Below are 112,009 nucleotides of genomic sequence, written 5' to 3'. Positions count from 1 at the left end.
TCGCGGATGGAGCCGCTGGTGGCCAAGCACCTGGCCAGCCACTACGGCACGCTCTCCTTCGAGATCGCCCGCATGATCGACGAGGACCCCGCGCTGGGCGAGCCGATCCACGCGGACGGCCCGGACGTGTGGGCGCAGGTCGCCTTCGCGGCGGACAACGAGTGGGCGTACACCGCGGACGACGTGCTGCGCCGCCGCACCACGATGACGGTGCGCGGGCTGGACACCCCGGAGATCCAGGAGCGGGTCACCGAGTTCCTGAGCAAGCGGAACAACGGCTGAGCCGTACAACAGGCTGACGGCTGGGCGGTACGGCGGCCGGCAGCTGAGCGGTACCGCGGCTGACGGCTGAGCGATAGCGGCGGTTCGCAGCTGATCAGCTGACGGGCGGCCACCCCAACCGGGGTGGCCGCCCGTCGTCGTAGGCCGGTTGGTCTAACCTCGGAGCGACGTGTTCCCCGCTACTGGAGGCATCCCCGACGTGACCAGGCCACCGCTTCCGCACGACTTCCAGCGTCAGGTTCCCGGCTTCACGCTGACCAGTACCGATCTGACCGACGGCGGCGTGCTACCCGACGCGCAGGTGCTGGCCGGCGGCGACCTGTCGCCGCAGCTGAGCTGGTCCGGCTTCCCCGCCGAGACCAAGAGCTTCGCGGTCACCTGCTTCGACCCCGACGCGCCCAGCGGCAGCGGCTGGTGGCACTGGGTGCTGTTCGACATCCCGGCGGACGTGACCTCGCTGCCGACGGGCGCCGGCAGCGGCGACTTCCCGGGGCTGCCGGCCGGTGCGATCCAGGCGCGCAACGACTACGGCACCAAGAACTTCGGCGGCGCCGCACCGCCGGCCGGGCACGGTCCGCACCGCTACGTCTTCTCGGTGACCGCGGTGGGCGAGGAGAAGCTCGGGCTGGACGGCGACACCTCCGCGGCGGCGATCGGCGCGACCCTCGGCTTCCAGGCCGTGGCACGGGCCACCGTCGTGGCCACGTACGAGAACGAGTGACCGACGTAGCGCGGTAGTCGAACGCCGTGTGGGGCCCGCTGTCGGCGGGCCCCACACGGTTGTCTGCCTGCGGTTGTACTTGCCTGCGGCTGTACTGCCTGCGGTTGTCCTACTTGGCGCCGGGGGCCGGCTCCAGGACGAAGACCGGGATCACGCGGTCGGTCTTCTTCTGGTACTCGGCGTAGTCCGGCCAGACCTCGACCGCGCGGGCCCACCACAACTCCCGCTCCGCGCCCTGGATCTCACGAGCCGTCATATCCTGGCGCACGGTGCCGTCCTGGAGCTCGACCTGCCGGTGGGCGACCAGGTTGTGGTACCAGGTGGGGTGCTTGGGCGCGCCACCCTGCGAGGCCACCACGGCGTACGTCCCGTCGTGCTCCACCCGCATCAGCGGGTTCTTGCGGATCTTGCCGCTCCTGGCCCCCAGGCTGGTGAGCAGCACAACGGGTACGCCCCGCAGGGTCGTTCCCTCGGTACCGCCGGAGCCCTCGTACAACGCGACCTGGTCGCGCACCCACTGCTCCGGGCTCGGCTGGTATTCACCGGTGAGAGGCATGCTGTTCAGTCCCATCCGTCGGTTGGTTCCGCTGCTTCCCATCATTCACCAGCCGGGCCGCGGGCAGGGTCAGCCGCGCGCGGAACGGGCCGCCTGCAGGCGGGTGGTGTCCTGCGGGCCGAACGGGACGGGGACGGCGACACTGGCGGGCACCGCCGGGTGGGCGACGATCGCCTGACCGGCCGAGGTTGCGGCCTTCAGCTGCGGCTCGGCGGCCGGCGCGGTGGTGCTGGTCTGGATGGTCACCGCGCTCTGGCCCGCGGCGGGGGCGAGCCAGCCGGACAGCTCCTGGGCGTAGGCGGTCCCGGCGGGGGCGGTACCGGTCGCCAGCACCTGGACGGCGGTGGACGGGGCGGTCACCGGCACCTGGACCCCGGCGGGGGCCGTGACGGTCACCGTCGAGCCGGTCCGGTAGGCGGTCACCGTGCCGGCCGCCAGCGCGGCGTTCCACGCGGCCTCGTTGCGCAGCTGGGTGGCGACGTCCGCGGTGCGCAGGTCGACCAGCGGGGCGTTGGCGTTGAACAGGGCGTTGTAGCCGGCCAGCACCTGGTTGAACACCGGGTAGCCGATCCGCTCCTCCGCCAGGGCGGACTGGGAAACCACGTTCGGGGTCGGGTCGTTGGAGAGCACCCGGGCGAACGCCTGCTTCGCCAGGCTCGGCACGATGGTGCTCGTGTAGCCGGTGGTCTCGTCCAGCGGCGCGGCCAGGCAGGTGGAGGTGGTCGATCCGGTGCAGGCGCCACTGCCGCCCTGCGCGGTGGCGGTGTAGAGCCAGTTGTACTCGTCGGCCTCCTCGGCGGCGGTGGCGGCGTTGCCGTAGACGCTGAGCTGGTGCGAGGGCACGGTGTACGCCGAGCCGACCGCGTGGCCGGCGGGGTCGGTGCCGGCGTTGGAGGCGAGCGCGGTGACGCCGAGCGCGGTGAGCGCCGGCGCCAGCTGCGGGTTGTCCTGGGCCTGCTGCGGGGCCAGCGCCAGGCCGGAGTTCTGGTCGGTCACCAGCTCACTCGGGTTGACCGGCAGGCCCTTGGCCTGGGCCCAGGTGAGGTTGGCCTGGATCGCCGCGGTGATGGCGGCCTGGCTGGTCCACTGGGTGGCGCCGGTGTTGTCGTTGAGGCAGACCCAGGGCACCACGCCGACATTGCGGGTGCAGCCCAGGAACGGCTGGCCGTAGGTGGCGTTGACGAACCGGAAGGAGGCCGCGTTGGCCGCGAACTCGGTCAGGGTCGGGTCGGTGCCGCCGGTCGGGGTGACGTTGTCGCTGCCGCTGCCGTCGAAGGCCAGGTCCAGGGTGACGTTGTTGGCCGCCTCCCACTGCTTGGCGTAGTCGACGTCGGCGGCGGTCATCCGGATCGGGACGTTGTCCTGGCTGCCCGCGACGGTGTTGCAACCCGCGCTCTGCGCGGTGCACTTCAAGGTGGTGCTCCACCGGTTGTCGGAGAGCAGGGTGTTGTCGACCTGGACGCCGAAGTAGAAGCGGCTGAAGCCGAGATGGACACCTCCGGTCATCCAGTCGACCACCCCGCGGGCCAGCGCCCGCCACTGCTCCTGGTACTGGTTGAAGGCGAAGGTGAAGACCAACTGCTGGCGCCCGGCGTTGTTGTACTGGCCGACCAGCACACCGGGCGTGGTGGTGCCCGGGATCGGCGTGGTCAGGACCGGGGTGAAGTTGGCGCTGCCCGGTGTCGCCAGATAGCCGTAACTCTCCACTACGTTGGGGTCGTTGTTCTCGAACTGGAAGGTGCCCTTGAGGTAGTTGAAGGGCCCGGTCGCGTCGGCGGTGGTGGTGCTGGCGGTCATGCCGTCCAACGCACCGATGTAGCCCGGGTCCTGGGCCCAGTTCAGGCCGATCGCGGGCTGCGCGTAGGTGTTGAGGTCCACCTCGGGGATGTTGTACGAGGTCTCGTAGCCGGTCAGCGCGGTGGTCTCGGCGCTGCCGGCGCCCAGCGCGCCGAGGGTGGGGAGCACCACCGACTCGAACTTGGCCTCGATCGTGCCGTCGGGCAGCGTGCCGCTGAGGTAGGCGGCGTTGATCACCGGGCGGTTCGGGTCGGAGAGGGTCACCGTGGTGAACGGCACGCCCTCGCTGACCAGTTCGGCGCGGACAGCCGCCAGCGAGCTGCTGCCGTCGTCGATCAGCAGGACGCGCAGGTCCGTCCGGACGGCCGGAGCGGTGCCCGCGTGGGCGGCCACCGCCGGGGAGCCGAGTGCCAGCAGGGCGGCCGTGGCCAGCGCGGCCGACCATCGTCGTGTCAGAGCCATGGGTTTCCTCCCGAAGGAAGGCGTGCGCCGTCGCACACACCTCGAAGTGACCGGCCGCGGACGCGGGTCTGCCCGCGCGCGGCTCGCGCTTGTGCGGGTGGAACGAGCTGGAACGAACTGAGTGGAGCGAGCTACGGGGCATCGCAAAGGTGCCAGGATCCAGGGCCCCCCGCCCTGCCTCGGCAACGCGATGAACCTAGCCCACCGGCCGATCCTCCGACAGACGGCCGAACTGGCCCGCACCCGAAGCGCTGGCCGATTCCCTCACCCGGGCCCCCGCACCCGGCCGATGCGCCAGGTCCACAACCGGGTGGTCATGCTCCGGTCAGCTGCGGTCACGGGCATGCCCGCGGCACGTGCCCTGCCGGCCGCACGGGCGGGCCGGCACGCGGGTTATGGCGAGAACCCGCCGCCCGGGCGACACCGCCAGGGGCGAGCAGCATCGAAAGAGCGTGATCATGGCCTGCTATCGTTCGACTACCCTCCGGTACCGGACGCATGTGGCTTGGCCAGATTGGGAGTTACCCCTGTGAACAACGATGCCGTCGCTCCTGTCGGGGCCCTGCGGCTGATGGTGACCGGTGGTGGCACGGGTGGCCACACCTATCCCGCGCTCACCACCATCCGAACGCTCCGAGCCCGGCTGGCAGCCGTCGGCCGGACCTTGGACGTCCTGTGGGTCGGCACTGCCGACGGCCTGGAGGCCCGGGTCGCGGCCGGCGAGGGAATCGCGTTCGCCACCGTCGCGACGGGCAAGATCCGCCGCAGCGCCAACCCCCTGAAGATGCTCTCTCCGGCGAACATCAGGGACATGGCGCGAGTACCGCTGGGGATCCTCCAGGCCCGGTCACGGATCAACAGCTTCGCTCCTGACGTGGTGCTGGCCACCGGCGGCTACGTGGCCGTTCCGGTGGGTGTGGCCGCGAAGATGTGTCGCCGTCCCCTCGTGATCCACGAGCAGACGGTCCGCCTCGGACTCGCCAACCGCTCACTCGCCCGCCGGGCGACACGCATCGCCGTCTCCTCCGAGTCGACCCTGCCGCTGCTGGCCGATTCGGTGCGCGGGGCCGCGGTGGTGACGGGCAATCCGGTGCGCCCCGAGGTCCTGGCCGGGCAGGCCGACAAGGCGGTCACGGCGCTGGGCCTGTGGTCGTTCGACCGTGCCCGTCCGACCGTCTACGTGACCGGTGGTGCTCAGGGAAGCCAGCAGATCAACGACCTGGTGCGCGGGATCCTGCCCTGGCTGCTGGAGCGGGCCAACGTGATCCACCAGTGCGGACCGAGCCACGAGGCAGCCCTGCGCCAGGCCGCCGCCGCACTGCCCGGCGATCTGGCGGGCCGCTACCTGGTGTCGGGGTTCGTCGGTCCCGAACTGCCGGACGTCCTCGACCTGGCGGACGTCGTGGTCTCGCGGAGCGGGGCGGGCACGATCGCCGAACTGACGGCGCTCGGCCGGGCAGCGGTGCTGGTCCCCCTGGCCACCTCGGCCGGCAACGAACAGGAGCACAACGCCCGCCACCTCCAGGACGCCGGTGCAGCCGTCGCCCTCGTCGGCCAGCCGACGCCGGACATGCTGCGAGAGGCGGTCACCCCCCTCCTGACAGACCCGGCCCGCCGCACAGCCATGGCACAGCGCGCCCAGGCACAGGGCCGACCGGACGCCGCGGAGCGACTGGTGGACGTCCTGCTGTCGGTCGTCGCAGACGAGCGGCATCGTTCGCGCTGAGGCGCCGGCCGGCTCGTGGCAGGGGAGGCACACTTGGAAAGCGTGTTGGGGGCAACCCCTCACGAGTTCGGATCTCGCATCCTCCGCCATGGCTGACCAGCCATAACGAAGGCCCCGACCGCTCAGCGGTCGGGGCCTTCGTCGTGCCGTGGTTGCAGTTTTGGTTGCAGTTGACCGCATCGGCCACCCGGCGGCTGGCCAGCTGCGTAAGCTGCCACCCTGTGGATCCGACTCCTGGCGGTCGAACAAGTTGGAGCCACCAGCGCACTACCGTAGGGGAACGGCCATCGCACGCCCGCGCGTCCGGGTGGCCGGCGAAGGAGGCGGCTCGTGCAGCAGTCCGGTGCTCGTGGCAAGACGATCCATCCCAATGCGTATAACGCACTCGCAGACGCGCTGTCGGTCATCTTCTGGAACAAGCCGCCCTTCGAGCGCTACCTCCGTGGCATGCTGCAGAACCACAGCGAACTGCTGGCGAGCCTCGACTTCCAGATATCAACTAAGCGCGAGGTGTCTGGCCAGGTCGTCAACCTCCTACGTGCCAACGAGCATCGCTATCTCGACCTGACGATTCACCTCATGATCGACATAGCCAACATGGATCGCTTTCCGAACCTGGAGCAACAGGAAGACCGCATCGAGCAAGTGACGCGAGCGACCATCGCCGTGGGTGAGCTACGCCGCTGGACCAGCAAGGAGCGGGAGGCCGTCAGAGAGCAGGAAGCACACGCGGCCGACATCGCGAAGCACCTAGCGGATTCCGAGCGCAACCGACTGTTCGCTTCCGATCATGAGCGCCTCAAGCAGATCTTCATGCTCATGCACTCCGCCACCAACCCACACCAGCGTGGTACGGACTTCGAAGGCTTTATCAACGAGCTGTTTTCCCTGTACGACCTGGAACCTCGAGCATCCTACGACCTTGAGCACGAGCAGATAGACGGGGCCTTCTACTTCGAGACGGACCATTATGTGCTTGAAGCGAAGTGGTGGAAGGAACGCATCGGCCGCCGAGAGCTCGATGTGTTCAAGACCAACATCGAGCGCAAGGCTAAGAACACCCTTGGGCTGTACATCAGCATGAGCGGCTTCACCTCGGATTCCCTGGCCGTCTACAGCTACAGCACGCCGTTTATCACGATGGACGGCGCCGACTTCATGGCTGTACTCGACCAGCGCATCAGGCTCGAGGACCTGTTGAGACGCAAGCGCGCGCATGCTGGGCAGACAGGGCAGTGCTTCCTGTCTGCTGCCCGGATCCTCGCCGACACCGACTGACGCCCAGGTGCCGCTGGCTTGCCGACCGACAGTCGCATGGTTGGCCATCAACTGGCGGCAGCGCAATCATCTCACCGCCGACTGTCAGTACGAGCCTCTAAGTTCAGCTGCTGTAGTGCAGAGAACTACCTCAGAGGAGCTACTGGCCGTGCCGGAAGCGAGCAGAAAACGCGGAAAACATCCCCTGTGGATTCAGCTGATGACGCTGACAGCACACCAAGGGCTGTGCGTCTATTGCGGCAGGACAGACGCCGACACCCTAGACCATGAACAGCCCTTTGGCGACGATGGCCCCGATGTGTGGTGGAACTTCGTTCCTGCTTGCGCTTCATGTAACCGGTGGAAGAATGGCCGGTCTGCCCGGGAGTGGAAGCGAGACATGGAACTCAGGCACAGCTTCCCAAAGGCATTCTCAGGGCGAACCATGAAGCCGGAGGTCTTCGCTGGGATCGTGACTCGCGTGGAGAAAACGCAGCGGGAGATCCGTGACCATGGTCGGCGTGAGTGGTTCAGGCATCACTACGACTGCCGGACAAATCCGAAAATCAAGCAGGATGTTCTTGACTGGCTCGAACAATGCAATCGCGAGCTGAAGGGATATCCACACGCCCCTTGGACTACGCCCGCTCAGGAGGGGTACTCCCTAAACGTCTGCACGAGGCGCATCTGCTGTGGTGCACTCCAGAAAGACTCGCGCTGGACGAACGTGTTTCTGGATGATGACGAGCACAGGAATTTAGGCGCCGAGCCTATCAAGCAGGTCTCCATGAAGGCGACTTGCTTGCCAAGCTCGTTCGCGCATACTTGCCCTCTTCAAGAGTGCTTCCTGAACCTCTAGCTGATCGCCCTGGAAAAGGCCCGCTGTAACATGGCACCTACGTTGGCGGAGCCAGCAATTCCGGCTCCGCCAACGTTCCTCAACGATCCGTGACTACCAGTCGTCAGCATCGCCGTACTTGCCGGGGTGCTTGGCCCGGTCGGCAGCCTGCGCGCGTGCCTCAGCGAACGCCTCAGCGACGGCGCACTTGTCTGTGCCGCGGACCTGAGCCTCCACCAGTCCCTCCGAGCCCGGCCGGCGAGCTGTGCGCCAGGACGCGGGCCGATCAGTGTAGAGGTCGGCTTCGAAGGCCCAGGCTGAGACTGTCCACTGCTCAGGCATGGTCAGGTCCAGCTGGCACCCGTCGGGGCGGAAGACCGCGTAGGCGTGGAACACGACCCGCTGCTCGAGGGGGTACTGCTGGACCCCGTGAGGGTTGCCCGGCCCCACATGCTCCCACTTCTCCCGGTCCGACTCCTCGATCTTGGCGACACCGCCCGGCCGCTCGGCGGTCCAGCGGTCGACCAGCGATTGGGCGTGCTCGGCGTGCAGGAAGGGGATCCGCTGCTGGCCGATGTAGGCGACGAACACCACGGGTAGGCCAGAGGCGACAGCAGGGCTCAGGCCGAGCGCGTCGGTTCCCGCTGAGTCGGCAGCCGGCGGCGGCTCGGCCCGGGGGCTGGTGGTGTCCGTGTCGGCTGCGGCTTCGACAGGCCAGAGCAACTCGCCGATCTTCTCGGCGGTCTGCTGCAGGACCGGGGTGGTGAGGTGCTGGTAGCGCCGCCGCATCCGGGCAGACTTGCCGGGCTCCCAGCCCATGATGGCGTCGACCACCGCGTCGGAGACGCCGAGGATCAACAGCACGGTGGCCGCCGTATGGCGGGCGTCGTGGAGACGCCCGTCGCGGATCCCCGCCGCCCGCAGCAGGTCCTTCCACCGGTGGTAGTCGGTGTTCGGATTGAGCGGCTCACCGGTCGGCGAGGTGAACACGTAGTCCTTCTCCACCCAGAGGTCCCGGGCGAGGACGCGCTCGCGGTCCTGCTGCCGCTTGTGCTGGAGCAGGAGCCTCATCAGCGCGTCGGGAACGCCGATCGGGCGCTTACCCGCGCGGGACTTGGTGCCCTTCGTCTCCCGGCGAATGTTGATCTTCTTCGGGCAGTAGCCGGGCTTGCGCCCGCAGCGATCGCCGCAGCCGTGCTGGTAGCGGGGCCGCAGTCGGCCGCGCCGGACCCGGATCACGTTGGCCACGAAGTCGACGTCGGACCACTGGAGGCCGAGGACCTCGCCCTGCCGCAGGCCGAGCGCCAGGGCGATGACCCAGCGGGCGGTGTTGCGGTGCTTGGCGGCCTCGGCGAGCAGTCGCTGTACCTCCTCGACCGAGTACGGCTCGACCTCCTCCTCGTCCGGGGTCGGGGCCTTCGCGACTGTCGCCGGGTTGTCGGTGAGGTGGCGCCGCCGCACGGCCTCGTTCAGGGCCGTGCGCACGGTGCGGTGAACCTGGTTCGCGGTGCCGGCCGCACTGCCGTTGTCCTGCATCTTCTTGTAGAAGAGTTCCAGGTGCTCCGGCTCCAGCTTCTGCAGCTGGTGGGCACCGAGGCCGGGTATGAGGTGGTGGTACACGGCGACGCGGTAGCCGTCGATCGTGTTCTCGCCCACGTGAAGGGCAGCGATGTTCTCGACGCAGTGGGTGAGCCATGGCTGGAGCGTCCACCGCTGGCCTGCCTTCGGCACCCGGCCGGAGTCGCGCTTCTTCTCCAGCTCGCGGACCGCCTTGGTGATCTCGGGGCGGGTCTTGCGAGTGACGTGTCGACGGTCGGGGCGGCCGTCGTCCTTGACGCCGACGGTGACGTAGCCGTGCCAACGGCCGTCCTTGTCCTGGGAGATCGACGATGCACCGTTGGGCTGACGGGAGTTTGCCATGTCCGCCCCCTCAGGCCGCGGCGACGAGGTCGCCGGAGCCGGAGCGCTGGGCGAGGAAGTCGCTGACGGCCTCGGCGGGGATGCGGCGGAGAGTACCGATCTTCACGGACCGGATCTCGCCGGACGCGACGAACTCGTACATCTTCGTGCGGCCGATGCCGATCCGACGGGCTGCTTCCGCGACGGTGAGGCCGACGAGGGTGGGATCGCCCGGGACATCGGTCCGCTCGGCGAGCAGCGCCCGGAGGTCCTCCTCCGAGACGTCCAGCAGACGGGCGATCTGGGCAAGGGGCAGGCTGATCTGAGGCAAGGGGACTCCTCGCCGCTGGTACGGGGCTGGCACCCCTGGCGGCGTGATCGTGTGATGGGTGGTCGTTTACGCGTGGCTGCAATCGCCCTTGGCGCGCTAACACCAGGAGCGAGAAGCGACGGGTCTGGCGGTCCGTCGCGTGTACCGCGTGGTTGAACGAGGCCGGTTCCGGCGGCGGTTGTCCGCCGAACGGGCTGTGAGATTACCTCTCGCCCAGCCGCTTCAGGGGGCGGGTCTTCATCAACGCCTCGAGTTCCTCCGGGCTGGCCGGCCTGGCTCCGGGGGCGTCGGGTGCCTGGGAGACATGGACCCAGCCCTCGTCGGTCTCCACAAGGTCGAGGTGGGTGAGCGGGGGCGGAAGCGACGGTGTCCGGATGCCCTTCTCCCGCATCTGGGCTCTGAACTCCTGGAGACCCAGCGTCTGATCGCCGATGATGTCGTCAAACCGGGCGACGAGGTCGAGATTGAACTCACGCGTGGCCTGATCGCGCGTCAAAGCGGCACCACGACGGTGCTCATCCGTGCGGCTGATGGACTTAAGCAAGGCGTAGACCATCTGGCTGTGCTTTCGCACCTCCTCGAAGCGCTCCTCGACCGTGTCGTCCGGCGGCTCGTAGTCAAGCGGAAGCTCACCGGTGACCCACATGAGCGCGTCGTCAGTGGAGTAGACCTGGTCCGGGAGGACCTCGATCTCGCTCTCCTCGCCCACCGGGACGAGCAACGCGACGGGGGGAACGTCGAGGACCTTGGCGAGGACCAGGAGCTCGGCGACGTCCACGCTGGAACGCCGACCGTTCTCCAGGTTGGCGATGACGCTCCGGGCGATCGGGTAGCCCAGCTTCGCGCAGGCGTCGGCGACGTCCTGCGCACTCATCCCGCGCTCTTCGCGGAAGCGCCGGACCGCCTCGGCGACACGGCCTGTCACAGCCGCCTGCCAGTCCTTGGGGGTCGTCATGGCCTCAAGATACCCCGGAGTCACAGACTTAAGCAAGAAATAGCACGGGACTTGTGTATCTGCATCACAACCCATGGCTTGACGAAGCACAGACCATGTGTGCACACTCTGCGAACGCAAGCGAACACGGGCCAACACGCCCGCCTCGCGGCTCCTGAAACGGGAGCGGCCCCCGGTGTTAGCGCACCGAGGGCCGTGAAGGCTCCCTGAAATGACCACCCATCAAGACGATCAACCGCTGTGCGGCCTGCCAGGGCCTGATGCACAGCGGGAGGGAATCCATGTCCCAGCCTACGGGTCCGGCGCGAGGACCGTCGAGTCTCGACGCGGAAGGCCCCGCACCGGGCAGCTCCGCTCAGATCTTCATCGACGCGACCGGCGAACCACTGAACGACATCGGCGCAGAGCAGGTCGTCCTCGGCTCCTGCATGCTCAACCCGGACGCGGTCGACGCCGTGCGGGCCGTCCTCGAACCGGGCGACTTCTTCCGACCCGCGCACGAGACCGTCTGGCGGGCGATCCTCGCCCAGCGGGCCAGTGACGCGCCGAGCGACACCATCGGCCTGACCGACCACCTGCGAAGCAGCGGTGAACTCGGCCGCGTCGGCGGCGCGCACTACCTGCACACGCTGGTCAGTGCCGCTCTCCCGGCCACCGGCAACGCCGAGTACTACGCAGGCATCGTCCTCCGTCTGAAGGAACTGCGGACCCTGCAGGCGAGCGGGATCCGCACCGCAGTGGCCGCCTGCACCCCCGGCGCCGATCCGGAGGACATCCGCACCGCGGTCGAGGCGGAACTCCGCGCCGCGCACGAGCGCAAACTCGCCTCCGGCACCAGCGCCTTCTCGCGCTACAGCGTCGACGGCTGGGACTTCGTCACCACCACGGGCGCGGAGAAGGAGCCCCTATGGGGCACCCGCGAGAAGACGGCATGGGCGGACGGCGAGAGCCTGATGATCGTCGGCCCCCCGGGCGTCGGCAAGACCACCATCGCCCACCAGGTGGTCCTCGCCCGCATCGGCCTCGGGACCCAAGCGCTCGGCATGCCCGTCACCGAGGGCGAGCGCGTGCTCTACCTGGCGATGGACCGGCCCAAGCAGATCGCCCGCGCGATGGCCCGCTTGATCAGGCCAGAGCACGAGAAGCAGCTCCGCGAGCGCCTCGTCGTCTGGCAGGGACCTCTGGCGGCCAGCCTCGACAAGAGGCCCGACCTCCTCGCCGAGCTGGCAGCCTTCCACCGCGCCGACACCATCGTCATCGACAGCCTCAAGGACGCCGTCAGCACGCTGGTCGACGACGCCCTCGCCGTCGCCTTCCACAACGCCCGCAGCCGGGCCCTGCGCGAAGGCGTCCAGATCATGGAGCTGCACCACCAGCGCAAGGCCACCGCCGACGCCCCACGCGGCCAGCGTCCTACCCTCGACCGCGTCTACGGCTCGACCTGGCTGACCTCCGGCGCGGGCAGCGTCATCTTCCTCGCCGGTGAGGCCGGCGACCCAGCCGTCACCCTCCACCACCTCAAGACCGTCACCGGCGAGATCGGACCGCTGACCGTCATCCACGACCATCAAGCAGGCACCAGCACCGTCGAGGAGACCATCGATATCTCCGAGCTTCTCCGCGCCTCCATCGACGGCCTGACCGCCAAGCGGCTGGCAGTCGCCATGTCGGGAGACAACAAGCCGGAGGCCGGCCCCGTGCAGAAGGCCCGGCGACGGCTGGAGGACCTCGTCAAGGCGGGACTGGCTGTCAAGGTCGATGGCGCCGCCGGAGGCAGGGGCGGCGGGAAGGAAACCCGCTACCTGCCCTCCGCACGACACATCGAGCCCAGCGCGCCACCGGCCACGGCCGAGCAGCCCGTCATCCCGCTCGCTCCCGCACCAGCACCGCCGCAGTTCGAGACCGCACCGCCTGCGGACCCCGCACAGGCCGCCCGCGTTGCCGCCGCGACCAGCCGCGTCGGCACTCAGCGGGCAGCAGCAGGGGCAACGTCGCCGAGGGCAGAGCGTTCACGCGTCCGTTCACTCACCCCTGACGCTGTCGCCGTCCCTCAAACCGTTCTCGCGCCTCACGCCCCGCAGCAAAACCGCAGGTAGAGCGTTCACGCGACCGTTTACGCCGTTCACGCGGCCAAGCGTTCACGCGCGGGCCCCCCTTTAGAAGGGGGCTCGCGTAAACGCCCCTCCGCAGACGCTGCATCAACGGACCTCGCCGCCGCACCGGCTACCGGGCCGCCAGCCCCTCGCGTCACCAGCCCAGATCCCCGCCGCAACCGGCCACAGCCCGGCACCGTGAGCACGCCGGTGCCCCTCCAAGCCGCCTTTCAGGGAGAACCGAAACCCATGGTCACCGCCACCAGCTCCAGCCCACACCTCAGCCGCGTGAACCGCTGGGACTACGCCGCGATCGGCCTGCTCGCCCTCACCGGCTTCGCCCTCTCCTACGACGCCCTGCGCCAGACCGCCCAGGCGATCCACGTCCGAGGCGCGCTCACCTACGTGTACCCGCTGATCATCGACGGGTTCATCGCCTACAGCGTCCGCGCCCTGCTCATTCTGCGCACCGCTCCGCTGGCCGCCCGCGCCTACGTGTGGGCGCTGTTCCTGTCCTCCACCACCGCCAGCGTCTGGGCCAACATCCTGCACGCCGTCCGCCTCAACCAGCAGGCCCTCGACACGATCGACCGCCTCCACCTCGGCGACACTGCAGTCGGCATCCTGTCCATGATCGCCCCACTCGCCCTTGCCGGAGCCGTCCACCTCGGCATCATCACCAGTCGCCACAACACCCCCGACATGACCACGGTCACCGGCACCGATGTCGACCTGCACGAAATGCCCGCTTCTGACAGCGGACAGCACCACCGGCCGACCGAAGCCGGCAGTACCGCCAGCAGCCGCCGTTCGCTGACTGAAGCGGACGCGGATGACCAGCTCGCCGAGCGCCCGGAAGGCCCCGGCGCTCTGACCGCCGACCGCGAGGAACCTGCTGACCACAGCCCGCCCGGAAGGGGTTCCGGGGAGGCCGGCGAGGGCAGGCCCGTAGGCCGACCGCCAGCCGCCACGATGAACGCACTGCTGACCATCGGCCGCCAGGCGTGGACCCAAGCCGGTCGCCTCAGCCGCAGCGTGGTCGCCGACGCCATCCGCGCCAGGAGCCTGTCCGTATCCAGCGATCGCCTCACCGCCGTCATGGATGCACTCCGCGCCGAGCAGGACACCGCTCACCAGGCCGACGGACAACTCGCACTCAGCTGAGCCCAGCAGCCGCGCACCACCTACGGCTCATTACCCCCGCTTCTCCGGCTCGGCCAAAACACCAGCCGTCCGGACAATCCGGCAGGACCCAACTCCGTTGCCCCGCAACCTGGTCAAGGCCCTGGCCGATTCCCCGCGCCCGACCTCGTAGGAGAGAATGCTCGTGAGCAAGCACCACCCGGTCGACCCCGACGCACCGGACGAGGCACGCATCGGCATGTTCGCGCGGGCATGGCAGGCGTTCACCAGGCCCGACCAGCAGCAGAACAACGACGGAGCAAGCTGGGGCAAAGTCCACATCGCCGTTGGCGACGCGGACTTTGCGCTTGAGCCCGCCCCAGGGGTGGCGGGGCGGGACGGGCACCAGGGGGCACCGGGCCAGGAGGTCGTGCCCGAGGGTGGCCACGACCAGGAGGAGACACCCGACAGCGCCCACACCGCCGTTGTCGTCCTGCGCGCAGAGCCGACCGTCACGCCCACCGAGTTCGTCCACCACGGCGTCGCCGCCCTCGACGTCCCCGCCCTGCCCACCACCGTGAGCCGGCCGCTGAGCGAGATCCTCTACCGTCCTCGCAGCGGCACCAAGCGCGACCTCCAACTCACGTGCTCGGCGGAGGAAGCCGAGCGGGAGTTCATCGACAAGGCTGCCAAGGCCGCCAAGCGCTCCCGCTCTGCCTACCTCATGGACTGCTCTCTGACCTTCGCCCACGCGTATGTCGCCGCTGAGCGCCCCAGCACCATCCCACCTCTGCCATCCCCGCAGGCGACCGGCGAACTACTGCAGCTGACGGGCAGGTTCCTGCGCGAGATGAACCGCGTCGGGGTGAACCTCAACCAGATAGCCCGCCAGGTGAATATGGGCGAGCTGCCCGACATCGCCGAGGCAGTCCTCGACGAGGTCGACTCGTGCGTCCGCGCCGCCCGCCACGCCTTCGAACACGTCATCTCGGGTGCCCGCCATGGTGCCTGACGTCTCCACCGGATCTCGCACCCGCGGATTGCTCTCCTACCTCTACGGCCCTGGTCGGCGCGAAGAACACCACGACCCGCACATCGTCGCCGCCTTCGCCATGCCCGGCATCCCCGACCCCGGCCGCACAGCACTCGACCAGCACCACACCGTGCTCACCGAACTCGCCGACTACCTCGACCAACCCGTCCACGTCCGCGAACAGCGCGTCGGCAAGAAGGTGCCGCAGCATGTGTGGCACTGCCCCGTCCGCACCGCACCCGGCGACCGCTACCTCACCGACGAGGAGTGGGCCGAAGTCGCCCGCCGGATCGTCCACGCCAGCGGCATCGCACCCGACGGCGACGATGCCGCCTGCCGGTGGATCGCCGTCCGCCACGCCGACGACCACATCCACATCGTCGCCACCACCGTCCGCGAGGACGGCCGCCGCCCCCGCAATCACCGCGACGGCGAACGAGCGCAGAAGGAGTGCCGCGCGATCGAGAAGGAGCTCGGCCTGCGCCGGCTCAACTCCGGTGACGGCACCGCAGCCCCGATGCCCACCAGCGCCGAGCAGGCCAAGGCCCAGCGCGCCGGCCACGCCCTCACCTCGAAGGAGTGGCTGCACGATCAGGCCCAGGCCGCCGCGGCCGCCGCCCGGGACGAGACCGAGTACTTCACCGTCCTCACCGCCCTCGGAATCAAGGTCCGCCACCGGCTGGGCCCGCAGACCGGCGACGTCATCGGCTACAGCCTCGCCGCTCCCGGCGACACCAACGCCCAAGGCGAGCCCATCTACTTCGGCGGCTCCAAGCTCTCCCCCGACCTGTCCATCAACCGCCTGCGCGAACGCCTCGCCGCCCAACAACCCACCGAGCAGCCCGCCGCCCGCACCAGGCCCAACCCATGGCAGCAGGCCGACACCGTCCTGCAGAGCCTGCACGCCAACCTCGACCAACAGGACGAAGCCGGCGGACAGGACCAAGACGCCGTCGTCCAGGCCCAGGCCGCCGCGTTCGGCGAACTCCTCCACAACGCCGCCAGCGCTGCACCCGCCGAGGCACGTGCCAAACTGCAAGCCGCCGCAACAGCGTTCAACCGCGCCAACCGCTCCGCCGTCCGCGCCGAACACCAGCAGGCCGCAGCCCTGCGCTCGGCCGCGAAGGACATCCTCTACACCGCCGGCTCCGGCAAGGACGGGGCCGCAGCCGCAGCCCTGCTGTCCACCGCGCTGTTCGTCCTCGTCGCGATCGCCCGCTGGCACGACACACGTGGCCACCAGCAGCAGGCCGCCGCCGCGCAGCAGAGCCTCACACACCTGCGCGCTGCCTACCGGCACACCGCCGAACCTGTCCTCGCCGACCTCACCAAACGCACCCCCAGCCCACAGGCCACCGACCGCTTCGCCGCCGACGTCCGGGCCGCCGTCCCCGACCATGCCGAACGGATCCTCGCCGACCCCGCCTGGCCGGCCCTGGCCACCACCCTCGCCATGACCGAGAGCGCCGGTCGCCGACCCCGCCACGTCCTCGCCGAAGCCGCCTCCCAACGGGAACTCGACACGGCCGACCACCCCGCCGAAGTCCTCAACTGGCGCCTCACCGCACTGCCCGACCGACGCCAACAGGCTGCCCTCGCCCGCACGGCCACAACGGCCTCCAGGCCCACCACCAGCCCCGCTCAGCCCGCCCACCGCCAGGCGGACCCGACCCGCGAGAGCCGCCGAACACGCAGGTAGCAGCCCACCGAGGTCGCAACTACGGTGGCCCCGCCTCTGACCGTCAGAGGTGGGGCCACCGGTCGTCGCACGGGCTGCTGTACCCGCCGCAATTCAGGGCCGGGGCTGGACCACCGGCCAGGCACCGACTGCTACCGGCTCAGGCCGGAGGACAACACCGGTCTCCTCCCTGACGCGCTCGCCGAGCGCAGTGAGCGCGTCGCGGAAGCCTGCGGCGGTGGCTTCGCCGTGGACGGTGAGGGTGAGCGTCCGACGATCCGAGCAGCGCACACCCTCAGCGACTTGGTGACCGGGCAGGCAGCCCACGTGTTCCAGCAGCCAGCCCGCGCTGGCCCTGAGTTGTCCGTCGCTGTCGGTGTGGACCGGGCAGCCGTCGGCCGACCAGCGGACGGCCTGGGAGGCGGTGACCGGCGGGTTGAGGAAGACCGAGCCGACCTGGCGGGCGTCGGGGCCATGGCGGTCGAGAAGAAGTCCGCGGCGGTACCGGTTGGCGAGGACGGCTGCGGCCACCTTCGCCACCGGGGGCCGGGCGCCGACCCGGACGCCGAGTTCGTCCGCGAGCGGCTGGTAGGTGACCGGGGCGGCTGACGAGCGGGTGAGGTGGAACGCGGCGGTCAGGACGGTCCACCGCCCAGGCTCCGCCTTGAAGCGGCTGTCGCGGTGGCGAAGGCGGCAGGCTTCGGCGGGCAGGGTCCGCAGGCGACCTTTATCCCAGTCCCAGGCGGTGACGTGGTCAAGGGTGTCGGAGACCTGCTGGCCGTAAGCTCCAGCGTTCTGGACGGGGGCGGCGCCGGTGGTGCCGGGTATCCCGGCCAGGCATTCGATCCCAGCCAGATACTCGGCGGCGGCCCAGGCGACGAAGTCGGTGAGCGGGTGGCCGGCCTGCACGGTGACGGCCACCGTTTCCTGGTCGACCTGCGTGGCCGTGATGCCCCGGGTGTTCATCACGACAACGGTCCCGGGGTGCCCGGCGTCGGCGGCGATGACGTTGCTGCCGTGGCCGAGCACCACCACGGGGGCGGCCTCGTCCCGCTGCCCGACCGCCCTGACGGCTTCGGGCCAGGCGACGGGGTCGGAGATCGTCAGCAGGCGCTCGACTGGGCCGCCGAGCCGAAGGGTGGTCAGAGACGCGAGCGTGGGCTGGGCCACGGCGGGACCTCCTAGGGTTCGTCGGTGATCGCCTTCAGGGCGACGGCTCGCAGCGGGGCGAGGCGGGCGCGGTTGTCCTGGTGGTGGTAGACCGCGTTGGTGCAGATGGCCAGGTAGCGGCCGGTTACCGGGGACAGGTAGAGGCTGGTGCCGGTGAAGCCGTGGTGGTAGGCGACTCGGCCGCCGTCGGCCAGGATCCAGGCCAGGCCCCGGTCCAGGCCGGGTTCGATCACACTCTGAGGAACCATGCTCTGGGCCAGCCAGTGGCCGAGCGGCGACCCCTCGCGGTGCTCTCGCAGGAGCGCGCCCGCATAGGCGGCGAGGTCGGCCGGAGTGGAGAACACACCGGCGTGGCCTGCGACGCCGCCGAGCAGGGCAGCGTTGTCGTCGTGGGGCAGGCCCCACAGGCGCGGTGCTCCGGGGAAGCGCTGCTCGGTCGGCGCGACGTGGGGTGAGCGGGCGAGTGGTCCGTAGGTAGTGCCGGTCATGCCGAGGCTCTGCCACAGCTCGGCGGCGAGTTCATCCAGGCGCCTGCCCGTGGCCTCGGCCAGCAGGAGGCCAGCAAGGATGAAGCCGCGGTTGATGTACCGGTGTCCGGCGCCGGGCTCGGCGATCAGATCCTCGCCGCAGATCAGCTCGGCGAGGTCGGTTCCGGTGTTCCGGTACTGGTCGAGGCGGGTGTCGGCCCGCAGACCGGAAGTGTGGGAGAGGATCTGCCGCACTGTCGCCCGACCGCCCGGGGCCTCGGCGGGCAGGCGGGGCAGCGCCGTACGAACCGGGGCGTCCAGGTCGAGCCCGTCGAGGCGACCGATCAGCGGCCAGGTGGCAAGCACCTTGGTCAGCGACGCCACGTCGTACACGGTGTCAGGGCCCGGCCGGGCGTCGCCGCACTCGGGGGCGACGACGCCGGAGACCAGGTGGCTGGGCTCACTGGCACAGGTGCCGTAGGCCACGACACCGCCGGGCACGGAGCCGTCGGCAGTCATCAGGTCCAGGCAGTCCTGGAGTTCGGCGAGCGCGTTCGGGTTCCACGGCGAGGTGGTCACAGCTTCTCCTGGTCGATCGTCAGCTTGGCACCCAGGGCGGCCAACTTCGGCAGCAGGCTGCCATATCCGCGCCGCAGGTGGTACATGCCTCGGATCGTAGAGGTGCCTTCGGCCGCCAGAGCGGCGATCAGCATCGCGGTCACCGCCCGGATGTCCTCGCCCGCCACGTCAGCAGCGATCAGCGGAGACTGCCCTCGGACGGTAATCACCGCCCGGTCGGTGTTGACGGCGGCGCCGAACGCCCGCAGCGGGCCGACGTGGGTGTCGCGCTCGGTGTAGATCCGCTCCTCGATCCGGGAGGTGCCGTCGGCCTGAGTAAGGAAGGCTGTGAACTGGGGCTGCACGTCGGTCGGGAAGCCGGGGTGGGGGCCGGTGGCGATCTGTACCGCGCGGCGTCCGTTCGGGCACCGGACCAGCGTCCCGCTGTTCACGAGGGTCAGTTCGATCCCGGCGTCGGCGAAGGCGGCCAACAGGCCGAGGGGGAACTCGCTGGGCGGGAAGTCGGTGAGGTGCACGGTGCCGCCGGTGATCGCGGCGGCGAGCGCGAGGGTGGCGGCCTCCAGCCGGTCGGCCGGCACCTGGAACGTGCCGCCGGTGATGCGGTCGGTGCCGGTGACATGCAGGGCGGTGGTGCCCTCCCAGGTGATGCCGACCCCGCCGGCCGCGAGGACGGAGGCGGTTACCAGCACCTCGGGCTCGACGCTCGGGTTGAGGATGGTGGAGGTGCCGCGGATCCGAGCAGCCAGCAGCAACCCAGTGACCGTCGCCCCGAGGCTCGGACCCCACTGCCGGGTCGCGGCGTCGGTGGTGAACGGCGCCTGGTCCCAGCTGTTGATGCGGGCCTTGACCCGGTCACCGGTGACCTCAAGGTTCGCCCCGGCGGCCTCCATGGCCGCGAGGTGACGGTCGATGTGGCGGCGGCAGAAGGCGTCGCCGCCCGGGGTGGGGAAGGTGACCTGCCCGGCTCGGGCCAGCAGTGCGGCGGCCATCACCGCAGTGGTGCGAATCCGGCGGCCGAGGATGTCGGGAATGACGGGGTACCAGGCGGCGGCCGGAGTGGTCTCGAACCGGTCGCCGATGATTTTGGTCGGAGTGCCGGTGTGGTTGAGGATCTCCGCGCAGACCAGGGTGTCGAGGATCTCGGGGGCACCGGTGAGCGTCAGGGGCTCGTCGGCCAGGAGCGCTGCGGTGTACAGGTGCAGGGCGATGTTCTTGCTGCCCTGCACCGTCGCGGTGCCGCTCAGAGGGACGCCACCGGTGATGCGCACGGCCCGCTCGTCGGCGGTCGGCAGGTGGATCTGGTTCACGGGCTACCTTCCCTGGCTTCCGGCGGGGAAGAAGCCGCCGACTTGGGTCTTGGGGTAGAGCACGGTGTGCGCGCCGATCAGCGTGGCGGGCTGGAGCACGGTGCCAGCCGGGACGATCACGCCGTCGCCGATCACGGCGCCGAACTTGGTCTGGCCGGTGCCGATGCGGTGGCCGTCGAGATGGGCGCTGACTTCCTCGGTGGCCGGTTCGGTGACCGGGCCACTCGTGCACCGCAGGCCAGTGGTGGAGACGAACGCCCCGATGTTGACCCCGAGCCCGAGGACGGAGTCACCGACGAAGCTGGTGTGCTTCATGAACGCTCCGCCGACCAGCAGGGAGCGGGTGACCTCAGCCCCGAAGCCGATCCGGCAGTCGGGCCCGATGACGCAGTTGTCGCGCACTCTGGCGCCCGCCTCGATCACCGCGCCGGGGCAGACCAGAACCGGGCCGGTGACGAAAGCGCCCTCGGCGATGACGGCCCCGGCCGCCACCACGACCTGGCCGCGGACCGTCGCTCCGGCCTCGATGACGCCCTCCGGCGCAGGCAGTGCGAAGTGCAGGCGGCCCGCCAGTAGGTCGGCCACCGCCTTCTTGAGACCGAACACAGTCGGGCAGCAGCTCAACAGGTGCAGCACGACTGGGTCGGTGACCTGCTCGGGGTCGATGTAGTACTCGGGAGTTGTGCGGTAGTCGACGCGCGCCAACTCGGCGCTCGCAGAGGCTGTTTCGGGGAATCCGTGCATGACTGGTTCTCCTCTCGGACGAGCGAGTGAAGAGGTGCCGGGCCTAGACGAAGGGCAGGTCCGGAGTGGTGGCAGCGGGAGCCGCCAAGGGGCCGGCCTCGGCCTGATGGACGGTGAGGCCGAGCAGGCAGGCCGCAGCAACGTGGAGAGCGGCCCATGCGACAAGGAGGAAGTCACCCACTCGGTCGCGGTCCTGGGCGGCATGGCGCGGGCCGGCGGCGGGCAGGGCAGAGGAGCTGTACGTCGGCATTGGGGGCCTTCGGCAGCAGGGACGGGGGCTGATGTCCCTAGTGAAAGGCTCTGGCGAAGATCAGATCCGTAGCGCGCTTACGGGCCCGTAAGCCGATTACGGGTCAGCCGAACTGAACCCCGGCCCGGGTGGCGAACTCCCGTACCCCAGGCAGGGATCGGTCGTGTCGGAGCAGGCCCGTGGCGATGTCGCGGACGGCACCGCGCTGGATCTCCTGCGGGGCGGCCTGCTCGGCAGCCAGGAGCGCACGGAACGCCTGCTCGGGCTTGCCCCACTGGTCGAAGGCGCGGGCGACGTCTGTGAAGAACCGGGCCTGCCGCTCGGCCGTCGGCAACGCGGCTGGGTTGACGGTCCGGGCCAGCTCGATCGCCTGTCCGGAGTCGCCGAGTTCGTAGTGCACGGAGAGATGGTGCAGGGCAACGCCCTGGATCCCATCGACCTGCCCGGAAGCCCGGCCGGCGGCTCGGGCGGTGTCGGCAGCCTCGTTGATCAGCGCGTGAGCGTAGTTGCGGTCGCCCATCTTCGCGGCGGTGTAGGCCGCGGTGGCGTACAGATCTCCCTGAGCGGCCAGGCGAGCCGTCTCCGGGACACTGTCGTCCCCTTGCAGGTCATGGGCGGCCCGCACAGCGATGTCAGTGGCCCGACTCAGATGGCCCTGGCGCCGCCATGCACTGGAGACCATCCGCTGGGCCTCGGCGGTGACCAGCCCGTCGCCGCCGGCGCGGGCAGCGGTCAGTGCGCGGTCGGAGGTGATGGCGACCAGGCCGTTGTCACCAACCTTGATGCACAGCCGGACCGCGATGTTGTAGAGCGCAGCCACTGCGCGCGCCGATTCCTCAGTGCTGCCGACGCTCTGGGCAGCGGCGATCCAGCCGGGTAGAGCCTGGGCTAGGGCGTCGTAGCGGGCTGCACGGAACTCCTGACGTGCGGTCATGATGGACACGCGGACAGTCTCCGTGCTCGGCTCACGCTGGCCCGGGATGGTCGAGGTGCCGTACAGCACCAGGTCTTCCAACGGGGCGAGCGGCGCCGGACTCGCATGGGCAGCCTGGGCTCCGACGATCGGCGTGAAGACGGCGGCGGCAGCAGCGGCCAGAAGTTCGCGGCGTCGCACGTCGTCATCCTCCTCGGCAGCCGGACTGGACGTCAGCCTAGCGGAGCTGGCCTTGCGTCGAGGCGAACTGGACGCGCCCGCCGCAGGTTGCGCGTGCGCCAGCAACTCGTCGAGCGTCGCGCCGAGCACCCGGCCGAGCAGGGATAACATCTCGACCTTCCGCACCGGGATCACATCGCGCTCGACCCCGGACACCCACTCTTCACTCCGGTCGACCTCAGCCGCCAGATCCCGCTGGTACCAGCCCTTGCGCCCCCGCAGCTTGGCGATGAACTCGCCGAACGTGATGCCCTCCGCCATAGCCCCCACCCCGCCCTGCTGGCCGTGATCATTCCACTACAGCAAGCAACGGTACCGAGCGCCGTGCCCCAGACGCAGGGCGTCCGCCAAGAAGAGACGCCCTGCAGGCTGACCGGCCCAGCAGCATCCCTTAGCAGCGCTCCGCATGCCCACTCCGCACCGCTCTCGCCCCGCCCACCCGAGCTGGCACGCAGTGGCGCTCGCGCTCACGATCCAACTCCGGACGAGAGCCCGCCTTCGGCAGCCATCGAAACGCCGATCCACCACCGCGCGCACGACGTGATCGGCTCCATGAAAAGCGCATCAGGGCCACGTCGGCCAATGCGACGCGTGCATCACCTCGCTGATCGGGGGCCGTCCATGTCCTCGTCTCACCCGTCGCCAGCAGGTTCCACTCTCCGATCCCGGCTAAACATTACGGCAAAAATGGACTTTTGCTTATTTAGATCACCTTGAACTCAGATCGATTCGAATACTTCAGCGACCCAGCAGCAACTCCCGAAACATCCTTCGCATAAGTCAACTGCATACACACCCACCCTTGTTCAACAATGATCCATGCCTTACCCTCCGATAGATCGAATGAGGCAACAGGGGGGTCTGTGGCAGCGGGTGCAGGTGCTTCCGGGGGTGGGCAAAATCCGCCCAACTACCGCCCGACTTTGACGCCAGAGCAGGAGCAGCGTCTTCAGGAAGACTATCGGAGGAAGGTCAAGGAGTTTGACCAGCTAGAGACCGATCTCCGCGGGGCCCGAACATTCCAACGAATCTTCCTGCTGAGCATGCTCGGCGCGATCGCGTTGGCCTTCCTGCTGGGCTATACCGTGATCATCGGCCTCTGGAATACGCAGCCCTTGTTCACCAGGTACGCGGGACTGGCGATCGTCATTGCCCTATGGGCCGCGATGGGCCGGCTCCTGTGGACCAACCGCAAGAAGGTCGTCACCAAGTCCGGCGAGCTACGCAATGCTCTACAGGATCGCCAGACCGCCGCAGCCCAGCTCCCGCTGGACTCCCCATCCGGCCTGCGCATCTACCGTGAAGCCTCGCTGGAGATCATCGATCAGTACCGGAAAAGCGCCAACAGGAACCGCCGCGTCCACAATTTCTTCCAGGTGATCATCATTACCGGGTCAATCGTGACGTCATCGCTCGCCGCCATGAACGATGGAAACAGTTCCACGCTAAGGTTTGGAACTGCCTTCCTGAGCGGATTTGTGGGAATATCGGCAGGCGTGACCGGATACTTCAAATTCCGGGAGCGTGGCTACAACCTGCAATCGACTTCCGATGAGATTGAGAAGCATTACAATGCCTCGCAATTCATGCTCGATGAATACGCTGGACGCGATCCGAATACCCCCCTCGCCGAGGACGATCGACTGCGGATGTTTGCTCGATACGTCGAACGGCTGAAGGAAGAGCAGCGCAAGCGAGAGCTGCAGCTTGAACAATCGAGCTCAGCGAGCGAGGAGCGTTCCAGCTAATGGCTGCGGGGGGCAGGCTATGAAATGGCAGCATTTGCGGCTATGGCTCGCGCCGATCCAGCATCGGCGCACGCGCCGCCTGATGACAGCCCACGGTTCGATTTCGTATGCAACTGCTTGGTGCCTAGTGGCCCTGGCGCAATCCCCATCTGAGCTCCCGTACGTCCACAACATCGCGGCTCGGATGAAGGCCGTAGGCATGCCGGCCCCAGGAGTCACCCTAGACTCCTGGGCCGCCCTGAGTATTGTCGAGCAGCATCGCCGCCTCTCGTGGCTAAGACGCCACGGAGCAACACCACTCGCCAGCATGGGCGTGACACGCGGAGCCGTTGAACGGGCAGCGCTTCACGTTGTCGAATGGGACCTGCCGCCCGGATATCAGGCCATCGCGGTTGCAGCAAGTCGAAGCGTCCAACCCGAGTGAGTCGGGCAGTCGGACACACCCCAGCGAGTTGCCTACACGCTTTACCAGTCCCGCAGCGCACGAGCTCCTGCGGTTGCAGTTTTGGTTGCATTCACCCCCGTCCAGGGCCGCTCAGCGGCCGGGTCCTTCGTCGTTCACTCTCCGCGCTCAGACGAGCAGCGGCCGGAGAGCGGACCACTGGTCCAGGGCGGCGGCCAGGTGAGGATCGCGGATGCGGGAGCGGTGCTGCTCGGCTGCTCGGATGAGCCCGTTTGCGCGGCGGGAGCGCAGCAGGTCCGGGCGGGAGTGCGAGCGGAGGTCAGCGCTCCGTGCCAGGTCGTCGTGGGTACCCGGGATCGCGGTGAGGCACTCTCGGACCAAGGTGTCCGCATCGGGTATCCCGGCTTCGGCGGGCAGCGGCGCGTAGCGGTTGTGGAGCGTTGCGACGAACCAGGCGCGCCGCTGCACCGTGTCGAGAGTAGTGAAGATGCCCTGGCTCTCACTCTGCTCGATGAGCCAGAGCTTGAGGGTGATCCACCTGTCCCATGGTCCGGTCTCCTGAGCTATGCCGGCGTCGATCGACTGCAGGTAGTACAGCCACCAGTTGGGGCGCTCATCGGCTTGGGCTGGCTGCCGGCGTATCAGCCAGTCGAGTCGGGCCTCGTTGGAGAGCAGAACGAGGTGGTTGAGGCGGTCTCGGGTGGTCCGATGGGCATGGGGCGCGCTGCGCACGGCAGCGAGGCCGGGCGGGAGTGGGGCGCTGATCTGGTACAGCGGCAGTTCATCGGGGTTGAAGGTCGCTGCCTCGGGACGGGGACCGAGCAGGACGGTGGCCTGGCTGTCGGGCTGCCAGAACTCTCGCAACTGCGGGTCGGTGGCAGGGATCTCCTGCAGTGGCCAGCCCTCGGCTTCCAGCAGTGCACGAACTCGGCCGAACGGCGTTGCCGTTGCCGGGAAGGCCCCGTATGCGCGCTGTAGTACGGGATTGACCACCGCGGGCCCGGCTGTCTCCAGACGGTGAACCTGGACGGTGAATCGAAGACCGAACCAAGGCATGTCGGCGGAGGACCGCTCCCAGGTGAATTCCACCAGCCCGAAGTCCCGCAGCAGCACGCCGCGAGCCCGATGCTCGCCGAAATCGGCGCCCAGCACCATCGTGACCTGGTCGGGGGTGCAGGACGAGTCGAGACCCAGGATCGTGCCGGTCGACAGCACGTCCGCGTAGAACTCAAGATCACTCACCGGTTGCTCCTCGCGCCTGGTTTCGCACGGCCTTCAGTTGGACCGTGGGCTGCCCAACTACGGGCCTTACTCGCTGTCCGACCCCGGCTCGATCATGACAGCGCCGCACAACCGGCGGTGCCGGAGCAGCAATCCCGGGCTGAGCGGCCAAGACGAGGCCATGCTCTGGTTGCAATTTTGGTTGCATTCACCCTCGTCCAGCACCGTTCAGGGCCCGGTGGGCGAGCCGCTCCGCCGCAGGTCAGGACGGCTGCGGCCGCCCCCGAACGTCCGGACGGAGAGTTGGAAAGCGTGTTGGGGGCAACCCCTCACGAGTTCGGATCTCGTCTCCTCCGCAGGTCAGAGGGCCCGCACCGCTTCGGCGGCGCGAGCCCTCTGCTTTTTCATCTCAGTTGCAGTCTCAATCGACGGCGCCGCAGTCACAGGCCACACCGTCAGTGGCCATCGCTATGTTCCAGGCCATGACAGGCATAGACGATCAGCACGGCGCAGGAGTCGTCGGCATGAGCGCCCCCTCGGACATCGTCGCTCGCGTCCGCGAACACGCGCTCCAAGAGAGGGGCGAGCTCCCCGCTCGGGTCGGCGAGTGGGAGGTCGCCGCAGCCGAGCGCGAACTCGGCTTCCCACTACCGCGATTGCTGGTCCGGCTGTACCAGGAGGTGGCCAACGGCGGCTTCGGTCCCGAGTACCTGCTGCTGCCTCTGGTCGGCGAGAGCCGGACAGCGGTTGCCGAGTACGGCCCTTGCGAATACTGGCCCCACGGCGTCCTGCCGATCCTGGACTGGGGCTGCGGCATGTACGCCGCGGTGGACTGCCTGGACCCCGATGCTCCGGTCCTGCTCTTCGAACCGAACGCCGGCCCCGAAGACTGGGCGGAGGCGTGGTTCACCGACTCGCCGTCACTCGCACAGTGGCTGAATTCCTGGCTCGACGGCACCGGCTGGTGGGAGGAGGGGGAGGAGAACATGATGACCGAGGGCGCACCCGAGCCCCAGCCCTGGCCCGACGCCACGAGGCGGCTCGCCTCCTAGCCCAGGCAGCGAGCGTACACTATTCTGTACGTTATGAAGACGATGAGTGCGACTGAGCTCCGCAGCAATCTTGCTGCCGCGCTCGACGCTGTCGAGAACGACGCCGAGGAACTCGTCATCACCCGGGCCGGCCATGAGCCGCTGGTCGTCGTCTCCCTGGCCGATTACGCATCGCTCCGCGAGACCGACTACCTCTTGCGCTCCCCCGCCAACGCCGACCATCTGCGTCAGTCCCTTCGGGACTACCAGGAAGGTCGCACCCAGAACCGCGAACTGATCGACCCCGAGGACGCCACCGAGCAGTCCGCATGAAGATCCAGTTCACCGACGGCGGCTGGACCGACTACCTGTACTGGCAGGCGAACGACCGCCGCCTCCTCAAACGCATCAACCAACTCATCGACGACATCCGCCGCAACGGCCACGAGGGCATCGGCAAACCCGAACCCCTGCGCCACGAACTCGCCGGGGCCTGGTCCCGCCGAATCGACCAGGAACACCGCCTGGTCTACGTCCTCGACGAGCAGGCCGACACGGTGTGCGTCATCGCCTGCCGCTACCACTACAGCAAGTAGCCCGTTTCGCTCTGATCGCCCCGACACGTTGGGGCCCGGGCGGAGATGTCGGCCAGTTGCAGTTCCAGTTGCATTCACCCCCGTCCGCGAGTGTCCGGCCAGCCCTCGTCTGGGCACCTCTCCGCGGGTCGGGACGGTGGACCGCGCTGCGTCCGGGCCGCCGTCGTCCATCGCGGGGTCCAGCTCCAGTTGGCCGGTGTCAGTGAAGGAGAACGGCAGGTAGTGGCAGTAGCCGACGATCCGCGCGTCCACTCCGGCTTCCAGGAGCGCGGCGCGGATCGCGGGGGCGGCCTCGATCTGGTTGGCCACGACCACTTCGGGCTGCTGGCGGCGGAACAGCCGCACCAGGGCGCCCACGCCCGGATTGAAGCGGGCCCGGTGCTTGGTCGACGGCGAGGTGGTCCGCGTGAACTGCACGCGGTCGTCGCCGGCCTGGACGGGAGCGGCCACGGTGACCTCGACCCCGGCGTCGGCCAGGGCCGGGGTGAGCATGTCGGCGAAGGTGTAGCCGGAGTCGGCAGTCAGCTGACTGGAGTTGGAGACGTTGAGCAGGTACAGCAGGCGCATCGCTTGGGCCCTCCCTCTCTCGGCCCGGGCGTCGACCCGGGCTGGCAAAAGAAGGAAACCGGCGACCACGACCGTGACAGAATGATGAATCGAGATCACTCACGGTTCATTCATCTCATCCAGCAGCCAGGGCGGGGGCCTCGATGGACGAGCGCGACGACAGCCCGACCGTTGAGCAAGCCGCCGAGGCGTTCGCAGCGGAGGTCTCGTACTGGCGCGAGGTGCGCGGCCTGTCCAAGCGGGGGCTCGCCCGCAAGATGGGCTTCGACCCGTCGTACGTGAGCCACGTGGAGTCCGGCCGGCACAAGCCGATCGAGGACCGACTAATCGAGTGCGGGAGTCCCGGTCCGGGTGATACAAGGTCTGCGTGACTGAGCATCTCTACTTCCCCACCCTGCTGCGGATGATTGACGAGCGGTCCGCCGCGTTTCGCGCCGCCGTCGCCGCGGCCCCCAGCCTCGACGCCGACGTCCCGTCCTGCCCGGGCTGGACGCTGTACGACCTGGCGAACCACCTCAGTGAGGGGGACCGCTTCTGGGCCTACATCGTGCTGAACACCGCGCCGGGCGACGAGCGGCCGAGCAAGGACGGGCTGGCGGCGCCCAGGGAGCGCGAGGCCCTCATAATCTGGCTGGCCGACTCGACGGAGCAGCTGCTTACTGCTCTGCGCGAGGCCGGCCCGGACCGGGGCTGCTGGGCCTGGTGGGAGCCGCTGGCCTCGCCGCACACAGTGGCCGCCGTGGCCCGCCGCCGCGTCCCGGAGTCGCTGATCCACACCTACGACGCCCAGCTGGCCTCCGGTACCCCGCAGGAGCTGCCGACGACCGAGGCGGTCGACGCCATCGAGGAGTTCCTCGCCACCGTCTGCACCGGCACGGTCCCGTGGCCGGGCGAGCCCGCCACCATGGACTACCACGCAGTCGAGGCTGGCTCCTGGCGCCAGACGGTGGACGCCGCCGGTTCCCGCTTCACCCGCCGCACCGCGGCGGAGGCCGCCGAGAGCAAGCCCACCGCCGCCATCTACGGCACGGCGAGCGAGATGGCCCTGCTCATGTACATGCGCATCCCGGCCGACTCACTGCGGATGGAGGGCGACGCCGACCTGCTCCAGCAGCTGCAGGACTGGGACTAAGGCTGCACAGCATCGCCGGAGTTGAGAAGGTCCTTCGACCGGGCCTACTTGGCCGGTGGAGCTGATTCGTTGGCTGAGCGCTCGACGAGATCGCTGAAGAGGATTTCCGCGAGCCGCCGCCTCTTCCACTCCGGCCACTCTTCGACCTCGAAGTGGACCTCAGTCTCGCCGCTCTTCCAGCAGTTGTACTGGCGGGGACGCAATCCTCATCTCGCTACTTCCTGCCCAAGCCGGCGCCGATGCGTACGTGCCTGCGGCCAGGGGGCAGCGCGCGTCGAACTACCTGACCGTCGACGAGAAGATCATCAAGGACTTGCCCTGCCGCGTCAGGTTCGCCACGGAGAAGTGGGACGCGATCATCGACGAAGGCATGCGGTCAACCCAGCAGACGATCGAAAGCGACCCGCTTCTGTCGGCGTTCCTGCCCGCGGTCGGGGCCATCGTCGTCTCGTGGGCTCAGTCCTGGTCGTACTCAGGACCCTGGGCTAGCCCTCGGGGTAGAAGACGAACAGTGTGCAGCCGGTGGTGGTGGAGGGCAGGTGCCACGATCCGGCCGGGGCGTGCAGGAAGGTGCCGGCGGGGTAGTCACGTGCTCCGTCGTTGAAGGTGCCGGCAACGACGTAGACCTCCTCCGGGCCTGGCTCATGGACGTCGCGGCGCGGCCAGGAGGTGCCTGCTTCCATCTCCAGCACGTTGGCTTGCGCACCGGTCGGTCCCCGCCACAGGGCACGCAGCCGGATCCCGGGGAACAGCTCACGGACCGGGGATTCGTCGACAGAGACGGAGGTGTAGCCCTCCTGCGCAATGATCTCGGGATGCATGCCTGCAACAGTGCCGTGCGCGGGCCGAGGCGGGAGAGGGTCTGCGATGACATCGTGGGGTACATTCCTGCCATGCATCGTGTGGTGGCTCTGGTGCGGCCGGTGCAGTCGACGTTCGAACTCGGCTGCGCCGTCGAAGTCTTCGGCACGGAACGGCCAGGGGTGCCGCAGCACTACGATTTCGGGACGTGCACGGAAACGCCCGGCCCGGTACCGACCACGGGCGGGTACGCGATGTCTGTGTCACAGGACCTGTCGGCGCTCGAGTCCGCGGACACCGTGATCATCCCGGGCTGGCTGCCGCTGGAGGAGCCGCTCTCCGAACGTGTGCGCCACGCGCTGCTGCGGGCGCACGCGCGTGGGGCACGCCTGGCCACGATCTGTTCCGGGGTGTTCGCACTGGCCCGCACGGGACTGTTGGACGGTCGTTCGGCCACCACGCACTGGGCACGCGCCGAGCAGCTGCGGCGTGAGTTCCCCCGCGTGCGGGTGGAGCCGCACAGGCTCTACGTGGATCACGGTGACGTCGCCACCAGCGCGGGTGCAGGCGCGGGCATCGACCTGTGCCTGCATCTGGTCCGGCGCGACCATGGTGCCGCCTTCGCCGCCATGCTCGCGCGGCACATGGTGATGCAGCCGCATCGCGAGGGCGGCCACGCGCAGTACGCGCCGCCGCCACTGCCCGGGGAGGCGCTCGGCGGCCTTCTCGACTGGGCCGACGAGCGCCTCGGGGCACCGTTGTCGGTGGACAGGCTGGCCGCGCACCTCGGCGTCTCGCCCCGCACCCTGGCCCGGCGCTTCGCCGATCAACTCGGCACGAGCCCGGGCGCATGGCTACTCTCGCGGCGGCTGGCCGCAGCACGCACCTTGCTGGAGGAGACGGACTTGCCGGTCGAGGCGATCGCGGCTCGCGTCGGCCTCACCTCTGCGGTCAACCTGCGCCGCCGCTTCCGCGCCCAGGCAGGCACGACTCCGGGCGCCTACCGGCGGGCGTTCCGGGTCCCGTGATCCGCATTCGGGAGAAATGGAGAGCGTGTTGGGGGCAACCCCTCACGAGTTCGAATCTCGCATCCCTCGCCCTGCTCGAAGGCCCCGACCGCAGTGCGGTCGGGGCCTTCGGCGTAAGCCGGCAGTGGTCATCGGGCCGGCGGTGTTCACGATGGGCTCGGGGCGGGTCGCACTCCGAGCGTGGCCGCTGGTTGCCGTGCCCGGTGACGAACAGCGTCGCCCGCCTCGCCGGGTGTTCTGTGTCACCCCTGCGGCCAGCGCGATCTGCCCGTCCGTTGCCAGGTGGGGCCGTCCGGCGGCAGGGACGGACATCGGCGCCGTTATTGCGCAGGGGGCGAATCGGCCGGATCCGCGGGTCAGCGGGCCTTGGCGGCCTTGGCGGCCTCCTGCTCGTGCATCTCCTTGATCCGGGCGGCCTCCTTGCGGACGTCCGCCTGGTTTGCGCGTTCGTGCTGGAGCCAGAGCGGGTTCTCGGCCTTGATCGCCTCGATCTGCTCGCTCGTGAGCGCCTCCGTCACCCCGCCGCGGGCCAGGCCCGAGATCGAGACGCCGAGCTTGGCGGCAACCGCCGGACGCGGGTGTGGGCCGTGCTGGCGCAAGTCCTGGAGCCACTGCGGCGGCTCGGCCTGCAGCGCATTGAGCTCCTCGCGGGAGACCACGCCCTCCTGGAAGCCGATCGGCGCCGCGTCGAGGTAGATCCCCAGCTTCTTGGCCGCGGTGGCCGGCTTCATGGTCTGGCTGGTCTTCTGCTTGAGCGCTGTCATGGAGGCAAGGGTAAAGGAGTACGCGGGCGCTCCCCAATCACGGTCGGTAGCCTTGCGCTGTGACAGAGACGCAGGTGAACACGTCCTTCCGACTCGTGTACGTCCCGGGCGTGAACCCCGGCAAATGGGTCCGGGTCTGGGGCGAGCGGCTCCCGGACGTGCCCCTCGACCTCCTCGCCGTCCCGGTCGGCGAGGGCGAAGGCACCCTGCGCGAGGGCACCGCGGATGCCGGGCTGGTCCGGCTGCCGGTCGACCGGGACGTACTCAGCGCGATCCCGCTCTACACCGAGGCCACCGTCGTGCTCTTCCCCAAGGACCACTGGCTCGCCGCCGCCGAGGAGGTCGCGCTTGCCGACCTCGCCGAGGACGTGGTGTTCCACCCCCTCGACGACGCCCTGGACTGGCCGGGCGAGCTGCCCGGCCGCCCGGCCATCGAGCGCCCGGCCACCACCGCTGATGCGATCGAACTGGTGGCAGCCAACATCGGCGTGCTGCTGGTACCGCAGTCGCTGGCCCGGCTGCACCACCGCCGCGACCTCACCTACCGCCCGATCGTGGAAGCGCCGCAGTCCAGTGTGGCGCTGGCCTGGCCGCAGGACCGGACGACGGAGCTGGTGGAGGAGTTCATCGGCATCGTCCGCGGCCGGACGGTCAACAGCTCGCGCGGTCGCGGCGTCCAGCCGTCCACCCCCGCCGCCGAGACGAAGAAGGGCGCCCAGCCCCAAAAGCCCCAGTCGCCGAAAGCCGGCCGGCCGAAGACTCCGGGGAAGCCGCGGCCTTCGGCGGGCAGCAGGGGCGGCGCTGCCCCGAAGCGGGGCGGCGGCAAGCCGAAGCGGCGCGGCTGAGCCGTCTCTTCCGTTCGGCGGCGGTGCTGCTTCGGGGCAGGGCATCGTCCGAGGGGCCGGATGATCAGGCTCAGATGATCAGGCTCAGATGATCAGGCTCAGGGGCAGGATCAGATGATCAGGCTCAGGGGCAGGATCAGGGCGATCGCCACCACCGAGATGACCGTCTCCATCACCGACCAGCTCTTCAGGGTCTGGCCCACGCTCATCCCGAAGTACTCCTTGACCAGCCAGAAGCCCGCGTCGTTCACATGGGAGAAGAAGAGCGAGCCCGCGCCGACGGCCAGCACCAGCAGCGCCGTGTGGGTGCTGGACATCCCGGTGGCCAGCGGGGAGACGATGCCCGCCGCCGTGATGGTGGCCACCGTGGCCGAACCGGTGGCGAGGCGGATCAGTACCGCGATCAGCCAGCCGAGCAGCAGGGCGGAGATGTGCAGCCTGGTCGCCCAGTGACTGACCGCGTCGCCGACACCCACGTCGACCAGGGTCTGCTTGAAGCCGCCGCCCGCGCCGACGATGAAGACGATGCCGGCGATCGGGCCGAGCGAGGAGGCCACCGTCTGCGAGATCCGCGCCTTGGTGAAGCCCGCCGCCCGGCCCAGCGTGAGCATCGCCAGCAGGACGGCGAGCAGCAGGGCGATGAGCGGGGAGCCGATGAAGTCGAGGATGCGCTGGACGTGGTCCTTGGGGTTGTCGATCACCACGTCCGCCAGTGCCTTGGCGAGCATCAGCACGACGGGCAGCAGGATGGTGGCGAGGACCGCGGCGAAGGAGGGGGCCGGGCCGGAGCGTTCGGGCTGCTCGGCCGCGATGGCCTGCGGCGGCGTCAGCGGGCCGACCCAGCGCTCGGCGAGGCGGGCGAAGAGCGGGCCGGCGATGACGAGGGTGGGGACCGCGATCAGCAGGCCGAGCGCCAAGGTGACGCCCAGGTTGGCCTTCAGCGCGTCGACCGCGACCAGCGGGCCGGGGTGCGGCGGAATGAGCCCGTGCAGCACGGAGAGGCCGGCCAGTGCCGGGATGCCGACCCGGATCACGCTCAGGTTCCCGCGCCGGGCGACCAGCAGCACGATCGGGATCAGCAGCACCACGCCGATCTCGAAGAAGAGCGGCAGCCCCAGCACCGCCGCTATCAGCGCCATCGCCCACGGCAGCATCCGCTTGCTGGAGCGGGCCAGCACGGTGTCCGCGATGATGTTCGCCCCGCCCGAGTCGGCGAGCAGCTTGCCGAGCATCGCGCCCAGCCCGATCAGCAGGCCCACGCTCGTCACGGTGGCGCCGAAGCCGGTGGAGAAGCTCGTCATCAGCTGGTCGAACGGCGCGCCCGCGATGGCCGCGAGCAGGCCGGAGCCGACCGTGAGCGCGAGGAAGGGGTGCAGCTTCAGCCGGCTGATCGCCAGCACGATGACGCCGATGCTGAGCAGGGTGGCGAGCAGCAGTCGCCCGTCACTGTGGGTGTGCGGGAGGCCCGCAGCCAGGAGGTGGGGGTTCAATCGAGGTCTCCATTGACGGGCCGCAGCAATGCGACGGCCAGCTCGACGAGTTCGTGGGGGCTGTGCGCGCCGAGCTCCAGCACGGCGCCGTGCTCGTCCGGTTGGAGCGGTTCGAGCAGGGCGTACTGGGAGTCGAGCAGCGAGGGCGGCATGAAGTGGCCGGTGCGCAGCGCGAGTCGGCCGGCGACCAGCCGGCGGCTGCCGTCCAGGTGCAGGAAGTACGCCGCGGGGCAGCCGGCGCGCAGGGTGTCGCGGTAGTGGCGCTTGAGCGCGGAGCAGGTGACCACTCCCCCGGTTCCGGCCTCGCCGCGCTCGTGCAGCCAGCCGGCCAGGGCGTGCAGCCAGGGGGCGCGGTCGGCGTCGTCCAGCGGGATGCCGGCGGTCATCTTGGCGATGTTGCCGGCCGGATGGAAGTCGTCGGCCTCCGCGTACGGCAGGCCGAGGCGGTCGGCGAGCAGCCGGGCGACGGTGGTCTTGCCGACGCCGGAGACGCCCATCACCACGATCAGCGGTGCGGGGTCCGACAGGTCGGTCGGCTGGTCGGACGACGGGTCGGTCGACGGGTCGGACGGCTGGCCGGACGACGGTCCGGACGACGGTCCGGTCGGCTGGTTCTCGGCGCTGAGAGCCATGGGTTCTGCTCCTGACACGTTCGGGGCGGACCCGGCGGTCTGGTTCTCCGCGCGGCGCCTGCGATGACGTCACTATCCTCGTAAAGGTATGACTTATTCAAGGTCCCGACATCAAATCGTCATACTTGTCGGCGTGCCCATGCCGGTCCTCTAGGCTGAGCGGATGGAGATCCAGGGACTGCCCGGCAAACTGCTCGCCGAGCTCGGGCCGGCGATCGCGGCGGGCGAGATCCCCGAGGGGGCGGTGCTGCGGATCGAGGAGCTGGAGGCGCGGTTCGGGGTGTCGCGCACCGTGGTCCGCGAGGCGGTGCGGATCCTGGAGTCGATGCGGCTGGTGGCCTCCAAGCGGCGGATCGGGATCACCGTGCAGCCCCGGCGGGACTGGGACGTCTTCGATCCGCTGGTGATCCGCTGGCGACTGGCCGGCGCCGACCGCGCGGCCCAGCTGCGCTCGCTCGGCTCGCTGCGCGTGGCCGTCGAGCCGGCCGCCGCCGCGCTCGCCGCGCAGTACGCCACCGCCGACCAGTGCCGTGAACTGAGCGCGCTGGCAGTCGAGTTGACGGTCACCGCACGGGCCGCCGACCTGGTCTCGTTCCTGCGGCACGACATCGAGTTCCACGCCACCGTGCTGCGCGCCTCCGGCAACGAGATGTTCGCGCACCTGGGCGACACCGTGGGGGCGGTGCTCACCGGGCGGACCGAGCACAACCTGATGCCGCACCAGCCGCGCGCCTACGCCGTGCAGTTGCACCGGGAGGTGGCGGAGGCGATCTGCGCGGGCGCGCCCGAGCGGGCCGAGCAGGCGATGCGCACCATCGTCACGGGCGCGCTGGCCGAACTGGCCACGGAACTGGATGCCGCGCCGGTCGCCCAGCCGGGGCAGCAGCTCTGACACACGCTGGGGGCGTGCGCCCGCCTCGCGGTTTTGCGCCGGGCGCGGCGGGCAAACGGTACATACGGGCGCGCCAGACCGCCCGGTTCGATCACCCGGGGGTTGCCACCGATGTCCGCTGCACGCCGACGGATGCCGGACGAGGTGCGCGCGGCAGCCGTGCGCACCGTGCTCTTCGTGGCCTTCACGCAGGTCGGCCTGACCGTCGCCACGCTCGCCTCGCTCGCCCATGCCCGGCGGACCATGGCGGTGGCACTGCTGGTCAGCGGGGTGGGCGTGTTCGGGATCCTCTGGTGCCTGCTGGAGATCGTGATCGCCCGTCAGATCGCCGCCCAGCGCCGCCGCGGACCCGGGCGCGACTCACCGCTGACCGGCAGCCGCCCTCCCCGCTGACTCGACCACGCGGGGCGGACGGCGCGGCGATCAGCCCTGCGCGCCGACGGCGACGGCGTACTGGGACGGCCAGCGGCGCTCGACGCCCAGCTCGCGCGCGGCGTGCTGCGCCCAGTAGGGGTTGCGCAGCAGCTCACGGCCGAGCAGGACGACATCGGCGCGCCCCTCGGCGATGATCTGCTCCGCCTGCGTGGCCTCGGTGATCAGCCCGACCGCGCCGACCGGCAGCCCGGTGGAGCTGCGCACCTGCTCGGCGAACGGCACCTGGAAGCCGGGCGCGACCGGGATCCGCGCGCCCGCCACCAGTCCGCCGGTGGAGACGTCCAGCAGGTCGATGCCAACGGCCTGCAGCGCCTTGGCCAGGCGCACGGTGTCCTCGCCGGTCCAGCCCTCCCGCTCGTCCTCGGGGTTCTCGGTCAGCCAGTCGGTGGCCGAGGTGCGGAAGAAGACCGGCAGGTCGGCGGGCCAGACGGCACGGACCGCGGCCGAGACCTCCAGTGCGAACCTGATCCGGTTCTCGAAGGAGCCACCGTAGGCGTCGGTGCGGTGGTTGGAGTTCGGGGAGAGGAAGGAGTGGGTGAGGTAGCCGTGCGCGCCGTGCACCTCGACGGCCTGGAAGCCGGCCGCCAGCGCCCGCTCGGCGGCGGCCGCGAAGGCGCGGACGATCTCGCCGATCTGCTCGACGGTCAGCTCGTCCGGGTCCGGGTGGCCCTCGAACGCCTGCGGGCTGGGAGCCACGGCGCGCCAGCCGCCCTCGCCCTCGGGGATCGCCTGGCCGCCGACCCACGGCGAGCGGGTGGACGCCTTGCGTCCGGCGTGGGCGAGCTGGATCGCGGGCACCGAGCCGTAGCCGCGGATCGCGGCGGTCACCCGGGCCAGCTCCTGCTGCTGCCGCTCGTTCCACAGGCCGAGGTCGAAGGGGCTGATCCGGCCCTCCGGCACGACCGCGGTCGCCTCGGCCATCACCAGGCCGGCGCCGCCGGCGGCCCGGCTGGCCAGGTGGGTGAGGTGGAAGTCGGTGACCACTCCGGTCTCCGGACCCTCGGCGGCAGCCGAGTACATGCACATCGGGGCCATCCAGACCCGGTTGGGGACGGTCAGTCCGCGCAGCGTGATGGGCTCGAACAGGGCAGACACTCAAGGCTCCTAGCGGTCGGGTCCGGTCGGATCGGCCAGTACGGGAATGATCGTACTACGGAAGACCGACTCTGTACGAGACTATTCGTACAGTAGGACGATCGACAGGGTCGACAGCAGGGGCGCCCGGACCTGCGCCATCCGGCTCGCCCACGATCGGGTGACGCTTTGGGCGCGCCGCGTAACCTCCTGATACCCCTGTGCGTCGTGATCTCCCTGCGCATCCGCGCGGCGCTCTACGCCGCCGCCCTCGTCCTGCTCGCCGTGCCCACCCCCGCGCAGGCGCGGCCCCTCGACACCACCCGGCCCACCGGCCCCGCCGAGGCGCACTGTCGGCAGCAGTACGGCCCCCTGAAGGCCGCCCCCGACGGCCCGCCCTGCCGACCACCGCACCGGACGCGCCCATCCGGTGTCGCCTGAGTCACATTCCGAAATCCGACCTGACGGACCGTCAATTCGACTGACGGTCCGTCATTCTTCTTCCCCCGCGCCTTCGATGAGATCTGATTCGACGTCAGCTTCGAGCCGATCACGGCAAGTTGGCCACTTCGGCCACCCGACGAACGGTGGCGCACCGGACTACCATCGATGGGTTGTTGTGCTCACCACCAGCCCCGGCCGGCCGAACGGGCGGCATCCTCGCAGGTCAGCGGGGATGGTGGGAGCCTGGTGGGGGACGAGGGATGAGGACCGGATGGCTGTCATGACGCAGATCAGCACCCAGGGTGACCGGCAGGAGCCGGCCGCCCCCGGTGGCGAACTCGCGCGCTTCGGCACCCGGCCGGCCCCCGCGCCGCGCACCCTGGTCGACCTGCTGGACGCCACCGTGCGCGCCCACCCGCAGGAGCCCGCCCTCGACGACGGGCGCACCCAGCTCAGCTACCGCGCGCTGGCCGCCGAGGTGGCCGCGCTGCGCCGTCGGCTGACCGCCGCCGGTGTCGGGCTCGGCGACCGGGTCGGCGTCCGGGTCCCGTCCGGCACCAACGACCTCTACGTCGGGATCCTGGCGGTGCTCGCGGCCGGCGCCGCCTACGTACCGGTGGACGCCGAGGACCCGCAGGAGCGCGCCGACCTGGTCTTCGGCGAGGCCGAGGTGACCGCTGTGCTGGGCGCGGGCGGCGAGCTGACCGTGCTGCGGCCCGGCAGCGGCATCGACCGGCGCCCCGGCCCCGAGCAGGACGCCTGGATCATCTTCACCTCCGGCTCCACCGGCAAGCCCAAGGGCGTGGCCGTCACCCACCGCAACGCCGCCGCCTTCGTGGACGCCGAGGCCGCGCTCTTCCTGCAGGAGGAGCCGATCGCGCCCGGCGACCGGGTGATGGCCGGTCTCTCGGTCGCCTTCGACGCCTCCTGCGAGGAGATGTGGCTGGCCTGGCGGCACGGCGCCTGCCTGGTGCCGGTGCCGCGCGCACAGGTGCGCGGCGGCGCCGACCTGGGCCCCTGGCTCGCCGAGCAGGAGATCACCGTGGTCTCCACCGTGCCGACGCTGGCCGCGCTGTGGCCCGCCGAGTCGCTGGGCGACGTCCGGCTGCTGATCTTCGGCGGCGAGGCCTGCCCGCCCGAGCTGGTCGAGCGCCTGGTCACCGAGGGCCGCGAGGTGTGGAACACCTACGGCCCGACCGAGGCCACCGTGGTCGCCTGCGGCGCGCTGCTGACCGGCGAGGGCCCGGTGCGGATCGGCCTGCCGCTGGACGGCTGGGAGCTGGCCGTGGTCGACGAGGCCGGCCTGCCGGTGCCGATGGGCGGGAGCGGCCAGCTGGTGATCGGCGGGGTGGGCCTGGCCCGCTACCTGGACCCGGCCAAGGACGCCGAGAAGTACGCGCCGCTGGAGTCGCTCGGCTGGCAGCGCGCCTACCGCAGCGGCGACCTGGTGCGCGCCGAGCCCGAGGGCCTGGTCTTCCTGGGCCGCGCGGACGAGCAGATCAAGCTCGGCGGTCGGCGGATCGAGCTGGGCGAGGTGGACGCGGCGCTGCAGGCGCTGCCGGGCGTGGCGGGCGCCGCGGCGGCCGTGCGGACGGCACGCGGCGGCAACCAGCTGCTGGTGGGCTACCTGGTCACCCAGGAGGGCTTCGACCGCGAGGCGGCGGTGGCGAAACTGCGCGCCGAACTGCCGGCCGCGCTGGTGCCGCTGCTCGCGCCGGTCGCCGAGCTGCCCACCCGCACCTCCGGCAAGGTCGACCGCGACGCGCTGCCCTGGCCGCTGCACCTGGGCGACACCGGCCCCGTCGAGCAGCTCTACGGCACCGAGGCCTGGCTGGCCGAGCAGTGGAGCGAGATCCTGGGCGTGCCGGTGACCAGCGCACGCGACGACTTCTTCGCGATCGGCGGCGGCAGCCTGGCCGCCGCCCGGCTCACCACGCTGCTGCGCACCCGCTACCCGTCCGCCGCCGTGCTGGACATCTACCAGCAGCCGGTGCTGCGCAAGCTGGCCCGTCACCTGGAGCGCTCGGGCCAGGGCGACGGCGCCACGCGCGAGATCGCGCCCACCCCGCTGCGCGCCAAGCTGGTGCAGCTGCTGCTGCTCGTCCCGCTCTTCACCCTGGTCGGCCTGCGCTGGACCACCGCGCTGCTGGCGCTCGGCAACGTGCTGCACTGGTTCGGCCGCTACCCCTGGGCGCCGACCGCCTCGTGGTGGCTGCTGGGCGCGTCCGGCCTGCTGCTGTTCAGCGCGCCGGGCCGGCTCGCGATCGCGGCCGGCGGCGCGCGGCTGCTGCTGCGCGGGGTGCGGCCCGGCAGCTACCCGCGCGGCGGCAGCGTGCACCTGCGGCTGTGGACGGCCGAGCGGCTGGCCGAGTACAGCGGTGCCACCGAGCTCTCCGGCTCCTGGCTGAACCGCTACGGGCGGGCCCTGGGGGCGCGGATCGCCGAGGACGTCGACCTGCACTCGCTGCCGCCGGTCACCGGCATGCTGCGGCTCGGCAAGGGGTGCGCGGTGGAGGCCGAGGTGGACCTGTCCGGCCACTGGCTGGACGGCGACCGGCTGGAGATCGGCGCGCTTCGGGTCGGCTCGGGCGCGGTGATCGGCACCCGCAGCACGCTGCTGCCGGGCGCGCGGGTCGGCAAGCGGGCCGAGGTGGCCCCGGGCTCCGGCGTCACCGGGCAGGTCCCCACCGGGCAGCGCTGGGCCGGGGCGCCCGCGGTCAAGCTCGGCAAGGCGGAGCGCGCCTGGCCCGAGCAGCGGCCGCCGCACCTGCGGCGCTGGTCCGCGGTGTACGGGCTGACCGGCTTCGCGCTGAGCGCGCTGCCGCTGCTGGCCGCGGTGCCCGCGCTGCTGGTGGCGCTGCGGTTCGTCCCGTCCACCGGTGGGCTCGGCGCGGCACTCGGCGGCGCGCTGCTGGCCGTCCTCCCGGCCACGCTGGCCTACGGGCTCTGCTACGCGCTGCTGGTGCTGGCCGCCGTCCGGCTGCTGAGCCTGGGCCTGCGCACCGGCCACCACCCGCTGCACGGGCGGGTCGGCTGGCAGGCCTGGACGGTCAGCCAGCTGATGGACCTGGCCCGGGAGACCCTCTTCCCGCTCTACGCGGGCCTGGCCACCCCCGTCTGGCTGCGCCTGCTGGGCATGAAGGTCGGCCGGCGCGCCGAGGTCTCCACCGTGCTCGCGCTGCCCAGCCTGACCACGGTCGGCGAGGGCGCCTTCCTCGCCGACGACACCCTGATCGCCCCCTACGAGCTGGGCGGCGGCTGGCTGCGGATCGGCCGGGCCGAGATCGGCCGCCGCGCCTTCCTGGGCAACTCCGGGATGACCGCACCCGGGCGCGCCGTGCCGGACCGGGGCCTGGTCGGCGTGCTGTCCGCGACCCCGAAGAAGGCCAAGAAGGGCAGCTCCTACCTCGGCATGCCGCCGGTGCGGCTGCCGCGCGCCGCCGACACCGCGGACCAGAGCCTGACCTACGACCCGCCGGCCCGGCTGCTCTGGGCCCGCGGCCTGGTCGAGGTCTGCCGGCTGGTCCCGGTGCTCTGCTCGGCCGCGCTCGGGGTGCTGACCGCCGCCGCGCTCTGCGCGCTGGGCTCGCCCTGGCTGATCGCGCCGCTCTGCGGCGTGGTGCTGCTGGCGGCCGGGACGCTGGCCTGCCTGGTCTCGCTGGCCGCCAAGTGGCTGCTGGTCGGCCGCTTCCGGGCGGTCGAGCACCCGCTGTGGAGCTCGTTCGTCTGGCGCAACGAGCTGGCCGACACCTTCACCGAGGTGCTGGCCGTGCCGTGGCTGGTCGGCGCGGTGCCCGGCACGCCGGTCATGACGCTCTGGCTGCGCGGTCTGGGCGCCCGGATCGGAGGCGGGGTGTGGTGCGAGAGCTACTGGCTGCCCGAGGCCGACCTGGTCACCCTGGGCGAGGGGGTCAGCATCAACCGCGGCTGTGTCCTGCAGACCCACCTCTTCCATGACCGGATCATGCGCATGGATACTGTGGTGCTGCGTGCGGGTGCCACCCTGGGCCCGGGTGGGATCGTGCTGCCCGGCAGCACCATCGGCGCCCGCAGCACGCTGGGTCCGGCCTCCCTGGTGATGCGCGCCGAGTCCGTCCCGGCGGACACCCGCTGGCTGGGCAACCCGATCGAGGCCTGGCAGGCCTGAGGCGCGGGACCGGGATCTCGGCATGAACGGTACGGAAGAGCAGGGAGCGATCGCAGCGGTGGGTGGCAAGCAGGTCGACCCCTATTTCCCGAACAACGGCGACCCCCGCTACCGGGTGCACCGCTACGAGCTGACCCTGGACTACCGTCCCGGTCCCAACCGGCTGGCCGGGGCCGCCCGGCTCAGCGCGCTGGCCGGTCCCGAGCCGCTGCGCGAGTTCACCCTGGACCTGGCCGACTTCCGGATCGGGCGGGTGCTGGTGGACGGCAAGGCCGCGCACTACGCCCACCGGGGCGGCAGGCTGCGGATCCGCCCGGCCCGGGTGCCGGCCGCGGGCGCCGCGTTCACCGTGGAGGTGCACTACAGCGGCAACCCGAGGCCGGTGCGCAGCGACTGGGGCGGGCTCGGCTGGGAGGAGCTGACGGACGGGGCCCTGGTGGCCAGCCAGCCGGTGGGCGCGCCGTCCTGGTTCCCGTGCAACGACCGGCCCGCCGACAAGGCCTCGTACCTGATCTCGATCACCACGCCCTCGTCGTACGCGGTGGTCACCGGCGGCCGGCTGCTCACCCGCACCACCAAGGCCAGCAGCACCACCTGGGTCTACGAGCAGGCCGCGCCCACCGCCAGCTACCTGGTCGGGATAGCGATCGGCGCCTTCGAGCGGGTGCTGCTGGTCGACGCCGAGCCCGGCGCGGTGCCGCAGGCCGGGTACGTGCCCTTGGCGCAGGTGTCGCGGTTCGCCGCCGACTTCGGACGGCAGCCGCGGATGATGCGGTACTTCACCGAGCTGTTCGGGCCCTACCCGTTCGACGCGTACGTGGTGGTGGTCGCCGACGAGGAGCTCGACGTCCCGGTCGAGGCGCAGGGCATGGCCTGCTTCGGCACCAACCACGTGGACGGGGCGCGCGGTGCCGAGCGGCTGGTGGCGCACGAGCTGGCGCACCAGTGGTTCGGCAACAGCGTCACCGTCGCGGACTGGCGGCACATCTGGCTCAACGAGGGCTTCGCGAAGTACGCCGAGTGGCTCTGGGCCGAGCACGCGGGCGGCCGCAGCGCCCAGGCGCACGCCGCCGAGGCGCACCGGATGCTCGCCCCGCTCCCCCAGGACCTGTGCCTGGCCGACCCGGGCCGGACGCTGATGTTCGACGACCGCCTCTACGAGCGCGGCGGCCTGACCGTGCACGCGCTGCGCGTCGCGCTCGGCGAGGAGGCGTTCCACCGGATGCTGCGGGACTGGGCGACCGGGCGGCGGCACGGGGTGGTGACCACGGCGGACTTCATGGCGCACGTCCAGCGGTACGCGGCCGAGCCGCTGGTGGAGCTGTTCGACGCCTGGCTGTTCGCCGGGGCGCTGCCGCCGCTGCCGGTGCTGGGCTGACGGAGCGGGCCGCGCGCTGACCGCGCGCTGACCGCTCGCGGCCCCGACCGGCTGCGACTCAGACCGGCTGCGACTCGAACTTCTCGCAGCTCAGACCGGCTGCGGCCCAAACTTCTCGCAGCTCAGACCGGCTGCGGCTCGACGGCCCGCGCCGGCTGCCTCCGGACCGGGCGGGCCACCTGTTTGGCCGGGCATGCGGGCAGCCCTGTTGTGGCGCCCGCGGTGCGGCGGCGGTAGGCGCTGGGCGGCATGCCGATCAGCTCGGTGAAGCGGGTGCTGAAGGTGCCCAGCGAGGAGCAGCCGACCGCGAAGCAGACCTCGGTGACGCTCAGGTCACCGCGCCGCAGGAACGCCGCCGCGCGCTCGATGCGACGCGTCATCAGGTACGCGTACGGCGACTCGCCGTACGCGAGCCGGAACTGGCGGCTGAGGTGCCCGGCCGAGATGTGCGCGCCGCGGGCCAACGCCTCGACGTTCAGCGGCTGCGCGTACTCCCGGTCGATCCGGTCGCGGACCCGGCGCAGCCGTGCCAGATCGCTCAGGCGCTGCGCCTCGGCGCGGGCGCGGGCCCAGGCGGGGTGACACATGCGAGAACTCCCCTCGTCGATCTCCGTGAGCGCCACCAGGTCCGGCGCATCCCTCAGCGCAGTTCCTGGATGCGGATCAGGTTGCCCGCAGGGTCGCGGAAGGCACAGTCGCGGATGCCGTACGGCTGCTCGGTCGGTTCCTGGACCACCTCGGCGTCGGCGGCCTGCACCTTCTCGAAGGTGGCGTCGAGGTCCCGGGTGGCCAGCAGGATCCAGCCGTAGGTGCCCTTGGCCATCATCTCGGCGATGGTGCGGCGCTCGTCCTCGGTGATCCCGGGGTCGACGGCCGGCGGTGCCAGCAGGATGGAGGTGTCGGGCTGACCGACGGGGCCGACGGTGATCCAGCGCATCGTGCCCTTTCCGACGTCGCTGCGGACCTCGAAGCCGAGGCTGTCGCGGTAGAAGGCGAGCGACGCGTCCGGGTCGTCGTGCGGGAGGACGCTGGTATGAATGGTGATGTCCATGGCCGCCATGCTAGGTCTGGCTCGACGGCCCGCGCTTCTCGAAAACTGACCGGTCCGGCCGTCCGGCGTGCTGCCCGCATTCAGGCGGCCGGCGGGTTGAAGCGGGAGTAGCCGGGCTCGGTCCAGCGCAGCGGGTGAGCGCCGCGCAGCTCCACGACCTGGCGCACGGTGAACTCCACCAGCCGTTCGGCGCCCGGGACTTCGGCGATGTGCGTCGGGTCCCAGTCGGTACGGGCGGTGCCGGTGAGCTGGAGGGTGGTGCCGGTCTCCCAGTCGACGAAGAGCAGGCCGGCTGCGGGGTTCTCCTGGAGGTTGCCGAGGGTGGCGAACATCGCGTTGCCGAGGTAGTCCGGGAAGACCAGCCGGTCCGGGCCGAGCACCCGGACGAAGCCGGGGTTGCCGCCCCGGTGCGAGGCGTCCGGTCGGCCGCCGCGGTCGGCGGTGGCGATGAAGAAGGTGTCGACGGTGCCGATGTCGAGCTGCTGACGCACCGTCAGTGTCTGCCCGTGCAGCGCTGTCACGGGGCTCGGGGTGGCCGGCTCGGCGAAGCCGAAGTCCCGGGTCTGGATGTACTTGGGGCAGTTGGAGAAGACCTGGGCGAGGGTCAGGTGCAGGCCGGCGGCGGTGGGGGTGGCGCGGCCGTTCATCCGCATCCGGCGGCGACGGGCCGGTTCGATGGCGATACTGCCGACCTCGGCCGGCGCGGCGAGGACGTCCGCCAGGGGGTCGCCGGGCACCGGGCGCGCCTGGATCGCGACGGTGTCCGGGGTGTCGGCGTCCGGGCCGTCGCCGTCCGCGAGGCCGGCCACCGGATGCTCGGCGTGCAGGAACCCGGGCCGGCCGGTCAGCAGGCCCGCCCAGACCCGGCCCTCGGCATCGGTCGCGCCGACCACGAGCATCGGTTGGGCGGTGAGGAACTCCGCGGCGACGGCGGGCATCCGCCGGTGCTTGGTCGGACCCGAGTAGCCGGCGCGGGCGAACCCGGCGCGGCGGCGGACCAGTTCCTCACCGGAGGCATCGGGGGCGGGGTGGTCGGCGAGAGTGTTCACGGCTGCCTCCGGGAATGGTGGGCGCGATGGCGACGGTCTAGAAGAAACCGCAGGTCGGGGCGGTGCCGCTCGGGGCGGCGCCGGCACCGGCGATGGACGCGGTGTAGATCTCCAGGCGAGTGCCGTCCGGGTCGGTGAAGAAGATCCCGCCCGAGGCGGCACCCTCCCCGTGCGGGACCACGCCCTCGTGCTCGAACTCGGCGCCCAGCGCGCGCAGCACCTGCTCGGCCCGCAGGACGTCCTCGATGTCCGGCACCTCGAAGGAGAGGTGGTGCAGGCCGGGCGCGGCGGTGGAGAAGCGGCCCTCGCTCTGCTGCCAGAGGGTGACCATCAACTGGCCGTCGCGGCCCAGGAAGTGCCACGGACGCTCGGAGTCGGTACTGCGGTTGACCACCTCGAAGCCGAACACCCGCTGGTAGAAGGCGCTGGACCGGTCGAGGTCGGTGACGTTGAGGCCGATGTGGCCGGTCTTCAGGCTGGTCAGGCCGGTGCTCCGGGCGGTTTCGGTGGCAGTGCTCTGGGTCATGGCGGCGGCCTGGGTCATGGCGGTGGCTCCTCGCGGGGTCCGGAACGGGCGGAAGGCCGGGACCGGCCTCTCGCTAACCTCTGTGATCGAGTATGGGGGTTATAGAAAGTGGACGTCAACCGGCAACGGTGCAGTTTGCCGGTTAGAATCAGGAGGTCACGCGAGAAGAGGAGCCCGATGTCCCAGCAGGTGCCGCCGCAGGACCCGCGTCCACTGCCGGGCGAGCCGCTCAGCCTGGACCTGCTCAACACCCGCTGGAACAGCGGTGGCAGTCCGCGTGACCTGCTGGACTCCGTTGCCGGGCTGGCGACTTGGCTGGAGCTCAACGGCCTGGCCGAGCGCACCACCGCCGACCGGGCCACGCTCGACGCGGCGCACGCCGCCCGCGCGGCGATCGCCCGGCTGGTGGACCACGGGGACGGCCCGGAGGCTCGCGCGGCACTCAACGCCGTTCTCGCGCACGGTTCGATCGACCGCCGGCTCGGCCCGGACGGCCCGGTCGACCAGGTCCGCACCGACGACCCCGCGTGGCTGCCGGCCTGGCAGGCCGCCGCCGACTACCTGCGCCTGCTCGCCGAGGCGCCCGAGCGGATCCGCTCCTGCGCGCACCCCGACTGCGTGCTGCACTTCCACGACATCTCGAAGAACGGCACCCGCCGCTGGTGCTCGATGGCCTCCTGCGGCAACCGTGCGAAGGCCTCACGGCACTACGCCCGCAGCAAGCCCTCCTGAAACGGCGTGCTGCGCGCCGCGGGACCGGTAGCCTGCCCGCCCCCGCCCCCACCCCCGCCCCCGCTGAACGCGCTGGTAGGCGTGTCAAGGCTGCGTTGATCAGGCCTTTCTAACGTCCTCCCCGAGCGGTGCGGACCTTCCGGTTCGACACCGACCGAATGGAGAGGGACACGCATGACCATCCGCACGCTGACCAAGGTGGCGCTCACCGCGGCCACCGTCCTCGCGGCGACCGCCGGCTTCACCACCGGGGCCCAGGCCGACACCGGCCCGACGGGCTCGGTCAGTGGCCTGGCGGGCAAGTGCCTGGACGTCCGGGCGGCCGGCACCGCCAACGGAACGGCCGTGCAGCTCTACGACTGCAACGCCAGCAACGCGCAGACCTGGACGTACAGCGGCGGCACGCTGGCGGCGCTCGGCAAGTGCCTGGACGTCACGTCGGGCGGGACCGTCGACCGCACGCCGGTCCAGCTGTACGACTGCAACGGCACCGGTTCGCAGCAGTGGGCCTACGCCGAGGGCGGCGTGCTGGTCAACCCGCAGTCCGGCAAGTGCCTCGACGTGCCGGGCGGCAACACCGCCAACGGCACCCAGCTGCAGATCTACACCTGCAACTACAGCGCGGCCCAGCGCTGGTCCCAGCCCGTGCCCCAGTTCCAGCCGCCGCAGCCCGGGCCGTGCTGCCTTGAGCAGCAAGTGTTCGACCTGGTCAACAACTACCGGGCGCAGAACGGCAAGCCGGCGCTGCAGGCCGACCCGGTTCTCGCCCGCACCGCGCAGGACGACGCGAACGCCGAGGCCGCCCACAACCAGCAGGGCCACTACACCATCGACCACATCTTCGACACGCTGCACGCCTACAGCTACTCGCACCCCCTCGGCGGCTTCGCGCAGAACGCGGCGGGTGCGCCCGGCATGTGGACCGACGCGCAGTCGGTGGTCCAGGCCTGGATCAACGAGCCGCTCCACCGGGGCAACATCCTCGGCGACTACAAGTACTCCGGTGTCGCCCTGACCGTGGCCAATGGCACCTACTGGTGGGCGCAGGACTTCATGTCCTGACGCGCTGTCGGTCGCCTCTCGATCATCGAAATTGATCATCTGTTTATTGGCGACCTATAGATTGCTTCCCGAGTGACCGGCCGCTTCTCCGGCGTGCCGGCACTCGGTCCCTTGGAACAGTGAAAGGCAGTTGGCATGACTCAGCGCACCGGACGGGCCGCCCGGCGGATTCTCGGGCTGGCCACGGCGGGCATCCTCGCCGCCACCGGCGTCCTGGCCACCGGCGGCAGCGCCCAGGCCGCCTACAACCCCGGCTCCGCGACCATCTGGAACGACGAGCCGCTCTACCCGGGCTGGCACGTCGACAGCCCCGGCCCCTACAGCACCGGCCGGATGATCATGCAGTCGGACGGCAACCTCGTCGGCTACGTGACGACGGACGGCAACTGGGACCACGCGCAGCCCGTCTGGTCGAGCAACACCGTGGGCTGCGGCGCCAAGGCGGTCATGCAGGTGGACGGGAACCTGGTGGTCTACGCGGCCGACGGTCACGCCTGCTGGTGGACCAACACCTTCAAGGGGAGCCAGTACAACGGCATGTACGCGACCCTGGACGCCGGCGGCCACCTGTACATCTGGGGCGACGACGGGCGCTACCAGCTGAACGGCATGATCGCCTACGGCGCGTTCGTCCCCGTCTGGGGCCACACGCTGAAGGTCCTCTGAGTCACGGGGCGGGTGCCACCGGCTCGGCCCGGGCCAGCCGCCCGGCCAGCTCTGCCACCGCCCAGCGCGGCCGGGCGGCCAGCCGCCCGGCCGCCGACCGGATGGCGGACGGCACGCCGCCACAGGCCGCGACCAGCCGTTGGACGGCGTCCGGCTCGGCGGCCGCCCGGGCCGCGCCGATGATGGCGGCGACCAGCGCGCAGGCCTGCACGAGGTCGAGCGGGCCGAGCTCCAGCCGGGCGGGGGCGGGCCCGCCGGCCGCCTCGATGGGCACCGCGACCGGGAGCCCCGCCGCCGGCGAGCGGCAGGTGACCAGTGCCGCGCACTCCGGGTCCCGCGGCAGCAGCGGTCCGGCCTGCGCCTCGTCGGCGGCGTCGTCCAGCAGCACCAGCACCCGCCGCCCGGCCAGCGCCTGCTGGTAGCGGGCCGCCAGCAGCTCGGCGGGGCCGTGCGGATCCGCGCCCAGCGCCCGCAGGAAGGCCGGCAGCACGTCGGCGGCCGCCGCCGGGCCACCGCGGCTCGCGCCCAGATCCGCGTAGAGCTGGCCGTCGGGGTAGTCCCCACGGGCCAGCTGCGCCGCCTGGATCCCCAGTGCCGACTTGCCGACTCCGGACGGCCCCCCGATCACCAGCACCGGCGCGGCGGACCGTCCGACCTCCCCCAACTTTCCGAGCAGAAGCGCGATTTCTTCACTCCGTCCGGTGAAGTCAGCGGTGGCCGAGGGAAGTTGAGAGGGCCGGGGCCGTGCGGCGGGCTGCCGCACGGCCCGCCGGATCCGCTGGTACAACTCGGTCAGCGCCGCGCCGGGGGCCAACCCCAGCTCCTCGTCCAGGATCTGCCGCGCCCGCTGGAAGGCCGCCACCGCCTCGGCCTGGCGCCCACAGCCGCACAGCACCCGCATCCGCAGATAGTGCAGCCGCTCGCGCAGCGGGTACTGCTCGGCCAACTCCTCTGCCTCAACGAGGAGTTCTGCATGCCGACCGAGCCGCATACCCAGCTCAAGCCGCAACTCCAGTGCCGACAGCCGACGTTCGGCCAGCTTGGCCCGGCTGCGTTCGGCCCCGGCACCGGGCACGCCCGTCAACGCCGGGCCGGTCCACAGGTCCAGGGCGGTCCCGAGCAGCGTCCAGGCGGCGGCCGGATCGTCCTCCTGACGCGCGGCGGCCTCGGCCAGCGCGCTCTCGAAACGGTGCGCGTCGATCCGCTCGGGTGGCAGCTCCAGCCGGTAGCCGCCGGTGATGGAGGCCAGCACCGAGGCGCGACCGGCCACCGGGTCGGCCAGCAGCCGGCGGATCCGGCTGACGTGTGTGCGCAGGGCGGCCGTCGGATCGCGCGGCCAGCCCTCCTCGTCCTCGCCCCAGACCGCCTCGATCAGCTGACGGTCCGTGACCGGCCGCCCCGGCGCGAGCAGCAGTGCCGACAGCACCGCCTGCTGCTGCGGCCGACCCACGTCGAGCGGTTGACCCACCCGCGTGGCCCGCACCGTGCCGAGCAGCGCGAAGCTGAGTGCCATGGGGTGGCCCCTCCCCCGTCGTCCCCGTCCCGTCGCCGTCCGCCCCGGCATTCCGGGGGACACCGTAGCGGCACCCCGGGCCCCCTGGGCAAGTTGGCTGGTCCGGCCGCGGGCCGGCGACATCAGACGTTTATCCGCCCTGGTCATACTGATCACTCGGTTCCCAGGGTGATGGAGTATGAGGATGCAAGGAGCGCGATCCGCGCTGGTCAGCACGGAGTCGGCAGCGGCGGGCGGCGCTCGGCGCCCCGCGGCGGGCCGCTCGACGTGGCAGCGGGCGGCCCGCCAGGACACGGCGGAGCTGCGCTTCACCCTGCTCGGCCCGCTGCGTGGCTGGGTCGGCGAGGCCGAGCTCGACCTCGGCCGCCCGCAGCAGCAGGAGGTGCTGGCGATGCTGCTGACCGCGGCGGGCCGCACCGTCTCCGTCGAGCTGCTCGCCGAGGGCGTCTGGGGCGGGCGGGACTGGCCCGGCAACCCGGTCCAGGTGCTGCGCACCCACGTCTACCGGCTGCGCGCGCTGCTCAAGCAGCACGCCGCCGACTCGTGCCTGGTCACGGTCGGTGACGGATACGCCCTGCGGCTGGCACCCGACGCGCTGGACACCGCCGCCTTCGAGCTCGCCCTGCCGCAGGCCGCGCAGGCCCGCCACGACGGTGCGCCGCCCGGCGAGGTGCGGGCCGTGCTGACCGCCGCCCTGGACCTGTGGACGGCCGAGCCGCTGACCGGGCTGGCCGGACCGCACGCCGAGGCCGTGCGGCTGGCGCTGACCGAGCGCCGGCTGACGCTGCTGGAGGCCAAGCTGGAGCTGGACGCGGAGCTGGGCGACCGGCCCGGTCTCGCCGCCGAGGTCGGTGATCTGGTTCTCGAACAGCCCGAGCGGCAGCGGCTGCGGGCCGTGCAGATGCTGGCCCTGTACCGGGCCGGGCGCACCGCGGAGGCACTCGCCGTCTACGAGGACGTGCGCCGGTCGCTGGCCGGGGTCACGCCGGACCGGGCGCTCTGCGAGCTCCAGGCCCGGATCCTGCGCGCGGACCCGGCCCTCAGCCCGGCCCAGGCCCAGGCGGCACCGGCCGAGCGGCCCCGGCCCGCCGGACTGCCGCCCCGGATCACCGACTTCACCGGCCGGCAGGCGGAGCTGGACCGGCTCACCGGCGTGCTCGCGGCGGGCGAACCCACCGCACCGGAACCCACCGCACCGGAACCCACCGAGCCCGGCTCGGTCCCACCCGGCTCAGCCGCGTCCGATCCCGCCACGCCGGGCCCCGCCGCGCTCAACCCGACCGTGGTGATCTCCGCGATCGACGGCATCGGCGGCGTCGGGAAGACGGCGCTGGCCGTGCAGACCGCCCACCACCTGCTCGACCGCTTCCCCGACGGCCAGCTCTACGCCGACCTGCGCGGCGCCGACCGGGCACCCGCCGAGCCGGTGGCCGTGCTCACCGGGTTCCTGCGCGCGCTCGGCCTCGACGACGCCGCCATCACCGGCGACCTCGCCGAGCGGGCCGCCCTCTACCGCTCGGCGCTGGCCGGCTCCCAGGTGCTGGTGGTGCTGGACAACGCCGCCACCGCCGAACAGGTGGCACCGCTGCTGCCGGGCTCGCCGGGATGCGCCGTGCTGATCACCAGCCGCGGCCGGCTGGGCGGGCTGGCCGGCGCCCACCACCTGCGGCTCGACGTACTGGCCGAGGAGGAGGCCGTCGCGCTCTTCGCACGGATCGTCGGTGCGGCGCGGACCGCGGCCGAGCCCGTGCAGCTCGCCGCCGTGGTCGCGGCCTGCGGTCACCTCCCGCTGGCGATCCGGATCGCCGCCTCACGGCTCGCCGCCCGCCCCGACTGGACGCTGGCCACGCTGGCCGACCGGCTGGCCGACGAGCAGCACCGGCTGGCCGAACTGTGCACCGGCGACATCGCGGTGGAGGCGACCTTCGCGCTCTCCTACGCCGGTCTGAGCACGGATCAGGCCCGCGCCTTCCGCCTGCTGTCGCTGCCCGAGACACCGGACCTCAACCTGGCCTGCGCGGCCGCGCTGCTCGGCCTGGAGCCGGAGGCGGCCGAGGACTTGCTGGAGTCGCTGGTCGACCTCAACCTGCTGGAGTCGCGCGCCTTCGAGCGCTACCGGTTCCACGACCTGGTCCGGGTCTACGCCCGCGGCCGGTGCGCCGAGGAGGAGAGCGCGTCGGCGACGCGTCAGGCGCTGGCCCGGCTGCTCGCCTTCTGCCAGGCCACCGCGCGCCATGCGGAGGCCACGGCCCACGCGGTGGAGCAGGACCGGTGCGACCTGGTCGAGGTCGAACCCGGCGCCGCGGGGCAGCAGTTCGAGAGTGCCCAGCAGGCGATGGACTGGATGCGCACCGAGGCCGCCGTGCACCGGGCGCTGGTCGAGCGCTGCTGCGCGGACCCCGAACTGCCGCTGGTGCGCGCCGCGAGCCTGATCGACAAGATGGGCGCGGTGCTCTTCGACCGCACCTACATGGACACCGTGGCCGAACTCGCGGCCCGCACCGCCGCCGTCGCCGCCGAGCGGGGTGACCAGCGGTGCCAGGCGCTGGCCCGGTACGTGCGCGGCAACCTGCTCTGGCACACCAGCGACTTCGTGGCGGCCGAGGCCGAACTCACCGCGGCGGTCGCGCTCTGCGCCGACGGCTCCGCCCCGCGGCTGCGCGCCTGCGCGCTGCTCGCCCTCGGGTCGAACGCCCGGGTGTACGGGCGGTTCCCCGAGGCGGTGGCGTACTGCGAGGAGTCGATCGAGCTCTTCCGCGAGCTGCGCGACGCGCACTCCGAGGGCGGGGCGCTGGGCGAACTGGCCTTCAACTACGCCAAGCTGGGCCGCTGCGCCGAGGCGCGGGCGGCGGCCGAGCGGGGCGTCGAGCTGAGCGGTGACACCGAGTCGATGGGCCGGGCCACCAGCTGGTACTCGCTGGCCCGGGTGCTGCGGATGTGCGGCGAGCCGGACGCCGCGCTGGCCGGTGCCGAGCGGGCGCTGCCGCTCTTCCGCTCGCTGGGCGTGCCGGCCTTCGAGGCGGCGACCGGCAACCTGATCGCGCAGGTCCACGTCGAGACCGGGCGGCACGAGCAGGCGGTGCACGCCGCGGAGAGCGCGCTGCCGCTGGCCCGTCGCACCAGCGAGATGCTGGCGGCCGGGCTGCTGCGCTCGCTGGGCCACAGCCTGGGCCGCCTCGCCCAGCCGGCCCGGGCGCGGGCCTGCCTGAGCGAGGCGGTGCGCCTCTTCGAGGGCCTCGGGGTGAGCGCGGAGGCCGCCGAGGCCCAGGCGCTGCTGGCCGAACTCGGCCAGCAGGGTCCGCCGGAGAGCCGGTCCTAGGACCTGCGGCGCAGCCCGCCCGCCGCCGGGCGGGCGACCGCGGTCCGATGCCCGCACGATCGACTCCCGGGTACGGTCGTGGCCTACCGCTCGCCACCCGCGAGCCCCGGCAGCCCAGGGGGCCGTCATGCCGTTGACCGGACAGAGCCACATCCGGATCGCCCGACCGTCCCGCGATCTCGCCGCGGCCGAGCGGTTCTGGGTCCAGGGGCTCGGGCTGGGCGTGCTCCACCGGGGCGAGGGCGACCACGCGGCGGGCGAGCACGACCTGCTGATGGTCGGCCTGCCCGACGCGCCCTGGCACCTGGAGCTGGTCGGCGGGCCCGAGCAGGCGCCCCTGGAACCGCGCCCGACCGCCGAGGACCTGCTCGTGGTCTACCTGGACGAGCCGGTCTCCGAGGCGCTGGTCGCCACCCTGGCGGAGCACGGCGGCCGCCGGGTCCCCTCGCCCAACCCGTACTGGAACGAGTGGGGCGTCACCGTCGAGGACCCGGACGGCTACCGGCTGGTGCTCTGCAGCCGCGGCTGGTCCAACTCCTGAGGCCAGGGCCTCAGTCCGCTGCCGCCACAACCTCCGCCGGGCGCTTGAACATCCGGGTGGCCGTGATCTCGCCGTGGATCACCGGGCCGTCCGGGTCCTGCGGGACCGGCAGGCCCGGGCGCAGGTGCTCCTCGACCGAGATGTACTTGAGCCCGGCCCGCAGGTCGGCGTCGTTGCGCAGCCGGATGACCAGCGGGAACTCGGCCAGCGCGGTGGTGTCGAACAGCCCGGTGGTGTAGATCAGCTGGACGCCCAGCGCATCGGCCACCGCGCGCTGCAGCTCCAGCAGGTAGGTGGCGTTGGCGCGCCCGATCGGGTTGTCCAGGAAGAGCGTGCCCGCGTGCCGCAGCTGGGACTGGCCGCGGTCGTTGGCCCGCAGCGCCGCCATCGTGCAGTACAGCGCGATGGCCGCCGTCAGCAGCTGGCCGCCGGAGAAGACGTCGGACATCTGCCCCACGCTCACCCGCTCGGCGCGCAGCACCGCGTCGGGCTTGAGGATCTCCACCGAAACGCCCTTGGGCCCGATCGCGGCGGCCACCGCGCGCAGCAGCAGGGACATGCCGTCGCGCCGCAGGTCGGAGTTCTTCTTCACGGCGGCCATGGTCGCCTCGTCGATCACCTCGCCGAGGCGCTCGGCGAGCACCGTCTGGTCCGGGTCCTCGAAGCGGATCCGCAGGAACTCCTGGCCCGACCACTCCCCCAGCCCCTCGGGCAGCCGGGAGAGCCGCTGGGCGGCGCGCAGCGTGGCCAGCGAGCTCTCCACCAGCCCGCGCAGCCGGTCCACGATGGAGCCGCGGTTGCGCTCCAGCTGGGTCAGCTCGTCGGTGAGCACCCGCAGCCGGGGCGCGAAGGCCTCGGCCCAGGCGGCGGCGTGCTCGGGCAGCGCGGCGGCCGGCAGTTCGCGGATCTGCTGGCGGGCGGGGGTGCGCACGGCCTCGTAGCGGGCCGCGTTGGCGTGCCGGACCAGCCCGTCGCAGGCGTCGCGCACCGCGAGGTCGGCGGCGGTCAGCTCGGCGGAGGCGGTGCGCAGCGCGCGGCGGGTCTCGGTGGCCACGCTGCGGGCCTCGGCGAGCGAGTCCAGGTACGGCTCGGTGGGCGCCTCGCCCTCGTCGGGCGCGTGGTCGCGCAGACCGTCGCGCAGCTGGGCGGCCGCCTCGTCGAAGTCGGCGGCGGCCGACTGCGCGGACTGCAGGGTGCGCAGCAGCTCGCCGTGCTCGATCCGGGCGCCCTCCAAGGCCTCGCGCCGCTCGGCCAGTTCGCCGGTGGCCACCCGCAGCAGCTGCTGGGCGTGCTCGGGATCGGTGGGGACCAGCTCCGCGGGCAGCTCGGTGTGCGCCTGCTCGCCGCCGGCCGGGGCCGAGCGCTCGACCTCGGCGCGCAGCCGGCCGAGTTGCTCGCTGGCGGCGGCCGAACGGGCCTCGATGGTGGCGACCAGCTCCTCGGCGCGGGCGGCGGCGGCCTGACGGGCCGGGCCGTCGGCGCCGTCGGGGCTGTTCAGCAGCTCCTCGGCGCGGGTCCGGACCTTGTTGGTCAGGCGGTCCAACTCGGCCTGCGCGGCGGTCTCGTCGCTCTCCGCGCGGGCCTGCTCGGCCCGCAGGTCGGCGCCGACGCCGACCTTCTCGTAGAGCTGGGCGGCGGCCCGGTAGGCCTCGCGCAGCGCGGGCAGCGAGGCGGTGGGCAGCTCCTCGGTGGGGGTGACGATGCCGGACAGCTCGGCGCGTTCGGCGCGCAGCGTGCGCGCGGTGCGGCGGGCGTCGTCGGCGGCGCGCTGGGCGGCGCGGCGGTCCTCGTCGCAGGCCTGGGCGCGCTCGGCACAGACCGCCTGGCGGCGCTCGCACTCGGCGGCGTCCTCGGCCAGTTCGCGCAGCGAACGGGTCCAGGTGGGCCGCTCGCGCAGCCGGAAGGCGAGGCCGGCCAGCGCGTCCGCGCGGCGGCGGGTCTGCTGCGCGGCCTCCCGGCGCTCCTCGTGGACGGCGGCGGCCGCCGCCCGGTCGGCCTCGGCCTCGGCGTGGTCGGCGCGGGCGGCGGCGAGCTGGGCGGTGGCGAGTTCGGCCTGCTCGGCGGCGGCCGTGGTGGCCTCGGCCAGTTCGGCCAGGGTGCCGGACGGGCAGTTGGAGCGCCAGGAGGCGAGCCGGGCGGCGAGCGCGCGGTCGGCGCCGAGCCGGGCGGCAAGGGTGCGGATCTGCTCGTCGCGGGCGCCGGCCCGCCGGCGCAGCTCGTGGCGCTCGGTGTCGGCGGCGGACTCGTCGTGCATGGCCGGGTTCGGCGGCACCAGGAAGAACGCGGGTTCGTCGGTGATCGGGGCGATCAGCGCGGCGGCGGTGCCGACCGCGACGGTGGAGCGCGGCAGCAGCGCGGCGGCCTGCAGCGCCTCGCGGGCCCTCTCCAGCGAGGACGGGTCGGTGACCACCACGCCGTCGACCAGCTCGGGACGGGCGGCCAGGATCGCCTCGTGGTCCAGCGGGTCGACCGACTGGGCCAGGTAGCGCCAGCCGGGCAGCGCGGGCACGCCCTGCTCGCCGAGGAACTCCACCGTGGCGAGCACGTCGGGGCCGGGCGGCAGCAGGCCGCCGTCGCCGAGCGCGGCCAGGATCCGGGAGTCGTCGGCGGCGGCGGTGCGCAGGTCGAACAGGGTCCGCTCGGCGCCGGCGACGGCGGTGTCGAGCAGCTCGGCCAGGTCCTCGGCGGCCCGGTCCAGCACGTCGGGGGTGAGGACCTGCGACGAGTCGTCCTCGCCGTCGTAGTACGGGTCCAGGCCCAGCAGCTCGGCCAGCCGGGGCTCGGCGGCCAGCTGCACGGCGGTGCGCCGCTCGGCGGCCAGCGCGCGCTGGGTGGCGGTGCGGGCGTCGCTGGCCCGGGCGGCGGCGAGTTCGGCGCGGCCCTCGGCGGCGGCGGCCTCGCGGGTGCGGGCGGTGGCCTGCTCGGCGGCCGCCCTGGCCTGCTCCAGGCCGGCGGTGGCGGCCTGCTCGGCGTCGGCGGCGTGCAGCGCGGCGCGGGCCGGGTCGGGCTCCTCGGTGGTCGGGTCGATCCAGCCGGCGGCCACCGCGGCCTGGGTCTCCTGCTCGACCTCGGCCAGCCGCTGGCGCAGGTGGTCGGCGTCCGAGCGGGCCTTCTGCCCCGCGGTGGCGGCGGCCAGCGAGTCGGCCCGGGCGCGGGCGCCGTCCTCCTGCAGGTCGGCGCCGCGGGCCTCCTCCGCCTCGGCCCGCTCCTCGGCGGTGGTGGCGGCCGCCTCCAGCGCGTGGGCGAGCGCGCCGGCGGCCTGGGCGCGGGCGGCCAGCGCCGGGGCGGCGTCCAGCTCGGCCTCCCGGATCGCGACGGCCACCCGGGCCGCCCGGTCGGCGGCGGCCCGCTGGCGCAGCACGGCCTCGGCGGCCTGCCAGGCGGAGTACAGGGTGCGGGCGTCGAGCAGTTCGCGGCGCAGCCCGGCGGCCTCACTGGTGGCGGCGGCCAGGCTCAGGGTGGCGTGCCGGTGGGTCAGTTCGGCGGTGATCAGCGCGTGCCGGGTGCGGTCGCCCTCGGCCGCGGTGACGGCGCTCGCGGCGGCGGCCACCTCGATGGCGAGGTCCTGGGCCCGGTCCCGCTCGGCGCCGGCCCGGGCGGCGAGCGCCTGGGCGAGTCGGCGGGTGCGGCGCTCGGCGCCGCGGTGCGCCTCGCGGACCGTCTCGCGGGCGGTGGTGGCCGAGACGATCCGCTCCAGCAGGTCGAGCGAGCCGCCGGTGAAGTCGCGCTCGGCGGTCAGTTCGCCGCGCCGGCCGAGCTTGGCGGCGAAGCCGTGCACCAGGTCGGCCAGGCCGTCGGTGTCCCGGGTGTCGGTGACCGCGCGCAGCAGCAGGTCGGTGAAGTCGGCGTCGTGCTTGACCGCGAAGAGGCCGGCCGCCTCGCCCTCGTCGGCGTTCATCTCGCGCTGGTAGCGGAAGAGTTCGGGGTCCAGGCCGAGGTCGCCGAGGTGCTCGGTCCAGCGGTCGTGGCCGTCCTCGAAGGTGAGGTCGAGGTACGGGTAGGCCTTGCCGGCCTCGGTGAGGGCGTCGCGGAAGCCCTTCATGGTGCGGCGCCGGCCGCGCGGGCGGGCACCGGGATCGCCCAGGGGGGCGCGCTCGGCGACCGGCAGCGCGTCCAGGCTCAGGCCCGGGCCGGGCCGGAAGGAGTACCAGGTCTCGGCGAACTTGCGCGGGTCGGAGGAGACCTGGCGCCCGCGCCACTCGCTGGCCTTGCCGACCACGATCAGCTCACCGGTGACGGTGTGCTGCCACTCCAGCGCCACGTGGCCGCAGTCGTCGGCCAGCAGGAACTTGCGCAGCACGCCGGAGCTGGCGCCGCCGAGGGTGTTGCGGTGGCCCGGCAGCATCACCGAGAAGATCAGCTTGAGCAGGACCGACTTGCCGCCGCCGTTCTCCAGGAAGAGCACGCCGGCCGGGGCGGGCCGGCGCGGCGGGCCCTGCGGGTCCTCGCCGAACAGGCCCGGCTGCTGCGGGGCGGGGTTGGCCACCGGCTCGCCGACACCGCGCAGGTCCAGCACGGTGTCGGCATAGCGGGCGCCGGCCGGGCCGATGGAGTAGAGGCGGACCCGGTTGAGCTCGTACATGAACCGACTTTCAGCTAAGGAGTTCTCGGGGACTCACGGCGACGGGACTCACGGACTCGGAGCACGCGGGCTCGCAGCCCGTGACTCGGAGCCCACGGCCTCAGAGCGAGTGGAACGGCAGGCCGGCGTCGGCCACCAGTTCCTCGCTCCGGTCGGCGGGCAGCAGGGTGGCCGTGCCGTCGGTCACCGGGACCACCCCCAGGTCGAGCAGCTCGGCCATCGCGGCGCTGCCGGCCAGGTCGCGGACCTGGAGCTGGTAGCGGGCGGTGGTGCGGTAGGTGCCGCCGGCGTCGTCCGAGGTCTTCTGCAGGAAGCCGGAGTCGACCAGGAAGGCCACCGCCTTGCCGGTGATCCCGATGGTGGAGCCGGCCAGCCGGCGGGCGTCCTTGGTGGCGCCGGTGGTGGAGCGGCGGGCCCAGACCCGCCAGGCGGCCTCCAGACCCGGCGCGTCGCTGGCCGGGTCGGTGTTGTCGCCGGCCTGCTCGGCCTGCTCCTCCAGCCGGCGGCAGGCCTGGCGGACGAAGGCGTCCACGCCGTTGACGGTCACCCGGCCCAGGTAGCCCTCGTCGGCCAGGTCCTCGGGGCGGGGGAAGGCCAGGGCGGCGACCGCGAGGTGGGCCAGGCCGTGCAGGAACCGGTCGGTGGTCTCGGAGGCGGCGCGGCGCGAGTAGTCGCCCATCTTCACCGCGAAGACCGAGTCCTCGGCGGCGGCCAGCGCCATGCCGGCCCGCACCGAGACCTCCAGCACCACCAGGCCGAGCCCGGCGGCCACCGCGTCGGCCAGCCGAGCGAACGGCGGGTCCTCGCGGTGGCGGCGGACCAGCTCGGTGTACTCGGCGTCGCGCGCGGGCAGCAGCTTGGCCTGCAGGCCGAACGAGACCAGCCGGGCGGCGTCGGCGACGTCGGCGGGGGTGACCGCGCTCGCGCGCGGGCTCTCGTCCTGGGGGGTGGTCACGAAGCTTGCTCCTGGGTGCGGGTGGTTGCCTGGGGCTGTCGAGTGCCGGTCACTGGGCGTCCTGCCGGTCGGCCGCCATGCCGACCGCGTCCAGCAGCGCGCTGCCCACGATCAGGTCGGCGCCGCCGAACTCGGGGTCGGCGAGGGTGCTGCCGTCGTCCACCGCGAAGAGCAGCCGCTCCTCGCCCTGGCGGTAGGCGGTGCCGACCGGTGGACTCGCCGCGTGCACCGCCAGCAGCGCGACCAGGTACGGCAGTTCCGGGTCCTGCCGACGGGCGTCGGCGAGCAGGCCGGAGAGCCGGCGCGGCGCGTCCGCGGGCAGGTCGAGGAGCACCAGGGCGGCCTCCAGCTGGGCCTCGGAGAACCGGCTGTCGTCGGGGGTGGCCACCAGGTCGGGGTCCGGCAGCTCGGCGCCCAGGTGCTGGCGCTCCACCGGCGGGGTGAGCAGCAGGTCGACCAGGTCGACGAGCCGCACCGCGGTGGGGGTGCGCAGTCCGGCGCCGCGGGCGAAGAACGCGTCGGTGGGCCGGATCGCCTGGTCTATCGGCAGCCGCAGCACGGGCGCCAGCAGCTGTCCGTACAGGTCGATGCCGGAGCGGGCGGTGGGCGCGGCGAAGGCCTGGCGGTCCTGCTCGGCGCGGAACAGCGGCCCGGCCTCCAGCAGCCGGGTCTGCAACTGGGTGTGCCGGCGGATGCAGTCCTTGACGATGTCGACCAGCTCGGCGGCCTGCCGCTTGTGCTCCGCGCTCTCGGCCTCGTCGCGGGCCCGGCGGATGTTGGTGAGGATCGCGTTCTCGTGCCGGTAGCGGTCGGCGATGTGGTCGAGCGCCTCGTCGATCAGGTCGGGGATGGCCCGCATCCAGTCGACGGCGCGCACGTTGCGCCGGGTGGCGTCCAGCGCGCGGCGCAGCGTCTCGGCGTACTGGACGGTGCGGTAGCGGGCCTGCTCGGCGGCGAGCTGGGCGTCGGCCAGACGGCCGCGGCGGATCAGCACCTCCAGCTTGACCTCGGCGGCGATCTGGGCGGAGGTGACATCGGTGTCCAGCGCGCCGACCAGGACGTTGACCGCCTCGTCGGTGGTGCGCAGGTAGACCCCGCCGTCCGGACCGGGGACCTCCTCGATCAGCTTGAAGTCGTAGTCCCGCCGGACGTAGCCGCCGTCGGCGGCGAAGGTGCCGTAGACCGCGCGAAAGCCCCGGTCCACGCTGCCGACGTTGATCAGCGACTCCAGCACCCAGCGGGCCACCCGCTGGTGCTCGGCGCCCGGGCGCCCGGGATGCTGGGCGGCGACCCGGGGCAGCAGGCGGGCCAGCACTATCTCCCGGTCCGCGCCGGTGTCGAAGTCCATGTGCAGGGTGACCAGGTCGATCGCGGCCAGGCCCACCTCGGCCATCGCGTAACCGCCGTACTCGCCGGCCAGGTTCACCTTGCGGTTGTCCAGGTCGTGCAGCGGCGCGGTGCAGGCCAGCGCCTTGAGCCGACGGGCCAGGCCCTCGTCGGCGGCCGGCCCGGACGCGGGGCGGGTGCCGCCGGCGGGCGGGCGGAGCTCACGCTCGGCGGTTTGATCTGCGATGACGGTCACGGTGGACAAGATTAGGGCCCCGCAGGGACATGGTCCGAAACGGGGTGCCTGCACCTCTTTCTCCCGGTACCTGCCCAGTCGTGCCGAAAGGCCCGGTCGATCGGCCGCCCGGAGCGTGTCGAGCCGTCCGCTCAGCATTCGGCCGCACGCCCCGGGCGGCCAACGGGGTGACCGGAGCGGCTTCGGCCAACCCGGAGGCCCTACCATCCCCCTTGGGCATCCGCAGCAGCTCTGGGAGGCAGTCGCTCGTGACCGGTGCGGTGATCGATCTCAACGCGGACCTCGGTGAGGGGTTCGGACGCTGGACGCTGACCGATGACGAAGCCCTGCTCTCGGTCGTGACCAGTGCCAACGTGGCCTGCGGGTTCCACGCGGGCGACCCCGCCACGATGCGCCGGGTCTGCGCGCTGGCCGCCGAGCGCGGGGTGCGGATCGGCGCCCAGGTCTCCTACCGGGACCTGGCCGGCTTCGGGCGGCGGGCGATGGACGTGCCACCCGACGAACTCGCCGACGAGGTGGCCTACCAGATCGGCGCCCTGCAGGTGTTCGCCCGCGCGGCCGGCTCGCGGGTGAGCTACGTCAAACCGCACGGCGCCCTCTACAACCGGGTGGTGGCCGACAGCGAGCAGGCCGAGGCGGTGGTCGCGGGGGTGCTGCGGGCCGGCGCGGTCTGCGACGGGCCGCTGCCGGTGCTCGGGCTGCCGGGCTCCAAGCTGCTGGCGGTGGCCGAGGGGGTGGGCCTGCCCGCGGTGACCGAGGCCTTCGCCGACCGCGCCTACACCTGGGCCGGCACCCTGGTGCCGCGCAGCGACGCGGACGCCGTGGTGCACGACCCCGAGACGGTGATCGCCCGCGCGGTCGGGATGGCCAGGGACGGCCTGGTGACGGCGATCGGCGGCGAGCCGGTGGCGGTCGACGCCCGCTCGCTCTGCGTCCACGGCGACACCCCGGGGGCCACCCAGCTGGCCTGGCGGGTGCGCGGGGCGCTGGCCTCGGCCGGGATCCGGGTCGAGGCGTTCACCTGATGGACCGCCAGGGCGCGGTGACCGTCCGACCGGTGGGCGATCACGCGCTGCTCCTCGAAGTCGACTCCGGCCCCCAGGTGGCCGCGCTCTACGCCCGGCTGCTGGCCGAGCGGGCGCGCGGCGGGCTCGGCGAGGTGGCCGAGATCGTCCCGGCCGCGTGCACCGTCCTGCTGGACGGCCTGCCCAGGCCCGCCGAGCTGGCCGGGCGGCTCGGCGGCTGGCGGGTGGCCGGGGACGCCCCGCCCGAGGGGCCGCTGATCGAGATCCCGACCGTCTACGACGGCGCCGACCTGGCCACGGTGGCCGCGCACTGGGGGGTCACGCCCGCGGAGGCGGTCGCGCTGCACAGCGGGTTCGAGTACCGGGTGGCGTTCTGCGGCTTCTCGCCCGGCTTCGGCTATCTGACCGGCCTGCCCGCCCACCGGGCGGTGCCCCGCCGGGCCACCCCGCGCGCCGCGGTGCCGCCCGGCGCGGTGGCGGTGGCCGGCGAGTACACCGGGGTCTATCCGCGCTCCTCCCCCGGCGGCTGGCAACTGCTGGGCCGCACCGACCTGGTGCTCTGGGACGCCGACCGGCAGCCGCCCGCGCTGCTCACCCCGGGCGTGCGGGTGCGGTTCGTCCCCGTCCCCGCCCCTGCGGCGGCGCGCTGACCGACGGCCGGGCCCAGCCCGCGGCGCTCCGGCCCGCCCTGGCCCTCGGGTACGGTTCGTGCCGGCCCGGCGATGATCACCCCTGGTTGACCTTCCCCCTGGGGCAAGGCCCAGCATTCCTCCCACCGGGCCGAACGCCCGGTACGAGGAGGACCCACGGATGGACCTGCTGACCATCGGCGCCTTCGCCCGGGCCTGCGGGCTGACGCCGAAAGCACTGCGGCTCTACGACGAGCTGGGCCTGCTGCGCCCGGCCGAGGTGGACCCGGCCTCCGGCTACCGCTTCTACCGCCGCGAGCAGTTGGAGCGTGCCCGGCTGGTCGCCCACCTGCGCCGGATCGGCCTGCCGCTGGCCCGGATCGGCCGGCTCTGCGACCTGCCGCCCGACCGGGCGGCCGCCGAGCTGACCACCTACTGGGACACCGTGCTGGCCGACACCGCCGCCCGGCAGGACCTGGTGGACCTCCTCGTCGACCACCTCACCGGGAGTACGGGAATGACCAACACACTGGGGCTGCGCTACGCCGCCCGCACCGACCAGGGCCTGGTCCGGGCCCGCAACGAGGACGCCGCCTACGCCGGCGGCCACCTGGTGGCCGTCGCGGACGGCTTCGGCGGCCCGCAGGCGGCCGGGGCCGCGGTGGCGGCCCTGAAGGGCTTCGACCCGGCCGCCGTCGGCCCGGGCGACCTGCTGAACGCGCTGGCCGAGACGGTGCGCACCGGCGTCGAGGCGACCACGGGCGAGGCGGGCACCACGCTCACCGCGCTGCTGCTGGCCGGCTCGCGGCTGGCCCTGGTGCACATCGGGGACTCCCGGGCCTACCTGCTGCGCGAGGGCGAACTGTTCCAGATCACCCACGACCACACGCTCGTGCAGGCGATGGTGGACGAGGGCCGGATCACCGCCGCGGAGGCCGCCTCGCACCCGCAGCGCGCTCTGCTGCTGCGCGCGCTGAGCGGCCCGGCGGGCGATGCCCGGCCCGACCTGTCCCTGCACACCGCCCGGGCCGGGGACCGCTACCTGCTCTGCTCGGACGGGCTGAGCGCGGTGGTTCCCGAGGCCCGGCTGCACACCGCGCTGAGCACGATCGCCGAGCCCGAGCAGCTGGTGCAGCAGCTGATCGCGCTGGCCAACCGGGCGGGCGGCCCGGACAACATCGCCTGCGCGGTGGCCGACGTGGTCGCCGAGCCGGCCGACACGGCAGCCGAACCAGCGGCCGAACCGGCGGTAGCCGGCCGGGCGGTGTCCTAGCCCTAGGCTCCGGCCGGGCCGCGTGAGGTCAGCCGGCCACGCACCGCGGCGTGCACCTCGGCCTCCTCGGCCGGGTCGGCGGCCAGGCGGCGCAGCCGCTCCAGCACCCGGGCGTCGCCGGTGGTCACCACGTGGCGGGCGGCGAGTTCGCGGGTGGACTCCTCGCAGTCCCACAGGCACTCGACCGCGGTGCCGCAGGCGAAGTAGCGGTCGGTGGCGGCCAGCGCCTGCGCGGCCCGGCCGCGCAGGTCGGAGGAGGCCGCCTCACCGTAGATATGGCGCAGGATCGGCGCGGCTCCAGCGGCGGCCAGCCGCCCCACGCCGTCCACCAGGCCACCCAGTTCGGCGCCGCGCACGCCGTGCACCAGCACCCACCGCCGCAGGCCCGCCACCACCGCGGCGGCGTCGGACGGCTCGCCGATGTCGGCGAGCAGCAGCACCGCGGCCTCGCCGAGCGCGCTGTCCGCGCCGCCGGTGGCCGGGTCGGCCCAGCGGCGGGCCCGGGCCAGGGCGCGCGGGCCGCGCATCCGGGCCAGCACGTCGAGCGCCGCGCGCACCACCCGCTGGTCCGCGTCGGCGGCGGCCGCCTCGATCAGCTCGGTGAGCGCCGGATCGTCCTGGTCGACCAGGTGCCGCAGCGCGGCCCGGCGGGCGCCCTCGGCACCGTCGCGGGCGGCGGCGAGCAGGGTGTCGCGGTCCTCGGGCCTGGCCACGGCGGCCAGACAGCGGGCGGCGGCCGCCGCCCGGCGCTCGACGGCGTCCGGCTCGGGGCGGGTACCGGTGTCGGCCTGGTCGGCCTGGTCGGCCCAGGCGAGCACGTCGGCCACGCTCCAGCCCGGGGTCACCCCGCCCCGGTTCAGCTGCCGTTGCCACAGATCGAAGGGGGACTGCTCGCTGGCGGCGGCCACCCGCGGGTGGTGCTCGGCCCACAGGCGCCAGGCGCGTGGTTCGTAGGCGGCACGGATCGCCGCGCGCAGGTCGGCCTCGCCCTGCTCGGTGGCCGGGAAGCGGCCCAGCACGGCGGGGGCCAGCGCCAGCAGCGCCTCGTCCTCGTCGCGCAGTGCCAGCTCGTCCAGCGCCCAGGCCCAGTTGCCGCCGGTGGCGGCGTACTCGCGCAGCAGCAGCAGCGCGTCGCGCCGGCCGTAGCCGGCCAGGTGGCCGAGGACCGCCAGGGCCAGGCCGGTGCGGTGCTCGTCCAGGTCGAGCAGGTCGTCGGGGTGGCTCAGGTGCCGCTCGATGCCGCCGAGCGGGGCTTCCAGGTCCATGTAGACGCGTGCGTAGTAGAGGGAGCGGTTCTCGACCTGCCAGTCGCTGCGCGGGTCGCTGGTGACGCACTCCTCCAGGGCGGCGATCGCCTCGTCACGGTCGGCTGCGAGCGCGTGCAACTGCCCGTCACCGCGTCCTCGCTGGAGCAGGCCGAGGAGGCTGGCGCTTGGGGCTATCACGGGCTCGAACATGAGGTCAGCATCCGTTGCGGCGGTCGTCGAGGCAACGGGATTTCCGTCGCCGGGGGTCTGGTGGTCACGCTGGGCAGGCGCCCGGGCGCCGGAATCACTGTAGGTTACCGCCTGGCCGCCCTGGACGCACCCGCCTCGGCAGAACCGGCTCCGACCAGCGGTTTTCCCGAGGACTCGGCGGGCTCCACCGGATCGCGGGCCGATCCCACGGCGCAGCGCCCGGCGTCGGCCGGCCCGTCCTCGTCCACCGCCGCCGGGCGGCACCGCTGGCATATGCCAGATGAAAAGTCCTAGCGCTTTTGCGATTCCCCCCACACGGAGGGTGATGGTGTGCGACAGTCGTCCCACACCATCCCACCGCCCATCACCCTCACCCCGTGGGACATGTCGATGAGTCTCCCCCTGACCAGCGCACCCCCGGCCCCGACCACGGCGGCCGTCGAGTGGGACCTGCTCCGCGACACCGTGCGCTGGGAGGCGGACGCCTACCAGGTGCTCGCCCGCGATCCCGGCCTCGGCCCCTTGACGCTCGACCAGCTGCCGGGCCAGCTGGTGCCGCAGGACCGGCCGGCGCTCTGCCGGATGGTCACCGCGGCCCTGGTCCACGGACGACCGCTGGACGGCGTGGTCCGCCTGCTGACGCCCGGCGGCCAGGACGCCGCCGTGCACTGCTCGGGCCGCCCGGTGCTCGGGCCCGACGGCCAGGTCGTCTCACTGCGGATGCTGCTGCGCACGGCGGACTGAGCGCCGCGCTCCCGCCCCCTCTCTGCGGGCCGCCCCCTGCCTCGGACACCGTGTCGTAGCGCCCCCCTCGATCAGTTGCCGCCGAGCGCACATATGCTGTCGGCCGCAGCGTCGGCACAGGGCGGGCCTGCACCGAGGGAGGACCGATCATGGACAGCCAGATTCTTCACAAGGCCGCGTTCCTGCTGCACGACTGCCACGAGCCCGAGCAGATCGTGGTGGAGCGCCTCAAGGAGTACTTCCCCACCCTGAGCCTGGTCGAGCGCGAGCGCTACGTCCAGGAGGCCTGGGACCAGGTGCACAGCGCGGCTGTCGACACCCTCTGATCAGGGCTCCGCTCAAGGCTCCACCGAGTGGTGGAACCGGTCGGCCTCAGCCGGCGGGGCGGCGGGCCACCGGCACCGCCGCCCTGATCTCGGCCCGCAGCTCCGCCACCGCGGGCAGCCCCTGGTAGCGCGCGGCCAGCTGGTCCATCCGCCGCAGCCGGTCCCAGGTGCGGTGCGAGGAGGTGTCGCCGATCCTCGCCAGCACCGCTCTGGTCTGCAGCTCACCCTGCTCCGGCTCCCCGGTGATCCAGTGCACCGCGGCGAACGAGATCAGGTCGAAGATGCTGGACCGCTCCTGCCCCTGCCCCTCGCGCAACCGGATCGCGTCCGCCACCTGGGCCACCGCCCGCGGGGCCGCCGCCGGATCGTGCTCCGCCAGGGTGCGGTAGACCAGCGACTGCATGCCCCGCAGCTCGGCCTCGTTGAAGGTCTGCATCCAGCTCGGCTGCGGCTCGCCCGCCCCCCGCACGTACAGCTCCTCGGCCTCCCCGAGCAGCCGCACCACCTCCTGGGAGCGGCCGAGTGAGGCCTGCGCCCAGGCCTCGACCGTGTTGAACATCGCCCGGGTCAGCGGCGAGGTGTCCGGCCCGGCTCCGGCCCTGGCCATCCGCATCAGATCGAGCGCCTCGTCGGCCCGGCCGTAGTGCAGCAGTTGGCGGGCGCAGCGCGAGATCGCCTCACCCGCCCGTGGCCGGTCGCCGGCCTCCCGGGCGGCCTGGGCGGCGATCACGAAGTAGCGCTGCCCGGTCGCCTCCAGGCCGATGTCGTGCGACATCCAGCCGGCCAGCGCGGCCAGGTTGGCCGCCACCAGCCAGAGTCTGCGCGCCAGCTCCGGCGGATGCCGGTGGGTCAGCAGCCCGCCGACCTCGTTGAGCTGTCCGATCACCGCCTTGCGCTGCAGGCCGCCGCCGCGGGAGGCGTCCCAGGCCCGGAAGACCTCGAACGAGCGCTCCAGTGCCGCGACCTCCTCGACGCCGGCCGGCCCCGGCTCGTAGAGGTCCACGATCGGTTTGCCCGAACTCCCGGGCAGCTGCCCGGTGATCACCCGGCGGGCGCCGGGGCGTTCGGCGGCGTAGCTGACGCTCTCGCCGGAGAGCCAGCGGTGCAGGGAGTCGGGGATTGCTGAGAGGCCCGGCAGCACCGGGGCCGTATCGGCCTGTTGACGTCGGTTGAGCATGAGATCCATTCCCGTGAACTCGGTGAGGATCTCGGCCGTCCGCTCCGGCTCGTCGGCCGTGGCGCCACCCGCCCCGGCCGTGCTTGATCGCCGATGTCGCGCCAGACCGAGGTCCTCGATGGAGACGACACGGCCGAGCCGCTCGGTGAACACCGCGGCCAGCACCCGCGGCACCGGATCGCGCGGAACCTCCCCGCGCTCGATCCAACGCCGCACCCGCGAGGTGTCGGTGGAGAGCTGCTGCTGCCCCATCGCCGCACCGCGCCGGTTGACCAGCCGGGCCAGCTCACCCTTCGACCAACCGGTCAGGGCGAACAGATCCGCGAGTCTGGTGTTGGGTCCGCTGCTCACATCAAGCCCCCAGGCTCCTCGGCTGGTTCGAGCCTAATGGGCTGTCATGTGCCACGCGAGCATTCGCCAGGCTTCGCCAGGGCACGCCAACTGGTGAGCCAGTGCGCTCAAGGTGTCAGCTATGAATGCGCAACCCCACCCCGGGGCTCCGGATCCTTCCGGACCTTGGCAGCACTGGGCTCGGCGGTCCTGACCGGTCCGAGCACCGCGCTGACGGACCGCCCAGGCGGCCTGGCGAGGGGGGTGGCGCGACCGGGTGGCGCACGTCGGCGCCGGGCCCGGCCGCCGGGGCGGATCAGCGCATTTCCCCAGGGTGCGCGGGTCCGGGCAGGCGGCCGGACCCGGTCCGGCGTCCCATCCGACACCCGGCTCGCCGTCCGGTCCCACCCACCCCGGGCGGCCACCGCGCCGGGTACGCCGGAGCACACCCCCCGTGCACCGTCGCACGCACCAGCGAGTGGTGACGCCCAGCAGCACCGGTTGACGCCAGGGCGCCGCCGTCCAGCCCCCGCCGGACAGCCGCCTCTGGCTGACCTGACATATGCCGTCGGCAAGGAAGGGACTCCCTCCCCCTCATGTACTCCTCCGCGACTTCCCCCACCGCGCCCCGGACCGGCACCGTTCAACGGCCGCCCTCCTCCGTGGCGGTCCGCCGGCCCGGGCCGAAGCCAGCTCTGCCCGCCCGCCCCGCCGGGCGCATCGAGGCACCCGGGTTCCTGCCGCGAGCCGGCGAGCGCCTGCTGCGCCCCCGCGTGCCCCAGCCTGCCGCCCCCCTGGTGGAGCGGGTGGACACCGCCGCACTCGGCACCCCGGCCGTGCGGGCCGCGCTCGCCCACATCACGCGGATATGTCCCGCCTTCTCGGCGCGTCAGGTGCTGCGCGAGGACGGGGCGCACATCCTGATCACCGGGCTGATCGGCCGCACCGCCGTGGTCGCCAAGTGCCTCTCCCCGCAGGCGGTGCAGGGCGATCAGCGGGCTCTCCTGGTGGAGCGGTTCCGCCGCGAGGTGGCGATCTACCGAGCCTTCGTCCGGCACCGCCCGCCGGTGCGGATGCCGCGGCTGGTGGCGGCCGACCACGACCGCTGCGTGCTGGTGATGGAACGGATCCCGGGCCGCCCCGCCGCGGTCGAGCGCCACCCGGCCAACGCCCCGACCCCGGGCGAGGTGCGGGCGATGCTCGGCTCGATCCGCGCGCTGAACCTCTGGCGCCCGCCCACCGACGTCTTCCAGCAGCCGCTCGACTACCACTTCGAGATCGGCCGCTACCACTCGGTGGGACAGCTGACCGACCGCGACGCCGGCGACCTGCGCCAACTGATGCACGGTCTCTCGCACACCGGCTGGCAGCTGTGCCACGGCGACGCGCTGCTCAGCAACATCATGCTGGCGCCCTCGGGCCCGGTGCTGCTCGACTGGGAGCAGGCCGGCTGGTACCTGCCCGGCTACGACCTGGCGGTGCTGTGGAGCGTGCTCTCCGGGGACACCGCGGCGCGGCGGCAGATCAGCCAGCTCGCCCAGGTCGGCGGCACCGTGGCGCGGGACGCCTTCCTGGTCAACCTGGTGCTGGTGCTGATGCGCGAACTGCGGATCTACGACGTGCCGGGGGCCGGCGAGGAGCAGCGGCTGATGATCCGTCGGCTCTACGACGACGCGGCGCTCGCCCGTCGCGCGGTGCGGGCCGCGGTGGGGACGCGCTGAGTGGGGCCGGGTCAGCCGGCCCTGCCGGGTCGGCCGCTCCTCCTGGTTCGGCCGTTTCTCCTGGGCCGGCTGGGGAAGTTGGGACGACCGATCCGACTGGGACGACTGGATTCGGCCGACCCCTGGTCGGCCGGGGCCGCGCCGTCCGATGGCCGGTCAGACCCCGCGCGAGCGGGTGGCACGGGCCAGGGCGGCCCGACCCGTCTGTGCCAGCACCGCCTCCTCGTAGCGCCCGTGCTGCCGCGCGCTGAGCGCGTCGCGCAGGTAGCGCTCCAGCGGGTGGCGCCGGCTCAGGCCCGGGCTGCCGGTGAGCGCCACCGCCCGCTGCACCGCGTCCACCACCGCGCGGGTGACCAGCAGTTGGGCCGGGCCGGTGCGCTCCAGCGCCCCGGTCGCCCCCGCGTCGATCCGCGCCGCCAGACCCGTCACCAGTTCCTCCGCGCCGATCAGCGCACTCTCCACCTCGCCGAGTGCCACCTGGTAGCGCGGCAGGGTCCCCAGCGGCTCGGCCAGATTGGCCGGAGTGCGCTGGTTGAGGAAGCGCACCAGCCAGTCCCGGGCCGCCCGTCCGATACCGAGCTGTACCGCCGCCAGCGCCAGGTCCCGCCAGGCGGTGCCCGCCGCGGCCGCCGGATCGGCCTCGGCACCCGCCGCACCGGGCTCGCCCGGCACGGGCCGCAGCCCGAGGGCCGCTTCGACCGGCACCTCGACCCCGGTCAGGACCACGTCGTGGCCGGCACTGGCCCGCAGGCCCAGCTGGTCCCAGACCGGATCGACCTCGACCCCCGGGCTCTCGCCCCGGATCAGGAAGAGTCCGCTGCGCGGCCGCGCCTCCTCGGTCTCGGCCCGCACCACCAGCCAGGCCAGCGCCTCGGCTCCGGTGCAACCGCTCCACCGGCCCGTCAGCAGCCAGCCCGCGCCGTCCCGTCGGGCGGTCAGCGGTGGGGTCCGGCCGGGCTCCACCTCCAGCGTGTTCACCAGCGCGGGCCCGCGGCGGGACTCGGTCAGCAGCCGGCGGTAGGCGGCGGCCGGCCAGTAGGCGGCGCGCGCCTGCTCGGCGTGGAGCAGCAGGGTGCAGGCGGTGACCAGGGCCACCGAGGCGTCGCCGCGCCCGAGTTCGGCCAGCACCTGGACGGTGTCGGCGAGCGTGCCGCCCGGCCCGCCGAAGCGCTGACCGACCGTCAGGGTGAGCAGGCCGGCCTCGTGCACCGCCTCGATGCCCTGGTAGGGGAAGGTCGCATCGCGGTCGTGCTCCTCGGCGCGGGCGGCCAACAGGTCCACCACCCGGGGCAGTCCGGCCAGCGCCTCGGCAATGTCGGCCCGCTGCCCGCCTGCTGACGGGTGGTCGACCGAGGAGTGGTCGACCGGCGAGTGGGCGGCATGGGGACGGGCGGCGAGCGGGCGTTCGGAACGTGTGGTCATGGCGCTGCTGCCTCCGGGCGGCCGGCGTGGGGCTCGGCAGCCGGGACGGCTGCGCGGTGCGGTGGGGGCGTACGGGAAACCCGAGGCAGGAGCCGGCCCCGGAGCGATCGGGGCGGCAGGCTCGTCCTCGGCCGGGGGCCGGCTGGAATCGCCGGGCAGGCCCCTAGGGACAGATCGCGCTGGCGGTCCGCCGCAGGTCCAGATAGCTGCGCCTGGTCAGCAGCGGGCGGCGGGACGGCATGCCGTGACTGTACGAAGTGTTGATCGAGCCCGTCAAGCAATGGTCGAACACCTGACGGAACGGTCGTGGCACCGGACGGCTGCCGGTCGCCGCCCGTTCGGGTTTCGTCAAGGCGGTTACCGGTCCGGTGCGAGAAGGTCCGGTCAGCTCTGCTGGAAGAGGTCCGCCGGCAGCGGCTTGAGCAGCTGGTAGAGATCATCCGCGATCGGCCGGTCCCAGGAGGCGATGGTGACCTGCACCTGGTCGCTGCGGTCGAACTGGGCGCAGAACACCCGCTCCTCGGAGACCTTGACCTTCTTCACGATCAGCAGGTCATCGCCGAGCATCACCGGGAAGTCCTCGGCCGACACGAACTCGACCGGCTCGTCCAGCTCCAGCGCCGCCAGCAGCTGTCTGACCTCGAACGGCACACCGTCCGCGGTGTCGCGCGCGGGCGAGCCCTCGGGCAGGTTGCCGATGAACATCGCCGGGCCGCGACCGCCGAACAGGTCGTAGCGCAGGAAGATCCCCTGGCAGGAGCCGTCCGGGCCGGTCATCACCGCGGCGCCGAAGAGGCCTGGCCAGTCGCCCGGGTCCATCGCGAGGACGTCGAAGTCCGGGCCCGCGGGGGTGCCGGAGCGTCGGCGGAGAAATGACATGTCGCCATCGTACGTGCCCGGGGGCGCGCGACCGCACGGGGCGGCGCCGAGGCGCGTTCGCCGGACGTTCACAAGGGCGCGAGCTCCACGCTCCGAGACGAATGTTGACGCTGAGCAACCGTCCGGGCTACGGTCGCGGATGTACGGCAGCTGCTGTGGTCCGTCCACGTGGGGGTGGCCTGCTGTGGCGCATTCGTGTGCGCCCATCCTCCGTTGGCACACCGTCGTGCGGCGACTGTGGCTGTTGCGCTAGTGAGTTTGCCCGAGTCTGTCACTCTTTCACCCAAAGCCTGGTTCACGGGTTCCCCGACTTCGTCGCGCTCGTGAACCGCGCCCGGGACACCGACGCGTGGGGGCGTTCGGATCCCGGGCACCGGCGGCCTGGACCTTCAGGGTCCCGCCGCCAGCCTCCCGGCGACGGGACCGGTCCACTCGGGTCGGCCCCGGGGAACCTCGGGAGGGAGCCCGGTTTCGCGAACCGGGTCGCACAGCAGGCGTCGTGCACGACCGCGTGGGGGCGGTCGGCACGGCGCCTGTCTGTTGTGCGCACCGTCTGCGGCCGGTGCGGGAAACACGAAGGCCGCCGGTCGGTGGACCGGCGGCCCCTGGCCGAGGCTTCGCGGCTCAGGTCAGGTCGAACTCGCCGTCCTGGGCGCCGAGCACGAAGGCCCGCCACTCCTCCGGCGTGAAGACCAGCACCGGGCCATCCGGAAAACGCCCGTCGCGCATGGCGATGTAGCCGTCGACGAAGGCGATCTGCACATCACCCGGCGAGCCGTCCTCCTGCTTCGCGGAGAGCCACTCCGCGCCGGTGGTGTCCAACTTGGGCTTGCGCGCCGCCGGCACGGACTCCGCGCCCTGGGCGCTCTGGCCGGCCCCGGTGGTCTCGGTTGTCACTGGTCGTGCTCCTCCCGAACGTCCTTCAGGGGGGTCAGCGTAACGGCCGGCGGCCCGGCCCGGGCGGCGTGTGCACGAACTCCGCTCCCGGCGGGCGTCCTCGGCCGGAACCGGCCCGGACCGTCGGCAATCGTGCTAGGGCCTGTGGCACGGATCCCGCTGAGCCCGGCCCGACCGGCCCGACCGGCCCGACCGGCGCGGCGGGCCCCGGGCGGCGAGCCGCGTTTGCGAGAGTGGGCACGGTCGGCGCCGGTCGGGCGCGGCCCCCGCGCGCGGGCGGCGGCGGGAGAGGCCGGGAGAGCTGGGAGCAGCCGATGGGGCAGATCAGCCCGCGAGGCGGGAACGGGGCGGACGTCATCCCGATCGGGGAGGCGCCGTCGGCCGCCCGGGTACCGAGCCAGGCCCCGCTGCGCTCGGCCGCGCTGGGCCGGGTCGGCGTGGTCCTGGTCTCGCACAGCCGGGAGCTGGCGCAGGACACCGCGGACCTGGCCCGCGCCATGTCGGCAACGGACGATCCGGCCCCCGTCGCGGCCACCGGCGGACACCCCGGCGACGGCCTGGGCAGCAGCGCGCTGCTGATCGCGGCGGCGGCCCGGCGGGTGGACCAGGGCCACGGCGTGGCGGTGCTGGCCGACCTCCCGTCAGCCGTCCAGACGGTGGCCGCCGTGCTGGCCGCGGCCGACGAGCACGGCCTGCCGTTCCCGGTGCGGTTCGCCGACGCGCCGTTCGTGGAGGGCGCGGTGGCGGCCGTGCTGACCGCCTCGGCCGGCGGCGACCTGGCCGCGGTGGTGGAGGCCGCGGAGGAGACCTACCGGCAGCGCAAGTTCTGAGCCGGCACCGGTATTTCCGCAGGCCGGGCGGAAGCTATGAGTCCGCTCTCAACCGCCGACAGGGTCTACACGGACCGTGTCCGGTCGGCTACGATCGGCTCTGCGCCGGGCCGGTGCGGCACAGGTTGTCCCGGCTACGCGGCCTGACCGACGAGCCCTCGTACTTCCGGGAGGAGGCCCCGCGATGCGCGTGGTCGTCACCGGCGGAGCCGGTTTCATCGGCGCCAACGTGGTGGCCGCGCTGCTGGAGCGTCCCGGGACCGCCGAGGTCCGGGTGGTCGACGAGTTCAGCGGCGGCGACGAGGCCGACCTGGCCGGCTGCGACGCCGCGCCGCGATCGGTGGCCGCCCCGCCGGCGAGCCATGAGGTCAACACACCGGCACGCCCCAGGTCCTGGAGGCGGCCCGGCGGGCCGGCGGTCTCCATCTCGCGGCGGCCTCCTCGTCCTCGGTCCACGGAGCCGACCGCGAGCTGCCCGAGCGCGAGATCATGCGGGCCGAACCGCTGAGCCCCTACGCGGCGGGCAAGCCGGCCGCCTTTGGCGACCTGACGGCCGCCGCACTGGCCGGCCGACCGTTGACGGTCGAGTGCTTCCGCACCCAGCCGGCCGCCGGGGCGTCCTGACCCACCGTCCGCCCCCGGTGCCGAGCCTCCCGGTACGGCCCGTCCGAGTACAGCCCGGTCACGGCACAGCCCCGCCCCCGCACAGCCCGCGCCCATGGCGCTCGGGTGCGGCAGATGTGTGGGGCTCGAAACGGTTCAAGCTGTCGTACCCATCGCGTACAACCATCCACATGACGTACGAGTCGGTAGTACGTAGAGCGATCTCCTTGCCGGGTCCGCCCGGCCGCGCCTTGGGGGCACTGTGCCGCGACCGGATGCCAGCACGCCGGACCAGATGAACACGCCTGACCTGCGGTCGGCCGCGTGGTCGGCGATCACGCCCGAGATGGTCGGGCCCAGGTCACGCCCGGCCCTGGCCGTCGCCCCCGGGCAGCCGGTGGCGGCCGAGGCCGGTGTGCCGCCCGGCACCGACCGGCTCGTGCACTGGCTGCGCCACTCCCCCGCCCAGCCGCTCTTCCGCGCCCGCGCGGCCCGTCGGCTGGCGGTGCTCGCCTACCGGCGGGTGACCGACCGGCGTGCCTTCGGCGCGCAGTTGGACCGGCTGTGCCGCGTCGCCGTCCCGGTGTCGCTGCCGGCCCTGGAGCAGGCGCTGCGCGAGGGCCGGCCACTGCCGCCGCGCAGTGTGCTGATCACCTTCGACGACGCCGACCGCGGTGTGCTGGACCACGCGCTGCCCGCACTGACCGCCCGCCGCCTGCCCGCGGTCGCCTTCGTGGTCACCGAACTGGTCGGCACCGACCGCCCGTCCTGGCGCCAGGAGGCAGCCTTCCTGCTGGCCAACGGCGGCCACGCGCGCGCCGTCACCGCCGACGGCCTGCCCGCGCGGCTGGCCCAGCTGGCCTCGCTGCCCGACCCGGACCGCCGCCGCAGCCTGCACGAGCTGCGGGTCAGCTCGCCGGCCCGCCCGCCGCGCCGCCAGCGGCTGACGCCGGAGCAGTTGCGCCTGCTGGCGGCCGGACAGGTGGCGATCGGGAGCCAGACCCTCGGCGATCCGGAGCTGCGGCGCTGCGACGACGACACCGTGCAGGCCGAGATCCGCACCGCGCACCGGACCCTGACCGGCTGGCTCGGCACCGCCCCCACCGCCTTCGCCTACCCCGGCGGCGGCCACGATGTGCGCGCGGCCCGGCTGCTCACCGAACTCGGCTACCGCAGCGCGTTCCTGGCCGATCACCGGCTCAATCCGCGGCTGCCGCGCGAGGCGTTGCGGGTCAGCCGGCTGACGGTGGACCCGGGGTGCGACGGGGATCAGTTCGAGGCGGTCCTGTCGGGTCTGCACCCGGCGGTCAGCCGCTGGCGCGGAGCGCAGCGCCTGGTCGGCAGCTGACCACCGGGCCGGGCACGTCATCGGCGCGCGCCGCCCGGGGTCCGTTGCGTCAGTGCGCGCCGGCCGCCACGCTCGACACCTGGCCGAGCGCCCGACCCTGCGGGTAGCAGGCCGCCGCCGCGGGCAGCGGGCTCGGCCGGCCGGCGTGCAGCACCGTCAGCGTGCCGCTTCCCTGACGGGCCACGGCCTCGGCCGGCAGCCGGCGCAGCACCTGGGCGACCACCGCGTCGGCGGAGCCGTGCAGTACCAGCTCCGGGTGCGAGGTCGGCGCGAGCGCCGCGCGGATCGACTCGGCGACCAGCTCGTAATGCGTGCAGCCGAGCACCACGGCCTCCGTGCCCGGCGGGGTGAGCGCCGCCGCGGCCGCGATCGCCGCGGCCTGGGCCGCCCCGTCGGCGTGCTCCACCGCGTCGGCCAGTCCGGGGCACGGGACCTCGGTCACCTGGGCGTCATCCGCGAAGTCCGCGATCAGCGCGCGCTGGTAGGGGCTGCCGGTGGTGGCCGGGGTGGCCCAGATCGCCACCGGGCCGCCGCCGCGGGCGGCCGGCTTGATCGCCGGCACGGTGCCGATCACCGGCAGCTCGGGCTCCAACTCGGCGCGGATCGCGGCCAGCGCGTGCACGGTGGCGGTGTTGCAGGCCACCACCAGCGCGTCCGGACGCTGTGCGGCCGCCGCCCGGGCGCAGCCCAGCGCGTGCTCGATGAGGTCCTCGGTGGTCCGCAGTCCCCAGGGCATGCTCTCGGGGTCGCTGGAAAGTACGAGATCAACGTCCGGTCGCAGGTTCCGCAGAGCGGCCGCGGCCGGAAGCAATCCGATTCCGGAGTCCATCAGTGCGATCTTCACAGGGTACGACCCTAGCGGATCCGGCCAGGTGACCTTCTGAAGCGGTGCCGCTGCGGCAGACTGCCGGCGTGACGCTGCTGCCGTGGGTGACCGCTGTGACCGGACTGTCGCTGCTCTGCTGGCTCTGGCTGGCCTGCTGCCAGGGCCTCTTCTGGCGCACCGATCTGCGGATGCCGCCGCACCGGCCCGAGCCGGTGCTCTGGCCCGCGGTCGCGATCGTGGTGCCGGCCCGGGACGAGGCCGCGGTGCTGCCGCTGAGCCTGCCGGGGCTGCTGGCCCAGAAGTACCCGGGGCGGGCCCGGGTGATCCTGGTGGACGACCACAGCTCGGACGGCACCGCGGACGTCGCCCGCGCGCTGGCCGACCAGTGCCCGGAGGGTCTGCCGCTCACCGTGACCACCCCGCCCGCGCTGCCGGCCGGCTGGACCGGAAAGCTCTGGGCGGTGCGGCACGGGGTGGAGCTGGCGGGCGAGGTCGAGTGGCTGCTGCTCACCGACGCCGACATCGCGCACGGCCCGGAGACCCTGGCCGCACTGGTCTCCGGGGCCCAGGCCGGGCGGCTCGACCTGGTCTCGCAGATGGCCCGGCTGCGCACCGAGACCCGCTGGGAGCAGCTGATCGTGCCGGCTTTCGTCTACTTCTTCGCCCAGCTCTACCCGTTCCGCTGGAGCAACCGCCCCGGCGCACGGACGGCCGCGGCCGCCGGCGGCTGCTCGCTGGTGCGGCGCGAGGCGCTGGAGCGGGCCGGCGGGGTGGCCGCGATCCGCGGCGCGGTGATCGATGACGTCTCACTGGCCCGGGCCGTCAAGCGCGGCGGCGGCCGGACCTGGCTGGGCCTGGCCGAGCGGCCCGAGGAGCTGCGGGTGCTCAGCGTGCGCCCCTATCCCGGGCTCGGCCCGCTGTGGCGGATGGTCTCGCGCAGCGCGTACGCCCAGCTGCGGCACTCGCCGCCGCTGCTGCTCGGGACGGTGCTCGGCCTGGCGCTGATCTACCTGGTTCCCCCGGTCGCGACCGTGGCCGGGCCGCTGACCGGTCACTGGGGACTGGCGGCCACCGGGGCGGCGGCCTGGGCCCTGCTGACGGCGACCTACCTGCCGATGACCCGCTACTACGACCGCCCGGCCCCGGCCGCGCTGCTGCTGCCGTTCACCGCTCTGCTCTATCTGCTGATGACGGTGGACTCGGCGGTGCAGCACTACCGCGGCCGGGGCGCGGCCTGGAAGGGCCGCACGTACTAGATGAATACCGGCGGCCCGGGTCAGGCGGTGCGGGAGGACCGCACCTGGCCGAGCATCCGGTCCAACGCCCCCGGGATCGCGTCCACGCCGCCGGCCTTGGTCGGCGAGGTCCGGTAGCGGCCCTGGACCACCACGCTGGGCAGCTCGTCGACCTCGTACCGGGCCAGCTCACTCGGCGCCTGGTCGACCTCGCCGCGCACCTGCGCGGACTCGTAGGCCTGGGTGAACCGCCCGCGGTCCACCCCCTGCGTCTCGGCCCAGTCGGCGGCCGTCGCCTCGCTGGTCAGGTCACGGCCCTGGGCCACCACGGCGTCGAAGACGGCGCGCTGCAGGCGGTCCACCTCACCGAGCCGGTCCAGCGTGTAGTAGAGGCGGGCGTGCGCACGTTCGACCGTCTGGTCCGAGGTGCCGGGCCAGACGGCGGGCAGCCGGCGCAGCACCACGTCGGCGGGCTGCCGGGCCGCCCACTCCTCCAGCGGCGCTTCGAGCAGCTGGGAGTGCCGGCAGCCGTACCAGAAGACCTCCAGCACCTCGCGGCCCTTGGTCCCGTGCACCTCCTGCGGGTGGCGCAGGCTCACATACGGCTCGTTCGCTCGGCCCGTGCGGGTCGCGGCGGAGCCGCTCGGCGCGGTGCCGCCGAGCGCACAGGCGACGGAGACCAGCAGGACGAGGGCACGGGTGGCAGGCTTCATGCCCGACACCGTGTCAGCTCAGCACCATGCCAAGCCAGTTGGAACGCCGCAGTTCCCCCGATCGGGCGGTTTCGGCTACTCCGGGCGGGTCTCCGGCCGGGCCTTCGCCCCATCGGCGGCGGCCTCGAAGAAGCGCAGCAGCTCGATCGGGAACGGCAGCACCAGCGTGGAGTTCTTCTCCGCCGCCACCTCCACCACGGTCTGCAGCAGGCGCAACTGCATCGCGCCCGGCGTCTCGGCCATCCGGTCCGCCGCCTCGGCGAGCTTGGCGGCGGCCTGGAACTCGCCGTCCGCGGTGATGATCCGGGCCCGCCGCTCGCGGTCGGCCTCGGCCTGGCGGGCCATCGAGCGCTTCATCGAGTCGGGCAGCGCGACGTCCTTGATCTCCACCCGGTCGATGTGCACGCCCCAGCCGACCGCCGGGCTCTCCAGCATCAACTCCAGCCCACGATGCAGCTGTTCGCGCCCGGTGAGCAGATCGTCCAGCTCACTCTTGCCGATGACCGAGCGCAGCGAGGTCTGTGCGACCTGGAGCATCGCGAAGGAGTAGTTCTGCACGTCCACGGTGGCCCTCACCGGCTCGACCACCCGGAAGTAGAGCACCGCGTCCACCCGCACGGTGACGTTGTCCTTGGTGATCCCCTCCTGGGCCGGCACCGGCATGGTCACCACCTGCACGTTGACCTTGCGCATCCGGTCCACCACCGGCAACAGCAGCGCGAGCCCCGGCTCCCGCACGGCACTGCGCACCCGGCCGAGCCGGAACACCACCCCGCGCTCGTACTGCTGGACCACCCGGACGCTGGTGACCAGCCAGAGCAGCAACGCGACGACCAGCACGATGACGATCGGCATGTCTCGTCCCCCTCGTACGGCGCGACACCACGCCGGGCCAGTATGCGCCCGGGAACGGTCGCCGCACAGGGGGCGTGCAGCACCTTCGGGACGGCCAGGTCAGGGAATCCGGTCCCGGGTCGGGGACGGGGTGGGGGTGGGCGACTCGTCCGGCCAGACGCAGGGGGAGGTGACGGTGAGATGCAGCGGCACCACCCCGCTGTCCGCCTGGTCCATCGTCAGGTTGGTCGAGTCGTCCGGCGAGTGCATCTGGAGCGTGCCCGTCGTCGCGTAGACGAACCGGTAGTGCTTCGCCTCCAACGCCTTCCTGACGCCCGCGAAGACCGCCGGGCCCTGGTCGGGTGTGATCCCGATCAGGTCGTACCCCGCCCCGTACTCCACGGTGCCGTTCTCCTGGGCGTCGGGGTTGACGAGGCACGGCGACGAACCAGTCCCGAGGGCCCGCACCGTCTGCGGCTTCACCGGCAGCACGGCAATCACCTCCTGGGCCACGGCGGCATTGCGCTCCCGCGCCTGAGCTGCCGTCAACTTCGGTTTGGCCGGGCCTCCCTGGCCGCAGCCGCTCAGCACAGCCAACAGAGCCAGCCCGGCGAGCCCCCGAACACCCTTCCCCCGGCGGCTCACGGCTGACGTCCAGTCGCGATCTTCCCGAACGCGTCCCAGGCCGGCTTGTCCGGCCTCCAGTACGACGAGTGGTCCGAGTCTCCCGTCGGCAGGTGCTGCGCCCCGAAGTCGGAGTCCATCGGGTCCGAGCCGAAGGCGACTCCGGCGACGTACTCGATCGGGTCGTTCGAACCGCGCCCCACGAAGACCTGGGACGGGTCCAGGTGCAGCTCGCTCGGGCTGTAGACGCCGAGCCCCGGGCTCCCCACGAAGATCGCCCGGTCCACCGGCAGGCCCTTGTCCCGCATGGTGAACCCGACCGCGGTACTGCCGTAGCTGTGACCCATGATGGTGTTGAACGAGGGAGCACCCTCGTGGGTGGCACGCAGACCGGTCTCGAAGCTGTGCAGCCGGTCCTCCGCACCGAACGCGGGCCCGCCCGTCGATGCCTCGGGGAGGGTCTGCGGCGCGTCGTACCCGGACCAGGCGATGGTCGCGGTGGTTTTCAACGTGCCCTTGTCGGCCTTGGCCGCCGAGTTCTCCATCTCGTACGACTTGTCCATGTCCCCCGTGATCCCCGCCAGCCGGGCCGAGGTACCCGGCACGAAGGTCAGCACGTTGTCGGCGGTGTCGGGGTTGTTCATGGCGACGATCGCGTGGCCGTTGCCCTGGGTGTCGAAACCCATCAGGTAGGTGGGCGGGAAGTCCGGTCCCCGGGAGTTGTCGAGCCGGTTCTGGATGTCGTTGAGGCCCTTCAACTTGCCGGTCAGGTCGTCGTGCTCGGCCCGCCAGGCCACGTGCTGCATGGACTCCTGATCATTGCCCATGCCCACGCCGCTGTTGAGGAACGGCGGCTCGGGACCGAGCCCGTCCAACTCGGACTTCAGCTGCGCCTGGTTCTGCGCGAGCCGCAGCCGGTTCGCCTGGTCGCGGTCGACCGTCGGGATGCCGTCGCGGTTGCCGATCCGGTCGGGCTGGTTGTAGATCAGGTGGTGCCGCTCGGCCGGGGTGAGGCCCTGCCACCACGCGTTGACCGCCGCCGGGCTGGCACTGGCGTCGGGGATGTCCTCGCGGTGATTGGCGGTGTTCTGGTCGGCGGCCACCGTCGCGCTGTCCAGGCCGGTGCCGTTGGTGGCGTTGGCGATGAACTTCTGCAGGTGGTCGGAGATCAGCTTGTCGGCCTGCGCGGCCTCGGTCAGGGCCGCGGTGATGTCGTCGCCGACCTTCTTCGCGATGTCCTGGCGGGCGTCGACGCCGGTGACCGGATCGAGCTGCTTCTCCCACGACAGCCCCCCGTCCGCCGCGACCGTGATCTGGTGCGCCTGCGCCTCGTTCAGCGCGTTGACCAGGTCCGCCTGGGCCAGCTGGAACGAGCGCACCGCATCGTCCAGCACCCCCGAGACCAGGACCAGCTCGTCGTGGGCCGCCCGCAGCTTGCCGGTGTACGTGCTCAGGTCCGCGTTCACCTGAACCGCTGTGCTGCCGGACCAGTTGGAGTTGTGCAGGCGGGTGACCACCGAGCTCTGCCAGTCACCGATGTGCCCGTCGAAGGCGGTGGCCAGGGTCTCGTAGGCGGTCCTGGCCGTGGTCAGGTCGTCGAAGTCCGCGTTGCGCAGGGTGGCGATGTCCACGGCTCAGCCCCCGTTCGGCCGGGTCGTGAGCAGCACCGGGGTGCCCTGGCGCCCCGGCAGCCGGGTGCCGAACGGGTCCGGGCCCCCGGCGGGCGGCACGTACGGCACCCCCGAGGACACCACGGCCGCCTGGGTGGTCGGCCGGCCTGCGGCGTTCAGCGTGTCAGCCGCGGACTGGTCGGTGGTGCGGTAGTTCTGAGCCATCGTGATCAGCTTGCCGCCATAGCCGTCCATGTCCTTGGACAGACCGTCCAGCAGCGTCTTCCAGTCCGCGGTGCAGTCGTGCAGCGCGCTCGCCGTCGCCCAGCCCGACAGGCTGTGGGTGACCTGATCGGCCGGCCCCACCGGCTTGGCCGTCTCCCCCGGTATCTGCTCCGCTATCCGCTGGGCGCTCTGGCCGCATCCGGTCAGCTCGTCCGGATCGACCGAGAGCGAGGCACCGCCGTCCGGTTCGCGCATGATCCCCCCACGTCATGGTCGTGTCGCCGTCGATCGGCACTCTACGCGACCGGACGGACACTCGGACACGAGTGCGAGCGGTCGCGCACCCCGGCGAAGTCCGGCCGGTGCGTGCACGTCACATCTGATGAACCGTCAATTCTCGGTACCCGTTAGGCAGAGCGGGTGAATGCGGTTGGACCGCACCGCCCGGCCCCGGCGAGGATGGCGCCGTGAGCGGGGCCGGCCGTCGCCCCGCGTGAACCCTCCTGGAGTCAGAGCCGTGTTCAAGGGCTTCCGCAGCTTCCTGCTGCGCGGAAACGTGGTCGACCTGGCCGTCGGCATCGTCATCGGCGCGGCCTTCACCGCCGTCGTCACCGGCTTCGTCACGGCGTTCCTGACCCCGCTGATCGGGGTCGCGGCCGGAGCGGTCGGGGACTTCAGCAAGCAGAGCTTCACGGTCGCCGGCACGACGTTCCCGTACGGCGCCTTCCTGAACGCGCTGATCAGCTTTGCGCTGGTCAGCGCGGTGATCTACTTCGCCGTGGTGGTGCCGGTCGGGCGGCTGCAGGCGCGGCTGGAGAAGCCGAAGGCGGCCGAGCCGGCCAAGGTGGACTGCCCGCAGTGCCTGAGCCGGATTCCGGCCGCCGCCGTGCGCTGCGCTTTCTGCACCGCCGAGGTGGCCGAACTGCCCGGCTTCCCGGCCCAGGCGATGCAGCGCGGCTGATCAGACGCCAGTTCGGCAGCATGGCGCGGGCCTGCGGGTGCGTCGGCGTGAGCCCCCCGACCCGGGAGGCTCACGCGCCTCCGATGAGCAAGATTGACCGGAATGTGTCGGCGAAATGTCCGAACTCTGACTGTTTACCCCTTTTGCATTGGCGAAGGTTGCGTAAACACTCGAACTGCCACCCCTCCCAGGCTCCTCAGGGGCGCATTCTGGGCTTACGGTATGCCCCATGACCTCGCCCCGCTCCTACGACGGAGTCGGCTACTACCCTCCGTCCTTCTCGTCGGGCACGCCCATCTACGACAGCTTGGTCGCAGAGCGTGGAGTCCCCCAGATCGCGCCGATCAACGTGCCGGCCGCGCTCCCGCCGGCCCCCACCCCGGTGCCCGGCTACGGTTCGGCGATGGAGTCGACCAGCCTGCTCCCGGCCCTGCCGCCGGCCCGCCTCGCGCTCGGCCCCGGCCCCAGTTCCGGCTACCAGAGCGCGCAACCGGTTCCCGGCCACGGCGCCCAGCCGTACGTGCCCGGTCCTCGGATGCCCGGCGCGCCGATGCAGCCGGGCTACCCGCAGCCGTCCGCGCCGCAGGCCTGGGATCAGCAGCCCGGCGCCTTCCGGCCGAACGGACCGATGGCGCCCACGCCGGCCGCCCCGGTGCGACCGATGCCGCCCCAGCAGTTCTTCCAGCAGCCCGGCCAGCAGTTCCCGGGGCAGCCCCAGCCCGGCCAGCAGCCGCAGGGCTACGCGGGCCAGCAGCCGGCGGGTCAGCAGCCGTTCGGGCAGCCTCAGTTCGGGCAGCAGGGCCTGGGCCAGCCGCAGTTCGGGCAGCAGCCGCTGGGTCAGTCGCAGTTCGGCCAGTCCCAGTTCGGCCAGGCCCCGCAGCCGCCGCAGCCCAACCAGGGGCAGGCCTTCTGAGCGAAGGCAGACCGGTCGTTTCGACCGGGCGATAACCGAGGGGGATCGGTCATCCACGGGCCGCTGGGACCGCCGTTCGACGGCGGACCCGGCGGCCCGCGCGCATCCGCCGGGCGCCGGCGGCCACCGGTCCGGCCCGTGGCCGTGGCAGGCCCTGCGACCTGGCAGGATGGTCATATGCCACTCCTCACCGGCTTGCACCGCTACCCCGTGAAGTCGCTCTACCGACAGAGCCCCGAACACGCCGTGGTGGAACCGTGGGGGCTGCGCGGAGACCGCCGGTGGATGCTGGCCCGCCCGGGCGGCCTGGCCGTCACCCAGCGGGACCTCCCCCAACTCGCGCGCTACCGGGCGCAGCCACAGGAGGACGGCACGCTGTGGGTCACCTCCCCCGAGGGCGACCAGCTGCGGATAACCGTGCCCCGCACCGCCGATGGCGCCCGGGCCACCGAGGCCGACGTGTTCGGCACCAGGTTCGCCGCTCTGGAGGCCGACCCGAAGGCGCAGCTCTGGTTCGCCGAGCGGCTGGGCCCGCACGAGTTGGGCGAGATCCGCCTGCTGCACCTGGCGGACCCGCGGGCCCGCGCGATCGCACCCGACTTCAGCAACCCCGGTGAGAGCGTGAGCATGGCCGACGGCTTCCCGCTGCTGGCCGTCACCACCGCCTCGCTGGCCGCGCTCGGCGCGTGGCTGGTGGAGGGCGGCTCGCCGGCCCTGCCGGTGGAGCGGTTCCGGCCCAACCTGGTGATCGAGGGCACCGAGGCCTGGGAGGAGGACCGCTGGCGACGGGTCAGGGTCGGCGAGGTGACCTTCCGGGCGGTCAAGCTCTGCGGCCGCTGCGTGGTGACCACCACCGACCAGGAGACCGGCGAGCGGACGGGGGCCGAGCCGCTGCGCACCCTGGCCAAGCGCCGACGTTTCGAGAAGAAGTCCGCCTTCGGCGTCAACCTGATTCCCGAGCGCCCCGACCACCTGAGCGGCCACGAACTGGGCACCCTGCGCCTGGGCGACGAGGTGACCGTGCTGGCCCGCGGTGAACGGCTGCCGGCCGCTTGACGCGATCGTGGCCGCCCGGGACACGCTACGGTGTGGCAACGGTGCACCGGACGGCAAGGGCTTGTCTGACGCGGGCGACCGGGAGCACAGCACGACCAGCGGAAGGCGGACGACGGAGCGTCATGACTGAGCACAGGGTCCGGGTCACGCAGGACAGCGGCTCGCGCTGGCGGCGCCGCGCCGGGGAGTACCAGACGCTGGCCGAGGCGCTGGCCGCCGCCGAGCCCGGCGACACCGTCACTCTGCGGCCCGGCGTCTTCCGGGAGAACGTGCTGATCGACAAGGCGGTCACGGTGGTGCCCGCCGAGGGCCCCGGCACGGTGCGGCTCGACCCGTCCTCGGGCGTGGCGCTCACCGTCACCGCCGCCGCCACCGTGCGCGACCTGGTCATCGAGGGCTTCGACAGCTCCGCCGCCGCCGTGCTGATCACCGGCCCCGAGGCGGCGGCCACCCTGGTCGGCTGCCGGGTGGACACCCACTCCGCGGTCGGGATCGAGGTGACCGAGCGGGCCGCGGCCCGGCTGACCGGATGCACCGTCAACAACCCCGCCGGACTGGGCCTGCGGCTGCGCGGCGCGGCCACCGCGCAGATCGAGGAGTGCGAGGTCGCCGCGGCCGGGCAGGCCGGCCTGGCGGTCCTGGAGGGCGCCGAAGCCAGGCTGAACCGCTGCCGGCTGCACCACGCGGCGGGCGCCGGGGTGCTGCTCACCGACGCCGGCAGCCTGGCCGAGCTGACCGGGTGCGAGCTGTACGAGATCCGGGGCAGCGGGGTGCAGGCCGAGGCCAAGGCGGTGGGGCGGCTGACCGACTGCGCGGTGCACCGGGTGACCGGCAACGGCCTGACCCTGGACACCGAGGCCGAGCTGCACCTGGTGGAGTGCCGGCTGCACGAGCTGCCGGAGAACGCCGCCGACCTGCGCGGCCACTCCACCCTGACCCTGGAGCGCTGCACGGTACGGGCGTTCGGCCGCGGCGCGCTCTCGGTCTGGGACCCGGGCACCAGGGCCGAGGCCACCGGCTGCGTGATCGAGGACAGCACCGGCGACTACCCGGCGATCTGGGTCAGCGACGGCGCCCAGCTCACCCTGGCCGACTGCACCCTGCACGACCTGCCGGACGCGCTCTTCGTGCTGGACCGTGACTCCCGGGCCACCGTCACCGACACCTCGTTCAGCCGGATCCGCAGCTCCGCGATCTCGGTCAGCTCGGGCGCCACGGTGGCGCTGGAGCGCTGCCGGGTGCGCGAGGCGGGCACCGGCCTGTGGTTCCGCGACCACGGCAGCGGCGGTCTGTTGACGGAGTGCGAGATCGCCGAGGTGGCCACCGGGGTGATCGTCACCAAGGGGGCCGACCCGGTGCTGCGCGACTGCGTGGTGCGTGGCAGCGCGGAGGCGGCGGTCTACGTCTCGGCGCAGGGCAGGGGCAGCTTCGAGGACTGCCGGGCGGTGCAGGGCAAGGGCTTCGGCTTCCACGTGATCGACGGCTGCCGGACGGTGCTGACCCGCTGCCGGGCCGAGCAGAACGGCCGGGCCGGCTTCGAGTTCTCCGAGCCGGGCCCGGTGGTGGAGGCCTGCACCTCGGACGACGTACCCAGTGCCAAGGCGCCCGCCGAGACCGTCCCGGCGCCGCGCACCGCGCAGTTGACGGCGGGTCCGGCGCTGGTCGCCCCGCCGCAGATCGCGCCGATCCCGGACTGCCGCCCGCCCGACGAGGCGCTCGCCGAACTGGACGCGCTGATCGGGCTGGCCACCGTGAAGCAGGAGGTGCGCACCCTGATCGACCTGATCTCGGTGGGGCGCCGCCGCCAGCAGGCCGGGCTGAAGGCGCCCTCGCTCCGCCGGCACCTGGTCTTCACCGGCTCCCCCGGCACCGGCAAGACCACGGTGGCCCGGCTCTACGGCGAGATCCTGGCCTCGCTCGGGGTGCTTCAGCGCGGGCACCTGGTCGAGGTGGCCCGGGTGGACCTGGTGGGCGAGCACATCGGCTCCACCGCGATCCGCACCCAGGCGGCCTTCGAACAGGCCAGGGGCGGGGTGCTGTTCATCGACGAGGCGTACACGCTCTCCCCCGAGGACGGCGCCCGCGACTTCGGCCGGGAGGCGATCGACACCCTGGTGAAGCTGATGGAGGACCACCGGGACGCGGTGGTGGTGATCGTGGCCGGCTACACCGCCGAGATGGAGCGCTTCCTGAGCTCCAACCCCGGGGTCTCCTCACGGTTCTCCCGCACCATCACGTTCCCCGACTACACCGACTCCGAGCTGCTGGAGATCGCCCGCACCCAGTGCGCGGAGCACGAGTACCAGCTGGCCGAGGCGACCGCCGGCGCGCTGCTCGACCACTTCGCCACGCTGCACCGCGGGCCGTCCTTCGGCAACGGCCGCACCGCCCGGCAGGTCTTCGAGACCATGGTGGAGCGGCACGCGATGCGGGTCGCCCAGCTGCCGGACCCCTCCACCGAGGACCTCCAGCTCCTGGTGCCGGCCGATCTGCCGCTGCCCCGCGGGTGACCCCGGGGTGACCCGCGGCGGGCCGCCGCTCCCGTCCGGTTGAACTGACGTGGCAGGATAATCCCACTGAAGGACCACCGAGAGGCGGGACAGCGCACGTGGCCGACAACAGCAACCTGCTCGCCGAGCAGCGCCGGGCGCTGATCCTCGACGAGGTCCGGCGGCGCGGCGGCGTGCGGGTCAACGAGCTGACCCGGCGGCTGAACGTGTCGGACATGACGATCCGCCGCGACCTGGACGCGCTCGCCAAGCTCGGCGTGATCGAGAAGGTGCACGGCGGCGCGGTGCCGGTCGAGGAGGCCCGCACCCACGAGCCGGGCTTCGAGGCGAAGTCGGCGCTGGAGCTGTCCGCCAAGGAGGAGATCGCCCGGGCGGCGGCCGCCCTGGTGGCGCCCGGCAGCGCGATCGCGCTCTCCGGCGGCACCACCACCTTCGCGCTGGCCCAGCACCTCACGTCGGTCGGGCAGTTGACGGTGGTGACCAACTCGGTGCGGGTGGCCGACGTCTTCGAGCGGGCCCAGCGGCAGGGCGAGGCCGTGGGCACCACCGTGGTGCTGACCGGCGGGGTGCGCACCCCCTCGGACTCGCTGGTCGGCCCGGTGGCCGACCGGGCGATCCGCTCGCTCCACTTCGACCTGCTCTTCCTCGGCACCCACGGCCTCTCCCCGGAGGCGGGCCTGTCCACCCCGAACCTGGCCGAGGCGGAGACCAACCGGAACTTCGTGGCCTCCGCCCGCCGGGTGGTGGCGGTGGCCGACCACACCAAGTGGGGCGTGGTCGGCCTGTCGACCTTCGCCGAACTGGCCGAGGTGGACACCTGGGTGACCGACGCGGCGCTGCCCGCCGAGGCGGTCGAGGCGGCACGGGAGCACGTGCGCGAGCTGCTCCTCGCCCCGGCCTAGAACCTGTCCGGCAGCGCGTCAGACCAGGTCGATGCCGTAGTACTTCAGCTCCTCGTCCTGGTGGGTGAAGGTCAGGCCACAGGCCTCCATCACCCGCTGGGAGGGGAGGTTGTCGAGGTCGGTGTCGCCGACCAGGCGCTTGACGCCCCAGCCGGGCGCGGCGGCCAGGACGGCGCGCAGCGCCTCGCTCGCGTAGCCCTGGCCGCGCACCGACTCGGACAGGCCGTAGCCGACGGAGACGGTGCCGTGCTCGTCGGGCGCGCCGTGGAAACCGAGGCCGCCGATCGCCGCACCGTCCGAGCGCCGGCGGATCTCCCAGCCGCCGAACGGCTGGCGGGCTCCGTTGTTCGCGGCGTTCTTGGCGAACATGCCGGCGCCGACCCGCTCGCCCTCGCTCGGGTAGTCAGCGGCCCAGTTGTCACCGGGCTGCGCCTGGCCCGCCGCCACCCGCTCGGCCTCGGCGAGGGTGAAGGGGTGCAGGATCAGACGTTCGGTCAGCAAATCGTTCATGCCCGGTGAATATCACACCGGGTCCCGCTCCGACCAGGGGTTTCCCGCCAGGAACGCGTCCAGCGCACGCTGGTAGGGGGCGATGTCCAGCCCTTGCGCGGCCAGCCAGGAGTCCGCGTAGTACTTGTCCAGGTAGCGGTCGCCCGGGTCGCAGATCAGCGTGACCACGCTGCCGCGCTCGCCGCGCTCGCGCATCTCGGCCACGATCCGCAGCGCGCTCCACAGCCCGGTCCCGCTGGAGGCGCCGGCCCGCTTGCCGAGCACCCGCTCCAGCACCCGGATCCCCGCGATCGACGCGGCGTCGGGAACCTTCATCATCCGGTCGATCGCGCCGGGCACGAAGCTGGGCTCCATCCGCTGCCGGCCGATCCCCTCGATCCGCGAGCCGCTCTCGCAGGTGGCGTCGGCGTCGTGGTTGAGCCAGCCGTCGAAGAAGCAGGAGTTCTCCGGGTCGGCGACGCAGATCCGGGTGTCGTACTGCTGGTAGCGCACGTACCGGGCGATGGTCGCGGAGGTGCCGCCGGTACCGGCGGTGGCCACGATCCAGGCCGGCTCGGGGTGCGGCTCCAGCCGCAGCTGGGCGAAGACCGACTCGGCGATGTTGTTGTTGCCGCGCCAGTCGGTGGCCCGCTCGGCGTAGGTGAACTGGTCCATGTAGTGGCCGCCGGTCTCGGTGGCGAGCCGGGCGGAGACCTCGTAGACCTCGCTCGGGTCGTCCACCAGGTGGCAGCTGCCGCCGTGCAGCTCGATCAGGTCGATCTTGGCCTGACTGGTGGTCCTGGCCATCACCGCGATGAACGGCACGCCGATCAGCTTGGCGAAGTAGGCCTCGGAGACGGCGGTGGAGCCGCTGGAGGCCTCGATCACCGGCTTGCCCGGCCGGATCCAGCCGTTGCACAGCCCGTAGAGGAAGAGCGAGCGGGCCAGCCGGTGCTTGAGGCTGCCGGTGGGATGGGTGGACTCGTCCTTGAGGTAGAGGTCGATGCCCCACTCCGGCGGCAGCGGGAAGCGCAGCAGGTGCGTGTCGGCGGAGCGGTTGGCGTCGGCCTGGACCCGGCGGACCGCCTCCTTGAGCCAGCCGCGGTAGCCGGCGTCGGAGCGGTCCACGTCCACGGTGCTGGTGAATGTCACTGCCATGGATTGATTGTAACGGAAAGTAATCGTTTTGAGAGGTGTAGGTTCCGCTTATCGGGCCTCCGGGGGGGCGGCCCCGGGGCCCGATGAGCGCTTCTCTCAGGCGCCGTCGGACTTGGAGTCGCCCGGCCCGCGCTCGATCAGCACCGCCCGCCGGGCGCGGTACTCGTCCTCGTCGATCTCACCGCGCGCGTAGCGCTCACCGAGCACGGCCAGCGGCGACTGCAGGTGCCCGGCGGGGCCGAACCGGCCACCGGAACCGAAGGGGCCGACCTGGCCGCCGTAGCAGCCGCGCCGCCAGACGGTGCGACGCAGCGTCACGAAGACCAGCACCAGGAAGGCCAGCCAGAGCAGTGGGAAGATCAGGAACCACGGGCCCGCGTGCCGGTGGTCACCGGCCAGCAGACCGGTCGCGTAGGTGTGCATCAGGATCCATCTCCTCGGGTGCGGCCCGGGCGTCACCGGGTCCGTCCCTGTGAGCGTCCCGCGTGGCAGGCGCCGGCGCGTCGTGCCGGCGGCGGCACCCTGGCTGCCGCCCGTGGAGTAGGCGGCGGCCCGGCGACTACTCCACGGCTCCGGCCGGCCGGGCACGCGGCGCGGCCGCCGGCCCCAGGTGGAGGACCGGCGGCCGCGCGGTGTGCAGGACTCAGTGCCAGGTCCAACTCTGGTTGTCCCAGCCGTTGCAGGCCCACAGCTGCACCTTGGCCCCGTTGTTGCCGATGGTGTTGAGGTCGCCGTCCAGGCACTGGCCCTTGTCCGCGTTGACCAGCGTGCCGCCGCCCCAGGCCCAGGTCTGGTTCGGCCAGCCGTTGCAAGCCCAGAGCTGGACCTTGGCGCCGTTGTTGCCGATGGTGTTGGTGTCACCGTCGAGACACTGCCAGCCGTGGCCGTTCTGGATGGTGTAGTAGCCGGCCGGCTGGTTCGGCGCGGGGGTCCAGTACCAACTCTGGTTGTCCCAGCCGTTGCAGTCCCACAGCTGCACCTTGGCGCCGTTGTTGCCGATGGTGTTGGTGTCACCGTCCAGGCACTTGCCGCCGTGATTGTTGGTGAACGCGGTGGTGTGGTAAGTGACGTTGGCGGCCACCGCGCTGTCCGGTCGCGCGGAGCCGATGCCCGGGAGCTGGTCGGGCGAACTGATCTCGATGACCTGCTTGCCCGCTGCCGGGCCGGCCTCGCGAGGAGCGGCGGCGTGGGCGGTGGTGCCGAGCGCGAGAATGCTCGTGCCGACGGTGAGCGCGAGCATGAACCGGTTCATACGCATGTGCTGTCCTCGGATTCGTCGCAGGTCTTGCTCTGTATGCGTCATTACAGAGAATGCGACGAGGTCCGGGCAAGGGGTTCAAAAATAGAGTGACAGTAGGAAGAAGGGAGGTCAGCACACAATCAAGCCATGCTGTGGTTTTCTGAGATTCAGTCAGAATGACAAATCCGTATCAGCCATCGGCCACCAGCTGAGGGTCCGCCAGATACGGCCCCCAGGCCAGCTCCCCGGCCCCCACCAGCCCCGCCGCCCGCAACGCCGAGGCCACGATCGGGACCTGGTCACACCTCCCCCACAGGCTGTGCCGGGTGACCGTCGCCGGGAGCCGCTCGGGGGCGGCGGCCAGCAGGTCGCCGTGCAGGCCACCGAGCACGATCCGGTCGGGGTTGAGGATGTTGGCCAGCCCGGCCAGTCCCAGGGCGAGCCGGTCCACCACCTTGTCCACGGCCGCGCGGGCCACCGGGTCGTGCGCGGCCGCCCGCGCCAGCTCCTGGGCCTGGTCGAGCAGCGGACGGTCCGGATCCGGGGTGCGGCCGGCGGCGGCGAGCAGCGCCTGGGGGTCGGCCTCCACATTGAGGCAGCCCCGGTTGCCGCAGGGGCACGGGCGGCCCTGCGGATCCACCGTCAGATGGCCGACCTCCAGCGCGAGTCCGGCGCTGCCGGTGTGCAGACGGCCGTCCACCACCAGCGCGCCGCCGACGCCCAGGTGGCCGGAGGTGACCAGCAGCAGGTGGCGGGCGTCGCGCCCGGCGCCGTGGCGGTGCTCGGCGAGGGCGACGAGGTTGGCGTCGTTGCCGACCGCGGTGGGCAGCGGGTGGCGGGCCGAGGGGCCGAAGTCCTGGGCGGCCATCGCGTCGGCGAACAGCTCCGCCGCCGGGGTGTCGCCGGGCCAGCCGAAGATCAGCGCGGCCGGCGCGGTGCCCTGCGGCTCGCGTACCGGGTTGGGCAGCGCCAGGGCGGCGCCCAGGCAGCGGCGGCGGTCGGCGCGGACCAGGGCGGCGCCGGCGGCGGCAATCGCGGTCAGCAGCGTGGCCGGGTCGGTGCGGTCGGGCACCGGGTGGTGCACCCGCTCGCCCAGCGCGCCGCCCAGACCGACCAGCGCGACCGACAGACGGTCGGCGTGCAGCTGGGCGGCCAGCACCACCGGACCGTCGGTGGCCGGGCCCAGCCGGTGCGAGGGACGGCCGCGGCTGCTGCCGATCGGGTGCTGGTCGACGGTGACCAGGCCGAGCGCGGCCAGTTCGCCGGCGACGGCACCGGCCGTGGCCCGGGTGACCCCCAGGGTGGCGGTCAGCGCGGAGCGGGTGGGGGCGCGGCCGGTGTGGATGAGCTCCAGGGCCGGGCCGAGCAGGCTGCGGCCCCGGTCGGGGGCGCGGCGGTGGGCGGGTTCGCCGAGTGTTGTCGGAGTGTGCGGCACTCCTCTATTCTGACTTTGTGCCGCTCCTAAACAAAATACGCCGCTCCACCCCCGCACCCGGCCCCACTGCCTCCCTCATCGCCGCCGCCTCCCCAGCCGACCGACCGACCGGCGCCTGGTCCCCCGCCCGGCTGGCACTCACCGCGTTCTTCGCCGTCGACGGCTTCCTCTTCGCCGCCTGGGTGGTCCGGATCCCCGACATCCGCGCCCAGGTGCACGCCTCGCACACCGCCCTCGGCCTCGCGCTGCTCTGCCTGTCGGCCGGGGCGGTGGCCACCATGCCGCTGATCGGCCGGCTCTGCCTGCGCTTCGGCAGCCGCCCGGTCACCGTGCTCGCCCTCACCGTGCTGAGCGCAGCGGTGCTGCTGCCCTCGCACGCGCACTCGGTGCTCACCCTGGGCGCGGCGCTGCTGCTCTTCGGCGCGGGCTACGGCGCGGCCAACGTCGCGATGAACAGCGCCGCCGTCGAGCTGGTCAGCGAGCTGCGGCGCCCCGTCATGCCCAGCTTCCACGCCGGTTACAGCCTGGGCGGCCTGCTCGGCGCGGCCATCGGCGGGCTGCTGGCCGGGCAGCTGACGGCGAGTTGGGCGCTGGCCTGCAGCGGGGCGCTCGGGGTGCTGGTCACCGCCGGCGCGGGCGTGGTGCTGCTGCGGGAGGCGCCGAGCGCCCCGGTCCGGATCGCCGACCGGACCACCGGCCGGCCGGACAACCGGGCCGCCGACCGAGCCGCCGACCGAGCCGGGGCCGCGCCGGGCAGTCGCCTGCTGCCGCACGCCCGGCTGCTGGTCCTGCTGGTCGGCTGCACCGCGATGTGCAGCTCCTACGGCGAGGGCTCGCTGGCCGACTGGGCCACCCTGCACCTGACCGACGACGTGCACGCGAGCGCCGCGCTGGCCGCCTTCGGGTACGCCGCCTATGCCTTCGCGATGACCGCCGGGCGGCTGGCCGGAACCTGGCTGGCGATCAGGTTCGGCCCCGCTCGGCTGATGACCGCGGGCGGGCTGACCGCCGGCGCCGGGATGCTGATCGCCGCGCTGGTCCCCTCCGTGCCCGCGGTGCTGGGCGGCTTCGTGCTGGTCGGGCTGGGCCTGTCCAACCTGTTCCCGCTCGCCATCGCCAAGGCCGGCGAGACCGGTGGGCCGCAAGGGGTGGCCACCGCCTCCACGCTGGGCTACGCGGGCATGCTGATCGGCCCGCCGGTGATCGGCTTCCTGGCCGACGCGGCGAGCCTGCCGATCGCGCTCACCACGGTCGCGGCCACCAGCGCCGGGGCGGCCGCCCTCGCCCTGGTGGTGCACCGCCCCGGCCGGGTGAGGCCGGGTACGCTGCCCGGATGACCATCCAGCAGCTGCCCGCCGCCGCCCGCACCCCCAGCCCCTGGCGCAACGGCGCCGGAGTCACCCGCGAGGTGGCGGCCGACCCGGCGGGCGACTGGCGGGTGAGCCTGGCACTGGTGGCGGCGGACGGCGCGTTCTCGCTCTTCCCGGAGTTCGACCGGGTGCTGACGGTGGTCGACGGCCCCGGCCTCGAACTGACGGTGGGCGAGGCGGCAGCGGTCACCATCGCCCCGCTGCGCCCCTTCGCCTTCTCCGGTGCGCTGCCCACCACGGCCCGCCTGCTGGGCGGCCCGGTGACCGCGCTCAACCTGATGACCCGCCGGCCCGGCGCCACCGTCACCCTGACCCCGGGCGGCGAGGAGCTGCGTCCCGCGCCGGGCACCGCGGTGCTGGCCCTGACCCTGGCCGGCCAGGACGCGGTGCTGGTGGAGCACCCTTCGACGGCGCCCGGACCGAACGGTCCCGGTGTGCTGATCACCCTCTGACCGGCCGCTAGGCCCTAGGGCAATCCCCCGGGCCGGCGGGCCATGAAGACGTCGACCTCGTCCGCGTGCTCCTCCGTGAAGCCGAAGCGCTCGTAGAGCCGGCGGGCCGGGCTGCCCTGGAGCACGTTGAGCCGTACCGTCCAGCCCTGCGCGTCCGCCCGCCCGAGCAGGGTGCGCAGCACGGCGCTGCCCAGGCCGCGGCCCTGGACGGCCGGGTCCAGGTAGAAGTGCTCCAGCCAGTGGCCGTCCGCCGCCGGGCGCAGCGCCACGCAGCCGGCGAAGGCGCCGGCGGCCAGGATCACCGAGGTGTGCGCGGGCTCGAAGGCGTCCCGCAGGCGGCGGCGGACCCGCTCGGGGTCGTAGCGGCCCAGGCGCTCCAGATCGGCGCGCATCACCAGGACGCGCAGTTCGACGAGTGGTTCGAGGTCGGCGGCGGTGGCCGGACGCAGGTCCGCGGCCACCGGGTCAGGCTCCGTCATCGGTTTCGGCCTCCGGCTTCAGGGGGGTCGTCAGCTCTCCGTCGGCGGGCGCAGGTCCCAGCCCACCAGCGCCCGCAGCTGCTCGGCGGTCACGCCGTCCGGCAGTGGCTGCGGCGGGTCGTTGCGGAACGGCGGCTGCCAGCCCTCCACCTCGCTGAAGCTGCGCACCACGCGGGCGGGCGCGCCGGCCACCACGCTGTGGTCGGGCACCTCGCCGCGCACCACCGAGCCGGCCGCGACCACCACGTTGCGTCCCAGCCGGGCCCCTGGCAGGATCACCGCGCCGGTGCCGATCCAGCTGCCCGAGCCGATCTCCACCGGCTCGTTGCGCGGCCACTGCTTGCCGATCGGCAGCGTGGTGTCGCGGTACTCGTGGGCCTGGTCGCTGATGTAGACGTTCGGTCCGGTCCACACGTCGTCGCCGAGCACGATCGACTGGTGCCCGACCAGGTGGCTGCCCCGGCCGATCACGCAGCCGCCACCGATGGTGATCACCGGCTCGGGGCCGAGGTCGAGCCCGGGCAGGAAGCCCGCCGACATGGTGACCTGCTCGCCGATGATGCAGAACGGCCCGATCGCGATCGACTGCTCGTTGAAGACGGTGCCGAGCGGAAAGGCCAGCTTGCTGCCGTCCCCGAGGGTGTGGAACCGGTAGGGCCCCGGGTTCTGGTTGGAGACCGCCCCGCACTCCCGCACCCAGCGCCAGCCCTGGTGCACGGCCCGCCCGGCGGCGCGGCGGGCCCGGGAGCGGACGGAGGCGAGCAGGGCGGCGGCGTTCGGCATGCGCACACCGTAGCCGCCGCCCACCGGCCGCGGACCGCCGGGGCGATCAAGCTCACACGGACCGGACGGGTGCTACGACGCGTCGACCGCCCACGGCGCCGGACGGCGCTCCAGGAAGGCCTTCATGCCCTGCTGCGCCTCGGCGGAGCCGAACAGCCGGGCGGACTGCTCGACCCGGGCGTCCGCGTCCTGCTCGAAGGAGCGCACCACCTCGGCGTTGACCAGCCGCTTGGACTCCGCGAGCCCCTGCGGGGAGGCCAGCCGCAGCGCCGCCAGCACCTCGGCCAGCGCCTTGGCGGCCTCGTCGACCTCGGCGGCGGCCACCGTGACCAGGCCGATCCGGGCCGCCTCGACGGCGTCGAAGGTCTCGCCGGTCAGGTAGTAGCGGGCGGCCGCCCGCGGCTCCAGCTTGGGGCGCAGCGGCAGCGAGATGACGGCGGGGGCGAGCCCGAGGCGCACCTCGGTGAAGGCGAAGGTGGTCGCGGGGCCGGCGATCACGAGGTCCGCGGCACCGAGCAGGCCCAGGCCGCCCGCCCTGACGTGGCCGTTGACGTAGGCGATCACCGGCTTGGGGCAGTCCACGATGGCCCGCTGGATGTCCACCAGCCCGCGCGGACCGACGGTGGGGTCGGCGCCGGTGGCCTCGGACAGGTCCGCGCCCGCGCAGAACACCGTGCCGGTGTGGCCGAGCACCACGGCCCGCACCGCCGGGTCGGCGGCGGCCTGCTCCAGCCCCTGCGACAGCTCGGCCATCAGCCGGGTGGACAGGGCGTTGCGGTTGTGCGGGGAGTCGAGCTCCAGGGTGGTGACGGCACCGGCCGTGCTGACGCGGACGAAGGGTGCTGCGCTGGTCATCGGGTGGGACCTGCTTTCCGGTATCCGACAGGCGAGCTGAGGGTGGGTCGCTCGGCTGGGAAGACTCTGGCACGCCGGGCCCCGGACGGACCAGACCCGACCCGCCCGCGGTCCGCCCCGCTCGGTCGGGCCACTCGGTGGGGTCGCTCAGTGGGTTCGCTCGGTGGGATCGCTCAGTGGGTTCGCTCAGTGGGGTCGGCTCGGTGGGCTGCTCCGCCGCTGCGGGCGGGTGCCGGGTCTCACCCCGCGACGCGCTGCGCCCAGCGGGTGACCGGCCCCATCGCCGCCCCCGCGGCGGCGAAGAGCGCACCGAACGCGAGCCAGCCGAGCAGCCCGTGGCCGATCACGCCCAGGGTGATCAGCGCGGGCCCGGCCATCATGGCGGCGGCCATGCCGGCGTTGAAGACGCCCTGGTAGGCGCCGGCCGCGCGGTCCCCCGCCAGGTCGTAGCTGAGCGCCCAGCCGCCGGCCTGGGTGAGCACCTCGCCGCCGCCCTCGATCACCACGCCGAGCACCAGCACCGCCGAGGCGAGCACCGCCGGCAGCCCGTGGGCCAGCCCGACCACCGCGCAGCCCGCGCCCAGCAGCAGCCCGCCGCGCAGGCAGGCCCGGGCCGCCAGTCGCGGCTGCTCGGTGCCCTTGGTGGCCCGGACCTGGAAGAGCACCACCAGCACGGTGTTGACGATCATGATGGCGGCGACCAGGAAGCGCGGCGCGTGGGTGTCGCGCACGATCCACAGCGGGATCCCGATCTCCAGCATCGCGAACTGCAGGGTGAGCACGGCGTTCAGGCCGGTGATGGCGAGGAACGGCAGGTCGCGCAGGGCGGGGTTGCGGCGCTCGGCCCTGGGTGCGGCAGCGGCCTCGTCGGCCGCGGCCGTGGCGGCGGCCGAGCGCCCGGGCAGCCGCCGCAGGACGAGTGCCACCAGCGCGAAGCTGGCCGCGTCGGCGAGCACCGTCGCCTGGTAGGCGGCCCGGCTGTCGAGCTGCAGCGTGATGCCGGCCAGCACCGAGCCCAGGCCCATCGCCACGTTGGTGACCGCCCGCAGGTAGGCGCGCCCGGCCACCCGCTGGTCGGGGGTCAGCACCTCGGCGTAGAGCGCGCTGCGGGTGGTGGTGGCGCCACGGTCGACCGCGGTCACGACGCAGGCGAGCAGCGCGAAGGCGGCCAGGCCGTGCACCAGGGTGTAGCCGACGGTCCCCACCGCCTCGGCGGCCAGCAGCGTGATCAGCACCCGCTTGCTGCCCCAGCGGTCCGCGGCCCGCCCGGCCGGGATGCTGGCCGCCACCCCGCACAGCCCGGCCGCCGTGAGCACCACGCCGACCTCGCCGACGCCGTAGCCCAGGATCCGGGTGAAGTAGAGCGCGCTGACCGTGTAGAACAGGCCGTTGCCGAACGCGTTGACCAGCGTGGTCCAGGTCAGCAGCCGCATGACCGGATCGCTCGGCAACAGGTGGCCGCGGGGCCGGATGGTACTCGGCGGCGTGGCGGCCGCGGTCGTCGTCGTCATGACGCGATCTCAGCCCACGGCCCGTACTGTTCGGTATTGATTTAGCCCCAGCCTGAAGCGAAGGACCGCTATGTACCGGTTCCACCTCGGCCTGGCCGATCTGGCCGCGGTCTCCTTCGCCTGCTCACCGCTGCAGGAGGCGGTACTGAGCCTGCGGATGTGGACGCACCCGGACAGCTACCCGGCGCAGCAGGCGTGGTTCCGCCGGCTGCGGCCGGCCTTCGAGCAGCTGGAGAGCCACCGGCTGCTGCGCTCGCTGATCGCGGGCAACCGGTACGTCGCCGACTTCCTGACCCCGCGGCCGGTCGGCCCCGCCCCCGGCTTCCGGTCCGAGCTCGGCGTGCTGCGGGCCACCGACCCGGCCATCCTGCGGGTCGAGCTGGAGCGCGCCTTCCTGCCGCACGACGGCCGGCTGCCGCCGCTGCTGGCCGAGCGGCTGACCGAGCCGGCGCGGTTGCTGGAGGAGATCTGCCTGGCGCTGGAGGAGTACTGGGAGAGCTGCCTGGCCCCGCACTGGTGGCCGCGCGCCCGCTCGGTGCTGGAGGCGGACATCGTGCACCGCGCCCGGACCCTGGCCCAGCACGGCGTGGGCGTCCTGCTGGCCGAGCTGGACCAGCGGCTGCGCTGGGCGGACGGCGTGCTGACGATCGACCGCAGCTCGGGCCGCCGGCGCGACGTGGACATCCTGGTGGACCGGCGCGGCCTGGTCTTCACCCCGAGCTGCTTCATCCGCTCGGCCAACACCTTCATCAGCGACCAGCACCCGCCGGCCATCGCCTACCCGGCCCGCGGCCAGGGCACCATGGCGGGCGCGCTGGACCGGCCGAGCACCTCGCGGGCGTTGGAGCAGCTGCTCGGCGCGCCCAAGGCCCGCCTGCTGTCCCTGCTCCACGAACCCGTCTCCACCACCGAGTTGGCGCTGCGCCTGGGCATCACCCCGGGCGCGGTCAGCCAGCACCTGGCGGTGCTGCTGGCCACCCGGCTGGTCACCCGGGCCCGGCACGGCCGCTCGGTGCTCTACCTGCGCAGCCCGCTGGGCGACGAACTGGCGGGCTGAGCCGGCCTCTTGACGCCCGCGGTGGCCCTAGCCCAGCCAGCCCGGCCGGACCAGCCCGCTCTCGTAGGCCAGCACCACCAGCTGCGCCCGGTCGCGCACCCCCAACTTGACCATCGCACGGCTCACATGGGTCTTGGCGGTGAGCGGGCTGACCACCAGGCGGCGGGCGATCTCGTCGTTGGACAGCCCCATCCCGACCAGCGTCAGCACCTCCCGCTCCCGCTCCGTCAGCAGGTCCAGCCCCGCCGTACCCGCCCGCCCGGGCGCCTTGGAGCGGGCCGCGAACTCGCCGATCAGCCGGCGGGTCACCCCGGGCGAGAGCAGCGCGTCGCCGCCCGCCACCACCCGCACCGCGCGCAGCAGATCGGCCGGCTCGGTGTCCTTGACCAGGAACCCGGCGGCCCCGCCGCGCAGCGCCTCGAAGACGTACTCGTCCAGCTCGAAGGTGGTCAGCACCACCACCCTGACCTCGGCCAGCTCGGGCCTGGCGCTGATCTGCCGGGTGGCCTCCAGCCCGTCCAGACCGGGCATCCGGATGTCCATCAGCACCACGTCGGGGCGCAGGTCGGCGGCCATCGCCACGGCCGCCGCGCCGTCGGCGGCCTCGCCCACCACCTCGATGTCGGCCTGCGCGTCCAGCAGCGCCCGAAAGCCCGCCCGGACCAGCACCTGGTCGTCCGCCAGCAGCACCCGGATCATCGCGCCTCCCGCGCACTCGTCCCGTCCGAGCGGTCCGTCCGCGTCGGCAGGAAGGCCTGCACCCGGAACCCGCCCTCGCGCGGCCCCGCCGTGAGCGTGCCCCCGAGGGCGGCGGCCCGCTCGCGCATCCCGGCCAGCCCGTTGCCGCCGCCGGCCGGTTCCCCGGCCTCGGGCGCGGCGGCCGGTCCCGGGTCGTCCACCCGCACGGTCAGCGCGTGCGGCCCGGTCCAGTCCAGCAGCACCTCGGCCCGTCGCGCGGCCGAGTGCCGGATCACGTTGGTCAGCGCCTCCTGGACGACCCGGAAGGCGGCCAGCCCCACCCCGGCGGGCACCTCCCGCGCCTCGCCGACCGTGCGCACGGTGACGGTCAGCCCGGCGTGCGCGGCCTGCTCGGTCAGCTCGGTCAGCCGGGTGAGGCCCGGGGCCGGACGGCGCGGGGCCACGTCGCCGGGCCCGCGCAGGGTGCCGAGCACCTGGCGGACCTCGCCCAGCGCCTCCTTGCTCGCCGCCTTGATGGTGACCAGCGCGGCCCGGGCCTGCTCGGGCCGGTCGTCGATCAGCTCCAGCGCCACCCCGGCCTGGACGTGGATCAGCGAGATGCTGTGCGCCAGGATGTCGTGCAGCTCGCGGGCCATCCGCAGCCGTTCCTCATCCGCCCGGCGCTGCGCGGCGGCCTGCCGGGCGGCCTGGCGCGTGGCGAACTGCTCGTGGCGGATCCGCAGCAGTTCGGCGACGGCGGCCAGCAGCAACGCCAGCAGGCCGAGCCCGAACTCCGGCCAGCCGCCGCCCCCCGCGCCCGCCCCGCGCAGCCAGGCGCGCGGCACCGCGAAGGCGAGCAGCAGGTGGCCGCTGTAGAGGGCGAGCAGGCTCAGCACGGCCGCCCGCCGGTGGCCGCTCCACACCGCCGTGCAGTAGGCGACCGCGAAGCTCGCGAAGACCGGACCGTAGGGGTAACCGGTCCCCAGGTAGACCAGCGTCACCGCGGCGGTGCCCGCCACCACCGGCACCGGTCGGCGCCGGCGCAGCACCAGCAGCGCCGGGCCGGCCACCAGCAGCAGGTAGCCGAACGCGTCCAGCGGCACCCGCCCGGCCGTCTGGTGCCGGCCGGCCGCACCGCTGCCCGCCAGCTGGATCAGCGCGACCAGCAGCGAGGAGAACACCGGCAGGCCGCCGCCACGGCCGCGGGCCCACGGCGGGCCGCCGTGGCCCCCGAAGGGGCCCCGGGCGCCGCGCTCGGTGCTGGAAGGGCTCATGCCGGAAGGCTAGGCGAGCCGGGCCCCAGCGCACGTCAGCCGGCCGGGGTGGTCACCCGTACTCCCCCGGGAGTAGGTGCCCAGGGCCTAGCGTGCGGCCATCGCCGCCAGCCGCCGGGCGGCCCGGTACTGCCGCAGGATCTGGGCGAAGGTGGTGTGCCCCTGGGTGGTCTGGGCGAACGCCCGCCAGGCCGGGTTGATCACGTAGACCGCCAGGTGGAACAGGTGCGGCCGGCGCTCGAAGGCCGCCAGCATCACCTTGCCGGCCCGCATCTCCACGCCCAGGCCCGCCTTGACCGCGAAGGCGTAGTTCAGCGCCTGCCGGCGCACCTCGGTGGGGGCGACGGCCTCGGCCACCTGGACGGCCCACTCCCCGGCCAGCCGGCCCGAGCGCAGCGCGTACGAGATACCCTCGCGGGTCCACGGCTCCAGCAGCCCGGCCGCGTCGCCGGCCACCAGCACCCGGCCGCGGGAGAGCGGCGAGTCCTCGGCCCGGCAGCGGGTCAGGTGGCCGGACTCGACGGCCGGGGTGAAGCCGGCCAGGCCGAGCCGGCGGATGTAGTCCGCCAGGTACTGCTTGGTCAGTTCGCCGTCACCGCGCGCCGAGATCACCCCGACGGTCAGCGTGCCGGAGTCGGTCTTCGGGAAGACCCAGCCGTAACTGCCGGGCAGCGGGCCCCAGTCCAGGTGGATCCGGCCCTCCCAGGCCCGCACCACCCGCTCGGGCACCGGGATCTCGGCCTCCAGACCCAGGTCGATCTGGTCGAAGGTCACCCCGACGTGCCGCCCGATCCGGCTGGCGCTGCCGTCCGCGCCGACCACCGCGCGCGCCTGGACCGCGCGCCCGTCGGCCAGCGTCACGGCCACCGTGCGGCGGTCCGCCCCGCCCTGCTGCTCCACGCCGGTGACGGTCACCCCGGTCACCAGCACCGCGCCGGCCTGCTGGGCCGACTCCACCAGGCGCAGGTCGAACTCGCCCCGGTTGACCAGGCCGAAGAGCATCCGCCGGGAGCGGCGGGTGCGGGTGAACCGGCCGTTCAGCGCGAAGGTGACGGCGTGCACCCGGTCCTGGAGCGGGAGCTTGAAGTCGGGCGGCAGGCTGTCCCGGGACGGCCCGATGATGCCGCCGCCGCAGGTCTTGTAGCGGGGGTGCTCGGCCTTGTCCAGCAGCAGCACCCGGCGGCCCTGCGCGGCGGCGGCCTGCGCCGCCGAGGCGCCGGCCGGGCCGGCCCCGACCACGACGACGTCCCAGACGCCGTCGAGCGGATCGGGGGCGGTGTTCTCGGCTTCGTGGTCAGCCGCCACCGGTTCGGCCTGGGCGTCGGGTTCGACGGTCGTCAGGTCGGTGGGCAGGCTCGATTCGGGTGCGGTACCGGAGTCTCTCACGTCGAGTCATCCTATGCGGCGCGGCCCGGCGCACCGCCCGCGCCACCAGGGGCAGCCCGGCGCGGCATGGCCGCCCGGGGCTGCGCCTATGCTCGATCGCGCACTGATCACCGGCATCCGACCCGTGATTCAGCCGACCGACCAGCCCGAGCGACCAGCCCGACCGAGCCGACCGACCGACGAACCGACCCGTCCCGACCCGCCCCGACCCGACCAGCCGACGCTTCCGGAGCCCGTTATGACCCAGCCCTCACCCGATCTCGCCGCCGCCGTCCACGCCCTGATGCCCCGTGCCCACGACGAGCTGGCCGAGCTGGTGGCCTTCCCCTCGATCGCCGACCCGAAGCTCGGGCTGGAGCAGGAGTGCCAGGCGGCCGCCCAGTGGGTGGCCCAGGCGCTGCGCGCCGAGGGCCTGACCGGCGTTCAGCTGCTCGACACGCCCGACGGCACGCAGTCCGTCTACGGCGAGCTGACCGGGGTGCCCGGCGCGCCGACCGTGCTGCTCTACTCGCACTACGACGTGCAGCCGTCGCTGGACGAGACCGCCTGGACCACCCCGCCGTTCCAGCTCACCGAGCGCGACGGCCGCTGGTACGGACGCGGCGCGGCGGACTGCAAGGGCAACATCCTGATGCACCTGACGGCCCTTCGGGCGCTGCGCGCCAGCGGCGGCCCGCAGTTGCCGGTCAACCTGAAGGTGATCGTGGAGGGCTCCGAGGAGCAGGGCACCGGCGGGATGGAGCAGTACGCGCTGGCCCACCCCGAGCTGCTCGCCGCGGACGCGATCGTGATCGGCGACGTCGGCAACTTCGCGGCCGGCCTGCCGACCGCCACCGCCTCGCTGCGCGGGATCACCGAGGTGTCGGTCGAGGTCCGCACGCTGGCCGGCAACCTGCACTCGGGCGCCTTCGGCGGTGCCGCCCCCGACGCGCTGGCCGCGCTGCTGAAGATCCTCGCCTCGCTCTACGACGAGCAGGGCGCCACCGCGATCAACGGCCTGCCCGCCGACCAGACCTGGCCCGGCGTCAGCTACCCCGAGGACCGCTTCCGCGCGGACGCGCAGGTGCTGGAGGGTGTGCGGCTGATCGGCGGCGGCGCGGTCGCCGACCGGCTCTGGGCCCGCCCGGCCGTCACCGTGGTCGGCATCGACGTGCCGGCGGTGATCGGCTCCACCTCCTCGGTGCAGGCCGCGGCGAAGGCCAAGGTCAGCCTGCGGGTGCCGCCCGGCATGCCGACCGAGACGGCGCAGGACGCCCTGGTCGCCCACCTGGAGCAGGCCGCCCCGTGGCAGGTCCAGCTCACCGTCACCCGGCTGCACAGCGGTTCCGCGTTCCTCGCCGAGACCTCGGGCCCGGCGTACGAGGCGCTGGGCGTGGCGATGCGGGAGGCCTACGGGGTGGACATGGTGGTGGCCGGCGAGGGCGGCTCGATCCCGCTCTGCAACACGCTGCGCACGCTCTACCCGCAGGCGGAGATCGTGCTGATCGGCGTGGAGGAGCCGACCACCCAGATCCACGCGGTCAACGAGAGCCTGGACCCGCAGGAGCTGGAGCGGATGGCGCTCTCCGAGGCGCTCTTCCTGCTCCGCTACGCGCAGGTCTGGCAGGGCTGACGGAGCTGACAGGGCTGACAGGCCCAGGTCCTAGCCCGCCCCGGTGACCGCCGGGGCGGGTTCGCCGGCCAGGCGCTGCGCCGCCCCGAGGGCGGCCGCGGCGGCCAGGACACCGGCGCCCGCGCCGAAGCAGAGGTCGGCGATCAGGTCGGGCCGCCCGCCCGGACCGCGCACCTGACGGGCGTGGCGCACCCGGTGGGCGGCCCCGATCGCTCCGGCGGCGGCGACCAGCGCGCGGCGCCGGGCGAGCCCGCGCCGCCGCCGGCGGTCCGGGCCGGGCTCCGGACGCGAGTCCACCCGCCCCGCCGCGGCCGCCCCCAGGGTCGTGGCCGGGCGCAGTTCGCGGGCCAGGTAGCCGCCCAGGCCCGCCAGCGCCAGCGCCGAGCCGCCGTACTGGACCACCGTGCAGAGCGGCACCCCGGCCACCCGCCGCTCCAGCACCGGGAGCAGCCGCACCCCCGCCCGGCCCGGGTGGGTGAAGGCGTCCCAGCCGACGTGACTGGCCGCGCCCAGCGCGGCCGAGAGCGCGAACCACCCCGCCCGGCCACCGGCCCCGCTCGCTGCCGGCGGCCGCGCGGTGGCGGCGTGGGCGGTCTCGGCCCAGGGCGGCGGCAGCAGGTCGAGCAGCGGGCGGCGCAGCACCGCCTGCCAGCCGCCCACCAGCCCGGCCGCGAGCGCGACGTCCAGGGTGGGCACCGCCCACCAACGGTGCGTCAGCCCGCCTGCCGCATACAGCCCGGGGCGCACCGAGGCGGCGAAGAACGGCAGGTCCGGCGCCATCGATCCGGCCACCAGCGCGGAGGCGACCAGCGGCCCGCGGGCGCGCAGCCCGCGCAGCAGCGGAAGCACGGCGGCGGGGTGGCTGAAGGTGAACGGCATGTCCCCATCCTGCCGCCGCCGCGCACCGCTGTCCCACCCGGGGTTCGGCTCCTGAGGGTCGGCCCGGGGTTCAGCCCGGGGCTCGGCCCTGGTTCGGCCCGGGGCTCAGCCCTGCCCCTGCGCCACCGGGCGACCCGCCTCCAGGTAGCGCGGGGTACCGACCCCGCGAGCCTCCAGCGCCACCGCGAGGCGCCGGTAGCGGCCCGCCGAGAGCAGTCCGCGTGACTCCCCCAGGGTCACGAAGCGCCAGTCCCGCAGCTCGTCCGGCGGCAGCCGCAGCGCCGCCCGCTGGCCGGCCGTCAGGTGCCCGCCGTCGTAGACCAGGCGCATCCCGCCGCGGCGCGGCCCGGAGCGCGGCTCCCAGTCGACGGCCAGCAGGCGCAGCGCCTCCGGGGCCAGGTTCAGGCCCAGTTCCTCGGCCGCCTCCCGGACGGCCGCCAGGGTCGGCGCCTCACCGCGTTCGACCACGCCGCCGGGGAACTCCCAGTCCGGCTTGTAGACCGGGTCGACCAGCAGCACCCGGTCGTCCTCGTCGAAGAGGAGCACGGCCGCGGCCACGGTGTCGTCCGCCGAGTCCGCGGCCCGCACGATCGGGCAGTGCCCGGCGCCCTCCTTGACCAGGGCGGCCAGGGTGCGGGCGACCTGGTGGGGCGTCAGGCCCCCGGTGTCCAGCACCCGGGCGTCGCGGTGCAGCCAGGACTGCGCCCGCTGGTAGGCGGGCAGCTTGGCGAAGCGCCAGCGGCGGCACTGCTCGCTCGCCTCGGGGTCGCCGGGATACTCCTCGCTCTGCGCTATGCGCTCGCGCAGGATCGTTTCCTCAGCGTGCAGCACGAAGTGGTGCACGCTCAGGCCGCGGGCCGCCAGCGCGCCGAAGACCTCGTCCCGGTAGTCCTCGCGCAGCAGCGTCATCGGCACCACCAGGGTGCCCGGCACCTCGGCCAGCACGGCCGCCGCCACCTCCGGGACCAGCCGGCGCCAGGCCGGCAGGTCCTGGTAGTCCCTGACCTCGGCCAGCCGGTGGGCCGGCAGGATCCGGCGCAGTGCGTCGCCGACCTGCTCCGGATCGAAGAGCGTACTGCCGGGCAGCAGCTCGACCAGCTCGCGACAGGCGCTGCTCTTGCCCACGCCGAATGTCCCGTTGACCCAGATGATCATGATTCCCCCTGACCTAGGGCTTGTCTGACAATTCCCGCCGGGCGCTGTCAGACGAGCCCTGGGGCGAACCCGGCAGCGGCCGCGCCGGACAGCGCCGGACACCGCCCGCGCGGGGGTGGCCGGCTCGCCGACGCACCCCGACGCACCGAGCGCCCCGGCACCATCCGGGGTGGTACCCCCCGGGCCCGACCCCTCATTCCTGAGGATCTGACGTGACGTCACTTCGCACCCGTTTGACCCCGCGCACACACCGAAGCGGCGCACCCCTGCCCCCGCGCACAGGCGTCGCGCGCGCCGTGCGGCCCTCCCGGCGCGCCCCCATCGACGCGTGCCGACCGCCGCCCGACGACGGCTTCGGCCGCCCGCCCCCACCTGCTGGACTCTCGTACCGGGCACCGCGGTTCCCGCCGCCCGCTTTCTGGACACCGCCGCCCGCCACGCCGGAGAATCGACACCATGAGCGCTCCCGAGTCCCTCACCAGCGCGGTCTCCTCCGACCCCGCGGCCCGCCCCTCGGAGGCCGACCGCGAGCACGCCCTCGGGGTACTGCGCGAGGGCGCTGGGCAGGGCCGGCTGTCCCACGACACCTTCATGCGCCGGATGGAGCTGGTGCTGACCGCACGCAGCGCGGCCGAGCTGGACGCGGTGCTCGCCGATCTGCCCGCCAAGGGGGGCCTGGGCCAGCTGGCCCTGCGCACGGTGGGGCGCCTGTCGGCGTTCACCGTGCGCCTGCGCCAGGCCTGGCGGACCGAGCGGCTGCCCGGCCTGACGCTGCCCCAACTGGGCGGGCCGGCCGTGCGGATCGGCCGCGAGCCCGGCTCCGACCTGCGGCTGAGCGACGTCTCGGTCTCCCGCCGGCACGCCGAGCTGCGCCTGGGCCCCGAGGGCTGGGTGCTGTACGACCTCGGCTCGACCAACGGCACCCTGGTCAACGGCCACCGGGTGACCGGCGGGGTGCGGGTCAAGCCGGGCGACCAGGTGGCCTTCGGCAACCAGGCGTTCCGCCTCGCGACGATCTGACCCGCCCCCGAGCCACAGACCCGCCCCCGAGCCGCTCGTGAGCCGCCGTGACCCGCCCGGCCCGATGGCGCCGTCAGCCCTCCAGCAGCTTCTTCTTCAGCACCTTGCCCATGGCGTTCCGCGGCAGCTCCTCCACCAGCACGACCCGGCGCGGGCGCTTGTGCGCCGACAGGCGCCCGGCCACGAACTCGGTGAGCTGATCGCCCGTCACCGGCCCCGCCGGGATCACGAACGCCACCACCGCCTGCCCGAGGTCGGCGTCGGGCGCGCCGACCACGGCCGCGTCCGCCACCCCCGGGTGATCGCGCAACGCGGCCTCCACCTCGCCGGCGCCGATCTTGAAGCCGCCGCTCTTGATCAGGTCCACCGAGGCCCGCCCGACGATCCGGTGGAAGCCGTCGGGACCGATGGTGGCCACGTCGCCGGTGCGGAACCAGCCGTCGGCGGTGCGGACCTCGGCCTCGGCGTCCGGGCGGTTCAGGTAGCCGTCGAACAGCACCGGGCCGCTGACCTCCAGGTCGCCCACGCTCTCGCCGTCGGCGGGCACCGGCTGCCCGTCCTCGCCGACCAGCCGGGTGGCCACACCGGTCAGCGGCAGCCCGACGCTGCCGGGGCGGCGCTCGCCGTCGGCCCGGGTGCTCAGGGTGATCAGCGTCTCGGTCATGCCGTAGCGCTCGACCGGCTGGTGGCCGGTGAGCGCGGCCAGCCGGTCGAAGACCGGGACCGGCAGCGGGGCGCTGCCCGAGACCAGCAGCCGGGCACCGCTCAGCGCCCGGGCCGCGGCCTCATCCGCGGCCAGCCGGGACCAGACCGTGGGCACCCCGAAGTAGAGCGTGCCGCCCGCCTCGGCGTACGCCGCCGGCGTCGGGCGCCCGGTGTGCACCAGGCGGCAGCCGGTGCGCAGCGCGCCGAGCACGCCGAGCACCAGGCCGTGCACGTGGAACAGCGGCAGGCCGTGCACCAGGGTGTCCTCGGCGGTCCAGGCCCAGGCCTCGGCCAGCGCGTCCAGGTCGGCGGCCACCGCCCGCCGGGACAGGATCGCGCCCTTCGGCGGCCCGGTGGTCCCGGAGGTGTAGAGCACGAAGGCCGGGCCCTGTGGCTCGGCCGCGCCGCGGCCGAAGTCGTGCCGCTCGGTGACGTCCACCGGCAGCGCCGCTATGCCGTCCTCGGCCGCCACCTCGCGGACCACCGCGCCCGCGCCGGCGATCAGCTCGGCGCCGCTGTCGCGCAGGATGTGCGAACGCTCCACCGGCCCGGCGTCCGGCGGCACCGGTACCACCGGCACGCCCGCCAGCAGGCCGCCCACCACCGCCGTCACCGTCTCCAACGAGGGCTGGGCCAGCACCGCCAGGGCCCGGGCCCCGGCAGCCCGGGCGGCCACCGCACCGGCGGCCCCCAGCAGTTCTTCCCGGGAGAGCGCCCGGCCGTCGATCCGCAGCGCGTCGGCCGAATCCCCGCGCCCGTCCTGAAGTGCCGTCAAGAGAGTCACGTCGGCACTCTACGGTCCTGACAGACGCCGCAGGGCGTGATCCACACCACTGTGTGGATCACGCCCTGCACCGGTGGTGAGGCCGGATCAGCCCCGGCCCTCCGGGCCCGAAGGCTCCTGCGCACTCAGCCCTTGCGGGCCTTGACCTCACCGGTCAGCTGCGGCAGCACGTCGAACAGGTCGCCGACCACGCCGTAGTCGACCAGCTCGAAGATCGGCGCCTCGGCGTCCTTGTTGATCGCGACGATCGTCTTCGAGGTCTGCATGCCGGCGCGGTGCTGGATCGCGCCGGAGATGCCCGCCGCGACGTACAGCTGCGGGGAGACCTGCTTGCCGGTCTGGCCGACCTGGTTGCTGTGCGGGTACCAGCCGGCGTCCACGGCCGCGCGGGAGGCACCGACGGCCGCGCCGAGCGCGTCCGCGAGCTCCTCGACCACGCCGAAACCCTCGGCGGCACCGACACCACGGCCGCCGGAGACCACGATCGCGGCCTCGGTCAGCTCGGGGCGGCCGGAGGAGACCCGCGCGGTGCGCGAGGTGACCTTGGCGGCCTTGCCGGTGAACTCGACGCTGATGTTCTCCACCGCACCGGCGGCCGGGGCGGCCTCGGGGGCGGCGGAGTTCGGCTTCACGGTGATGACCGGGGTGCCGCGGGTGATCTTCGACTTGACCTGGAAGGAGGCCGCGAAGACCGACTGGGTGGCGACCGGGCCGTCGGCCCCGGCCTCCAGGTCGACGGCGTCGGTGATGACACCCGACTCCAGGCGCAGCGCGACGCGGGCCGCGACCTCCTTGCCCTCACCGGAGGAGGTCAGCAGGACGGCGGCGGCACCGGAGGCCTTGGCGATCTGGGTGAGCGCGTCGACCTTGGGGACGACCAGGAAGTCGGCGAACTCGGCGGCGTCGGCGACGTACACCTTCGCGGCACCGAACTCGGCGGCCTTGGCGGCGATGTCGGCGGCAGCGGCGCCGGCACCGAGGACGACCGCGGAGGGCTCGCCGATCCGGCGGGCCAGGGTGAGCAGCTCCAGGGCGGGCTTGCGGACGGCGCCGTCGGCGTGGTCCACGAGGACCAGGATCTCAGCCATGATTTCTTATCTCCTGATGGAACGTGGGTCCGGACGGCGGGATCAGATGAACTTCTGCGCGGCGAGGAAGCCGGCGAGCTGCTTGCCGCCCTCACCCTCGTCCTTGACGATCGTCCCGGCGGTACGGGCCGGACGCTCGGTGATGGTCTCGATCGCGGTCCAGGCGCCGGCCAGGCCGACCTCGTCCGCCTCGATGCCCAGGTCGTCCAGGTCCAGGTCCTCGACCGGCTTCTTCTTGGCGGCCATGATGCCCTTGAAGGACGGGTAGCGGGCCTCGCCCGACTGGTCGGTGACCGAGACGACGGCCGGCAGCGCGGCCTCCACCAGCTCGGTGGCGGCGTCGCCGTCGCGGCGGCCCTTGACGGTGCCACCCTCGACCGAGACCTCGGAGAGCAGGGTCACCTGCGGCAGGCCCAGGCGCTCGGCGAGCAGCGCGGGCAGCACGCCCATGGTGCCGTCGGTGGAGGCCATGCCACAGATCACCAGGTCGTAGCCGGTCTTCTCGAGCGCCTTGGCGACGATCGCGGAGGTGGCGATCACGTCCGAGCCGTGGATGTCGTCGTCGTTGACGTGGACACCCTTGTCGGCCCCCATTGACAGGGCCTTCTTCAGCGCGTCCCGGGCGTCGTCGCCGCCGACGGTCAGCACGGTCACCTCGGCGTCGTCACCGGCCGCCTCCTTGATCCGCAGCGCCTGCTCGACGCCGTACTCGTCGAGTTCCGACAGGAGGCCGTCCACGGCGTCCCGGTCGGTGGTGGTGTCGTCCGCGAAGCGACGGTCACCGGTCGCGTCGGGCACGTACTTCACACAGACAACGATCCTCAAGCTCACGGCCTGTCTCCTGTACTGGTCTTGTCCGGCGGCTGCCGCGGTGCAACGGACGGGCGCGCACTGGGCGACACCCGCTACGGACAGCGCATTCCTGCTGCCCCGACCGGCACTCCCGGCAGCATACTCGGCAGCATCCCGCTCTGGTTACTCGTCAGTATCTAAATACCGGTCGCCCACATCTTGCCGCAATGTCAGGGCGTTATCCCCCCTGATCATTGTGACGAAGCTCTCGACCTGGACAGTACGCGCCCCACCGGTCCCCGCGGGCGCGAACTGCCCAGCTCAACGGGGCCGGCTCGGCACGCTCGACGTGCCCGGCCCCGAGGCCCGTGCGGGCCGTCACACAGCCCGGCCGAGCGCGGCGATCACGTCCGCCCGGCGCGGTTGGCCGGCGGCCCGTCGCACCACCCGGCCGTCGGCGTCCAGCACCAGCACGGTCGGGGTGCGCCGGATCTCCAGCCGGCGGACCAGCTCCAGGTTCCGCTCGGCGTCGATCTCCACATGCGCGACGCCGGCCACCAGCCCGGCGACCTCCGAGAGCACCCGCCGGGTGGCCCGGCAGGGCTGGCAGAAAGCGGTGGAGAACTGCACCAGGGTGGCCCGCTCCCCCAGCGTCGCGCCCTCGCCCAGGTCGGCGGCGGACAGCAGCACGGCCTCGTCCCTCCCGCGCGCCGCCATGGCGCGCATCAGCAGTCCGGTCACGCGCCCCAGTGTGCGCCACCGCGCTCCGGGCGCCACAGCCGGCACCGCACCGCGATCACGCCGCACCGGACGTTCGACTGCTACCCATCGCGGTGCCGTGGAGTTCCCGGACCGACCTGATCAGCGATGTGATGACAATCTCGCGCCCGCCGGGCACGCCCAGATGACAGAAGGCACTCCTTCGGGGGACCATCATCAGCAGAATCACCCGTGTCAGCCGCGGCGTGCCGCGCCTCGGAGGCCCGGTCCCCAGAGGTCGGGCCCGGGTGCCGTCGCACCGGGCCAGGGCCCGTAAGTAGAAGTAGGGCTGACCGTGGCAGAGTTCGTCTACCCGCCAGTGATCCGCGCGGCGCTGACCGTCTTCAAGGCGCTCGATTGCCGGATCAGCATCGTGGGTGCCGAGCACGTCCCGGCGACCGGCGGCGCGGTGCTGGTGAGCAATCACATCAGCTACCTGGACTTCCTCTTCGCGGGCCTGGGCGCCTACCGGGGCGGGGACCGCAAGACCCGCTTCATGGCAAAGGACGAGGTCTTCCGGCACCGGATCTCCGGCCCGCTGATGCGCGGCATGAAGCACATCCCGGTCGACCGCACCGACGGCCAGCCCGCCTACGAGGAGGCCGTGCGCGCGCTGCGCGCGGGCGAGGTGGTCGGGGTCTTCCCCGAGGCCACCATCAGCCGCTCCTTCACGCTGAAGAAGTTCAAGACCGGCGCTGCCCGGATGGCCGCCGACTCCGGCACCCCGCTGCTGCCGGTGATCCTCTGGGGCACCCAGCAGCTGTGGACCAAGGGCCGCCCGAAGACGCTCACCAAGCGGCACGTCCCGGTCACCATCATGATTGGCGAACCGATTCGCCTGGAGCCCACGGACAAGCCGGTGATGGTGACTCGGCGGCTGCGGGCGGCGATGAGCGAGATGCTCGACCGCGCCCAGCGCGACTACCCCGCCAAGCCGACCGGCCCCGCCGACTCCTGGTGGCTCCCCGCCCACCTCGGCGGCACCGCACCGACCCTGGAGGTCGCGGAGGCGGAGGACGAGCAGGAGGCGGCCGCGAAGGCCGCCCGGCGGGCGGGGGCCGGGGCCTGAGCAAGCCCCGTTCGACTACCGACGGCGCGTCACCCGGACGGGAGGCGCGCCGTCCGACGTCTGTTCAGGCTGATGTTCAGGCTGAGTGGTGCTCAGGCTGAGTGGTGCTCAAGCTGAGTGATGCTCAGCGACCGGCTCGCTCATGCGCCGCAGTCCGGCGCAAACGCGAAAAAGCCCCGCACCCGGTCTCCCGGGGCGGGGCTTTTCCTGAATGATTGTTCGGCGGCGTCCTACTCTCCCACAGGGTCCCCCCTGCAGTACCATCGGCGCTATGAGGCTTAGC

The 112,009-nt window shown here is 72.9% G+C and carries 101 protein-coding genes and 2 pseudogenes (1 of these 103 cut by a window edge); 49 read left to right on the top strand and 54 right to left on the bottom strand.

Going from position 1 to position 112,009, the window contains the following annotated elements; genetic code table 11:
• Both ACFZB9_RS32095 and ACFZB9_RS32090 read left to right on the top strand, forming a co-directional pair.
• Positions 1–282 carry the final stretch of an FAD-dependent oxidoreductase gene (locus ACFZB9_RS32095; RefSeq protein ID WP_391453069.1) on the top strand. 1,314 nt of this gene lie to the left of the window's left edge, so 282 of the gene's 1,596 nt are visible here — the last part of the coding sequence; its start codon lies off the left edge, out of view; the stop codon is at positions 280–282.
• Between the two features lie 190 nt (positions 283–472).
• Positions 473–1,003, top strand: a complete 531-nt coding sequence (locus tag ACFZB9_RS32090; protein WP_391453100.1) for a YbhB/YbcL family Raf kinase inhibitor-like protein — start codon at positions 473–475, stop codon at positions 1,001–1,003.
• A gap of 109 nt (positions 1,004–1,112) precedes the next feature.
• Here ACFZB9_RS32090 and ACFZB9_RS32085 read toward each other — a convergent pair whose 3' ends face one another.
• Together ACFZB9_RS32085 and ACFZB9_RS32080 are read right to left on the bottom strand one after the other, a co-directional pair.
• Positions 1,113–1,559 carry a nitroreductase family deazaflavin-dependent oxidoreductase gene (locus ACFZB9_RS32085; RefSeq protein WP_391453068.1) on the bottom strand — a complete coding sequence of 149 codons (447 nt, stop codon included), beginning with the start codon at positions 1,557–1,559 and terminating at the stop codon, positions 1,113–1,115.
• A 69-nt stretch (positions 1,560–1,628) separates the two neighbouring features.
• Positions 1,629–3,818 carry a hypothetical protein gene (locus ACFZB9_RS32080; protein ID WP_391453066.1) on the bottom strand — a complete coding sequence of 730 codons (2,190 nt, stop codon included), beginning with the start codon at positions 3,816–3,818 and terminating at the stop codon, positions 1,629–1,631.
• Positions 3,819–4,389: 571 nt separating this feature from the next.
• Between ACFZB9_RS32080 and ACFZB9_RS32075 the strand changes: the two genes are divergently transcribed.
• The 3 genes from ACFZB9_RS32075 to ACFZB9_RS32065 all read left to right on the top strand — a co-directional run bounded on the left by ACFZB9_RS32075 (position 4,390) and on the right by ACFZB9_RS32065 (position 7,660).
• Positions 4,390–5,544 (top strand): glycosyltransferase, encoded by a 1,155-nt coding sequence (locus tag ACFZB9_RS32075; RefSeq protein ID WP_391453098.1) that lies wholly within the window; start codon positions 4,390–4,392, stop codon positions 5,542–5,544.
• A gap of 330 nt (positions 5,545–5,874) precedes the next feature.
• Positions 5,875–6,822, top strand: coding sequence for a restriction endonuclease (locus ACFZB9_RS32070; RefSeq protein ID WP_391453064.1), 948 nt, complete (start codon positions 5,875–5,877; stop codon positions 6,820–6,822).
• Between the two features lie 40 nt (positions 6,823–6,862).
• On the top strand, positions 6,863–7,660 hold the full coding sequence (locus ACFZB9_RS32065; protein ID WP_391453063.1) for an HNH endonuclease: 798 nt from the start codon (positions 6,863–6,865) through the stop codon (positions 7,658–7,660).
• Positions 7,661–7,753: 93 nt separating this feature from the next.
• Here the strand turns inward: ACFZB9_RS32065 and ACFZB9_RS32060 are convergent, their stop codons facing one another.
• The 3 genes from ACFZB9_RS32060 to ACFZB9_RS32050 all read right to left on the bottom strand — a co-directional run bounded on the left by ACFZB9_RS32060 (position 7,754) and on the right by ACFZB9_RS32050 (position 10,824).
• Positions 7,754–9,559: a tyrosine-type recombinase/integrase gene (locus tag ACFZB9_RS32060; protein WP_391453061.1), complete on the bottom strand. Its 1,806-nt coding sequence runs from the start codon at positions 9,557–9,559 to the stop codon at positions 7,754–7,756.
• Between the two features lie 10 nt (positions 9,560–9,569).
• Complete coding sequence (locus ACFZB9_RS32055; protein ID WP_391453059.1) at positions 9,570–9,869, bottom strand: helix-turn-helix domain-containing protein; 300 nt, start codon at positions 9,867–9,869, stop codon at positions 9,570–9,572.
• 202 nt (positions 9,870–10,071) lie between these two features.
• Entirely contained in the window at positions 10,072–10,824 is a 753-nt protein-coding gene (locus ACFZB9_RS32050; protein ID WP_391453058.1) for a helix-turn-helix domain-containing protein, read from the bottom strand.
• A 359-nt stretch (positions 10,825–11,183) separates the two neighbouring features.
• On the opposite strand from ACFZB9_RS32050, the gene ACFZB9_RS32045 reads away from it, so the two are divergent.
• The 4 genes from ACFZB9_RS32045 (at position 11,184) to ACFZB9_RS32030 (ending at position 16,771) form a co-directional block, all read left to right on the top strand.
• Positions 11,184–12,920 carry a DnaB-like helicase N-terminal domain-containing protein gene (locus ACFZB9_RS32045; RefSeq protein WP_391453096.1) on the top strand — a complete coding sequence of 579 codons (1,737 nt, stop codon included), beginning with the start codon at positions 11,184–11,186 and terminating at the stop codon, positions 12,918–12,920.
• 195 nt (positions 12,921–13,115) lie between these two features.
• Complete coding sequence (locus ACFZB9_RS32040; RefSeq protein ID WP_391453057.1) at positions 13,116–14,081, top strand: DUF2637 domain-containing protein; 966 nt, start codon at positions 13,116–13,118, stop codon at positions 14,079–14,081.
• A 163-nt stretch (positions 14,082–14,244) separates the two neighbouring features.
• Positions 14,245–15,051: a MobC family plasmid mobilization relaxosome protein gene (locus ACFZB9_RS32035; protein WP_391453055.1), complete on the top strand. Its 807-nt coding sequence runs from the start codon at positions 14,245–14,247 to the stop codon at positions 15,049–15,051.
• On the top strand, positions 15,041–16,771 hold the full coding sequence (locus ACFZB9_RS32030; protein ID WP_391453053.1) for a relaxase/mobilization nuclease domain-containing protein: 1,731 nt from the start codon (positions 15,041–15,043) through the stop codon (positions 16,769–16,771). The genes ACFZB9_RS32035 and ACFZB9_RS32030 overlap by 11 nt, the downstream gene beginning before the upstream one ends.
• A gap of 93 nt (positions 16,772–16,864) precedes the next feature.
• Here the strand turns inward: ACFZB9_RS32030 and ACFZB9_RS32025 are convergent, their stop codons facing one another.
• From ACFZB9_RS32025 to ACFZB9_RS32005, 5 genes are all read right to left on the bottom strand, one after another.
• Entirely contained in the window at positions 16,865–17,920 is a 1,056-nt protein-coding gene (locus tag ACFZB9_RS32025; RefSeq protein ID WP_391453051.1) for a UDP-N-acetylmuramate dehydrogenase, read from the bottom strand.
• Positions 17,921–17,931: 11 nt separating this feature from the next.
• Entirely contained in the window at positions 17,932–18,966 is a 1,035-nt protein-coding gene (locus ACFZB9_RS32020) for a serine hydrolase domain-containing protein (protein ID WP_391453049.1), read from the bottom strand.
• Positions 18,963–20,273 (bottom strand): UDP-N-acetylglucosamine 1-carboxyvinyltransferase, encoded by a 1,311-nt coding sequence (locus tag ACFZB9_RS32015; protein ID WP_391453048.1) that lies wholly within the window; start codon positions 20,271–20,273, stop codon positions 18,963–18,965. The genes ACFZB9_RS32020 and ACFZB9_RS32015 overlap by 4 nt, the downstream gene beginning before the upstream one ends.
• Before the next feature lie 3 nt (positions 20,274–20,276).
• A complete protein-coding gene (locus ACFZB9_RS32010; RefSeq protein WP_391453046.1) occupies positions 20,277–21,017 on the bottom strand; it encodes a hypothetical protein in 741 nt (246 codons plus the stop codon).
• A 353-nt stretch (positions 21,018–21,370) separates the two neighbouring features.
• Positions 21,371–22,681, bottom strand: coding sequence for a multiprotein-bridging factor 1 family protein (locus ACFZB9_RS32005; protein WP_391453044.1), 1,311 nt, complete (start codon positions 22,679–22,681; stop codon positions 21,371–21,373).
• Positions 22,682–23,343: 662 nt separating this feature from the next.
• Between ACFZB9_RS32005 and ACFZB9_RS32000 the strand changes: the two genes are divergently transcribed.
• Positions 23,344–24,168, top strand: a complete 825-nt coding sequence (locus ACFZB9_RS32000) for a DUF4231 domain-containing protein (RefSeq protein WP_391453042.1) — start codon at positions 23,344–23,346, stop codon at positions 24,166–24,168.
• Between the two features lie 571 nt (positions 24,169–24,739).
• Here the strand turns inward: ACFZB9_RS32000 and ACFZB9_RS31995 are convergent.
• Positions 24,740–25,813, bottom strand: coding sequence for a hypothetical protein (locus ACFZB9_RS31995; RefSeq protein ID WP_391453040.1), 1,074 nt, complete (start codon positions 25,811–25,813; stop codon positions 24,740–24,742).
• 503 nt (positions 25,814–26,316) lie between these two features.
• Between ACFZB9_RS31995 and ACFZB9_RS31990 the strand changes: the two genes are divergently transcribed.
• From ACFZB9_RS31990 to ACFZB9_RS31980, 3 genes are read left to right on the top strand one after another with little or no spacing between them, the layout of a single operon-like run.
• Complete coding sequence (locus ACFZB9_RS31990; RefSeq protein ID WP_391453038.1) at positions 26,317–26,844, top strand: SMI1/KNR4 family protein; 528 nt, start codon at positions 26,317–26,319, stop codon at positions 26,842–26,844.
• A gap of 33 nt (positions 26,845–26,877) precedes the next feature.
• Positions 26,878–27,156 (top strand): type II toxin-antitoxin system Phd/YefM family antitoxin, encoded by a 279-nt coding sequence (locus ACFZB9_RS31985; protein WP_391453036.1) that lies wholly within the window; start codon positions 26,878–26,880, stop codon positions 27,154–27,156.
• On the top strand, positions 27,153–27,419 hold the full coding sequence (locus ACFZB9_RS31980) for a Txe/YoeB family addiction module toxin (protein WP_034090621.1): 267 nt from the start codon (positions 27,153–27,155) through the stop codon (positions 27,417–27,419). Before ACFZB9_RS31985 ends, ACFZB9_RS31980 begins: the two co-directional genes overlap by 4 nt.
• A gap of 225 nt (positions 27,420–27,644) precedes the next feature.
• On the opposite strand, the pseudogene ACFZB9_RS31975 reads toward ACFZB9_RS31980, so the two are convergent.
• Positions 27,645–27,911, bottom strand: a pseudogene (locus tag ACFZB9_RS31975) (glycosyltransferase family 1 protein); the annotation flags it as partial.
• Positions 27,912–28,129: 218 nt separating this feature from the next.
• Between ACFZB9_RS31975 and ACFZB9_RS31970 the strand changes: the two are divergent.
• Both ACFZB9_RS31970 and ACFZB9_RS31965 read left to right on the top strand, forming a co-directional pair.
• A complete protein-coding gene (locus ACFZB9_RS31970) occupies positions 28,130–28,357 on the top strand; it encodes a helix-turn-helix domain-containing protein (protein ID WP_391453034.1) in 228 nt (75 codons plus the stop codon).
• Positions 28,354–29,118, top strand: a complete 765-nt coding sequence (locus tag ACFZB9_RS31965) for a maleylpyruvate isomerase family mycothiol-dependent enzyme (RefSeq protein ID WP_391453032.1) — start codon at positions 28,354–28,356, stop codon at positions 29,116–29,118. Before ACFZB9_RS31970 ends, ACFZB9_RS31965 begins: the two co-directional genes overlap by 4 nt.
• A 485-nt stretch (positions 29,119–29,603) precedes the next feature.
• Here ACFZB9_RS31965 and ACFZB9_RS31960 read toward each other — a convergent pair whose 3' ends face one another.
• Positions 29,604–29,939 carry a cupin domain-containing protein gene (locus ACFZB9_RS31960; RefSeq protein WP_391453030.1) on the bottom strand — a complete coding sequence of 112 codons (336 nt, stop codon included), beginning with the start codon at positions 29,937–29,939 and terminating at the stop codon, positions 29,604–29,606.
• A 72-nt stretch (positions 29,940–30,011) separates the two neighbouring features.
• Between ACFZB9_RS31960 and ACFZB9_RS31955 the strand changes: the two genes are divergently transcribed.
• Positions 30,012–30,947: a GlxA family transcriptional regulator gene (locus ACFZB9_RS31955; protein ID WP_391453028.1), complete on the top strand. Its 936-nt coding sequence runs from the start codon at positions 30,012–30,014 to the stop codon at positions 30,945–30,947.
• Positions 30,948–31,303: 356 nt separating this feature from the next.
• Here ACFZB9_RS31955 and ACFZB9_RS31950 read toward each other — a convergent pair whose 3' ends face one another.
• Complete coding sequence (locus ACFZB9_RS31950) at positions 31,304–31,711, bottom strand: DUF5997 family protein (protein ID WP_391453026.1); 408 nt, start codon at positions 31,709–31,711, stop codon at positions 31,304–31,306.
• Between the two features lie 59 nt (positions 31,712–31,770).
• Here ACFZB9_RS31950 and ACFZB9_RS31945 point away from each other — a divergent pair, with 59 nt between their 5' ends.
• Positions 31,771–32,556 carry a LysR substrate-binding domain-containing protein gene (locus ACFZB9_RS31945; RefSeq protein ID WP_391453025.1) on the top strand — a complete coding sequence of 262 codons (786 nt, stop codon included), beginning with the start codon at positions 31,771–31,773 and terminating at the stop codon, positions 32,554–32,556.
• A gap of 110 nt (positions 32,557–32,666) precedes the next feature.
• On the opposite strand, the gene ACFZB9_RS31940 is transcribed toward ACFZB9_RS31945, so the two are convergent.
• Positions 32,667–34,046 (bottom strand): gluconate:H+ symporter, encoded by a 1,380-nt coding sequence (locus ACFZB9_RS31940; protein WP_391453023.1) that lies wholly within the window; start codon positions 34,044–34,046, stop codon positions 32,667–32,669.
• Positions 34,043–34,543, bottom strand: a complete 501-nt coding sequence (locus ACFZB9_RS31935) for a gluconokinase (protein ID WP_391453094.1) — start codon at positions 34,541–34,543, stop codon at positions 34,043–34,045. The genes ACFZB9_RS31940 and ACFZB9_RS31935 overlap by 4 nt, the downstream gene beginning before the upstream one ends.
• Positions 34,544–34,841: 298 nt before the next feature.
• Between ACFZB9_RS31935 and ACFZB9_RS31930 the strand changes: the two genes are divergently transcribed.
• Positions 34,842–35,570, top strand: a complete 729-nt coding sequence (locus ACFZB9_RS31930) for a FadR/GntR family transcriptional regulator (protein WP_391453022.1) — start codon at positions 34,842–34,844, stop codon at positions 35,568–35,570.
• A gap of 111 nt (positions 35,571–35,681) precedes the next feature.
• A complete protein-coding gene (locus tag ACFZB9_RS31925) occupies positions 35,682–35,963 on the top strand; it encodes a hypothetical protein (protein WP_391453021.1) in 282 nt (93 codons plus the stop codon).
• A 30-nt stretch (positions 35,964–35,993) separates the two neighbouring features.
• On the opposite strand, the gene ACFZB9_RS31920 is transcribed toward ACFZB9_RS31925, so the two are convergent.
• Positions 35,994–37,100, bottom strand: coding sequence for an NADH:flavin oxidoreductase/NADH oxidase (locus ACFZB9_RS31920; protein WP_391453020.1), 1,107 nt, complete (start codon positions 37,098–37,100; stop codon positions 35,994–35,996).
• A 207-nt stretch (positions 37,101–37,307) separates the two neighbouring features.
• Between ACFZB9_RS31920 and ACFZB9_RS31915 the strand changes: the two genes are divergently transcribed.
• The 3 genes from ACFZB9_RS31915 (at position 37,308) to ACFZB9_RS31905 (ending at position 43,048) form a co-directional block, all read left to right on the top strand.
• Positions 37,308–37,520, top strand: coding sequence for a hypothetical protein (locus tag ACFZB9_RS31915; protein ID WP_391453019.1), 213 nt, complete (start codon positions 37,308–37,310; stop codon positions 37,518–37,520).
• A gap of 283 nt (positions 37,521–37,803) precedes the next feature.
• On the top strand, positions 37,804–41,670 hold the full coding sequence (locus tag ACFZB9_RS31910; RefSeq protein WP_391453018.1) for a Pls/PosA family non-ribosomal peptide synthetase: 3,867 nt from the start codon (positions 37,804–37,806) through the stop codon (positions 41,668–41,670).
• A 22-nt stretch (positions 41,671–41,692) separates the two neighbouring features.
• Positions 41,693–43,048 carry a M1 family metallopeptidase gene (locus ACFZB9_RS31905; RefSeq protein ID WP_391453017.1) on the top strand — a complete coding sequence of 452 codons (1,356 nt, stop codon included), beginning with the start codon at positions 41,693–41,695 and terminating at the stop codon, positions 43,046–43,048.
• A 122-nt stretch (positions 43,049–43,170) separates the two neighbouring features.
• On the opposite strand, the gene ACFZB9_RS31900 is transcribed toward ACFZB9_RS31905, so the two are convergent.
• The 4 genes from ACFZB9_RS31900 to ACFZB9_RS31885 form a co-directional block, all read right to left on the bottom strand.
• A complete protein-coding gene (locus ACFZB9_RS31900) occupies positions 43,171–43,635 on the bottom strand; it encodes a helix-turn-helix transcriptional regulator (protein WP_391453015.1) in 465 nt (154 codons plus the stop codon).
• A 53-nt stretch (positions 43,636–43,688) separates the two neighbouring features.
• Positions 43,689–44,099, bottom strand: coding sequence for a VOC family protein (locus tag ACFZB9_RS31895; RefSeq protein ID WP_391453014.1), 411 nt, complete (start codon positions 44,097–44,099; stop codon positions 43,689–43,691).
• A gap of 80 nt (positions 44,100–44,179) precedes the next feature.
• Complete coding sequence (locus ACFZB9_RS31890; RefSeq protein ID WP_391453012.1) at positions 44,180–45,148, bottom strand: pyridoxamine 5'-phosphate oxidase family protein; 969 nt, start codon at positions 45,146–45,148, stop codon at positions 44,180–44,182.
• A gap of 37 nt (positions 45,149–45,185) precedes the next feature.
• Positions 45,186–45,674 (bottom strand): VOC family protein, encoded by a 489-nt coding sequence (locus ACFZB9_RS31885; protein ID WP_391453093.1) that lies wholly within the window; start codon positions 45,672–45,674, stop codon positions 45,186–45,188.
• 177 nt (positions 45,675–45,851) lie between these two features.
• On the opposite strand from ACFZB9_RS31885, the gene ACFZB9_RS31880 reads away from it, so the two are divergent.
• From ACFZB9_RS31880 to ACFZB9_RS31870, 3 genes are all read left to right on the top strand, one after another.
• Positions 45,852–46,406 (top strand): CGNR zinc finger domain-containing protein, encoded by a 555-nt coding sequence (locus ACFZB9_RS31880; RefSeq protein ID WP_391453011.1) that lies wholly within the window; start codon positions 45,852–45,854, stop codon positions 46,404–46,406.
• Between the two features lie 174 nt (positions 46,407–46,580).
• Positions 46,581–47,468, top strand: coding sequence for a CAP domain-containing protein (locus tag ACFZB9_RS31875; RefSeq protein WP_391453010.1), 888 nt, complete (start codon positions 46,581–46,583; stop codon positions 47,466–47,468).
• A gap of 135 nt (positions 47,469–47,603) precedes the next feature.
• Positions 47,604–48,134, top strand: a complete 531-nt coding sequence (locus ACFZB9_RS31870) for a hypothetical protein (protein WP_391453008.1) — start codon at positions 47,604–47,606, stop codon at positions 48,132–48,134.
• 1 nt (position 48,135) lies between these two features.
• Here ACFZB9_RS31870 and ACFZB9_RS31865 read toward each other — a convergent pair whose 3' ends face one another.
• Positions 48,136–49,647, bottom strand: coding sequence for a BTAD domain-containing putative transcriptional regulator (locus ACFZB9_RS31865; RefSeq protein ID WP_391453006.1), 1,512 nt, complete (start codon positions 49,645–49,647; stop codon positions 48,136–48,138).
• 184 nt (positions 49,648–49,831) lie between these two features.
• Here ACFZB9_RS31865 and ACFZB9_RS31860 point away from each other — a divergent pair, with 184 nt between their 5' ends.
• Entirely contained in the window at positions 49,832–52,966 is a 3,135-nt protein-coding gene (locus ACFZB9_RS31860; protein WP_391453005.1) for a BTAD domain-containing putative transcriptional regulator, read from the top strand.
• Between the two features lie 127 nt (positions 52,967–53,093).
• Positions 53,094–53,507 carry a VOC family protein gene (locus ACFZB9_RS31855; protein ID WP_391453004.1) on the top strand — a complete coding sequence of 138 codons (414 nt, stop codon included), beginning with the start codon at positions 53,094–53,096 and terminating at the stop codon, positions 53,505–53,507.
• A gap of 10 nt (positions 53,508–53,517) precedes the next feature.
• Here ACFZB9_RS31855 and ACFZB9_RS31850 read toward each other — a convergent pair whose 3' ends face one another.
• The 3 genes from ACFZB9_RS31850 to ACFZB9_RS31840 all read right to left on the bottom strand — a co-directional run bounded on the left by ACFZB9_RS31850 (position 53,518) and on the right by ACFZB9_RS31840 (position 60,626).
• Complete coding sequence (locus ACFZB9_RS31850) at positions 53,518–58,089, bottom strand: hypothetical protein (protein WP_391453003.1); 4,572 nt, start codon at positions 58,087–58,089, stop codon at positions 53,518–53,520.
• 100 nt (positions 58,090–58,189) lie between these two features.
• Positions 58,190–59,044, bottom strand: coding sequence for a hypothetical protein (locus ACFZB9_RS31845; RefSeq protein WP_391453001.1), 855 nt, complete (start codon positions 59,042–59,044; stop codon positions 58,190–58,192).
• 49 nt (positions 59,045–59,093) lie between these two features.
• On the bottom strand, positions 59,094–60,626 hold the full coding sequence (locus ACFZB9_RS31840) for a hypothetical protein (RefSeq protein ID WP_391453000.1): 1,533 nt from the start codon (positions 60,624–60,626) through the stop codon (positions 59,094–59,096).
• 248 nt (positions 60,627–60,874) lie between these two features.
• Here ACFZB9_RS31840 and ACFZB9_RS31835 point away from each other — a divergent pair, with 248 nt between their 5' ends.
• From ACFZB9_RS31835 to ACFZB9_RS31825, 3 genes are all read left to right on the top strand, one after another.
• Entirely contained in the window at positions 60,875–61,651 is a 777-nt protein-coding gene (locus ACFZB9_RS31835) for a LamB/YcsF family protein (protein WP_391452998.1), read from the top strand.
• Positions 61,651–62,301: a 5-oxoprolinase subunit PxpB gene (pxpB, locus tag ACFZB9_RS31830; RefSeq protein ID WP_391452996.1), complete on the top strand. Its 651-nt coding sequence runs from the start codon at positions 61,651–61,653 to the stop codon at positions 62,299–62,301. Before ACFZB9_RS31835 ends, pxpB begins: the two co-directional genes overlap by 1 nt.
• A gap of 160 nt (positions 62,302–62,461) precedes the next feature.
• Complete coding sequence (locus ACFZB9_RS31825; RefSeq protein WP_391452995.1) at positions 62,462–63,553, top strand: MerR family transcriptional regulator; 1,092 nt, start codon at positions 62,462–62,464, stop codon at positions 63,551–63,553.
• Positions 63,554–63,555: 2 nt separating this feature from the next.
• On the opposite strand, the gene ACFZB9_RS31820 is transcribed toward ACFZB9_RS31825, so the two are convergent.
• Positions 63,556–65,010, bottom strand: coding sequence for a HEAT repeat domain-containing protein (locus ACFZB9_RS31820; RefSeq protein ID WP_391452994.1), 1,455 nt, complete (start codon positions 65,008–65,010; stop codon positions 63,556–63,558).
• A gap of 390 nt (positions 65,011–65,400) precedes the next feature.
• On the opposite strand from ACFZB9_RS31820, the gene ACFZB9_RS31815 reads away from it, so the two are divergent.
• Positions 65,401–65,754 carry a PAS domain-containing protein gene (locus ACFZB9_RS31815; RefSeq protein WP_391452992.1) on the top strand — a complete coding sequence of 118 codons (354 nt, stop codon included), beginning with the start codon at positions 65,401–65,403 and terminating at the stop codon, positions 65,752–65,754.
• Positions 65,755–65,903: 149 nt separating this feature from the next.
• On the top strand, positions 65,904–66,080 hold the full coding sequence (locus ACFZB9_RS31810; RefSeq protein WP_391452991.1) for a hypothetical protein: 177 nt from the start codon (positions 65,904–65,906) through the stop codon (positions 66,078–66,080).
• A gap of 46 nt (positions 66,081–66,126) precedes the next feature.
• Here ACFZB9_RS31810 and ACFZB9_RS31805 read toward each other — a convergent pair whose 3' ends face one another.
• Positions 66,127–67,608, bottom strand: a complete 1,482-nt coding sequence (locus ACFZB9_RS31805) for a hypothetical protein (protein WP_391452990.1) — start codon at positions 67,606–67,608, stop codon at positions 66,127–66,129.
• Between the two features lie 575 nt (positions 67,609–68,183).
• Here ACFZB9_RS31805 and ACFZB9_RS31800 point away from each other — a divergent pair.
• Positions 68,184–69,308 carry a phosphotransferase gene (locus ACFZB9_RS31800; RefSeq protein ID WP_391452988.1) on the top strand — a complete coding sequence of 375 codons (1,125 nt, stop codon included), beginning with the start codon at positions 68,184–68,186 and terminating at the stop codon, positions 69,306–69,308.
• 156 nt (positions 69,309–69,464) lie between these two features.
• Here the strand turns inward: ACFZB9_RS31800 and ACFZB9_RS31795 are convergent, their stop codons facing one another.
• The 3 genes from ACFZB9_RS31795 to ACFZB9_RS31785 form a co-directional block, all read right to left on the bottom strand.
• The gene (locus ACFZB9_RS31795) at positions 69,465–70,730 is read right to left on the bottom strand and encodes an acyl-CoA dehydrogenase family protein (protein WP_391452986.1); all 1,266 of its coding nucleotides are present in this window, start codon (positions 70,728–70,730) and stop codon (positions 69,465–69,467) included.
• A gap of 384 nt (positions 70,731–71,114) precedes the next feature.
• Positions 71,115–71,609 (bottom strand): hypothetical protein, encoded by a 495-nt coding sequence (locus tag ACFZB9_RS31790; protein ID WP_391452984.1) that lies wholly within the window; start codon positions 71,607–71,609, stop codon positions 71,115–71,117.
• 624 nt (positions 71,610–72,233) lie between these two features.
• Complete coding sequence (locus ACFZB9_RS31785) at positions 72,234–72,455, bottom strand: DUF397 domain-containing protein (RefSeq protein WP_327071759.1); 222 nt, start codon at positions 72,453–72,455, stop codon at positions 72,234–72,236.
• Positions 72,456–72,820: 365 nt separating this feature from the next.
• Between ACFZB9_RS31785 and ACFZB9_RS31780 the strand changes: the two genes are divergently transcribed.
• The 4 genes and pseudogenes from ACFZB9_RS31780 (at position 72,821) to ACFZB9_RS31765 (ending at position 75,287) form a co-directional block, all read left to right on the top strand.
• Positions 72,821–73,336 carry a PTS-dependent dihydroxyacetone kinase phosphotransferase subunit DhaM gene (locus ACFZB9_RS31780; RefSeq protein WP_391452982.1) on the top strand — a complete coding sequence of 172 codons (516 nt, stop codon included), beginning with the start codon at positions 72,821–72,823 and terminating at the stop codon, positions 73,334–73,336.
• 184 nt (positions 73,337–73,520) lie between these two features.
• Positions 73,521–73,589, top strand: a pseudogene (locus ACFZB9_RS31775) (NAD-dependent epimerase/dehydratase family protein); the annotation flags it as partial.
• 140 nt (positions 73,590–73,729) lie between these two features.
• On the top strand, positions 73,730–73,960 hold the full coding sequence (locus tag ACFZB9_RS31770; protein ID WP_391453091.1) for a hypothetical protein: 231 nt from the start codon (positions 73,730–73,732) through the stop codon (positions 73,958–73,960).
• A gap of 274 nt (positions 73,961–74,234) precedes the next feature.
• Positions 74,235–75,287, top strand: a complete 1,053-nt coding sequence (locus ACFZB9_RS31765) for a polysaccharide deacetylase family protein (RefSeq protein ID WP_391452980.1) — start codon at positions 74,235–74,237, stop codon at positions 75,285–75,287.
• A 49-nt stretch (positions 75,288–75,336) separates the two neighbouring features.
• Here the strand turns inward: ACFZB9_RS31765 and ACFZB9_RS31760 are convergent, their stop codons facing one another.
• Positions 75,337–76,131: a glutamate racemase gene (locus tag ACFZB9_RS31760; RefSeq protein WP_391452979.1), complete on the bottom strand. Its 795-nt coding sequence runs from the start codon at positions 76,129–76,131 to the stop codon at positions 75,337–75,339.
• Between the two features lie 68 nt (positions 76,132–76,199).
• Between ACFZB9_RS31760 and ACFZB9_RS31755 the strand changes: the two genes are divergently transcribed.
• Positions 76,200–77,369, top strand: coding sequence for a glycosyltransferase (locus tag ACFZB9_RS31755; protein ID WP_391452978.1), 1,170 nt, complete (start codon positions 76,200–76,202; stop codon positions 77,367–77,369).
• Positions 77,370–77,389: 20 nt separating this feature from the next.
• Here ACFZB9_RS31755 and ACFZB9_RS31750 read toward each other — a convergent pair whose 3' ends face one another.
• The 5 genes from ACFZB9_RS31750 to ACFZB9_RS31730 form a co-directional block, all read right to left on the bottom strand.
• Positions 77,390–78,061 carry a thiol:disulfide interchange protein DsbA/DsbL gene (locus ACFZB9_RS31750; protein WP_391452976.1) on the bottom strand — a complete coding sequence of 224 codons (672 nt, stop codon included), beginning with the start codon at positions 78,059–78,061 and terminating at the stop codon, positions 77,390–77,392.
• 75 nt (positions 78,062–78,136) lie between these two features.
• Entirely contained in the window at positions 78,137–78,916 is a 780-nt protein-coding gene (locus ACFZB9_RS31745) for a slipin family protein (protein ID WP_391452974.1), read from the bottom strand.
• Positions 78,917–79,015: 99 nt separating this feature from the next.
• Positions 79,016–79,444 (bottom strand): hypothetical protein, encoded by a 429-nt coding sequence (locus tag ACFZB9_RS31740; protein WP_391452972.1) that lies wholly within the window; start codon positions 79,442–79,444, stop codon positions 79,016–79,018.
• A gap of 92 nt (positions 79,445–79,536) precedes the next feature.
• A complete protein-coding gene (locus ACFZB9_RS31735; protein ID WP_391452971.1) occupies positions 79,537–81,150 on the bottom strand; it encodes an alpha/beta hydrolase in 1,614 nt (537 codons plus the stop codon).
• A 3-nt stretch (positions 81,151–81,153) separates the two neighbouring features.
• Positions 81,154–81,609: a WXG100 family type VII secretion target gene (locus ACFZB9_RS31730; RefSeq protein WP_391452970.1), complete on the bottom strand. Its 456-nt coding sequence runs from the start codon at positions 81,607–81,609 to the stop codon at positions 81,154–81,156.
• A gap of 262 nt (positions 81,610–81,871) precedes the next feature.
• Here ACFZB9_RS31730 and mscL point away from each other — a divergent pair, with 262 nt between their 5' ends.
• The 5 genes from mscL (at position 81,872) to ACFZB9_RS31705 (ending at position 87,696) form a co-directional block, all read left to right on the top strand.
• Positions 81,872–82,315, top strand: a complete 444-nt coding sequence (gene mscL / locus ACFZB9_RS31725; protein WP_391452968.1) for a large conductance mechanosensitive channel protein MscL — start codon at positions 81,872–81,874, stop codon at positions 82,313–82,315.
• A gap of 229 nt (positions 82,316–82,544) precedes the next feature.
• A complete protein-coding gene (locus tag ACFZB9_RS31720; protein WP_391452966.1) occupies positions 82,545–83,228 on the top strand; it encodes a DUF6643 family protein in 684 nt (227 codons plus the stop codon).
• 177 nt (positions 83,229–83,405) lie between these two features.
• The gene (locus ACFZB9_RS31715; protein WP_391452964.1) at positions 83,406–84,284 is read left to right on the top strand and encodes an MOSC domain-containing protein; all 879 of its coding nucleotides are present in this window, start codon (positions 83,406–83,408) and stop codon (positions 84,282–84,284) included.
• A gap of 122 nt (positions 84,285–84,406) precedes the next feature.
• Positions 84,407–86,794, top strand: coding sequence for a right-handed parallel beta-helix repeat-containing protein (locus ACFZB9_RS31710; RefSeq protein ID WP_391452962.1), 2,388 nt, complete (start codon positions 84,407–84,409; stop codon positions 86,792–86,794).
• Between the two features lie 98 nt (positions 86,795–86,892).
• Entirely contained in the window at positions 86,893–87,696 is an 804-nt protein-coding gene (locus ACFZB9_RS31705; RefSeq protein WP_391452961.1) for a DeoR/GlpR family DNA-binding transcription regulator, read from the top strand.
• 18 nt (positions 87,697–87,714) lie between these two features.
• Here the strand turns inward: ACFZB9_RS31705 and ACFZB9_RS31700 are convergent, their stop codons facing one another.
• From ACFZB9_RS31700 to ACFZB9_RS31680, 5 genes are all read right to left on the bottom strand, one after another.
• Positions 87,715–88,206: a GNAT family N-acetyltransferase gene (locus ACFZB9_RS31700; RefSeq protein WP_391452959.1), complete on the bottom strand. Its 492-nt coding sequence runs from the start codon at positions 88,204–88,206 to the stop codon at positions 87,715–87,717.
• A 12-nt stretch (positions 88,207–88,218) separates the two neighbouring features.
• Positions 88,219–89,343, bottom strand: coding sequence for a PLP-dependent cysteine synthase family protein (locus ACFZB9_RS31695; protein WP_391452957.1), 1,125 nt, complete (start codon positions 89,341–89,343; stop codon positions 88,219–88,221).
• Between the two features lie 96 nt (positions 89,344–89,439).
• Positions 89,440–89,766 (bottom strand): SHOCT domain-containing protein, encoded by a 327-nt coding sequence (locus ACFZB9_RS31690; RefSeq protein ID WP_391452956.1) that lies wholly within the window; start codon positions 89,764–89,766, stop codon positions 89,440–89,442.
• 220 nt (positions 89,767–89,986) lie between these two features.
• Complete coding sequence (locus tag ACFZB9_RS31685) at positions 89,987–90,601, bottom strand: RICIN domain-containing protein (protein WP_391452954.1); 615 nt, start codon at positions 90,599–90,601, stop codon at positions 89,987–89,989.
• 172 nt (positions 90,602–90,773) lie between these two features.
• Complete coding sequence (locus ACFZB9_RS31680; RefSeq protein WP_391452953.1) at positions 90,774–92,018, bottom strand: ROK family protein; 1,245 nt, start codon at positions 92,016–92,018, stop codon at positions 90,774–90,776.
• Positions 92,019–92,035: 17 nt separating this feature from the next.
• Between ACFZB9_RS31680 and ACFZB9_RS31675 the strand changes: the two genes are divergently transcribed.
• Both ACFZB9_RS31675 and ACFZB9_RS31670 read left to right on the top strand, forming a co-directional pair.
• On the top strand, positions 92,036–93,355 hold the full coding sequence (locus ACFZB9_RS31675; protein ID WP_391452951.1) for an MFS transporter: 1,320 nt from the start codon (positions 92,036–92,038) through the stop codon (positions 93,353–93,355).
• On the top strand, positions 93,352–93,840 hold the full coding sequence (locus ACFZB9_RS31670; RefSeq protein ID WP_391452949.1) for a HutD family protein: 489 nt from the start codon (positions 93,352–93,354) through the stop codon (positions 93,838–93,840). Before ACFZB9_RS31675 ends, ACFZB9_RS31670 begins: the two co-directional genes overlap by 4 nt.
• 14 nt (positions 93,841–93,854) lie before the next feature.
• Here ACFZB9_RS31670 and ACFZB9_RS31665 read toward each other — a convergent pair whose 3' ends face one another.
• The 4 genes from ACFZB9_RS31665 to ACFZB9_RS31650 form a co-directional block, all read right to left on the bottom strand.
• Positions 93,855–94,319, bottom strand: a complete 465-nt coding sequence (locus ACFZB9_RS31665; protein WP_391452948.1) for a GNAT family N-acetyltransferase — start codon at positions 94,317–94,319, stop codon at positions 93,855–93,857.
• Positions 94,320–94,349: 30 nt separating this feature from the next.
• Entirely contained in the window at positions 94,350–95,102 is a 753-nt protein-coding gene (locus ACFZB9_RS31660; protein WP_391452946.1) for an acyltransferase, read from the bottom strand.
• 72 nt (positions 95,103–95,174) lie between these two features.
• Positions 95,175–95,957: an enoyl-CoA hydratase family protein gene (locus tag ACFZB9_RS31655; protein WP_391452945.1), complete on the bottom strand. Its 783-nt coding sequence runs from the start codon at positions 95,955–95,957 to the stop codon at positions 95,175–95,177.
• Between the two features lie 239 nt (positions 95,958–96,196).
• Positions 96,197–97,468, bottom strand: a complete 1,272-nt coding sequence (locus ACFZB9_RS31650) for an MFS transporter (RefSeq protein ID WP_391452943.1) — start codon at positions 97,466–97,468, stop codon at positions 96,197–96,199.
• 70 nt (positions 97,469–97,538) lie between these two features.
• Here ACFZB9_RS31650 and ACFZB9_RS31645 point away from each other — a divergent pair, with 70 nt between their 5' ends.
• Complete coding sequence (locus tag ACFZB9_RS31645; protein WP_391452942.1) at positions 97,539–98,525, top strand: MarR family transcriptional regulator; 987 nt, start codon at positions 97,539–97,541, stop codon at positions 98,523–98,525.
• A gap of 27 nt (positions 98,526–98,552) precedes the next feature.
• Here the strand turns inward: ACFZB9_RS31645 and ACFZB9_RS31640 are convergent, their stop codons facing one another.
• The 3 genes from ACFZB9_RS31640 to ACFZB9_RS31630 all read right to left on the bottom strand — a co-directional run bounded on the left by ACFZB9_RS31640 (position 98,553) and on the right by ACFZB9_RS31630 (position 101,782).
• The gene (locus tag ACFZB9_RS31640) at positions 98,553–99,224 is read right to left on the bottom strand and encodes a response regulator (RefSeq protein ID WP_391452940.1); all 672 of its coding nucleotides are present in this window, start codon (positions 99,222–99,224) and stop codon (positions 98,553–98,555) included.
• Complete coding sequence (locus tag ACFZB9_RS31635; protein WP_391452937.1) at positions 99,221–100,477, bottom strand: sensor histidine kinase; 1,257 nt, start codon at positions 100,475–100,477, stop codon at positions 99,221–99,223. The genes ACFZB9_RS31640 and ACFZB9_RS31635 overlap by 4 nt, the downstream gene beginning before the upstream one ends.
• Positions 100,478–100,564: 87 nt before the next feature.
• The gene (locus tag ACFZB9_RS31630; protein ID WP_391453090.1) at positions 100,565–101,782 is read right to left on the bottom strand and encodes a geranylgeranyl reductase family protein; all 1,218 of its coding nucleotides are present in this window, start codon (positions 101,780–101,782) and stop codon (positions 100,565–100,567) included.
• Between the two features lie 319 nt (positions 101,783–102,101).
• Between ACFZB9_RS31630 and ACFZB9_RS31625 the strand changes: the two genes are divergently transcribed.
• Positions 102,102–103,475 (top strand): dipeptidase, encoded by a 1,374-nt coding sequence (locus ACFZB9_RS31625; protein ID WP_391452935.1) that lies wholly within the window; start codon positions 102,102–102,104, stop codon positions 103,473–103,475.
• Positions 103,476–103,505: 30 nt separating this feature from the next.
• Here ACFZB9_RS31625 and ACFZB9_RS31620 read toward each other — a convergent pair whose 3' ends face one another.
• Together ACFZB9_RS31620 and ACFZB9_RS31615 are read right to left on the bottom strand one after the other, a co-directional pair.
• Entirely contained in the window at positions 103,506–104,354 is an 849-nt protein-coding gene (locus tag ACFZB9_RS31620; protein WP_391452932.1) for a DUF4184 family protein, read from the bottom strand.
• A 105-nt stretch (positions 104,355–104,459) separates the two neighbouring features.
• On the bottom strand, positions 104,460–105,509 hold the full coding sequence (locus ACFZB9_RS31615; protein ID WP_391452929.1) for an NUDIX domain-containing protein: 1,050 nt from the start codon (positions 105,507–105,509) through the stop codon (positions 104,460–104,462).
• 456 nt (positions 105,510–105,965) lie between these two features.
• On the opposite strand from ACFZB9_RS31615, the gene ACFZB9_RS31610 reads away from it, so the two are divergent.
• Positions 105,966–106,529 (top strand): FHA domain-containing protein, encoded by a 564-nt coding sequence (locus ACFZB9_RS31610; RefSeq protein WP_391452926.1) that lies wholly within the window; start codon positions 105,966–105,968, stop codon positions 106,527–106,529.
• A 73-nt stretch (positions 106,530–106,602) separates the two neighbouring features.
• Here the strand turns inward: ACFZB9_RS31610 and ACFZB9_RS31605 are convergent, their stop codons facing one another.
• The 4 genes from ACFZB9_RS31605 to ACFZB9_RS31590 all read right to left on the bottom strand — a co-directional run bounded on the left by ACFZB9_RS31605 (position 106,603) and on the right by ACFZB9_RS31590 (position 110,615).
• Positions 106,603–108,018: an AMP-binding protein gene (locus tag ACFZB9_RS31605; RefSeq protein WP_391452923.1), complete on the bottom strand. Its 1,416-nt coding sequence runs from the start codon at positions 108,016–108,018 to the stop codon at positions 106,603–106,605.
• A 125-nt stretch (positions 108,019–108,143) separates the two neighbouring features.
• The gene (locus tag ACFZB9_RS31600) at positions 108,144–109,106 is read right to left on the bottom strand and encodes an electron transfer flavoprotein subunit alpha/FixB family protein (protein WP_391452920.1); all 963 of its coding nucleotides are present in this window, start codon (positions 109,104–109,106) and stop codon (positions 108,144–108,146) included.
• A gap of 42 nt (positions 109,107–109,148) precedes the next feature.
• Positions 109,149–109,937 carry an electron transfer flavoprotein subunit beta/FixA family protein gene (locus tag ACFZB9_RS31595; RefSeq protein WP_391452917.1) on the bottom strand — a complete coding sequence of 263 codons (789 nt, stop codon included), beginning with the start codon at positions 109,935–109,937 and terminating at the stop codon, positions 109,149–109,151.
• A gap of 339 nt (positions 109,938–110,276) precedes the next feature.
• Positions 110,277–110,615, bottom strand: coding sequence for a TlpA family protein disulfide reductase (locus ACFZB9_RS31590; RefSeq protein ID WP_391453088.1), 339 nt, complete (start codon positions 110,613–110,615; stop codon positions 110,277–110,279).
• A 337-nt stretch (positions 110,616–110,952) separates the two neighbouring features.
• On the opposite strand from ACFZB9_RS31590, the gene ACFZB9_RS31585 reads away from it, so the two are divergent.
• Positions 110,953–111,726, top strand: coding sequence for a lysophospholipid acyltransferase family protein (locus tag ACFZB9_RS31585; RefSeq protein WP_391452914.1), 774 nt, complete (start codon positions 110,953–110,955; stop codon positions 111,724–111,726).
• The last annotated feature ends 283 nt before the right edge of the window (positions 111,727–112,009 follow it).

It is taken from the genome of Kitasatospora sp. NPDC008050, assembly GCF_042957465.1.
Classification (GTDB): domain Bacteria; phylum Actinomycetota; class Actinomycetes; order Streptomycetales; family Streptomycetaceae; genus Kitasatospora.
This window is presented reverse-complemented; position numbering and strand designations above follow the sequence as displayed.

What these genes read in the sequence shown, in the direction of transcription:
- ACFZB9_RS32085 (WP_391453068.1), bottom strand. Translation starts at nt 1,559, where the DNA reads ATGCCTCTCACCGGTGAATACCAGCCGAGCCCGGAGCAGTGGGTGCGC.
- ACFZB9_RS32080 (WP_391453066.1), bottom strand. Translation starts at nt 3,818, where the DNA reads ATGGCTCTGACACGACGATGGTCGGCCGCGCTGGCCACGGCCGCCCTG.
- ACFZB9_RS32075 (WP_391453098.1), top strand. Translation starts at nt 4,390, where the DNA reads ATGGTGACCGGTGGTGGCACGGGTGGCCACACCTATCCCGCGCTCACC.
- ACFZB9_RS32060 (WP_391453061.1), bottom strand. Translation starts at nt 9,559, where the DNA reads ATGGCAAACTCCCGTCAGCCCAACGGTGCATCGTCGATCTCCCAGGAC.
- ACFZB9_RS32050 (WP_391453058.1), bottom strand. Translation starts at nt 10,824, where the DNA reads ATGACGACCCCCAAGGACTGGCAGGCGGCTGTGACAGGCCGTGTCGCC.
- ACFZB9_RS32030 (WP_391453053.1), top strand. Translation starts at nt 15,041, where the DNA reads ATGGTGCCTGACGTCTCCACCGGATCTCGCACCCGCGGATTGCTCTCC.
- ACFZB9_RS32010 (WP_391453046.1), bottom strand. Translation starts at nt 21,017, where the DNA reads ATGCACGGATTCCCCGAAACAGCCTCTGCGAGCGCCGAGTTGGCGCGC.
- ACFZB9_RS32005 (WP_391453044.1), bottom strand. Translation starts at nt 22,681, where the DNA reads ATGGCGGAGGGCATCACGTTCGGCGAGTTCATCGCCAAGCTGCGGGGG.
- ACFZB9_RS31990 (WP_391453038.1), top strand. Translation starts at nt 26,317, where the DNA reads ATGAGCGCCCCCTCGGACATCGTCGCTCGCGTCCGCGAACACGCGCTC.
- ACFZB9_RS31985 (WP_391453036.1), top strand. Translation starts at nt 26,878, where the DNA reads ATGAAGACGATGAGTGCGACTGAGCTCCGCAGCAATCTTGCTGCCGCG.
- ACFZB9_RS31980 (WP_034090621.1), top strand. Translation starts at nt 27,153, where the DNA reads ATGAAGATCCAGTTCACCGACGGCGGCTGGACCGACTACCTGTACTGG.
- ACFZB9_RS31970 (WP_391453034.1), top strand. Translation starts at nt 28,130, where the DNA reads ATGGACGAGCGCGACGACAGCCCGACCGTTGAGCAAGCCGCCGAGGCG.
- ACFZB9_RS31960 (WP_391453030.1), bottom strand. Translation starts at nt 29,939, where the DNA reads ATGCATCCCGAGATCATTGCGCAGGAGGGCTACACCTCCGTCTCTGTC.
- ACFZB9_RS31955 (WP_391453028.1), top strand. Translation starts at nt 30,012, where the DNA reads ATGCATCGTGTGGTGGCTCTGGTGCGGCCGGTGCAGTCGACGTTCGAA.
- ACFZB9_RS31950 (WP_391453026.1), bottom strand. Translation starts at nt 31,711, where the DNA reads ATGACAGCGCTCAAGCAGAAGACCAGCCAGACCATGAAGCCGGCCACC.
- ACFZB9_RS31935 (WP_391453094.1), bottom strand. Translation starts at nt 34,543, where the DNA reads ATGGGCGTCTCCGGCGTCGGCAAGACCACCGTCGCCCGGCTGCTCGCC.
- ACFZB9_RS31930 (WP_391453022.1), top strand. Translation starts at nt 34,842, where the DNA reads ATGGAGATCCAGGGACTGCCCGGCAAACTGCTCGCCGAGCTCGGGCCG.
- ACFZB9_RS31925 (WP_391453021.1), top strand. Translation starts at nt 35,682, where the DNA reads ATGTCCGCTGCACGCCGACGGATGCCGGACGAGGTGCGCGCGGCAGCC.
- ACFZB9_RS31910 (WP_391453018.1), top strand. Translation starts at nt 37,804, where the DNA reads ATGACGCAGATCAGCACCCAGGGTGACCGGCAGGAGCCGGCCGCCCCC.
- ACFZB9_RS31905 (WP_391453017.1), top strand. Translation starts at nt 41,693, where the DNA reads ATGAACGGTACGGAAGAGCAGGGAGCGATCGCAGCGGTGGGTGGCAAG.
- ACFZB9_RS31900 (WP_391453015.1), bottom strand. Translation starts at nt 43,635, where the DNA reads ATGTGTCACCCCGCCTGGGCCCGCGCCCGCGCCGAGGCGCAGCGCCTG.
- ACFZB9_RS31895 (WP_391453014.1), bottom strand. Translation starts at nt 44,099, where the DNA reads ATGGACATCACCATTCATACCAGCGTCCTCCCGCACGACGACCCGGAC.
- ACFZB9_RS31885 (WP_391453093.1), bottom strand. Translation starts at nt 45,674, where the DNA reads ATGACCCAGAGCACTGCCACCGAAACCGCCCGGAGCACCGGCCTGACC.
- ACFZB9_RS31880 (WP_391453011.1), top strand. Translation starts at nt 45,852, where the DNA reads ATGTCCCAGCAGGTGCCGCCGCAGGACCCGCGTCCACTGCCGGGCGAG.
- ACFZB9_RS31875 (WP_391453010.1), top strand. Translation starts at nt 46,581, where the DNA reads ATGACCATCCGCACGCTGACCAAGGTGGCGCTCACCGCGGCCACCGTC.
- ACFZB9_RS31870 (WP_391453008.1), top strand. Translation starts at nt 47,604, where the DNA reads ATGACTCAGCGCACCGGACGGGCCGCCCGGCGGATTCTCGGGCTGGCC.
- ACFZB9_RS31865 (WP_391453006.1), bottom strand. Translation starts at nt 49,647, where the DNA reads ATGGCACTCAGCTTCGCGCTGCTCGGCACGGTGCGGGCCACGCGGGTG.
- ACFZB9_RS31860 (WP_391453005.1), top strand. Translation starts at nt 49,832, where the DNA reads ATGCAAGGAGCGCGATCCGCGCTGGTCAGCACGGAGTCGGCAGCGGCG.
- ACFZB9_RS31855 (WP_391453004.1), top strand. Translation starts at nt 53,094, where the DNA reads ATGCCGTTGACCGGACAGAGCCACATCCGGATCGCCCGACCGTCCCGC.
- ACFZB9_RS31850 (WP_391453003.1), bottom strand. Translation starts at nt 58,089, where the DNA reads ATGTACGAGCTCAACCGGGTCCGCCTCTACTCCATCGGCCCGGCCGGC.
- pxpB (WP_391452996.1), top strand. Translation starts at nt 61,651, where the DNA reads ATGGACCGCCAGGGCGCGGTGACCGTCCGACCGGTGGGCGATCACGCG.
- ACFZB9_RS31825 (WP_391452995.1), top strand. Translation starts at nt 62,462, where the DNA reads ATGGACCTGCTGACCATCGGCGCCTTCGCCCGGGCCTGCGGGCTGACG.
- ACFZB9_RS31820 (WP_391452994.1), bottom strand. Translation starts at nt 65,010, where the DNA reads ATGTTCGAGCCCGTGATAGCCCCAAGCGCCAGCCTCCTCGGCCTGCTC.
- ACFZB9_RS31815 (WP_391452992.1), top strand. Translation starts at nt 65,401, where the DNA reads ATGAGTCTCCCCCTGACCAGCGCACCCCCGGCCCCGACCACGGCGGCC.
- ACFZB9_RS31810 (WP_391452991.1), top strand. Translation starts at nt 65,904, where the DNA reads ATGGACAGCCAGATTCTTCACAAGGCCGCGTTCCTGCTGCACGACTGC.
- ACFZB9_RS31800 (WP_391452988.1), top strand. Translation starts at nt 68,184, where the DNA reads ATGTACTCCTCCGCGACTTCCCCCACCGCGCCCCGGACCGGCACCGTT.
- ACFZB9_RS31795 (WP_391452986.1), bottom strand. Translation starts at nt 70,730, where the DNA reads ATGACCACACGTTCCGAACGCCCGCTCGCCGCCCGTCCCCATGCCGCC.
- ACFZB9_RS31790 (WP_391452984.1), bottom strand. Translation starts at nt 71,609, where the DNA reads ATGTCATTTCTCCGCCGACGCTCCGGCACCCCCGCGGGCCCGGACTTC.
- ACFZB9_RS31780 (WP_391452982.1), top strand. Translation starts at nt 72,821, where the DNA reads ATGGGGCAGATCAGCCCGCGAGGCGGGAACGGGGCGGACGTCATCCCG.
- ACFZB9_RS31765 (WP_391452980.1), top strand. Translation starts at nt 74,235, where the DNA reads ATGAACACGCCTGACCTGCGGTCGGCCGCGTGGTCGGCGATCACGCCC.
- ACFZB9_RS31750 (WP_391452976.1), bottom strand. Translation starts at nt 78,061, where the DNA reads ATGAAGCCTGCCACCCGTGCCCTCGTCCTGCTGGTCTCCGTCGCCTGT.
- ACFZB9_RS31745 (WP_391452974.1), bottom strand. Translation starts at nt 78,916, where the DNA reads ATGCCGATCGTCATCGTGCTGGTCGTCGCGTTGCTGCTCTGGCTGGTC.
- ACFZB9_RS31730 (WP_391452970.1), bottom strand. Translation starts at nt 81,609, where the DNA reads ATGCGCGAACCGGACGGCGGTGCCTCGCTCTCGGTCGATCCGGACGAG.
- ACFZB9_RS31720 (WP_391452966.1), top strand. Translation starts at nt 82,545, where the DNA reads ATGACCTCGCCCCGCTCCTACGACGGAGTCGGCTACTACCCTCCGTCC.
- ACFZB9_RS31715 (WP_391452964.1), top strand. Translation starts at nt 83,406, where the DNA reads ATGCCACTCCTCACCGGCTTGCACCGCTACCCCGTGAAGTCGCTCTAC.
- ACFZB9_RS31710 (WP_391452962.1), top strand. Translation starts at nt 84,407, where the DNA reads ATGACTGAGCACAGGGTCCGGGTCACGCAGGACAGCGGCTCGCGCTGG.
- ACFZB9_RS31700 (WP_391452959.1), bottom strand. Translation starts at nt 88,206, where the DNA reads ATGAACGATTTGCTGACCGAACGTCTGATCCTGCACCCCTTCACCCTC.
- ACFZB9_RS31695 (WP_391452957.1), bottom strand. Translation starts at nt 89,343, where the DNA reads ATGGCAGTGACATTCACCAGCACCGTGGACGTGGACCGCTCCGACGCC.
- ACFZB9_RS31690 (WP_391452956.1), bottom strand. Translation starts at nt 89,766, where the DNA reads ATGCACACCTACGCGACCGGTCTGCTGGCCGGTGACCACCGGCACGCG.
- ACFZB9_RS31685 (WP_391452954.1), bottom strand. Translation starts at nt 90,601, where the DNA reads ATGCGTATGAACCGGTTCATGCTCGCGCTCACCGTCGGCACGAGCATT.
- ACFZB9_RS31670 (WP_391452949.1), top strand. Translation starts at nt 93,352, where the DNA reads ATGACCATCCAGCAGCTGCCCGCCGCCGCCCGCACCCCCAGCCCCTGG.
- ACFZB9_RS31665 (WP_391452948.1), bottom strand. Translation starts at nt 94,319, where the DNA reads ATGACGGAGCCTGACCCGGTGGCCGCGGACCTGCGTCCGGCCACCGCC.
- ACFZB9_RS31660 (WP_391452946.1), bottom strand. Translation starts at nt 95,102, where the DNA reads ATGCCGAACGCCGCCGCCCTGCTCGCCTCCGTCCGCTCCCGGGCCCGC.
- ACFZB9_RS31655 (WP_391452945.1), bottom strand. Translation starts at nt 95,957, where the DNA reads ATGACCAGCGCAGCACCCTTCGTCCGCGTCAGCACGGCCGGTGCCGTC.
- ACFZB9_RS31650 (WP_391452943.1), bottom strand. Translation starts at nt 97,468, where the DNA reads ATGACGACGACGACCGCGGCCGCCACGCCGCCGAGTACCATCCGGCCC.
- ACFZB9_RS31645 (WP_391452942.1), top strand. Translation starts at nt 97,539, where the DNA reads ATGTACCGGTTCCACCTCGGCCTGGCCGATCTGGCCGCGGTCTCCTTC.
- ACFZB9_RS31640 (WP_391452940.1), bottom strand. Translation starts at nt 99,224, where the DNA reads ATGATCCGGGTGCTGCTGGCGGACGACCAGGTGCTGGTCCGGGCGGGC.
- ACFZB9_RS31635 (WP_391452937.1), bottom strand. Translation starts at nt 100,477, where the DNA reads ATGAGCCCTTCCAGCACCGAGCGCGGCGCCCGGGGCCCCTTCGGGGGC.
- ACFZB9_RS31625 (WP_391452935.1), top strand. Translation starts at nt 102,102, where the DNA reads ATGACCCAGCCCTCACCCGATCTCGCCGCCGCCGTCCACGCCCTGATG.
- ACFZB9_RS31620 (WP_391452932.1), bottom strand. Translation starts at nt 104,354, where the DNA reads ATGCCGTTCACCTTCAGCCACCCCGCCGCCGTGCTTCCGCTGCTGCGC.
- ACFZB9_RS31615 (WP_391452929.1), bottom strand. Translation starts at nt 105,509, where the DNA reads ATGATCATCTGGGTCAACGGGACATTCGGCGTGGGCAAGAGCAGCGCC.
- ACFZB9_RS31610 (WP_391452926.1), top strand. Translation starts at nt 105,966, where the DNA reads ATGAGCGCTCCCGAGTCCCTCACCAGCGCGGTCTCCTCCGACCCCGCG.
- ACFZB9_RS31600 (WP_391452920.1), bottom strand. Translation starts at nt 109,106, where the DNA reads ATGGCTGAGATCCTGGTCCTCGTGGACCACGCCGACGGCGCCGTCCGC.
- ACFZB9_RS31590 (WP_391453088.1), bottom strand. Translation starts at nt 110,615, where the DNA reads ATGGCGGCGCGCGGGAGGGACGAGGCCGTGCTGCTGTCCGCCGCCGAC.